We start from the raw sequence: 113344 nt of genomic DNA on the forward strand, positions 1-113344 counted from the left end.
AGCAGAATAAAAAAGCAAACTGGAGGTTTCGATGACAAGGGTTAAATCCACACTGGCCGTGCTTGGTGCCGCGACACTTTTGGGCGCCAGCGGCTTGGCTCAGGCAGGGGCGACCCTGGATGCCGTGAAAAGCAAAGGCTTCGTGCAGTGCGGTATCAGCGACGGGTTGCCGGGCTTTTCATATGCCGACGCCAAGGGCGAGTACAAGGGAATCGATGTGGATGTCTGCCGCGCGGTAGCGGCTGCGGTATTTGGCGATGCGAGCAAGGTGAAGTTCAGCCCGCTGACCGCCAAGGAGCGCTTCACCGCACTGCAATCGGGTGAGGTCGACGTGCTTTCGCGCAACACCACCTGGACCAGTTCGCGCGACTCGGCGATGGGGCTGAATTTCACGGGTGTCACCTACTACGACGGCCAGGGGTTTCTGGTGAACAAGGAGCTCGGCGTGTCCAGCGCCAAGGAACTCGATGGCGCCACTGTGTGCATCCAGGCTGGCACCACCACCGAACTGAACCTCTCCGACTATTTCCGCGCCAACAGCCTGAACTACACACCCATCACTTACGACACCTCGGATGAGAGCGCCAAGTCGCTGGAGTCCGGACGCTGCGACGTGCTCACCTCCGACCAATCCCAGCTCTATGCCCAGCGCATCAAGCTGGCCAAGCCGGACGATTACATCGTGCTGCCGGAGGTCATCTCCAAGGAGCCGCTCGGCCCTGCGGTGCGCCAAGGTGACGAGGAGTGGTTCGATATCGTGCGCTGGTCACTCTTCGCCATGATCAACGCCGAAGAGCTTGGCGTTACGGCGGCGAACGTCGAGGACACCGCGAAAAACACCAAGAACCCGGATGTCGCGCGTCTGCTCGGTGCTGAAGGCGAATATGGCAAGGATCTGCAGTTGCCGAAGGACTGGGCAGTGCAGATCGTCAAGCAAGTCGGCAACTACGGCGAAGTGTTCGAGCGCAACATCGGCTCCGGTAGTGAGCTGAAGATCGAACGCGGGCTGAATGCGCTCTGGAACAATGGGGGCCTCCAATACGCACCGCCGGTGCGTTGATCGAGCCGGGCCGGCGCATAGTCGGCCTTGTTTCAAGGATGAGCGATGCCGGTGCGCTCGCACCGGCGCCGCCGAATGAGGTTTCTTGATGCGAACCATTGCCAAATCGGGGGCGGCGCGCGGCTCGCTGCTCACGGATCCACAGGCGCGTGCCTGGCTGTTCCAGGTCATCGCCGTTATTACTGTCATCGCGATCGGCTGGTTTCTGTTTCACAACACCCAGACCAATCTTGCCCACCGGGGCATCAATTCCGGTTTCGGATTTCTCGATAACGCCGCCGGCTTCGGCATCCCTCAGCACCTGATCGACTACAGCGAAAGCGACTCATACGGCCGGGTCTTTTGGGTCGGTCTGCTCAATACGCTGCTGGTGAGCGTAGTCGGCATCATTCTGGCGACTATCATCGGCTTCATTCTCGGAATAGGCCGATTGTCGCCGAACTGGCTGATCCGCCAGATCGCCACTGTTTATATCGAGATCTTCCGCAACATTCCGCCGCTGCTGCAGATATTCTTCGTCTATTTCGCTGTGCTTGCCCCTTTGCCCGGGCCGCGCGACAGCCTGTCCCTGTGGGACATCATCTTCGTCAACAACCGGGGCATACAGATGCCTTCGCCGAGCGCGGGGGAAGGCTTCTGGCCGTTCTGGATCGCGATGTTCCTAGCATTGGCGGCCATCGTCCTGCTCAACCGCTGGGCGCGGGCCCGGCGTCATGCCACGGGGCAGTCATTTCCAGTGTTCTGGACCAGTCTCGGATTGTTCCTCGGGATTCCAGGGCTGTGTGCAGTGGTGTTTGGCGGGCCGTTCCTCTGGGAGATCCCCGAGCTGCAACGCTTCAACATTCGTGGCGGCTGGGTGGTGATTCCCGAACTTGTGTCCATCGTGCTGGCACTGTCGATCTACACGGCAGCTTTCATCGGCGAAACCGTGCGCGCCGGCATTCAATCGGTGAGCCATGGCCAGACCGAAGCGGCCGCTTCGCTGGGGCTGCGACCCAGTCGGGTGCTGCGGCTGGTCATCGTGCCGCAGGCGTTGCGGGTGATCATTCCGCCGTTGACCAGCCAGTACCTCAATCTGGCGAAGAACTCCTCGCTGGCGGCCGCCATCGGCTACCCCGACATGGTCTCGCTGTTCGCTGGCACGGTGCTCAACCAGACCGGTCAGGCGATCGAAACCATGGCAATCACCATGAGCGTCTACTTGGCTATCAGCATCAGCATTTCGCTGCTGATGAACTGGTACAACAAGCGCATCGCGCTGATCGAACGGTGAGGGCAGGCTCATGACGACTCATATGTTCAAGCCTGACCTGCCGGCACCTTCGCGCAACATCGGCGTGGTCGGTTGGCTGCGGGCCAATCTATTTTCCAGCTGGATCAATACGTTGATGACGCTGGTCGGCTTGTATCTGATCTGGGTGATCGTCCCGCCGATCATCGACTGGGCCATCATCAAGGCTGACTGGACCGGCGAGACGCGCGCCGACTGCAGCCGGGAGGGCGCGTGCTGGGTGTTCATCCAAACGCGTTTCAGTCAGTTCATGTACGGCTTCTACCCGACGGAGCTGCGCTGGCGGGTGGATGCCGCCGCCTGGCTGGCGGTCCTCGGCGCGGCGCCGCTGTTCCTCCGGCAGATGCCGCGCAAGGTGCATTACGGCATCGGCTATCTGTTGCTCTATCCGTTGCTGGCCTACTGGCTGCTGCACGGCGGCTTCTTCGGTCTGGAAATGGTTCCGACGTCGCGCTGGGGCGGGTTGATGCTGACCATCGTGATCGCCGCAGTGGGCATTGCTGGCGCTTTGCCGATGGGCATCCTGCTGGCGCTGGGGCGCCGCTCGGACATGCCGGCGATCCGTGTGCTGTGTGTCACCTTCATCGAATTCTGGCGCGGCGTGCCGCTGATCACCGTCCTGTTCATGTCATCGGTCATGCTGCCGCTGTTCCTGCCCGAGGAGATGAACCTCGACAAGCTGATGCGGGCCATGGTGATGGTGATCTTCTTCGAGGCCGCCTACATCGCAGAAGTGGTACGCGGCGGTCTGCAGGCGATACCCAAGGGCCAATACGAAGCGGCGGCGGCGATGGGTCTGGGCTACTGGCGCAGCATGGTCCTGGTGATCCTGCCGCAGGCGCTGAAGATGGTCATTCCCGGCATCGTCAACACCTTCATTGCGCTGTTCAAGGACACCAGCCTGGTGATCATCATCGGCCTGTTCGACTTCCTCAACAGCATCAAACGCGCAACTTCGGATCCTGCCTGGCTCGGCATGTCCACCGAGGGTTACGTCTTTGCCGCGCTGGTTTACTGGATTTTCTGTTTCGGCATGTCGCGCTATTCCATGCACCTGGAGCGCAAGCTCGACACCAGCCACCGGACTTAGGGGAGACACCATGAGCGATACATCACTGCAAGCCGGGCAGCCTGAGCGCTCCGGCGAACCGGTCATCCAGATGCAGGGCGTGAACAAATGGTTCGGCCAGTTCCATGTACTCAAGGACATCGACCTGAGCGTCACCCAGGGCGAGCGAATCGTGCTGTGCGGGCCCTCCGGCTCGGGCAAATCGACCACTATTCGCTGCCTCAACAGGCTCGAAGAGCATCAAAAGGGCCGCATCGTGATCAACGGCGTGGAGCTGACCAACGACCTCAAGCAGATCGAGGCGATTCGCAGCGAAGTGGGCATGGTTTTCCAGCATTTCAATCTGTTCCCGCACCTGACGGTGCTGCAGAACTGCACGCTGGCGCCCATGTGGGTGCGCAAGCTGCCGCGACGCCAGGCGGAAGAGATCGCCATGCATTACCTGGAGCGCGTGCGCATTCCGGAACAGGCTGACAAATTTCCTGGGCAGCTTTCCGGCGGCCAGCAACAACGCGTGGCCATCGCTCGTGCCCTGTGTATGAAGCCCAAGATCATGCTGTTCGACGAACCCACTTCGGCGCTGGATCCGGAAATGGTCAAGGAGGTGCTGGATACCATGGTCGGCCTCGCCGAGAGCGGCATGACCATGCTCTGCGTGACCCACGAAATGGGCTTCGCCCGCACCGTGGCCGACCGGGTGATCTTCATGGACAAAGGCGAGATCGTTGAGCAAGCCGATCCAGAGGTGTTCTTTACCAACCCAGTCAATGAGCGGACGAAACTGTTCTTAAGCCAGATACTGCATTAACAGGGTGGGCTTCAGCCCACCGATGGCTCTGGTGGGCTGAAGCGGAGCGCCACCCGGCCCACCCTACGGCGTACCCTGAGAACTGCCCCTTGCCCATCGTCATAGGCTAGAATACGCGGCCCGACTGCTCCCTCTCCGAGGCTGTTCCGACGATGTTGATCCTGCGCGGCGCTCCCGCTCTTTCCGCCTTCCGTCACGGCAAGCTCCTGGCACAACTGACCGCGAAGGTCCCCGCTGTAAGCGGGCTGTATGCCGAGTTCGCTCATTTCGCTGAAGTATCCGGCACGCTTGGTGCGGACGAGGAGCAAGTGCTCGCCCGGCTGCTCAAGTATGGCCCGAGCGTCCCTGTGCAGGAGCCGGCTGGCCGGCTGTTCCTGGTGGTGCCGCGTTTCGGCACCATTTCGCCCTGGTCGAGCAAGGCCAGCGATATCGCCCACAACTGCGGTCTCGGCAAGATCCAGCGCCTGGAACGCGGTATCGCCTTCTACGTACAAGGCGAGCTTGGCGATGCCGAGGCACAGCTGATCGCCGCTGCGCTGCATGACCGCATGACCCAGCTGGTGCTCGAGCGCTTCGAAGACGCCGCCAATTTGTTCAGCCACGCACAGCCCAAGCCGCTCACCGCAGTGGATGTGCTGGGCGGTGGCCGGGCCGCGCTGGAGCAGGCCAACGTCGAGCTGGGCCTGGCCCTGGCCGATGACGAAATCGACTATCTGGTGACCAGCTTCGAAGGGCTGGGGCGCAACCCCCACGACATCGAGCTGATGATGTTCGCCCAGGCCAACTCCGAGCATTGCCGGCACAAAATCTTCAACGCCAGCTGGGACATCGACGGCGAGAGCCAGGACAAGTCCCTGTTCGGCATGATCAAGAACACCTACCAGATGCATTCCGAGGGCGTGCTGTCGGCCTACAAGGACAATGCCTCGGTGATCGTCGGCCACGAGGCCGGGCGTTTCTACCCGGATGCCGCGACCGGCGAATATGCCGCGCACCGCCAGCCGGTGCATATCCTGATGAAGGTGGAAACCCACAACCACCCGACCGCCATCGCACCCTTCCCCGGCGCAGCCACCGGTTCGGGCGGCGAGATTCGTGACGAAGGCGCCACCGGTCGCGGCTCCAAGCCCAAGGCCGGGTTGACCGGCTTCACCGTGTCCAATCTGAACATTCCCGATTTCGAGCAGCCCTGGGAAAAGCCCTACGGCAAGCCCGAGCGCATCGTCACCCCGCTGGACATCATGATCGAAGGCCCGCTGGGCGGCGCCGCGTTCAACAACGAATTCGGCCGTCCGGCGCTGGCTGGCTATTTCCGTACCTTCGAGCAAAGCATCGAAACCCCTCGCGGCGAAGAAGTGCGCGGCTATCACAAGCCGATCATGCTCGCCGGCGGCCTGGGCAATATCCGTGAAGATCACGTGCAGAAGGGCGAGATTTCGGTCGGCGGCAAGCTGATCGTGCTCGGCGGCCCGGCGATGCTGATTGGCCTCGGCGGCGGTGCGGCCTCTTCCATGGCCACCGGCGCCAGCTCGGCGGATCTGGATTTCGCCTCGGTGCAGCGCGACAACCCGGAAATGGAGCGTCGTTGCCAGGAAGTGATCGACCGCTGCTGGCAGCAGGGCGAACAGAACCCGATCAAGTTCATCCACGACGTCGGCGCGGGCGGTCTGTCCAACGCCTTCCCCGAGCTGGTCAACGATGCCGGCCGCGGCGGCCGCTTCGATCTGCGCAACATTCCCAACGACGAACCGGGCATGGCGCCGCACGAGATCTGGTGCAACGAATCCCAGGAGCGCTACGTGCTCTCGGTGGACGCCGTTGATTTCGAGCGTTTCAAGGCCATCTGCGAGCGCGAGCGCTGCCCATTCGCGGTGGTCGGCGAGGCTACCGAAGAGCCGCACCTGACCGTGGCCGACAGCCATTTCGGCAACAAGCCGGTGGACATGCCGCTCAACGTGCTGCTCGGCAAGACGCCGCGCATGCACCGCAGCGCCAACCGCGAAGCCGAACTGGGTGATGATTTCAGCGCGGCCTCGGTCTATCTGGATGACGCCGTTGGCCGGGTGCTGCGCCATCCGGCGGTAGCCAGCAAGAGCTTCCTGATCACCATCGGCGACCGCAGCATCACCGGCATGGTGGCGCGCGATCAGATGGTCGGCCCCTGGCAGGTGCCGGTGGCTGACTGCGCCGTGACCACCACCAGCTACGACGTCAACACTGGCGAAGCCATGGCCATGGGCGAGCGCACGCCGCTGGCGCTGCTGGACGCCCCAGCATCCGGACGGATGGCCATCGGCGAGACGCTGACCAACCTTGCCGCTGCGCGCATTGAGAAGCTGTCCGACATCAAGCTGTCCGCCAACTGGATGGCCGCCGCCGGTCATCCGGGTGAAGACGCGCGGCTGTACGACACGGTCAAAGCCGTCGGCATGGAGCTCTGCCCGCAGCTGGGCCTGACCATTCCGGTGGGCAAGGACTCGATGTCGATGAAAACCCGCTGGGGTGAGGACGGCGCCGAGAAGAGCGTCACTTCGCCCATGTCGCTGGTCGTCTCCGGCTTCGCGCCGGTGGTCGATGTACGCAAGACCCTGACGCCGCAGCTGCGGCTGGACAAGGGCGCCACCGACCTGATCCTGATCGACCTAGGCCGTGGCCAGAACCGCATGGGCGCGTCGATCCTGGCCCAGGTGTACGGCAAGCTTGGCCGCCAGGCACCGGACGTCGACGATGCTGAGGATCTGCAGGCGTTCTTCGCGGTGATCCAAGGGTTGAATGCCGATGGCCTGCTGCAGGCCTATCACGACCGTTCCGACGGCGGTCTGCTGACCACTGTGCTGGAAATGGCCTTCGCCGGTCATTGCGGGCTGAACCTGAACCTGGACGGTCTGCTGGACGATGCGGACGAGATTCCGGCCGTGCTGTTCAACGAAGAGCTGGGCGCGGTGATCCAGGTGCGCCAGGACGATACCGAAATCGTCTTGGCACAGTTCAGCGCCGCCGGCCTCGGCGATTGCGTGGCGGTGATCGGCCAGCCGGCCAACAATGGCTACATCTCGATCCGGCTTGCCGGCAGCGAAGTGTTTAGTGGAGATCGCCGCCTACTGCAACAGCAGTGGAGCGAGACCAGCTATCGCATCCAGCGCCTGCGCGACAACGTCGAGTGCGCCGATCAGGAATTCGATGCGCTGCTGGAAGAGGACAACCCCGGCCTCAACGTCAAGCTCAGCTTCGACGTCAACCAGGACATCGCCGCGCCTTACATCAAGCGCGGCGTGCGACCGCAGGTGGCAATCCTGCGTGAGCAAGGCGTTAACGGCCAGACCGAGATGGCGGCCGCTTTCGACCGCGCGGGGTTCGCCGCTGTGGACGTGCACATGAGCGACGTTCTATCGGGACGCATCAGCCTGGAACGCTTCAAAGGCCTGGTTGCTTGCGGCGGTTTTTCCTATGGCGACGTGCTCGGCGCCGGTGAAGGCTGGGCCAAGTCGATCCTCTTCAACAGCCGTGCGCGCGAGGAATTCAGCGCTTTCTTCGAGCGTAGCGACAGCTTCGGTCTAGGTATCTGCAACGGTTGCCAGATGCTTTCCAATCTGCACGAGCTGGTGCCTGGTAGCGAGTCCTGGCCGCACTTCGTGCGCAACCGTTCCGAGCAGTTCGAGGCGCGCGTGGCCATGGTCCAGGTGCAGGATTCGCCGTCGATCTTCCTTCAGGGCATGGCCGGTTCGCGTCTGCCGATCGCGATTGCGCACGGGGAAGGGCATGCGGAGTTCGAAAGCGAGGAAGCACTGCTCGAGGCGGATCTATCCGGCACCGTTGCTCTGCGCTACGTGGACAACCATGGCAAGGTCACCGAGCGTTATCCGGCCAACCCTGGCGGCTCCCCGCGCGGTATCACAGGTTTGACCACGCGCGACGGTCGCGTGACCATCATGATGCCGCACCCGGAGCGTGTCTTCCGTGCCGTGACCAACTCCTGGCGCCCAGATGAGTGGCAGGAAGACGGTGGCTGGATGCGCATGTTCCGCAACGCGCGGGTCTGGGTCGACTGAAGCCATGCAGTACTGAGAGAAGCCCGGACACCTGCGCGTGCTCCGGGCTTTTTTGTGAACCAGTCACCAGCGTTTCGCTGAACCAAGCCCGCGGGGACACGTCTGATCGTTGATCGGTAGCAGTGCTTGATGTTTCGGCTTCTGGCAAATTGGTTTTGTAAGCGGGCATCTGTTCCGCCCCTGGTTCCGGAGAGGCTGATGTACAAGCTGTGTTTCTATGTTCCCGAAAGCCATCTGGGCGAAGTCAAGGAAGCGGTTTTCGCAGCGGGCGGCGGTCGCATCGGGGCTTATGACCATTGCTGCTGGCAGGTGCTCGGGCACGGCCAGTATCGACCGCTGGAAGGCAGCCAGCCGTTCCTCGGGCAGCAGGGCCAGGTGCAGCCGGTTGCCGAGTGGAAGGTGGAACTGGTAGTCGCCGACGAATTGATCCACGACAGCGTCAAGGCGCTCAAGCGTGCGCATCCTTATGAAACGCCTGCGTTCGAGGTCTGGCGGTTGTCGGATATGGTTTTCTGAGAAGACGAAGCAGCGTCGGAGTTCCGACTGGCCTACGGACGAATCTCGATCAGCGTGCCGTCTTTCACCAGATTCCATATCTCACGCATGTCGTCGTTCTTCAGCGCGATGCAGCCCTCGGTCCAGTCAAGGGTATGGAAAAACCACTCGGGGTATTCCTCATCCAGCGGCGTGCCATGAAGCATGATCATGCTGCCTGGTCGCGCGCCCTCGGCACGGGCGCGGGCCAAATCCCTGGCGTTCGGGTAGGAGATGTGCATCGCCAGGTTGTACTTGTCGGACGTTTTGCGCCAATTGATCCAGTACAACCCTTCCGGCGTTCGCTGATCGCCTTCGCGCTGCTTGGGACCGGGCTGTTTCCCCAGCGAGACGCGATAGCTTTTCATCGTCACGCCCCGGCTGATCAAGTGCAGCTGGCGTTCCGATTTGACCACCAGCACCTTGTCGATAAACGAGGCATCGAAGACTGGCGCAGCGGTGGCATGGGAAAGAGTGGCAAAGGTGAAGCAGACGATCGCTAACAGCCAGCGCATGAGGCGTTCCTGAATCCTTACGACATCAGACCTGTCTGCGCGCCATCGGTATAGGTGCGATGGCTTCGTTGCGCACCGGGAAGGTCTGCTGCACCCGGTCGGCGAAAAAGTATTCTAGGGTACGGCCCACGGTCGGGAAAGCCAGCTCTGACCAAGGGATCTCGGCCTGGCTGAAAAGCTTGACCTCGAGACTCTCGTCTCCTGCACAGAATCGATCATCGAGCAGCTCGGCGCGAAAGAACGTGTAGACCTGGTTGATGTGCGGCAGGTCGAACAGCGTATAGAGACGCAGGCCCGTAACTCTGGCGCAGGCTTCTTCCAACGTTTCTCGCTCTGCTGCCTGCTGCATGGTTTCGCCGTTTTCCATGAAGCCGGCCGGCAATGTCCAATAGCCACGCCGTGGCTCGATTGCGCGCCGACAGAGCAATATAGAGTCGCCCCAGACGGGCAGGCAACCGGCAACGATCCGTGGGTTCTGGTAGTGAATCGTGTCACAGGCTGCACAGACGAAGCGGATTCGGTTATCTCCGTCAGGTATTTGTTCTGTGATTGTGCTGCCGCATTGGCTGCAGTATTTCATCGCGCTTCCTTCGGTCTACGGATCATCGTTACAGCCTTGGTCGAACACGCACGAGCTACCGCTCAGAACTAGTTTGTCGTGAGAAGTCCATTCGTGCCACTGCCGATTGCCGTCGAGCATGGTTTTGGTTGCGCCTGTCTTGGGCGCCTCGGTGATTCATGCCATGATGCTTGCCAAAGACGGAAAGAGACGTTTCATGCTGGACAAAATACTCCAACGGGTGCGTGACTATTCCCCGCATCTTCTGGAGCCGGAAGGCCGGATGCCCGAAGCGGCGGTCTTGATGCCCATCACACGTGGCGATTCGCCGGAGCTGGTCCTGACCCTGCGCGCCAGTGGTCTATCCACTCATGGCGGCGAGGTGGCATTTCCCGGTGGCCGGCGTGATCCCGAAGATCAAGATCTAGTCCATACCGCATTGCGCGAAGCCGAGGAAGAAGTTGGCCTGGCTCCGGGGATAGTAGAAATCGTCGGACCGCTGAGCAGCCTCGTATCGCTGCATGGTATCCACGTCACGCCTTATGTCGGCATCGTGCCGGACTATGTCGAATACCGCGCCAACGATGCTGAGATTGCCTCGGTGTTTTCCGTGCCACTGGACTTTTTCTGCCAGGACGCGCGGGAGGTGACCCACCGAATCGATTACCAGGGTGTTGCCTGGTACGTCCCGTCTTACCACTATGGCGAATACAAAATCTGGGGATTGACGGCCATCATGATCGTCGAGCTGGTGAACCTGGTATACGACGCCGGGATCGAAATGCACAGCCCTCCCGCTTCTTATATCGATTTGAGCCAGAAGAGGTCATGACCGTGAAATATCGCCTGGGTGATTCCCGTGTCGAAACCCATCCCGAGAGCTGGGTCGCACCAAACGCTACTCTGGTCGGCAAGATCCGCCTTGATGCAGGGGCCAACGTCTGGTTCGGTGCGGTGCTGCGTGGCGACAACGAACTGATCCATGTCGGCGAAAACAGCAACGTGCAGGACGGCAGTGTCATGCACACCGACATGGGCTATCCGCTGACGCTGGGAACCGGCGTCACCGTTGGGCACAACGCCATGCTGCACGGCTGTACTGTCGGCGATTACAGCCTGGTCGGGATCAACGCGGTGATCCTCAACGGGGCGAAGATCGGCAAGTACTGCATCATCGGCGCCAACACACTGATTGCCGAAGGTAAGGAAATCCCCGATGGCTCGCTGGTGGTGGGGTCGCCCGGCAAAGTGGTTCGCGAGCTGACCGAACAGCAGAAGAAGATGCTCGAAGCGAGCGCTGCGCATTACGTACACAACGCCCAGCGCTACGCGCAAGATCTGGCGGAGCAAGACGATTGATTGCTGACGATAAGCCGGTTGCGTCTCCTTGCGTCAGCATCTGCGCGCTGGACGAAGACGATTTCTGCACCGGCTGCCAGCGCAGCATCGACGAAATCCGCCGCTGGAGCCAGATGGGCATTCCGGAGCGGCGGCAGGTGCTGCTGCGTTGTCACGAGCGGGCACGCGTCAGCGGCCTGCTGTTCTGACGCCGAAGCGCAACGCGTCGGCGCGACTTTATTAGTGTCTGCATAACGAGGACTTCCATGCCCCGAATAGGTACTCCGCTGTCGGCCAGCGCAACCCGTGTGCTGCTCTGTGGCTCTGGTGAGCTCGGCAAGGAGCTGGTCATCGAGCTTCAACGCCTGGGCGTGGAAGTCATTGCGGTGGACCGTTACGCCAACGCTCCGGCCATGCAGGTGGCGCATCGTCATCATGTCGTCGATATGCTCGACGGCGCTGCGCTGAGGGCGATCATCGAGCAGGAAAGGCCACATTTCATCGTGCCGGAAATCGAAGCGATCGCCACCGCGACGCTGGTGGAGCTGGAGCGCGAAGGTTATACGGTCATCCCTACCGCGCGGGCCGCGCAGCTCACCATGAACCGCGAAGGTATTCGCCGCCTGGCTGCTGAGGAGCTTGGTCTGCCGACTTCGCCGTACCGTTTCGCCGACTCGCTGGAGGAATGTCGCGCGGCGGCTTCCTTGCTCGGCTTCCCCTGCCTGATCAAGCCTGTCATGAGTTCGTCCGGCAAGGGGCAATCGGTCCTGCGAAGTGAAGCCGATATCGTCACGGCCTGGGACTATGCGCAAGCTGGCGGTCGAGCCGGGAAAGGGCGGGTGATCGTCGAAGGTTTCGTCGATTTCGACTATGAAATCACGCTGCTGACCGTTCGGCATGCAGATGGAACCACCTTCTGCCAGCCGGTTGGGCATCGTCAGGAAAAGGGTGATTATCAGGAATCCTGGCAGCCGCAGCCGATGACTGCAGGCGCACTGGCCGAGGCTGAACGCATTGCGCTGGCGGTCACCGACGCGCTGGGTGGGCGCGGTATTTTCGGTGTCGAACTTTTCATCAAGGGTGACAAGGTCTGGTTTTGCGAGGTTTCACCCAGGCCGCACGATACGGGCCTAGTGACCCTTGTCTCCCAGGATCTTTCCGAGTTTGCGCTGCATGCCCGGGCGATCCTTGGGCTACCGATTCCGGCGATCCGTCAGTTCGGACCATCGGCTTCGGCCGTAGTGCTGGTGGAGGGTGAGTCCGAGCAGGTGAGCTTCGGCAATCTGGCCGCCGCGATGGCCGAGCCAGATACCGCACTGCGTCTGTTCGGCAAACCGGGCGTCAGCGGGCAGCGGCGAATGGGAGTGGCGCTGGCTCGCGACATGTCGATCGAGGCTGCGCGTGCCAAGGCGATGCGGGTGGCCTCGGCTATCGATATCGAATTCTGAAACTCAGGCGGGACCGGGCGCCGCAACGAATTATGGCGTGTCGCTCGGTTCTTCCTGAATATCTTCGGCCACCCAGGCGCGCACGCTTTTGACGCGATTGTCTGCGGCCTGCAAGACTTCGAATCGATACTGCTTGATCTGCAGGCAGATACCGCTATTTGGAATATGCTCAAGCGCTTCGGTAATCAATCCGTTAAGCGTCTTCGGTCCGTCGCAGGGTAACTGCCAGCTCAGCGCTCGGTTTACTTCGCGTAGATAGGCGGCGCCGTCTATCACCAAGGTGCCATCGTCCTGGGGGTGTATATCCGGGCTGCGCAAGGCATCCTGGTTGCTGAACTCGCCAACGATCTCTTCGAGAATATCTTCCAGGGTAACGATCCCCAGTACATCGCCATATTCATCCACCACGATGCCGATGCGGCGCTTTTGTTTTTGAAAATTGAGCAACTGGGTAGAGAGCGGGGTATTTTCGGGGACGAAATAGGGCTCGTTGCAGGCTTCGAGCAGGTTGTCCTTGGTCAGTTGGTCGTGACTGAGCAGGCGGGCGATCTGCCGCATGTGCACGATGCCTTCGATCTGGTTGATGTCCTTGCGAAACACTGGCAGGCGGGTGTGCGGTGTGGTGCGTAACTGGCCAACGATGGTTTCCAAGTCATCCTCAAGATCAATGCCGGCGACTTCGTTGCGCGGGATCATGATGTCATCGACAGTCACCCGTTCGAGGTCGAGAATGCCGAGCAGCATGTTCTGTCGATTCAGCGGCAGATCGCTGCCGGATTCACGCACCACGCTGCGTAGCTCTTCGGTGGACAGGCTATCGGTGCCTTTCTTGGACGGGTCCACACCGAGCAGTTTGAGCAGTCCATTGCTGATCCAGCCGAGCAGTGCGACCAGCGGATACAGCACCTTCTGTAGCAGCATCAACGGCAGGCTGACTGGATAGGCGACCACCTCTGGGCGCAGGGCCGCTAGCGTCTTGGGCGTGATCTCACCAAAGATCAACAAGATGATTGTCAGGCCGATGGTGGCAATGGCAATCCCGGCCTCGCCCCATAATTGCATCGCCAGAACTGTCGCGATCGAAGAAGCGAGGATATTGACGAAATTGTTACCTACGAGAATGGTGCCCAGCAGGCGGTCGGGCCTGGACAGCAATTCGATGGCTCGTTTGGCTCCGGAGTGACCTTCTTTTGCCTGATGGCGCAAGCGATAGCGGTTGAGGCTGAGCATTCCGGTTTCGGAACTTGAAAAAAAGGCTGAGCACAAAAGCAGGAAGACCAGCAGGCCAACCAGAAAGCCGGGATGTAGATTTTCCACGTGGTGGCCCTAGATGTGCAGGATGAATTCGCGGACCAGCTTGCTGCCGAAATAGGCCAACATCAGCAGACAGAAGCCCGCCAGCGTCCAGCGAATGGCCTTATAGCCGCGCCAGCCAAGCTGATGGCGCCCCCACAGCAACAGGCCGAAGATTACCCAAGCGATGACTGATAGCAGTGTTTTATGCACCAGATGCTGGGCAAACAGATTGTCGAGGAACAGCCAGCCGGAAATCAGCGATGCCGATAGCAGCAGCCAGCCGGCGAGGAGGAAGCCGAACAGCAGGCTCTCCATGGTTTGTAGGGGCGGGAAGTTCTTGATCAGGCCGGACGGGTGTTTGTGCTTGAGGTGGTGGTCCTGCAGCAGCAGCAGCAGTGACTGAAAGACCGCAATCGTAAGCATCCCGTAAGCAAGAATGGAAAACAGGATATGCGCCAGTATCCCTGGCTCCTCGCTGATGGCCGGCGCGGTGCCGGACGGCGCGAACTGGGCGAAAAGCACTGTCAGACAACCGAGCGGAAAAAGAAGCAGCAGAAGATTCTCGACTGGCATGCGATGAAGCGCGAGCAGAATCAGGAGAATCACGGCTGCGGCAATCAGGCTCGAGGCCGTGAAGAAATCCAGGTGAAGTCCGCTCGGCGACAGCAGCTGGATGAACAGGCTCACCCCGTGCGCAACGAGCGCCAAGGCGCCCAGGACGATAAGCAGGCGCTTATTCGGCACGGTGCGTTGCGCCAGGCGTAGGCCTTGGTATCCGGTGACGCCAGCATAAAGGCAGGCGGCAGCTAGGCTCGGTAGCAGAGGGTGCATAGGTCTGTTAACAGGCTCGAAAGGCGCTGAGTGTGGCATAAACACTCAGCGCAAAAAAGCGTGCAGGCGAGCGGTATGGTGCCGCGTAGCTCGGTGTGTGGGCGCGTTATCGGATGATGCGGTGCCCAGTTGTTGGCGCTGGTTGGCCTGTGACGATGAAAAGCATGGTCGGCGGGGTACCGGCCCGAGGCTTGCAGCTTCTATAATCGCTGCCTTAACCACATCCAGCGTGGAAACGGCACATGTTTGAAAACCTAACCGACCGCCTCTCCCAGACGCTTCGCCATGTTACCGGCAAGGCCAAGCTGACCGAGGACAATATCAAGGACACCCTGCGTGAAGTGCGGATGGCGCTGCTCGAAGCTGACGTCGCACTGCCGGTGGTCAAGGATTTCGTCGCCAAGGTCAAGGATCGAGCTGTCGGAACGGAAGTATCGAAGAGCCTGACCCCGGGCCAGGCATTCGTGAAGATCGTCCGCGCCGAGCTGGAAGAGCTGATGGGGGCGGCCAACGAAGATCTGGCACTGAGCGTGGCGCCGCCCGCCGTAGTGTTGATGGCCGGGTTGCAGGGTGCGGGCAAGACCACTACGGTGGGCAAGCTTGCGCGATTCCTCAAAGAGCGTAAGAAGAAATCCGTACTGGTGGTGTCTGCCGACGTCTACCGTCCCGCGGCAATCAAGCAGCTCGAGACCCTGGCCGCTGAAGTCGGGGTGACCTTTTTCCCTTCCGACACCAGCCAGAAGCCGGTAGAGATCGCTCAGGCGGCGATCCGCGAAGCCAAGCTGAAGTTCATCGACGTGGTGCTGGTGGATACCGCCGGTCGCCTGGCCATCGATGCCGAGATGATGGCTGAGATCCAGGCCGTGCATGCCGCCATCAACCCGGCTGAGACGCTGTTCGTGGTCGACGCCATGACCGGTCAGGACGCCGCGAACACAGCCCGCGCCTTCGGTGAAGCATTGCCGCTGACCGGCGTGGTGCTGACCAAGGTCGATGGTGATGCTCGTGGTGGCGCCGCGTTGTCGGTGCGTCACATTACCGGCAAGCCGATCAAGTTCCTCGGCATGGGCGAGAAGAGCGATGCGCTCGAACCCTTCCATCCGGATCGCATCGCTTCGCGCATTCTCGGCATGGGCGACGTGCTCAGCCTGATCGAGCAGGCCGAGCAGACCCTCGACCGCGAGAAGGCCGAGAAACTCACCAAGAAGCTGAAGAAGGGCAAGGGGTTCGACCTCGAAGACTTCCGCGACCAGCTGCAGCAGATGAAGAACATGGGTGGCCTAGGCGGGCTGATGGACAAGCTGCCCTCGATCGGTGGCATGAATCTATCTCAGATGGGTAACGCCCAGGGCGCTGCGGAAAAGCAGTTCAAACAGATGGAAGCCATCATCAACTCGATGACGCCCGTCGAGCGTCGCAACCCCGACATCATCAGCGGCTCGCGCAAGCGCCGCATCGCCATGGGGTCGGGCACGCAAGTGCAGGACATCGGGCGGCTGATCAAGCAGCACAAGCAGATGCAGAAGATGATGAAGAAGGTCACCGGCAAGGGCGGCATGGCCAAGATGATGCGCGGCATGGGCGGCATGTTCCCCGGCGGCGGGATGCCGAAATTCTGAACGACAGCTGCAAGCCCCGGGCTGTCAGGCCATGAGTAAATGATCCGGCGCGTTCGGGTTTTGCATTTACTTGTAGCTTGCGGCTTGAAGCTTGCTGCTTTTACTCGTAAAATGCGCGGCCTTTCGGGCCCAGGCCCATTTTAAGTGTGTGCCTTAAGTTAGCACCGACTACAGGAACGATGTTCACATGGTAACTATTCGTCTCGCCCGTGGCGGCTCCAAGAAGCGCCCTTTCTACCACCTGACCGTGACCAACAGCCGCAATGCGCGCGACGGTCGCTTCGTTGAGCGTATCGGTTTCTTCAACCCGATCGCTTCGGGTGCGGAAGTGAAGCTGTCTGTAAACCAGGAGCGTGCCGCTTACTGGCTGAGCCAGGGCGCACAGCCGTCTGAGCGCGTTGCTCAGCTGCTGAAGGAAGCTGCCAAGGCCGCTGCCTGAATCGCATGAACGCAACGTCTGCCCCGGCCGAAGATCTGATCGTAATCGGCAAAGTCGTTTCGGTGCATGGCGTGCGTGGTGACGTAAAGGTCTATTCCTTTACCGATCCGATCGACAATCTGCTGGATTACCGTCGCTGGACGCTCAGGCGAGGTGACGAGGTCAAGCAGGTCGAGCTGGTTAGTGGGCGTCTCCAGGGCAAAATCCTGGTGGCTACGCTGAGAGGGTTGACCGATCGGGAAGTTGCGCGAACCTACGCCGACTTCGAGATCTGCATTCCTCGTAGTGAGCTTCCGCCACTGACCGGAGAGGAATACTACTGGTATCAGCTTCAGGGCCTGAAAGTCATCAACCAGCTCGGGCAAGTGCTCGGACGGGTTGACCATCTGCTCGAAACCGGTGCCAACGATGTCCTGGTGGTCAAGCCGTTTGATGGCAGCCTGGATGATCGTGAGCGGCTGCTGCCCTATACCGACCCTTGCGTGCTGAAGGTCGATCTGGACGCAGGCGAGATGCATGTCGAATGGGACGCGGATTTCTGAGCGACATGTCCAGCTTTCGTGTTGAAGTGATCAGTCTTTTTCCAGACATGTTCGCTGCCATCCGTGACTACGGTATTACCAGTCGCGCGGTGAAGCAGGGGTTGCTCCAGCTGCGATGCTGGAACCCGCGTGCCTATACCGAAGATCGCCACCAGACGGTGGATGATCGCCCTTTCGGTGGTGGCCCCGGCATGGTGATGAAGATCAAGCCGCTGGAGCTTGCCTTGGCAGATGCCAGGCAGGCCGCCGGCGAGAAGGCGAAGGTGATCTACCTTTCGCCGCAAGGACGTCAGCTGAAACAGACCGATGTCCGTGAACTGGCGAGGGAGGAGGGGCTTATCCTCATCGCCGGGCGCTACGAAGGTATCGACGAGCGTTTTATCGAAACGCATGTCGACGAAGAATGGTCGATTGGCGATTACGTGCTGTCCGGCGGCGAACTGCCGGCTATGGTGCTGATCGATGCGGTGACCCGATTGCTTCCTGGAGCGCTGGGTCATGCTGATTCTGCCGAGGAGGATTCGTTTAGCGACGGCTTGCTCGACTGCCCGCATTACACGCGACCGGAAGTGTATGCGGATAAACGTGTTCCAGAGGTGCTGCTCAGCGGCAATCACGAACACATCCGGCGCTGGCGTTTGCAGCAGTCCCTCGGAAGGACCTGGGAACGCCGTGCCGATCTTCTGGATGGCCGCTCGCTTTCTGGAGAAGAACAGAAACTGCTGAAGGAATACATCCATCAGCGGGACGATAGTTAACGTATCGATGGCAGGCTACAAGGGCTTGTCTCAGGAGCACACAGCATGACCAACAAGATTATCCAGGCGATCGAAGCCGAGCAGATGACCAAAGAACTGCCTCCGTTCGCCCCCGGCGACACCGTGATCGTTCAGGTCAAGGTAAAGGAAGGCGAGCGTGAGCGTCTGCAGGCCTTCGAAGGCGTCGTGATCGGCAAGCGTAACCGCGGTCTGAACAGTGCCTTCACCGTGCGCAAGATCTCCAACGGTGTGGGTGTGGAGCGTACCTTCCAGACCTACAGCCCGATGGTTGACAGTCTCAGCGTCAAGCGCCGCGGCGATGTTCGCAAGGCCAAGCTGTACTACCTCCGCGCGCTGTCCGGCAAGGCAGCCCGTATCAAGGAAAAGCTGTCCTGAGGACTGCGCTCCTTGTAAGAAAAAAGCAGCCTTCGGGCTGCTTTTTCGTTATTGCGATGTTTTTTGAAGTTTCGTTAAACCCTGATTCCGTTCCCTGCCGGCGTGCCTGGTAGCGTGACAACAAAGACAAGATTCGCAGCACGGTGGCCACACTACTTGCGAGAAGTGGCATGACCCCAAGAGATATTGAAGTTCAGCGTCGTACCGATCTGTCCGTCACGCATGTGACCAAGGCGGTGTTCCCACCGACCACCAATCATCACAACACTTTGTTCGGCGGCACCGCACTGGCCTGGCTGGACGAGGTTTCGTTCATTACTGCGACACGCTTCTGCCGGCTGCCACTGGTTACCGTGTCTTCCGATCGAATCGATTTCAATCACCCGATTCCCGCTGGCTCCATCGTCGAGCTGATTGGTCGCGTGGTTAAAGTGGGCAATACCAGCCTGAAAGTGGACGTCGAGGTGTTCGTCGAGAGCATGTATCACGACGGACGCGAGTTGGCCATCAAGGGCACCTTCAGCTTCGTCGCAGTGGGCGAAGACAACCGGCCGGTGCCGGTATTGCCTGATCACGTCTGACCACGCTGGCTGTTTGCTGGCGCCTTGTGAAACACTGCCGCGTCGAGTCTTTCGGATACTGCCATGCCTGCCTTGGATGCTCCTGTAATTGACCGTTTTCTGGATGCCTTGTGGCTGCAGAAGGGACTGTCGGACAACACGCGGGATGCCTATCGCAGTGACCTGGCGCTGTTCAACGGCTGGCTGGCCGAGCGTGACCTGAAGCTGGAAGATGCCGGGCGCGTGATCATTCTCGATCATCTCGCCTGGCGTCAGGCCAACGCCTACAAGGCGCGCTCCACCGCGCGCTTTCTATCTGGCCTACGTAGCTTTTATCGTTTTCTGCTGAGCGAGGGATCGATCAGTGTCGATCCGACCTTGCAGGTCGATCTGCCACAGCTGGGGCAACCCTTGCCCAAGACGCTATCCGAGGCGGATGTCGAAGCGTTGTTGGCCGCCCCGGATATTGGCGACCCGCTCGGCTTGCGTGATCGGGCGATGCTGGAAGTGCTTTATGCCTGCGGGCTGCGGGTGACCGAGCTGATTTCGCTGAGCCTCGACCAGATCAACCTGCGTCAGGGGGTGTTACGAACTCTCGGCAAGGGCAACAAGGAGCGTCTGGTGCCGCTGGGAGAAGAGGCCTTGCACTGGCTCGAGCGTTACCTTCGTCAGGCTCGCGGCCTGTTGCTGGGCGACAAGCCAAGCGATGTGGTGTTTCCAAGCCAGCGTGGCACTCAGATGACTCGTCAGACCTTTTGGCACCGGATCAAACTGCATGCCTCGGTGGCAGGTATCGGCGCGGCGATATCGCCGCATACGCTGCGCCATGCGTTCGCAACGCATTTACTCAACCATGGTGCTGACCTGCGCACCGTACAGATGCTGCTGGGTCACAGCGATCTGTCGACCACCCAGATCTATACCCATGTCGCCCGTGCACGCCTGCAGGAGCTGCACGCCCGCCATCATCCGCGAGGCTGATCGGACTCGAGTAAGGGCGCAGCAGCATGCGAACATCGGTCGAATGAATTCCCTACCTGCTGGCCGAATTGAATGTTTGAGCACAACGTGTAAGGCCGAGCTTGTTGGGTCAGCGGCCACCATCGAGGTGCGCTGTAGCCCACAAACCCATCATGCAAGGCCGTCCCAGCAGTTGCTTGGATGGTGGCTATGATAATCTTCGCGCCCACCCCCTTGATCGATGTCGCCAGGAGTTTCCATGCGCGTGATTCGTCTGTTCGCTGCCGTGGCTTTGGGCCTGGCCAGTTCCTTTTCCATGGCTGCCGATCCGGACAAGGCGATCCGTCAGTCGTTGCAGTCCATCCAGCCCGATATGCCGATCGAGGCCATCGCCGAAAGTCCCATGCCCGGTGTCTACCAAGTGCAGCTCAAGGGCGGTCGCCAACTGTATGCCAGCGCCGATGGGCAGTTCATCATTCAGGGCTATCTGTTTCAGTTCAAGGATGGTCAGGCGCGGAATCTCACCGAACAGGCTCAGAGCCAGTCGGTCGCCGCGGCCATCGATGCGATTCCGCTCAATGAGATGGTGATCTTCGCGCCGGAAAAACCCAAGACCCACATCACGGTGTTCACCGACACCGATTGCGGCTACTGCCAGAAGCTGCATAGCGAAGTGCCGGAACTGAACCGTCTGGGCGTGGAAGTTCGCTACATGGCGTTTCCACGCCAGGGAATGGGTAGCCACGGCGCCAATACGCTGACCAGCGTCTGGTGCGCCAAGGACCCGCAAGAGGCGATGAACAAGGCCAAGGCCCGTCAGGAGCTTCCCGCAGCCACCTGTGACAATCCGATCGCCGAGCAGTACGAGCTGGGCCAGCTCATAGGTGTGCAGGGCACGCCGGCCATCGTGCTCGCCGATGGGCAGATCATTCCCGGCTACCAGCCAGCGCCCCAGTTGGCTGAAATCGCTCTCAAGGCCAAGTGATCGCACGAGGCGGCGTCTTCCTGGCGACGTCCGTCGGCCCAAACTGAACTGTCTCGCTCCCAGCGCTCAAAGTCTGCAATACCGACGGAGGGCGCGATCATGAAGCTTGAAGGTTCCTGTCACTGCAAAGCCGTGCGTTTCTCGCTGGAGTCGGCTACGCCTTACCCATTCATGCGCTGCTACTGCTCCATCTGTCGCAAGACGGCAGGTGGTGGCGGCTATGCGATCAACCTGGGCGGCGATCACCGTACGCTGAACGTCGAAGGGCGCGAGCACCTGAGCGTCTATCGGGCGCGCATGGCCGATCCGCAGTCCGGTGCAGTTCGTGTCAGCGACGGTGAGCGTCATTTCTGCAAGCACTGCGGCAGCGCGCTCTGGTTGTGGGATCCCAACTGGCCGGAGCTGGTGCACCCCCATGCGTCGGCTATCGACACCGATCTTCCCACGCCGCCCGAGCATACTCACCTAATGCTTGACTCGAAGGCGAGCTGGGTCGAGCCGCAGGTGTTCGATACCGACAGGTGTTTCGCCGACTATCCAGACGAGTCGCTGGCTCAGTGGCATGAGCGCCTGGGCTTGGATGGGGCAAAGGACTAGCGCTTCGCCAACCCGCCGCTCGCGCAGCGATTTGACTAAAACCCCGCCGATTCGTAATGTGCGACTCTTTTGTTCGGCTGGTGCATCCGGCCGTTCGCTGGGAATGGGGAGTGCAGCTTGAAACCGGTGAAAGTTGGCATCTGTGGGCTGGGAACCGTCGGTGGCGGAACCTTCAATGTGCTCAAGCGCAACGCCGAGGAGATTGCCCGCCGTGCCGGGCGTGGAATCGAGGTTGCGCAGATCGCGACCCGGCAGCTCAACCCCAAGTGCGACACCGGCTCCATTTCCATTACCGACGATGTTTTCGCCGTCGCCAACAATCCTGAAATCGACATCGTCGTCGAGCTGATCGGCGGCTACACCCTGGCGCTCGAGCTGGTGCTCAAGGCCATCGAGAACGGCAAGCACGTGGTCACGGCCAACAAGGCGCTGATCGCCGTGCATGGCAACGAGATCTTCGCCCGTGCCCGCGAGCAGGGCGTCATTGTCGCCTTTGAGGCTTCAGTTGCGGGCGGCATTCCGGTAATCAAGGCGATCCGCGAAGGTCTGGCGGCCAACCGTATCAACTGGCTGGCCGGTATCATCAATGGCACCGGCAACTTCATTCTCACCGAGATGCGCGAGAAGGGCCGTGCCTTCGAGGATGTGCTCAAGGAAGCGCAGGCGCTGGGTTACGCTGAGGCCGACCCGACCTTCGACGTAGAAGGCATCGATGCCGCGCACAAGCTGACCATCCTCGCCTCCATCGCCTTCGGCATCCCACTGCAGTTCGACAAGGCTTATACCGAGGGCATTTCGCGTCTGACTACAGCCGACGTGAACTACGCTGAGGCGCTGGGCTATCGCATCAAGCACCTGGGCGTCGCGCGCCGGACCGACGCTGGTATCGAACTGCGCGTGCATCCGACGCTGATCCCCGCTGATCGCCTGATCGCCAACGTCAATGGCGTGATGAATGCGGTGATGGTCAACGGTGATGCGGTGGGCTCGACGCTTTATTACGGTGCAGGCGCCGGCATGGAGCCAACCGCCTCGGCAGTGGTGGCCGACCTGGTGGACGTGGCGCGAGCGCTGACCACCGACCCGAACAACCGCGTGCCGCACCTGGCGTTCCAGCCCGATTCCCTGTCGGCTCATCCGATCCTGCCGGTCACCGCCTGCGAGAGCGCCTACTATCTGCGCATCCAGGCCAAGGATCATCCAGGCGTGCTGGCCCAGGTCGCGACCATCCTGTCCGAGCGCGGCATCAATATCGAATCGATCATGCAGAAGGAAGCGGAAGTCCATGACGGGCTAGTGCCGGTCATTCTAGTGACCCATCGTGTGGTAGAGCAGCGCATCGATGAAGCCATATCGGCACTCGAGACGCTCGATGATGTGGTCGACAAGGTCGTGCGGATTCGTGTGGAACAGCTGAATTAACCAGAGCTGGAAGCTGGAAGCCGGAAGTCAGAGCGAATCGCCGGGCTTCAAGCTTCAGGCTTCAAACTCAAATCGAAGGTTTGACGATATGCGCTACATCAGTACCCGTGGTCAGGCTCCGGCCCTGAATTTCGAAGACGTGCTGCTGGCTGGGCTGGCCAGCGACGGCGGCCTCTATGTGCCGGAAAACCTGCCGGGCTTCACTGTCGAGGAAATCGCTTCCTGGGCCGGCCTGCCATATCACGAGCTGGCATTCAAGGTGATGCGCCCGTTCGTGGCTGACAGCATTCCTGACGCCGACTTCAAGCAAATTCTCGAAGAAACCTATGGCGTATTCGCCCATAGTGCCGTGGCACCGCTGCGCCAGCTGGATGGCAACGAATGGGTGATGGAGCTGTTCCACGGCCCGACCCTGGCCTTCAAGGATTTCGCCCTGCAACTGCTCGGTCGCCTGCTCGACTACGTCCTGGCCAAGCGCGGCGAGCGCGTGGTGATCATCGGCGCCACCTCGGGTGACACCGGCTCGGCGGCCATCGAAGGTTGCCGCCGTTGCGATAACGTCGACATCTTCATCCTGCATCCGCACAACCGCGTTTCGGAAGTGCAGCGTCGGCAGATGACCACCATCTTCGGCGACAACATCCACAACATCGCCATCGAAGGCAACTTCGACGACTGCCAGGAGATGGTCAAGGACAGCTTCGCCGACCAGGGCTTTCTCAAGGGCACCCGTCTGGTGGCGGTGAACTCGATCAACTGGGCGCGGATCATGGCCCAGATCGTCTACTACTTCCATGCAGCCTTGCAGCTGGGCGGTCCGGCGCGCTCGGTGGCGTTCTCGGTGCCGACCGGCAACTTCGGCGACATCTTCGCCGGCTACCTGGCGCGCAACATGGGCCTGCCGATCAGCCAACTGGTGGTGGCCACCAACCGCAACGACATCCTGCACCGTTTCATGAGCGGCAACCGCTACGACAAGGACACCTTGCATCCCTCGTTGTCGCCGTCCATGGACATCATGGTCTCATCCAACTTCGAGCGATTGCTGTTCGACCTGCACGGCCGCAATGGCGCTTCCGTGGCCGAGCTGATGAGCGCCTTCAAGGCCAGCGGCAAGCTGTCGGTCGAGGAAGCGCGCTGGACCGAAGCACGCAAGCTGTTCGATTCCCTGGCCGTGGACGACGAGCAGACCTGCAAGACCATTGCCGAAGTGTTTGCCAAAACGGGCGAATTGCTCGACCCCCACACTGCAATTGGCGTCTACGCCGCCCGTGAATGCCGTCGCAGCCTGTCGACGCCGATGGTGACCCTTGGCACTGCACATCCGGTGAAATTCCCCGAGGCGGTGGAGAAGGCCGGTGTCGGCAAGGCGCTGGAATTGCCGGCGCACCTGGCCGATCTGTTCGAGCGTCCTGAGCGTTGCACCGTGCTGGCGAACGATCTCAAGGCCATGCAGGCTTTCGTGAGCGAACACGGCAATCGCGGCAAGCCGCTGTAAGCGGACCCCGATGCAAAAGGCCAGTCACGTGACTGGCCTTTTCGTTTGTAAGGGTAGGGTGGGCTTTAGCCCACCAAGGCGGGATAGCAACCGTGTCGACCGCGGGGTTTGGTGGGCTGAAGCCCACCCTACGGGCTGGAGGCGGGAAAGCTGGGTGAAAGGGCCGCTCCGAGTCGCTTTTTCGTCCAGCCTCACGCCTCCAGCGCTCTTGTCGGCTTCACTCGTCGAACTCTTCCCAGCCACCCATTTCCTTCCAGCGATTGACGATGCCGCAGAACAGCTCGGCGGTCTTTTCGGTGTCGTAGCGGGCCGAGTGAGCCTCTCGACCGTCGAAGTCGATGCCCGCGGCCTGGCAGGCCTTGGCCAGGACGGTCTGGCCGTAGGCGAGGCCGGCAAGCGTCGCCGTGTCGAAGCTGGAGAAGGGGTGGAAGGGGTTGCGTTTGATGTCGCAACGGGCAATCGCTGCGTTGAGAAAGCCCAGGTCGAAGCTGCTGTTGTGGCCCACCAGGATGGCGCGTTTGCAGCCGGCCGATTTCACCGCCTTGCGCACGCTGCGCAGGATCTCGCCCATCGCGTGGGATTCAGCGACGGCCATGCGCAGGGGGTGATCCAGCTTGATTCCTGTGAACTCGAGCGCGGCGGCTTCGATATTGGCGCCGGCAAAGGGCTCGACCCGGAAGAACATGGTTTCCTGCGGATAGAGCAGGCCTTGTTCATCCATGCCGATGGTCACCGCAGCGATTTCCAGCAGGGCGTCGGTGGCGCAGTTGAAGCCGCCGCATTCGACGTCGACCACCACCGGCAGGAAACCGCGGAAACGCTGCGCCATGGGCGAGCGCGGTTTGCCCGAGAGGTTGTTCTCCAATTCGTCGTCGAACGAGTCCTCGCTCATGCGCTTGCCTCCAGACGCCATTGCAGGGTTTCGCCCGCGCGCAGGGGCACGACGTTGTGCTCCCCGAAGGGCAGGTGGCCAGGCACGTTCCAAGGTTCGCGCACCAGCGTGATCTGCTCGGTGTTGCGTGGCAGACCGTAGAAATCGGCGCCGAAATGGCTGGCGAAGGCTTCCAGGCGATCGAGTGCGCTGCGCTGCTCGAATGCCTCGGCATAGAGCTCGATCGCCGCATAGGCGGTGTAACAGCCGGCACAGCCGCAGGCGTTTTCCTTGGCATGCTGGGCGTGAGGTGCCGAGTCCGTGCCGAGGAAGAATTTCGGGCTGCCGCTGGTTGCGGCGTCGAGCAGGGCTTCCTGATGGACGTTGCGCTTGAGGATCGGCAGGCAGAAGAAGTGCGGACGAATCCCGCCCACCAGCATGTGGTTGCGGTTGTAGAGCAGGTGATGTGCGGTGATCGTGGCGCCCACGTTGCTGCCGGCGGCCTCGACGAATTGCACCGCATCGCGCGTGGTGATGTGCTCGAACACCACCTTCAGCGTCGGGAAGCGCTCGGTGATCCGACTCAGCTGCTCTTCGATGAAGTATTTCTCGCGATCGAAGATGTCGATTTCCGAGCGAGTTACCTCGCCATGGACCAGCAGCGGCAGGCCGACCTCGGCCATGGCTTCCAGCACTGGAAAGATATTGTCGATGCGGGTCACGCCGGACGCCGAGTTCGTCGTCGCGCCAGCCGGGTAGAGCTTGGCGGCATACACATAGCCGCTGGCCTTGGCTGCACGCACGTCGTTAGGCTGCGTGCCGTCGGTCAGGTAGAGCACCATCAGCGGCTCGAAGGCGCTGCCCTTCGGACGGGCGGCTATGATTCGCTGGCGATAGCTATCGGCTTCGGCGGCGTTGCGCACTGGCGGCACGAGGTTCGGCATGATGATCGCGCGAGCGAACTGGCGCGCGGCGTCCGCCACGGTGTGTGACAGCGCTGCGCCGTCGCGCAGATGGATGTGCCAGTCGTCGGGACGAAGAAGGGTGATACGGTCGGACATGCAGATTTCCAGGCGGATCGAACGTGCGCGAATGCTACCGGAAAATCCGCTGGCCCGCTTCCGACCGGAAGACTATTAGCTCGATTGGATGGAGCGGGCCTCGGGCGGTACCGGCAGCTATGGCTGCGGGCAGCCGCTGTCGGGAGTCGCTGCCCATTGGCGTGCCGTTCGGGCGATGGTAGCCGCCAGCCCGGCGATGGCACGCTGGTGGGCCAGTACCAGGCTGTCCACCTCGCTGCCGGCCTGTTCATGGATCACGCTGGCGCAGGTCAGTGCCCGGCTCTGCCGGCCGCGCTCGCTCATTTCCAGGCTCCACATTACGTCCAGGGCAGCATGCCGGCCGGGCAGCGAATCGAAGCGACGAACGTCGGTGCGCAGGCTCAACACTGGAACGTTCGTCCGGCCAGGCAGACCTGCCAGGTCACGCACGCCGAGGCGCTGTTCCAGTTCGATCGCCAGCGCATCGTGAAATTCGTCTGCTGGGGGCGAGGCCCAGAGCGCGGTTTCCAGGATCGCCAGGCGGCCATCGCTTTCGCGCACCACCAGGCTCGGCTGGTCCGTCTGTACCGGAATGCGCACCGGTAGCACCTGCAACTGGAATCCGGCCGCTTCGGCTGGCGCTTCGGTCATGTGCGGCTGGGCGGCGATGAGTGTGTGATAGCGCGTCGGGGTCGAGCTGCAGGCGCTCAGGACGAACGCGCCGGCGAGCATGAGCAGAGAGGGGCGCAGGTTCATGGCTGGTGCTCCGAATTCAGTTCTCGCGAGGTGGCTTGGCCTTTGTAGTTCGCCGGTGTTTCGTCGCCGCTGCGGCCGCGGATCAGCGATTCGGGGTGACGGCTGAGGTAGTCCGACAGTGTCCGCACGGAGCGCACGGCGCGCTGGACTTCATCGAGGGTATCGCCTAGTTGTTGGCGCTGTGGCGAGTCTTCAGCAAGCGCCTGGTTGGCGTTCTGCAGGGTCTGTTCCGATCGCTCCAGGGTGCGCTGCAGTTGCGGCAGGACATCGCCGTTGACCTGCTTCAACGTTTGGCGCAGCTCGTCGAGACTGCCATTCAGGTTGTCGGCCAGCGATTCGATGGGCAGCTTGCTGAGCTTGTCGACCATGGCCTGCAGTTGCTCCTGCAGTTTGTCGAAGCTGCCGGCGATGGTCGGGATGACCATGGGCCGGGCATGCTGATTGAAGGCTACCTTGGGCGCCCGCGGGTCGAAATCCAGTGAAATGTACAACTGGCCGGTGAGCAGATTGCCAGTGCGTGCCTGCGCCCGCAGGCCGCGGTCGACGAACATTTGCATGAGGCGGGCGGTGTGTTCTTCAGTATCGCCGCCCAGGGTCTGGGACAGTTTGTCATGCGCGGCGCCCAGCCGACTGGGGTAGATCACCGCGCCGACCACCGCAGGGAAGCTTTTGTTCTTTTCGTCATAGTCGAGTTTGACCGAGACCACGCGGCCGATGGGCACGCCGAGAAACTCCACCGGCGCATCGACGTTCAGCCCGCGCAGCGTCTGGTCGAAGCGCATCTGTACATAGCGCGGCGGGCCGTCGGCGGGCGCCATCGCCTGGCGCACGTCGGCAAACAGCGTGAACTCGCTGTCCGGCGCGGCCGGGCTGGCGTCGGGGCTGTAGTTAGGGGCGCGGAAGGCGATGCCTCCGGCGAGTATGGTAGAGAGCGATTCGGCGTTAACCCGCAGGCCATCTGCAGCGACGGAAACATCTACGCCACTAGCGTTCCAGAAGCGCGTGTCGTCGGTGACGAAGCGATCGTAAGGGGCGTTGACGAATACTTGAACCTGGACCCCCTTGCCATCGTCGGCCAGCCCGAACGAGATCACCTGGCCGACCTGAAGGCGGCGGAAGTACAGCGGCGAGCCGACACCGAGCGAACCGAGATTATCGCTGCGCAGGGTGAACTGCTTGCCTTCGGCGCCGAAGGTCACCGGTGGCGGTGCTTCCAAGCCGAGGAATTCGCGACGGGTTTCCTCTGCGCGCCCGGCATCGGCCCCAATGAAGGCGCCGGACAGCAGGGTGTCGACGCCGGATACACCACTGGCGCCGATGCGCGGCCGCACCACCCAGAATTTGGTGTCTTCACGAGTGAAGGGCTCGGCGTGCTGATCCAGTTCGACCGTGGCGATGACACGGGTGTGATCCTCGCTGAGGTTGATGGCGGTGACCTGGCCGATGACCACGTTCTTGTACTTGACCTGCGTCTTGTTGGCTTCGAGCCCTTCGGCGGTCTCGAAGCTCACGGTGATTTGCGGCCCGGCAGAAAGCCAGTTCTGCATGACCATGGAAAAGCCCACCAGCGCGGCGGCGATGGGCACTAGCCAGACCAGCGAGACGCGGACCGGCCGATGCCTGATCTCGGGCGTGCCGGCAGGTGATTCGGTGTGGTGGGGGTTATCTGACATCGTCTTTCTCTGCATCCCAGATCAATCGCGGATCGAAGCTCATCGAGGCCATCATCGTCAGCACCACGACCAGGCCGAAGAACAAAATACCCAGGCGCGGCTCGATGGTGCTCAGCGCGCGGAATTGCACCAGTGCCGCGACCAGCGCGACCACCAGCACATCGAGCATCGACCAGTAGCCGATGATTTCGATGAAACGGTACAGCCGCGCGCGTTCGCGCATGGCCCAGCGGCTGCGCCGCTGGGCGCTGATCAGCAGCATGCCGAGCACGAAGAACTTCATGCAGGGCACGCCGACGCTGGCAATGAAGATCAGCAGCGCGATGTCCCAGGACCCGTCGTTCCAGAACTCGATCACGCCGCTGAGAATGGTGTTTTCGCTGCCGTTGCCAAACATATCGGTGTACATCACTGGCAGCGTGTTGGCTGGTACATAGAGGACCAGCGCGGCGACCAGCAGCGCCCAGGTGCGCGGAATGCTGTTCGGTTTGCGTCGATGCAGTGGCGCGTCGCAGCGTGGACAGTCGCTAGCTTCCGCGCGGCATGCCAGGCCGCAGTCGTGGCACAGCTGCACGCCCAACTCCGAGGCGTAGGGAGGTTGTGTCATCGTATCGGCACCTGCAGATCGTCCCACAGGCCGCGCACGTCGCGGCCGGCTATCAGGAGGATAAGGACGGTCAGGATGGCCATGGCCCAGAGGCCGATGCCGGGATGCACGTCGAGCATGCCGCCGAGCTTGATGATGGCGACGAGAATCCCCAGCAGGCACACCTCCAGCATGCTCCAGGGACGCAGATGCTCCAGCGCCCGCATGCAGGTTCGGAAACCCGGTGCGATCCGGCCGCTACGCGCATGTACCAGCACCCAGGCCAGCAGGATGATCTGCAGGCCCGGCGCGAAGATGATGCTCAGGCCAGCGACCAGCGCGATGGGTGTGATCTGTCCTTGGGCCAGCGCTTCGACGGTCCCCCATAGAGTCGCCTCGTTGCTGAGCCCTTGCATGCCTATCTGCATGATGGGAAAGGCGTTGGCGAACAGGAACAGGATCGCGGCAGCCAGCGTGAGCGCCAGCAGTTGATCGGCGTTCAGATGTCGGGCCTTTTCCAGTAGCGCGCCGCAGCGCTGGCAATGGGCTGTCTGCCGGCGTGCCAGGGTAGGGCGCTGGTACACCGAATCGCAGTGTTCGCAAATGATCAGCGACGTCCCGACCAGCGCGCTCGGGCTTGGCGTCGAGGCGCGTTCGGCAGCCTCGGCTGTCTGGCGGGTTAATGCGCTGTTCGGCTTCAAAGCATCCACTCGATGGGAAGAATCGATAGAAACGATACGACGGCTCTTTTCCAGACGCTCGTTTCCGGCTCGCTATCATGGCGCAATTGCTGACCATCGCGTTGCTCCAGCCAATAAAGTTCGCCTGATTCGCTCAGCCTGACTTCATAAGAGCTGGCGGGAATGGTTTTGTCGAATGCCTGTTCGATGGCCAGCGCCATGCTCGGGCTTTCGATCACGAAGCCCAGCTCGGTGTTGAGGTTGGCCGAGCGTGGATCGAAATTGAACGAGCCCACGAACACTCTCGTCTGATCCACGGCAAAAGTCTTGGCATGCAAGCTGGAGGCGGAGCTGCCGAATGGGCCGCGGCCTTCGATGTGGTCGTTTTTCGGCGATGTGCGGCGCATCTCATAGAGCCGAATGCCCGCCTCAAGTAGATCCTTGCGGCGCTTGGCATAACCGGCATGCACGGCCGCAACATCCGTGGCCGCCAACGAGTTGGTGAGCACGCGAATCTGTACGCCGCGATCGGCCATCTGCAAAAAGGCCTCGGTGCCGGCGGCGGTTGGTACGAAATAGGGCGAGACCAGTTCGATGTGCCCTTGCGGTTCGCCGAGGATTTCGCCGAGCTGGTGGGTCAGCAGCCCATCGGGTTCGGCCTGGCCGAGGCCTTTGGCCGGGTCGTCGCTGACCATCCGGGTAGCGGCCCATTCGAATGCCAGATCACCGCGCAGCAGGTGCGCAATGAACGCCGAATCGCGGATCGCCCGGACATACTCGGTAGCTGCAGAGGCACTGGCCATGCTGGCGGCTGCATCGGCGAAGTGCTGTAACTGTCGCGCGCCTGCTTCGGGCAGGATCAGGTCGACCGGGTACGAGGAGTCGCTGGCCCAGTAGCGGTCGAAGTCGCTGGAGACGTCAGCGACCACCGAGCCAATGGCCAGCACATCCAGATCAGCGAATAGAACGCCATCGGTCGCCCCGAAGTACTCGTCGCCGACGTTGCGCCCGCCAATGATGGTGGCCTGGTTATCAGCGGTGAGCGACTTGTTGTGCATGCGGCGGTTGGCTCGCATGAAATCGGTCAGGTAACCGATCGCCTTGGGCGTGCGAATCACGAAGGGATTGAACAGCCGGATTTCGATGTTTGGATGACTATCGAGCGCCGCTAGCTCGGCATCGAGCCCGGCAGTGCCGTTGTCATCGAGCAGCAGGCGGACCCGCACCCCTCGCTCCGCGGCGGCACGCAGCTCATCGAACAATAGGGTTCCGGTGATGTCGCCGCGCCAGATGTAGTACTGCACGTCCAATGTCTTTTCAGCGCTTCTGGCCAGTAGCGCCCGGGCGGCGAAGGCGTCGTGCGGGTCGATCAGCGCATGAATGCCGGTCTTGCCCGGATGGGCCTGCCGGCGCGGCGATATCGCGCGGCCGAGCGCCGTATCTGCACTTTCGCTCTGGTTCAGCGCGGACGAGGCGATGCGACCGTCGAGATCAGGCAAGGTGCATCCGCCCAGGAAGCCGCTGAGCAGCACGAGCGCAAAAGCCCAGCTGATGGGGGAGCTCCTGGCGCAGATTTTCGGGCGGACGATCATCGGCTTACTCATGTTGGTTCGGAGGTGAATGCTAACGGATGCGTGTTGCGCCGTGCGATACCACGATTTGGCCCAGCCACGTCGCCGGCCCCGGCGCCTCAAGTTTCCCCGACCCGGTCCGATACCCATGAGACTGCTTTGCCCCTGGAGTCCATCGTGCGACTGCGCCTTCTTATCCTGGCTTGCCTGTTGGCCTCGCCGGCCAATGCCCTGACTTTCCAGACCCGTCTGGAAAGGGTGGAGTGGCAGGTCGAGGGCGATCAGTTCGAATGCCGGCTGGTACAGCCGATTGCCGGTTTCGGCACCGGTGAGTTCGTCCGCCGGGCAGGCGAGCAGGCTGTTTTCCGTCTACAGTCGCCGGATCGCTGGTTGGGCAACGGCTCGGCGACCTTGTTGGCGGCAGCGGCACCCTGGCATCCCGCACGCAGCGATATCAACCTGGGAATGGTGTCGGTGGGCGGCGGCGAGATTCCGTTCAACAGCTCGCACCTGCAAGCTGGGCAGCTGCTCAGTGGCCTGCTGGAAGGGCGTAGCCCGGTTGTGCGCCATCACACGCGTCATGGTGGTGAAGCGCTCGAGGTGCGTCTGTTGCCGGCGCGTTTCGGCAAGGCGTATGAAGACTACCGCGCTTGTACGGCCAAGTTGCTGCCGGTCAACTTCGATCAGATTCGTCAGTCGCAGGTCGGTTTCCCCACCAGCGATGTGGCGCTGGATGACGTGGGGCGTGCCAAGCTCGACATCATTCTGCAATTTCTCAAGGCCGACCCGAGCGTCAATCGCATCCAGCTTGATGGTCATTCGGACAACAGCGGCAATCGGCTCACCAACCGCGACCTTTCCCGTCGCCGTGCGCTGGCTGTCGAGGAGTATCTGATCGCCAATGGCGTGCCGAAAGAGCAGATCACGGTGCGTTTCCATGGCGAGCGCTACCCCCTGGTGGCCAACAACGGGCCGGCCAATCGTGCGAAGAACCGCCGGGTGGCCTTGCGCCTCGAGCGTGCGCCGGTCACCACGACCGCAGCGGCCGAACAGGCTACTCCGTCGTCCTGAGCCGCAGCGACGCTCGCGCCCCTATAAAACCCGCGTCGCGACCAGTAGAATTGCCGCTTTCCTTCAATCCCGGGAGTGGATGGCAATGGCCGACGTAAAGAAGGTAGTCCTGGCGTATTCCGGTGGCCTGGACACCTCGGTGATTCTCAAGTGGCTGCAAGATACCTATAACTGCGAAGTGGTGACCTTCACTGCCGACCTCGGCCAGGGCGAGGAGGTCGAACCGGCTCGTGCCAAGGCCAAGGCCATGGGCGTCGAGGAAATCTACATCGACGACCTGCGCGAAGAGTTCGTCCGCGATTTCGTCTTCCCGATGTTCCGTGCCAACACCGTTTACGAAGGCGAGTACCTGCTGGGTACTTCCATCGCCCGTCCGTTGATCGCCAAGCGCCTGATCGAGATCGCCAACGAGACCGGTGCCGACGCCATTTCCCACGGCGCCACCGGCAAGGGCAACGACCAGGTGCGTTTCGAGCTGGGCGCCTATGCGCTGAAGCCGGGCGTGAAGGTCATCGCGCCGTGGCGCGAGTGGGATCTGCTGTCGCGCGAGAAGCTGATGGACTACGCCGAGAAGCATGCCATCCCGATCGAGCGCCACGGCAAGAAGAAGTCGCCGTACTCCATGGATGCCAACCTGCTGCACATCTCCTATGAAGGCGGCGTGCTGGAAGACACCTGGACCGAGCACGAAGAAGACATGTGGCGCTGGACCAAGTCGCCGGAAGCCGCGCCGGATACACCGACCTACATCGAGCTGACCTACCGCAACGGTGACATCGTCGCCATCGACGGCAAGGAGCTGAGCCCGGCTACCGTACTGGCCGAGCTGAACCGTATTGGCGGCGAGAACGGCATCGGTCGCCTGGACATCGTGGAAAACCGCTACGTGGGCATGAAGTCCCGCGGCTGCTACGAAACTCCCGGCGGCACCATCATGCTCAAGGCCCACCGCGCCATCGAGTCCATCACCCTGGACCGCGAAGTCGCTCACCTGAAAGACGAGCTGATGCCCAAGTACGCCAGCCTGATCTACAACGGCTACTGGTGGAGCCCGGAGCGTCTGATGCTGCAGCAGATGATCGATGCTTCCCAGGCCACGGTGAACGGCGTGGTACGCCTGAAGTTGTACAAGGGCAACGTGATCGTCGCCGGTCGCAAGTCCGACGAGTCGCTGTTTGACGCCAATATCGCCACTTTCGAGGACGATGCTGGCGCGTACGACCAGGCCGACGCCGCGGGCTTCATCAAGCTCAACGCACTGCGTCTGCGCATCGCCGCCGGCAAGGGTCGTTCGCCGCTCTGAGACCTTGTAGGTGCGGGGCTGCTCGCGCCTACAGAAACACCGCAACCCCGGCCACGAGCCGGGGTTTGCGTTTAGATCGTGAACAAGTTGTTAGACGAGGAGAAACCTGATGAGACTACTCCACACCATGCTGCGCGTCGGCGATATGGACAGATCCATCGCCTTCTACACTGAAGTGTTGGGCATGACCCTGCTGCGCCGCAAGGATTACCCCGACGGCAAGTTCACCCTGGCGTTCGTTGGTTACGGTGATGAGGCACACAACAGCGTGCTGGAGCTGACCCACAACTGGGGCGTCGAGAGCTATGAGCTGGGCACCGGCTACGGGCACATCGCCCTGGAAGTGGAAGACGTCTACAAGGCGTGCGAAGACATTCGCAGCCGTGGCGGCAAGATCACTCGCGAACCGGGGCCGATGCTGCATGGCAGCAGTATCCTGGCATTCGTCGAGGATCCGGATGGCTACAAGGTCGAGCTGTTGTCGCCGACCCGCGGGGACTGACTCTTACGATCTGACCGAACGAAAAAAGCCCCGGAGTCGGGGCTTTTTGCTTACAGATCGAAGTCGAACTCGTTGAGCTGCTTCTGCAGGCGGCGTTCCTCGAGCAGATTGTCGATGATCCGGCGCTTGGTCAGGTTGGTCTTGGCCACTTCCACCGGGGCCTCAGCGGTATCGTCTTCGTCTTCACCGGCGAAGTCGTCTTCAATCTGGATATCTTCTTTCTCGGACACTTGTTCACTCCACGGCTAAGGCGCGTTGTTGGCGCACCTTATAGCGACAAAAAACAAGGCCGTAAAAAAGATTTTTTCAATCGCCCGATAGGTTTTGCACTTGCTCGCTCAATCGTCGGAAGTCTTGTGCTTGTATTCGCACAGGTCTTCGATTCGGCAACTGCCGCACTGCGGTTTGCGCGCCTTGCAGACGTAGCGCCCGTGTAGGATCAGCCAGTGGTGGGCGTCGAGTAGATAGTCCTTGGGCACGAACTTGATCAGCTTGCGTTCGACCTCCAGCACGTTCTTGCCAGGTGCGATGTTGGTGCGGTTGGATACGCGGAAGATATGGGTATCGACGGCCATGGTGAACTGCCTGAATGCGGTGTTGAGCACCACGTTGGCGGTCTTGCGGCCGACGCCGGGCAGGGCTTCGAGATCTTCGCGGTTGTCCGGCACCTGGCTGCCGTGCTTCTCGATGAGGATGCGGCAGGTCTCGATGACGTTCTTCGCCTTGCCCCGGTACAGGCCGATGGTCTTGATGTACTCCGACAGCCCCTCGACGCCCAGCGCGTAGATCGCCTCCGGTGTGTTGGCGACCGGGTAGAGTCTGGCCGTGGCCTTGTTGACGCCGACATCGGTGGCCTGCGCCGAGAGGATCACCGCGATCAGTAATTCGAACGGCGTGCTGTAGGCCAGCTCGGTCTTGGGCTCGGGGTTGTCCTCGTGGAAGCGACGAAAGATCTCCCGGCGTTTTTCGGCATTCATGGTTACTCGATCACTCCGGTTACCCGCACCCGGCGGCTCTGCACTTGTACTTCCGGCTGCTGCGCCTTGGCCCGTTCGGCCAATTGGAAATCGATGCGGTTCTTCAGGGCAATCAGCAGACCGAGCACGATGAACGCGCCCGGTGGCAGGATCGCCAGCAGGAAGCCCTTGTAGTCGCTGATCACGGTGATCTGCCAGTCGGCGGCGATGGGGCCGAACAGCAGGTGCATGTTGGCGAACAGCGCACCGGTGCCGAACAGTTCGCGCAGGCCGCCCAGCACCAGCAGCACCAGAGCGAACCCCAGTCCCATGACCAGGCCGTCGAAGCTAGCGATCAGCGGATTGTGCTTGGCGGCGAAGCCGTCGGCGCGACCGAGGATCACGCAGTTGGTGGTAATCAGCGGGATGAAAATGCCGAGGATCTGGTACAGCTCGTAGGTGTATGCCTGCATCAGCAGTTCGATACAGGTGGTCAGCGCCGCGATGATCATCACGAAGGCCGGCAGGCGGACCGCCGTGTTGACCACACCGCGCACCAGCGACACGCCGAGGTTGGAGCAGGCCAGCACCAGCGCTGTGGCAAGGCCAAGGCCAAGGGCGTTGACCGCTGAGTTGCTGACCCCGAGCAGCGGGCAGAGGCCCAGCAGCTGCACCAGCGCCGGGTTGTTCTTCCACAGACCGTTGATGCTCAATTCGCGATAGCTGGGCGTGCTCATGGCGTGTCACCTGTCTGCTCGGGCTGTGGATCAGTGATCTGCATGTCATCACGGGTTGCAGCGCCGCCAGCGCGGGTATGACTGGTCGTTTCGTCGGGCTCGCTCAACTCCGGCAGCGCCTGCCCGGGCTCAACCGGGTGGGTACTGGCGCCGAGCAGTTCATCCTTGTGCGCATCGAAATACTGCAGAGCGCGGTGCACGGCGCCGACCACGGCACGCGGCGTGATGGTGGCGCCGGCGAACTGGTCGAACTCGCCCCGATCCTTCTTCACGGCCCAGCCGGATGACGCGGGGTCGGTCAGTGAGCGATTCTCGAAGCTGCGTATCCACTGACTCTTGGCCAGCTCGATCTTGTCGCCCAGGCCGGGCGTTTCGCGATGCCGGACTACTCGCACACCAGCGACGCGGCCATCGGCGAGTACGCCGACCAACAGGTGGATCGCGCCGCTGTAGCCATCCGGCGCGATGGCCTGCAGGATCACTGCGGCGGGTTCACCGTTCTTGCGGGCGATATAGGCCGCAAGCGGTTGTCGGGAACCGAGCAGCGGATGCTGGATATCGACACTGCTGTCGAGCAACTGGTTGTCGTAGCTGCCACGAGGCAGAATTTCGTTCAGCGCTCGAAGTTGCGCCGCACGCTCGGAAGCCTGGATGCGTTCGGCGGTGAACTGTTGCAGCAACGTCACCGCGCCCACGGTGACGACCGCGAACAGCCCCAGCACCAGAGCGTTCTTGAACATCGAGCGGCTGAGTTCGGGAAGGATCATTGTCATTCGCCCAGCTTGAAGCCGCGCTCGGCCTTGCGGTGGCCGTAGGTGCGCGGGCGGGTGTAGTAGTCGATGGTCGGCGCCGCCAGGTTCATCAGCAGCACGGCGAAGGCGACGCCGTCCGGATAGCCGCCCCAGGCGCGAATCACATAGACGAGGATGCCGACGCCGGCGCCGAACATCAGCCTTCCCAGGTTGCTGGTAGCGCCGCTTACCGGGTCGGTAACGATGAAAAAGGCGCCGAGCATGGTGGCGCCGCTGAGCAGGTGAAACAGCGGCGAGCCGTGGCTGTCGGAGCCCGAACCGTTCCAGAACACCAGGCTCATCACCGCCAGCGCCGCGAGCATGCCCACTGGTGCGTGCCAGCTGAACAGCCGCTTGTGCAGCAGGAACAGCCCCCCAGCGAGGAACGCCAGGTTAACCACCTCCGAGCCGATGCCGCCGAAGTGCCCGAACGCCGGGTTGGCCCAGAGCTCCTCGACGGTCAGGCTTCTGTTCAGCTTCATCACGTCCAATGCTGTGGCCTGGCTCCAGCCATCGGGCAGTGCGGCGATGCCGAGGATATGCTGCAAGCCGGCGCCCAGGCCGACGCTGTGGGGTACGGGCCAGGTGGTCATTTCCACCGGGAAAGAGATCAGCACCACCACGTAGCCGATCATCGCCGGGTTGAACGGGTTCTGCCCCAGTCCGCCATAGAGTTGCTTGCCGAAGACGATGGCGCTGCCGGTGGCGATCAGCGTCAGCCACCAGGGCGAGTAGGGCGGCAGCGCCAGTGCCAGCAGCACGGCGGTAACCAGGGCGCTGCCATCGCGCAGAAAGAACTGCACAGGACGTTGCCGAACCTTGAGCAACAGCGCTTCGAAACCCAGCGCGACGGCGCTGGCCCAGCACAGGTTGATCAGCGTGCCGGCGCCATAAAGCCAGGTGAGGACGATCACGCCGGGCAGGGTGGCAGCCAGTACCAGCAGCATGACCCGCTGGGTGCGGTTGCTGCCGGTGGCGTGCGGTGAAGTGATGCGTGGCAGGGCCATTGGCTCTCCGGTCGAATAGGTGCAGGGTGCGGTTTCACGAATGGCCGCTCCCGGATAGTTGCGCCTGGAGCGCCGCTACTTATGAGTCGGTGTATTCCTGCAATTTGCGTTCGGCCTCGTTCAGACGCTGGCGCGCGGCCTCGACACGGGTGGCGTCGCTGTCGGAGTCGCGCTCCAGCTTGCGCAGGTCGGCGCGGGCGAAGGCTACTTCGGTTTTCAGCGCGCGGGCCTGCTCGTCTATCGGGCGCTTTTCGGTACGAACCAGCTCCGGTGCGGGCTTGGAGGATTTTTCTTCGGCCGCATGCAGGGCCTGTTCGGCGCTGGCCAAGCCATCGCGCAGCTTGCTGAGCTCAGCTTCGTCGGCACCGGCTTTCTCGGCCTTCTTCAGTTCGGCGCGCTTCATCGCCAGTTCGATCTTGGCTTTCTTCAATACCTCGTCGCCGGCCGGTTTGCTCGGGGCGGTGGGTGCGCCTTGCTGCGCGCCGGCCAGTGCTTGTTCGGCTTCGGTCAGTTGGGCTTGCAGGCGGGTCAGTTCGGCCTGCTGCTCGTCATCGCGGGTTTCGAGTTTTTCCAGCTTGCGTACTTGGGCCCGCAGCATGGCGGCTTCGATCTTGGCCTTCTTGGCCGCTTCGTCGTTGGCCGGGGCGGGTGTGGCTTGCGCAGGCGGAGCGGCGGCATTGGCAGCGTCCAGCGCCTGTTGAGCGCTGCTGGCGGCGATGCGCAGTTCGGCGACCTGTGCTTCCAGCTCGGGCGTGGCATGGGCGGCGAGCTGCTTTTCGGCTTTCTTCAAGGCGACCTGGGCCATGCTGGCTTCGATCTTGAGCTTCTTCTGTTCTTCGGACAGGCCAACCTTCTGCGCCTGGACTCGGGTAACCGGGTCGTCCTGGCTGGCGGTTTGCGCCTGGGCTTCCTTGGCACGCGCGGCGCGTTCGGCGCGGGCCTTGCGATCGGCTTCCTTCTGCTCTTCTGCGCGGCGCAGACGTTCCTGGCGCAGTTCGAAACGTTGTTTGGAGTGCTCGGCTTTCTGTTGTTTCTGTTCCAGCGCGCGGATCTCACCTTTGGCGGCGCGGTAGTACTGCACCAGCGGAATGCTCGAGGGGCAGACGTAGGCGCAGGCGCCGCATTCGATGCAGTCGAACAGGTTGTAGGCCTTGAGCTGCTCGTGCTCCTGGCCCAGGGCGAAGAAATGCAGTTGTTGCGGCAGCAGGCTGGCCGGGCAGACCTCAGCACATTCGCCGCAGCGGATGCAGGGCAGGGCCGGCGGCGGTGGCGGCAGCTCAACCAGGGTGCTGGCCAGCAGGCAGTTGGTGGTCTTGATCAGCGGCACGTCCATCGACGGCAGGGTAAAGCCCATCATCGGGCCGCCCATGATCAGGCGGTTGAGCTTGCCACTGTCGAGGCCTGCGAAGGTCAGCAGTTCGGCCACTGGCGTGCCGATCAGCGCCTCGACGTTCATCGGCTGGGCGAGCGCTTCACCGGTCAGGGTGGTGATGCGCGAGATCAGCGGCTTGCCCAGCAGCACGGCGTCGTGGATGGCCACGCAGGTGCCGACGTTCTGGCAGAGCATGCCGATATCGGCCGGCAGGCCGCCACTGGGCACTTCCTCGCCGGTGAGGATCTGGATCAGCTGCTTCTCGCCACCGGAGGGATACTTGGTGGGAAGGACCTTAACCACATAGGGTCGATTGGCGACGGCAGCGCGCACGGCGGCAATCGCCTCGGGTTTGTTGTCTTCTATGCCGATCAGCACTTCCTGCGGCTGGATCAGGTATTCGAGGATCTCGATGCCCGCGATCAGTTCGGCGGCCTTCTCGCGCATCAGCAGGTCATCGGCGGTGATGTAGGGCTCGCATTCGGTGCCGTTGATGATCAACGTGCGAATCGTCTGCGTAGGCGGTGCAGTCAGCTTCACCGCGGTGGGGAAGCCGGCGCCGCCAAGGCCATTGATACCGGCCTGGCGGATGATGTCCAGCAGCTCGGCAGGGAGTAACTGGCGATAATCGGTATGCGGCTGCAGCTCGATCCACTGGTCGAGGCCGTCGCTGTCGATGATGATGGCCGTCGCGGTCATGCCCGAGACGTGCGGGTAGGGCTGCGGGCCGATGAAGCTGACGGTGCCCGAAGTGGGGGCATGCACCGGCGCACTGACGAAGCCGCTGGCCTCGGCAATCTTCTGGCCTTTGAGCACCTGCTCGCCGAGCGCCACGCAGGGCTCGGCCGGGGCGCCCAGGTGCTGGGCGAGCGGTACGATCAACCGCGCAGGCAGTGGCATCCGCTGGATCGGTGCGCGGTTGGACAGATCCTTGCACTCCGGTGGATGGATGCCGCCATGAATGTCCCAGACGTTCAGCGAGGTCATGCGGCCTGCTCCCGGTCACTGGCGATCAACTGGCCTGGTGCCAGCGGCTGGTCCCACTTCCAGCTCTGCAGGTTACTGCCCAGTTCGATCATGTCGATGCAGTCCACTGGGCAGGGCTCGACGCAGAGGTCGCAGCCGGTGCATTCAGAGACGATCACGGTGTGCATCTGCTTGGCGGCGCCGACGATGGCATCCACCGGACAGGCCTGGATGCACTTGGTGCAGCCGATGCACTCGGCCTCGCGGATGTAGGCGACGCGTGGCGGTACTTCGCCTTCCATGGCATCCAGCGGCTCCGGCTCGACATCCAGCAGGTCGGCCAATGCCTGGATGGTGGACTCGCCGCCTGGCGGACACTTGTTGATTTTGTCACCGCCAGCGATGGCTTCGGCGTAGGGCTTGCAGCCCGGATAGCCGCACTGGCCGCACTGGGTCTGCGGCAGCAGGGCGTTGATCTGCTCGGCGATCGGGTCGCCTTCGACGCGGAAGCGCACCGCCGCAAACCCCAGGATCGCACCGCACACCAGGCACAGTGCCAATAACGCCAGCACGGCGATCAGGACCAGGCTCATAGCTTGATCAACCCGGTGAAGCCCATGAACGCCAGCGACATCAGGCCGGCGGTGACCATGCCGATGGCCGCGCCCTGGAACGACTTGGGAACGTCGGCGATGGCGATGCGCTCACGCATGGCGGCGAACAGCACCAGCACTAGGGAAAAGCCCAGGCCGGCGGCAAAGCCATTGGCGGTCGCGGTGATGAAGGTGAATTCGGACTTGTTGGCATTGAGCAGGGCGACGCCCAGCACGATGCAGTTGGTGGTGATCAGTGGCAGGAAGATGCCCAGCACGCGGTATAGAAGAGGACTGGTCTTGTTCACCACCATTTCGGTGAACTGCACCACCACGGCGATCACCAGGATGAAGCTGATGGTGCGCAGGAATTCCAGATCTAGCGGTTTGAGCACGTACTGCTGCACCAGATAGCTGCACATCGCGGCCAATGTCAGCACGAAGGTAGTGGCCAACGACAGGCCGATGGCGGTTTCGATCTTTTTCGAGACGCCCATGAACGGGCACAGGCCGAGAAACTGTACCAGCACGAAATTGTTGACCAGGATGGCGCTAACCATGATCAGGGCGAGTTCGGTCATGCGGGTTCCTGTGGTGCTCTGCACGAGCCCGAGCTAAAAGGCCGCTATTATCGGGAAGCGATGGCGGCCATACAAGGCCGCGACTGCCCGGACGCTGCACGATCCGGGGCCATGACATATATGGAAATGCGCCAGCTGTCAGGTCACTCGTCAGCCTTTCCTCTACTGTGGTCTGATGTGACATGGTCGCAACGTTCAAGCAGAGCGGCTGCTGGAGGTATTCGATGAAGATTCCATTGGTGATCTTGCTGCTTGGTCTGGGCTTCGGGACCCAGGCATACGCGCAATCACGAGGTGGCGTGTGGGTGTATCAGCCGGATGGCGGCAGTTATCGCGTCGAAAACCGCGCTTACCAGTACGATCCGCGCAGCCCGTACTCGCAGCACCGGCAATATCCGCAGAATTTGCCGCCGCGCTATCAGGGTCAGCTACCGCCGCAGTATTACGATCGACATCGGGGAACGGACCGGCAGCGCTGGAGCCATGAGCGCCGCGGTGAGATTCACCGGCCGCAACGTTGGAATGATGGACGCAAGTCAGGGTTCGACCGTCCTCAACGTTGGCATCGCGAACACCCCCAACGCTTTGGTCGGTCGCCAATGATTCGTGACGGGCGTGACTACCGGATGCATCAGCGTCGTGATTTCAACGGCCGGCATCATCGGCGTTGAGAGGTTGACCCGCTTTTTCGGCACGCTCGGGTGCGCCCAAGCCTGGGCGTGACCGAGCCGTTGCGGTCATAACGGGCTAACGATTTCTCCAGCGCGGTTCGCGCTTCTCAAGAAAGGCGTTGACGCCCTCCAGGGTATCTTCGGCTTCGAACAGATCGACGAAGGCTTCGCGTTCGGCAGCTGCGAGCATTACTGGTCCGCGGCTGCGCATGGAATCTATCAGTGGTTTGATCTTGCGTATGGCCACAGGGCTCTGACTTGCCACGCGGGAGGCTAGCAGCAGCGCATGCCCGCGAGCCTCGCCAGGTTCCACCACTTGTTCTACCAGACCGATACGCATCGCCGTTTCCGCTGTTATCCGTTCACCACAAAGAATCATCCGCTTGGCCCAACCTTCACCCACCAGCCAGGCAAGCGCCTGTGTGCCTCCGGCGCATGGCAACAGGCCGACCGAGGCTTCCGGTAAACCGAGTTGTACGTGCTGTTCGGCAATGCGGATATCGCAGGCCAGTGCACATTCCAGCCCACCGCCGAGAGCGAAGCCGTTGATGGCGGCTATCGATACCCCGCGAAATTCGCGTAGAGCCTCGAAAGCCTCACCGAAGCGTCTCGCCATTTCTCGAGCGCGGGTTCGATCGCCATCAGCGAAGAGTTTGAGGTCGGCGCCAGCGCTGAAGAATTTCTCACCCTGCCCGCAAATGACGAGCGCGTACACGTCGTCGTCATGATTCAGGTGTTCGACGACCTGTTTGAGGCCGATCAGTGATTCGCGGTCCCAGGTATTGGCGGGTGGGTGGTTGATGGTGATCAGTGCGGTATGCCCATGCTTTTCTACGGTCAGCTTGTGGGTCAGATCGAAGACCCCAGACTTGTAAGGTTCAACTGCGGTGCTGCTCATGATGGTCGTCCTCGTCGGAATCAACTACGTGCGACTTGTCTGCATCAGATACGCGATTGAGCCGCGCGTTGCAGAACGATGGTCATGACGGAAACCGTTAGATGAAGTCTAGGCGCGATCCGTCCAGGTATGACCAGGACGATCGGAATTGTCGCTGGGACAGATAAGACCAGTGCGCGCGCTGATGCGCAAAGAGTGAAAAACGTCGGAGCGGCACGGGCTGGACAGCGCCGCTCCGGCTGCGGGTTATTGCAGCGCCAGCGTCTGATTGCCAGAGCGGCGTTCGGCCTGCCATTCGGCAAGGGTTGGCGCAGCCTGCTCTCCGGTCAGGCGATGAACGATTTCGAAGTAGTCCTGCTTGAAGCGGTCCTTGAGCACTTCCTCGCGCGGCTTGACCTTCACCGCGTACACCGTCTGAACGTTCTGATGATCGAAGGCCCGCCATTGCTGCTCGTCCTTGAGCAGAGTGTAACGATGACCTTCGAGCGCCGCGATGATTCGCTCGCTGTCGAGGCTGCGTGCGCGATTCGCGGCGTCGGCCCACTGGTAAACGATGCTGTAGGCCGAGGCTGCGGAACTGGATGGATGGGTCTGGTAACGCTCGTCGAAACTTTTGACGAACTGCTTGCCAGCGACCGACCCTTCCAGCTCTGGTACGCGCCAGGTCCACGGCTCTGTGCCCAAAACGCCGCGCATGATGTCCGGCCCGGCCGTTTCGACCATGCTCAGCGTCAGGTTGGGCACCGCGACCTGCATTCTCTTGTTCAGGCCGAGTTCATCGGCGATCCGCATCGCGCGGACCAAGTCTTCGCCGAACAGCACCAGCACGAGTACCTCGGCCTCGCTTTTGGCTACTTCGGTCAGGGCGGCACGATAGTCGGAAAGGCGTGCGCCGGGAAAAGCCGTGCTGATGCTGGGATGTCGGCTGCTGTCCTGCGTGCCGGTTGCCTGGCGCAGAGAGCTTTCGCTGGTATGGCCCCAGGTGTAGTCGGAGGTGATGTAGAAGTAGCGCTTGTTGGGCAGGTGCTGGTTCAGATACTGGCCCAGCACCTTTGCGCTCATCCAGGCGTTGTTGCACTCGCGGAACATGTAGCGATGGGCATCCTTCCCGGTCGTGTCGTTGGAATAGGTGAGGGTGCCGAAATAGAGCAAACCGCGTTCCTTGGCACGCTTTCCGGCGGCAATGGCGACAGCACTCGAAGCGCCACCAAACAGCATGGCAGCCCCCTCGTCGGCTAGCTTGTCGACGTTGGCTACGGCTTTTTCCGGGCGCGACGCGGAGTTGCGGGTGGACAGCTTCAATGGGCGGCCCAGTACGCCGCCTTTGGCGTTGATTTCATCGATGGCCAGCAGTGCGCCGCGCATCTGCGAGAGGCCTTCCTCTTTGTAACTGCCGGTGCGGGGGTAGTTGAGGCCGAGAGTGATCGGATCGGCAGCTTCGGCAGCCAGGCAGAACCCTAGCCCCAGAGCCAGGAGCGTAATCCGTTTCATTGCAGAGTCCTTATTGTATTTGTTGTTGGTGAGAGGCTTTTTACTGTGCCCTGCGGCTTTTCGTCACGCATTCATTGGTCGTATACGGGGGAACCTTTATGTAAGTGTGCGGTAGGCAACATTCCGCGAAACGAATGTTTGGGCGGCCTCGCGCGTTGACTCCCCGCAATCCTTTGCTTAGGGTTCAGCGCCTCGCAATCAGGGCAGCGCTATGAGTCAGGTTGATCGCGTCAAACTCGAAGAAAGCTGGAAGGCCGCGTTACAGAACGAGTTCGAGCAGCCTTACATGAAGGAGCTGGGTGCGTTTCTGCGCAGCGAAAAAGCGGCTGGAAAGATCATCTATCCGCCGGGACCGTTGATCTTCAATGCATTGAATTCCACCCCTGTCGATCAGGTCCGGGCGGTCATTCTGGGGCAGGATCCCTACCACGGCGCCGGGCAGGCACACGGCTTGTGCTTTTCGGTACAGCCAGGCGTGGCGCCGCCGCCGTCGCTGCAGAACATTTTCAAAGAGCTCAAGCGCGACCTGAATCTGGACATCCCTCGCCATGGCTATCTGCAGCACTGGGCGGATCAGGGCGTTCTGATGCTCAACACCTCATTGACGGTCGAGCAGGGGATGGCAGGGTCCCACGCGAAGAAAGGTTGGCAGCGCCTGACGGACAGAATCATCGAAGTGGTAAGCGAGCGATGCTCGAATGTGGTGTTCATGCTCTGGGGCGCGCATGCTCAGAGCAAGGCAAAGCTGATCGATCCGACCAAGCATTTGCTGCTCAAATCGGTACATCCGTCGCCGCTATCGGCTCACAGAGGGTTCATCGGTAACGGACACTTCAGTCGCGCCAACCAGTTCCTCACACAACAAGGTAAGGAGCCGATCGACTGGCGACTCCCTAGCGAAGTCTGAAGCGTGGCGCCGCGTCTGCGGCGCCAATCGACAGTCTTACTGGTTACCACCGTGGGCAGCGGCCAGTTCCTGGGCGTGCTGCAGGTGCTGCTCCAGCTCCTTCAGCGTCGTTTCGGCAAACTGCTTGAGTTCGGCGTTTTCACCGTTCTTTGCATATTCGCGGTACAGCTCGATGGTTTGTTCATGGGCCATGACCTGATTGTTGGCATAGGCTTGGTCGAAATTCTCACCATCACGCAGCTTGAGGATCATGGCTTTGGCCTTATCCATGAGAGCCGCTTCGTCCGACATTTCCAGATCGTCGTGCTGGCCGGCAATCTCGGCAAGCTTCTGATTCGATTTGGTGTGGTCGTCGATCATCTTCTGCGCGAACGTCTTGACGTCTTCAGCAGTGCCTTTGTCCAGCGCCAGTTTGGCGGTTTCGATTTCCGCCATGCCTTTTGCGGACGCTTCGTCGACGAAATTTTCACCTTCCGCCGCTAATGCAAAGTTTGCCGCCACACCGAATAGCACTGCTGCAGCACCAGAAAAGAACGCTTTAGGGGTCATTGTTGTTCTCCTTCATCTACCTGACAGACAGGTGCGGCCGAGACGTGACCGGCGCACCAGCGTGATACGGCAAGTACGCCGTTAATCTTGTGACTTGGCGCGGCGGTAGCGGTTCATTGCATGCGGCCAACGGTCAGCAACCTGAGTCCAGGCGCGGCAGGCGAGAAGGATTGCGGGTGCCAGGCAGCACCCGCGAGGGGTTACTGCAACATGCTCATCGCCGCATCCATCGCGGCGGACAGATCTTCGTCCTCCTGTAGCAGCGTATTCGGGTTGAGCCCCAGCTTGCTGAATGCGGGAATCTGGTTCCAGTCGAGTTGGGTGTAAGGATGGGAGGTTCCGATGTAACTCTGCAAAGTAGCGACCTGAACGATGTCGACGTAATCCACCTTGTCCGAGATGCGAGAGAAATTCAGATGCTGGCCGGGAACCGCTGCGATTGGCTCGGGGAATTCCCAGGCGCGCAGAATCTTTTCCCCAATGACCGGATGGATTCGATCGATGACATGATTAAGGCTGATGGAGTCGCTGAGCAGGGCGCTATGTTCTTCTGCGTACGTCAGGATCGGTAGAACGCCGATCTGGTGAATCAACCCTGCCAACGTCGCCTGATCAGCCGGAAGCCGCGTGAAATTACGGCACAGAACATGGCTAATGGCGGCTATTTCGGTGCTCTTGTTCCAGACCTCGCGCATTTTGCGATCGACCACGTCCGTCGTCGCCTGGAACATCTGCTCCATGGCAAGGCCGGTCGCCAGGTTCGAGGTGTAATTGATGCCAAGACGGCTTATTGCCATCTGAAGGTCGTTGATCTCCCGGTTGGTGCGCAGCAGGGGGCTGTTCACGACCTTGATGATGCGCGCCGTGAGAGCAGTGTCGTTGCCGATCACCTTCGCTAGGGTCGGGATGCTCACGTCGGGATCTTCCGCAGCTTCACGGACTCGCAGTGCCACTTCCGGTAGCGTCGGCAGGACCAGCTCGTCACTTTCGATCGCTTGCATCAGTTCCTGCAGAACTTTATCGGCAAGAGTACTCATGTCTCTCCTTAATGGGTGATTCTGTGTTGGGCATGGCAAGTAAGGCTAACGCTGGATTTCGCGGTCCGCGTTCAGGGTGTACGGCAGGTCGCGCAGGGTCAGCGGAATACCATCGGGCGAGCCGAGGAATACTCGCCCGTCGGCTGCGGCGTCTTCCTGCAGAACTGCTAGCAGTTCCAGCCCGCCCGCAGCGCTTGCCGCCAACACCACTTCCCCAACGCTGGAACCATGGACTGGTGAATACAGTTCGACACCCGGTTCCGGCACCGTGGTATCGGTGTTTTCAGCGGCAAGCCGATGCAAACGGCGCTTCAGCTTGCCGAGATATTGCATCCGCGCAACGATTTCCTGGCCGGTATAGCAGCCCTTCTTGAAGCTGACCCCGCCCAGTGCCTGGAGGTTGATCATTTGTGGGATGAAAAGCTCCTGGGTGGCAGCTACGACCTGGCCAATACCTGCACGAATTTGCGCCAGCAACCAGGACTCGATCGATGCTTCGGAAAGCTGGGCGGCGAGCCGCAGGCGTGTGGTTTCGGCATCCTTCGCGCGCGTCCATAGTTCGGCGCGGCCATCGGCAAGGCGGACGGCGATGAATCCGTGGGTGGAGACCACTTGATCCGCGTTCGCGGAAAGATCCAGGCCGAGACTGACCAAGGCGCCGTCCCCGGCGCTGAGGCCGAAACGAACCCATTCGTCGCTTTCGTCATACAGCTTGGATTTCGAGAACGCTGCGTATTTGGTGAGCTCGGCAAGCTGCGTTTGCACCAGGGCGCGATCCATCGCCAACAGATACCCATCGCCTTCCACCAGAATGCGGAAGCTAGATTGCATACGCCCTTTAGGCGTGCAACGCGCACCGAGACTCGAATGTTGCGCGTCGAGGTAGTTCAGGTTGCAGGTCAGCTGTCCCTGCAGAAACTTGTTCGCGTCCGGGCCGCGTACGGCCAGGACACCTTCGTGCGACAGGACGCAGAAAAAAGCAGTATCGGTCATGACGGGGCGCCGTGGAGAATCAGGACCGGCATCATAGCAGGACGCCGACAAAACACAGTGTGCACCAGCTGCCACTCCGCATCGGACGTCAACAGGGCGCCGGCCGTTGCGCCAGTCGGTATAATGCTGGCCCTTCACTCAGGAGTATTTGCATGGTCGAACAATCCGAACTCAATCGTCTGTTCTGGCAGAGCCGTCGCGGCATGCTCGAACTGGACGTTCTGCTGGTGCCCTTCGTCAAGGAGGTTTATCCAGAGTTGAACGACGAGGATCAGCGTCGCTACCGTAAGCTGCTGAGTTGCGAGGATCAGGACATGTTCGGTTGGTTCATGGAACGTGCCGAGCCGGACGATGAAGATTTGCGCTACATGGTTCGCATGATCCTAGATCGTGTCCAGCCCAAGTAGCCAACTGTTCGAATGCCGCTGGCAGAGATCTGGCGTGCTGCTGGGGCTCTATATCGCAGTACTCTCGTTGGCAATCGTTACCCTGCTGGTGATGCCGGTTCCGTTCTGGCTGTGGTTGCTCGGCTTGCTGCTATGCCTATTGCATGCCGCCTGGATCGTACCGTCGCATATCCTGCTGGCTCGTGATTCATCCTGGCTCGGTCTGCGTCACGACCAGCAGGGCTGGTCGCTCTGGAGCCGCCGCGCTGGCTGGCAACCCGTCCAGTTGCGGCCCGACAGCATCGCGCTGCCCCTGGTAGTGGTGTTGCGCTTCAAGGTGCCGGGCGACTGGTTCGTTCAGAGCGTCTGCATTCCGCGAGATGCAATGTTGCAGGCGCAACATCGGCGTCTGCGGGTCAGGCTGAAGTTCAGTCGCCGTAGGTGGGCGGCGCCAGAATAGTGTCCTTCGCTTCCGGTAGTTGCTCGGGATAATCCAGCGTGAAATGCAAGCCTCTGCTTTCCTTGCGCTGTATCGCCGAACGGATCATCAGTTCCGCCACCAGCGCCAGATTTCGCAACTCGATGAGATCGCGGCTGACTTTATAGTTGCTGTAGAACTCGTCGATCTCGCCCAGCAACAAGCGCACTCGGTGCTGCGCGCGCACAAGACGCTTGCTGGTCCGCACGATGCCAACGTAGTCCCACATGAAGCGCCGCAACTCATCCCAGTTGTGCGCGATGATGACGTCCTCGTCCGAGTCGGTAACCTGGCTTGCATCCCAGGTTGGCAGGGAGTTTGGCGCTTGGACCGATGGCAGCTCGCTAAGGATGTCCTGAGCGGCGGCTTGGGCGTAGACGAAACACTCCAGAAGTGAATTGCTCGCCATGCGATTGGCGCCGTGCAGGCCGGTGAAACTGGTTTCACCAATGGCATAGAGTCCCGGAATGTCGGTTCTTCCTGCCCGGTCGACTACGACGCCACCGCAGGTGTAGTGGGCTGCCGGTACCACTGGAATTGGTTCACGGGTGATGTCGATACCGAACGTCAGGCAGCGCTCATAGACGGTAGGGAAATGTGCCTTGATGAATTCCGTGGGCTTATGACTGATATCCAGGTAGACGCAATCGATACCTAGGCGCTTCATTTCATGGTCTATCGCCCGAGCCACGATGTCGCGTGGTGCCAGTTCGGCGCGGGCGTCGAAGCGCGGCATGAAGCGCTCGCCGTTCGGCAATTTGAGAATCGCGCCCTCGCCGCGCAATGCTTCGGTGATCAGAAAACTTTTGGCTCTGGGGTGGTACAGGCAGGTGGGGTGAAACTGATTGAACTCCAGATTGCCGACTCGGCATCCGGCGCGCCAGGCCATGGCGATGCCATCGCCGCAGGCACCATCCGGGTTACTGGTATAGAGGTAGACTTTCGCGGCACCGCCTGTCGCAAGCACGACGAACCTTGCGTGGAAGGTATCCACCTCGCCGCTCGCTCGATCCAGCACATAGGCGCCGAGACAGCGCTTGCCGTTCAGGCCCAGCTTGCGCTCGGTGATCAGATCGACGGCGACGCGCTGGTGCAGCAGGTCGATGTTGTCTCTGTCTTGGGTGCGGGCAAGCAGAGTATTGAAAATGGCTGCGCCAGTCGCGTCAGCGGCATGAATGATGCGGCGGTGACTGTGTCCGCCTTCCCGCGTGAGGTGATATTCGAAGCTGCCATGCTCGCGATCGGCTTCATCCCTGGTGAAGGGAACGCCTTGCTCGATCAGCCAGTGGATGGCTTCGCGGCTGTGTTCGACCGTAAATCGTACGGCTTCCTCCTTGCACAGCCCGCCGCCGGCGATGAGAGTATCGGCAACGTGAGATTCGATCGTGTCGGTATCATCCAGCACGGCCGCAACGCCACCCTGGGCCCAGTATGTCGAGCCATTAGCCAGGTCGCCCTTGCTCAATACCGCGACACGAAGCGTGGTAGGCAAATTGAGCGCAAGCGTCAAACCGGCGGCGCCGCTACCTATGACAAGAACGTCGTACTGATGATGTTGGCTCATTTTCGAATCTCATGTCTGAGGGGCTGCGGAGCGCATGGCGTTTGTAGTGCCGGGAATTGCCAAGGCTGCGTTCCGCGCCTTGTCCGGCTTCATTTTGGGCGGCAACGCGACTCGCAGCGAAACGGAAATAGGCCCTAGTATATAGAGGTGCATCCCCGGCAAAATAGCGGCCCGTTTTTATGTGGCTGATGCTTTGGAACTTTTCTTGCAAGCCTGTCTCTATAGACAGTTGTGTAGGCGACCCGACTGGCCATCGTTCAAGGGGCGGTTGGATTTTGCTGCGAATACTAAGAGGGCGTTATCAGGGCGGTCCGTCCTGACGCGTCGCTCGCCAATGCCGTTAGGTGTGTTGCAGAAAAGCTTGCTTGAAGGGGGAGAACTTTTGTGTAAAGCCCGGGTCTATTCTGGCAGGTCAGCTCGCAGGCGGGCGCAGCACCCCTTCCAGGTCAGGGAGGAGTGTTTATGCTAACGCAGGAGCAGGACCAGCAACTGGTCGAGCGAGTGCAGCGGGGAGATAAGCGGGCTTTTGATCTGTTGGTACTGAAGTATCAGCATAAGATCCTTGGGTTGATCGTGCGCTTCGTACATGATTCCCATGAGGCGCAGGATGTTGCGCAGGAAGCCTTTATCAAAGCCTATCGCGCGCTTGCGAATTTTCGCGGGGACAGCGCCTTTTATACCTGGCTGTACCGCATTGCTATCAACACGGCAAAAAATCATCTAGTGGCGCGAGGAAGGCGGCCACCTGACAGTGATGTCAGTTCCGAAGACGCTGAATTTTATGAAGGCGACCACGCTCTCAAAGACATCGAGTCGCCGGAAAGAGCGCTTCTCAGGGATGAAATAGAGGACACAGTTCATAAAACCATACAGCAACTTCCAGAAGATTTACGCACGGCTCTAACACTGCGTGAATTTGATGGTCTTAGTTATGAAGACATTGCAAACGTGATGCAGTGTCCGGTGGGTACAGTCCGCTCGCGGATATTCCGAGCGCGGGAAGCCATCGATAAATCTTTGCAACCCCTGTTGCATGAATCCTGAGACAGCGGCGATAGCCAAGAGAGGAACCGCCATGAGTCGTGAAGCCCTGCATGAATCGCTGTCCGCGGTGATGGATAACGAAGCGGACGAGTTGGAATTACGTCGAGTGCTCGCCGCCGATGGCGACACCGAAATGCGATCGACCTGGTCGCGTTATCAGATTGCTCGTGCCGCAATGCACAAGGAGCTGATTGAGCCGCGCCTGGACATCGCTTCGGCGGTAACTGCCGCACTAGCTGACGAGCCGGCCATCACAGTGGCCAAGCCACAGCGTTTTGCCTGGCGCAACATAGGGCGTATTGCTGTTGCAGCTTCGGTAACCGTAGCAGTACTAGCCGGAGTACGCCTGTACAATCAGAGCGAAGTTGCCGGTCCACAGATTGCTCAACAGGCTGCGCAGCCGAGCATCGCCGTGCCGCAGGCCAACCAAGGGCCAGCCGTATTGGCGGGCTACAGTGAGGGCGCAGGCGCACCGGAAGCTCAAGTAGCAGCTGCTGAGGGCTCTTCGGAAGGCTGGCATGAAAAGCGGTTGCCGGCGTATGTTCGTCAGCATGCTCAGCAGGCCGCTTTCGGTAGCGGTTCTGAAGGTGCACTGCCATATGCGCGTGCCGCCAGTATGGAAGAACGTTAAGGAACAACATGCGTGTAATACCGCTATGTGTGGTGCTTGGAGGCTGGCTATCGATGCCGGCCTTCGCTGCTGATGCCAGTACGTGGATGCAGCGTCTTGCGGTGGCTGAGGAGAAGCAAAGCTATCAAGGGACTTTCGTTTACGAGCGCAACGGCAGTTTTTCCAGTCATGCCGTCTGGCAGTTGGTGGAAGGGGAAGAGCTGCACGAGCGCCTCTTGCAGCTTGACGGTCCGCCGGTCGAGGTTTCATTGGTGGACGGCCAGGTCAAGTGCGCCAGCGAAGATCTAGCGTCTCAAATACGAGATGCCAAGCCATGGCGCCAGCAGCAGTTCGACCCCAAAAAGCTTTCCGATTGGTATACCTTCCAGGTAATAGGTGAGTCCCGGGTGGCTGGGCGTCCGACGGTGGCGCTGGCAATACGACCGCAGGATCAGCACCGCTACGGTTTTGAGTTGCATCTCGATCGAGAGACAGCGCTGCCGCTCAAGTCCCTGTTGCTTGATGAAAGCGGCCAATTGCTGGAGCGCTTTCAGTTCGTCCAGTTTTCGCCCTCGTCTGTCGAGCACGCGGACATAGAAGCCGGATCGGCCTGTGAGCCAGTCTCTGTGATTGCCGCGCAGGAATCGACACCGAGCAAATGGCGATCGGACTGGCTTCCGTCCGGGTTTCAGCTTCTCGATTCGAACGTTCGCTCAAGTCCCGCGTCCGGTGAACCCGTAGCCTGGCTGTCCTATGGCGACGGGCTTGCTCGTTTCTCGGTGTTTCTCGAGCGGCTGGAGGGCGCTGTCGTCGAAGATGCGCGCAGTCAGATGGGACCGACAGTGGCGGTATCCAAGCGTATTTCAACTACCACTGGCGACGTCATGGTGACGGTTGTTGGTGAGATTCCTCTAGGCACCGCCGAACGAGTGGCACTGTCGATGCGATCCGGGTCCGATCAGGCGGCGCAATGATTGAGGAGCCCGGCCGCGTAATTGCAGTGGAGCCTGGCGCGGTCTGGGTTGAGACACGGCGTAGTAGCACCTGCTCCGGCTGTTCCGCCAAAAACGGGTGTGGCCAAGGCCTGATGGATAAACTTGGCGTTCACCAGCAGCGTGGGCTGATCCGGGCGTTGTCCGATTTCCATTTGGACGTAGGCGATTCGGTTATTGTCGGCATCCGTGAAAGCGTATTGCTGCGCGGCGCCCTTCTTGTCTATTTTTTTCCGCTGATTGTGCTGCTGGCGTCTGCCCTCATTGCTTCTGAGCTTTCGGCTGCCGAGCCATATGTAGTGCTTTCGGGAGTTGGCGGTTTCCTTTTTTCCTGGCTGATCGTACGCAAGCGCAGTCAGCAAACTGCCGATGATCCGGGGTTGCAGCCCATTGTGCTACGCGCAATGCTGGCAACCACCGAAGGGTACGGTCAGGCCGGTTTGTTTTCGTCAAGGGAGAATGATGTTGAAGGTTCTACGCAATAGCGGCTTCGCTTTTTTCGCTGTGTTGTTGTTCTTTGGGCAGGCCGCGGTGGCTAATGCCCAGCTGCCAGATTTCACGCCCTTGGTAGAAAATGCCTCGCCTGCAGTAGTCAATATCAGCACCAAGCAAAAGGTACCGGCTCGTGGCGCGAATCCGCACATGCCGGATCTGGAAGGGCTGCCGCCTATTTTTCGTGAGTTCTTCGAACACAGCATTCCGCGCATGCCGGGTGGCGGACAGCAGCGTGAGGCTCAGTCGCTTGGGTCTGGATTCATTATTTCGGTTGACGGTTATGTGTTGACCAATAATCACGTGGTTGCCGATGCGGACGAAATAATCGTTCGCTTGCCGGATCGCAGTGAGCTGGAAGCCAAGCTTGTCGGCGCCGACCCTCGTACCGACGTGGCTTTGCTCAAAGTCGAGGCGACAGGGCTGCCAACGGTCAAGCTGGGTCAATCCAGTTCGCTCAAGGTCGGCGAGTGGGTGCTGGCGATTGGTTCGCCCTTCGGCTTCGATCACACGGTTACGGCTGGCATCGTCAGTGCGACGGGCCGCAACTTGCCCAACGAAAGCTATGTACCTTTCATTCAGACGGATGTCGCAATCAATCCAGGCAATTCTGGTGGACCGTTATTCAATTTGCAGGGCGAAGTGATCGGCATCAATTCGCAAATATTCACCCGCTCCGGCGGTTTCATGGGGCTGTCGTTCGCCATTCCTATCGATGTGGCTATGGATGTTTCCGATCAGTTGCGTGCGGACGGCAAGGTCAGTCGTGGTTGGCTGGGCGTAGTGATACAGGAGGTCAACCGAGATCTGGCCGAGTCCTTTGGTCTGGAGCGTCCAGCCGGTGCGCTGGTGGCGCAGGTGATGGACGGAGGGCCGGCAGCCAAGGGTGGTCTACGGGTCGGCGATGTGATTCTCAGCGTTGACGGCAAAGACATCGATATGTCCGCCGACTTGCCACACATGATTGGTACGATCAAGCCGAACACCAGAGCGAAGCTAGGTATCGTTCGTGATGGCGAGCGCGAGACGCTTACCGTCACCATCGGAGCTTTGCCAGAAGAAGGCGAAGGAATGGCGGCAGCCGATAGTCGTACAGAAAAAAGCAGCAATCGACTTGGCGTCAAAGTGTCTGAATTGAGCGCCGAGCAGAAGCGCAGCCTTGATTTGCCTGGTGGAGTGGTCGTGAGTGAAGTGCTGAACGGTCCTGCCGCAATGATCGGTTTGCGTCCAGGTGACGTGATTACCCATCTGAACAATCAGGCCATCGACTCCGCGTCGACCTTTGGCCGCGTTGCAGAACAGCTGCCGAAGAACCGCTCGGTCTCCATGCGGGTGCTGCGCCAGGGTCGAGCAAGCTTCATCACATTCAAGCTCGCTGAGTAGATTGATAGACGAAGAAAGAAAAACGGCCTCCGGGCCGTTTTTTTTGTGCTCGGAAGGACATTTCCAAGCGTGGCACTGCATTCGCAGAGCAGGGAAGCTGCCCCAGGGTCCAGCGTGGCGCTGAATAGACCTATCAGGTACACTTTGCGGCTATTTTCGGCGGGCAATCAGCCCGCGGCATATTGGGTGTTGAGCTGTGAGCGACCTGAGTCATATCCGCAATTTTTCCATCATCGCGCACATCGACCATGGCAAGTCGACCCTGGCCGACCGTTTCATTCAGATGTGTGGCGGTCTGACCGAGCGTGAGATGAACGCTCAGGTACTTGATTCGATGGACCTCGAGCGCGAACGAGGCATCACCATCAAGGCGCACAGCGTTACGCTTTACTACAAGGCTCGGGACGGCAAGACCTACCAGCTGAATTTCATCGACACCCCCGGACACGTTGACTTCACTTATGAGGTGAGCCGTTCGCTGGCGGCCTGCGAGGGTGCGCTGCTGGTCGTCGATGCGGGCCAGGGCGTCGAAGCGCAATCGGTTGCCAATTGCTATACGGCAATCGAACAGGGCCTGGAGGTCATGCCGGTACTGAACAAGATGGACCTGCCGCAGGCGGACCCGGAAAAGGTCAAGGGTGAGATCGAGCACATTATCGGTATCGATGCGACCGACGCTGTCGCTTGCAGCGCCAAGAGCGGCATGGGTGTAGATGATGTCCTGGAGCGTCTGGTCGAGGTCATTCCGCCGCCGACAGGGGAGCTCGACGCACCGTTGCAGGCGTTGATCATCGATTCGTGGTTCGACAACTATCTGGGTGTCGTCTCGCTCGTGCGGGTGCGCCATGGTCGGATCAAGAAAGGCGACAAGGTACTGGTCAAGTCCACCGGCAAGGTGCATCAGGTCGATAGCGTCGGAGTCTTCAACCCCAAGCACACCAGCACTGCTGATCTGAAAGCGGGCGAAGTGGGCTTCATCATTGCTGGCATCAAGGACATCCACGGCGCGCCGGTCGGCGACACGCTGACGCTGTCCAATACGCCGGACGTCGAGGTGCTACCTGGCTTCAAGCGCGTCAAGCCGCAGGTCTATGCCGGCCTGTTCCCGGTCAGCTCGGATGATTTCGAGGATTTCCGCGAGGCGCTGCAGAAGCTCACCTTGAACGACGCCGCACTGCAGTACGAACCTGAAAGTTCCGATGCGCTGGGCTTCGGTTTCCGTATCGGCTTCCTCGGCATGTTGCACATGGAAATCATCCAGGAGCGACTCGAACGTGAGTACGATCTGGACCTGATCACCACCGCGCCCACGGTGGTTTACGAGTTGGCGCTCAAAAATGGTGAGACCCTCTACGTCGATAGCCCGTCCAAGCTGCCGGATCTGTCGTCGATCGAGGACATGCGCGAGCCAATCGTAAGGGCCAATATTCTTGTGCCCCAAGAGCATCTGGGAAGCGTCATTACCCTCTGTATCGAGAAGCGCGGTGTGCAGCGGGATCTGCAGTTCCTCGGATCGCAAGTGCAGGTGCGCTACGACCTGCCCATGAGTGAAGTGGTGCTGGATTTCTTCGATCGTCTGAAATCAGTCAGTCGTGGCTATGCCTCGCTGGATTACAGCTTCGAGTGTTTCCAGTCGGCGAACTTGACTCGTTTGGATATTTTGATCAACGGCGACAAGGTCGATGCGCTGGCGCTGATCGTGCACCGTGACAATGCTCATTACAAAGGGCGCATCCTCGTCGAGAAGATGAAAGAGCTTATCCCTCGGCAGATGTTCGACGTGGCGATCCAGGCGGCAATTGGCGGTCAGATCGTTGCTCGGAGCACCGTCAAGGCGTTGCGCAAGAACGTTCTGGCCAAATGCTATGGCGGTGACGTGAGTCGTAAACGCAAACTTCTGGAAAAGCAGAAGGCCGGCAAAAAGCGTATGAAACAGGTCGGCAACGTAGAAATCCCGCAAGAAGCGTTTCTCGCGGTGCTGAAGGTAGATAGCTGATATGTCGATCAATTTCCCGCTGTTGCTGGTGATTGCCGTTGCAGTATGCGGTTTTCTGTCGCTGCTCGACCTGATGTTCTTTGCGCCGCGTCGTCGTGCTGCGATAGCGAACTATGAAGGTCGCACCGGTGGCCAGCCTGATCAGTCGACACTGGACGCCCTGAGCAAGGAACCGGTGCTGATCGAGTACGGCAAATCCTTCTTTCCAGTGCTGGCGATCGTCTTGGTGCTTCGCTCGTTTCTGATCGAGCCGTTTCAGATTCCATCGGGTTCGATGATACCGACGCTCGAGGTCGGCGATTTTATTCTGGTCAACAAGTTTGCCTACGGCATTCGCCTGCCGGTGGTGGACACTAAGATCATCGACGTCAGCGATCCAAAGCGTGGCGATGTGATGGTCTTCCGCTATCCGAGTGACCCGAACATCAACTACATCAAGCGAGTCGTTGGCCTGCCGGGAGATATCGTTCAATACAGCAGCGACAAGCGGCTCACCATAAACGGCAAGCCGGTCCCCGAAGTGCTGATCGGCGAAGAGCCGGGCAGCCTGGGTAGCGCCAAGCTGTACCGGGAGCAGCTGGGCGAGGTCGAGCATCAGATCCGCAAGGAGATGGGTCGCTACCGAGTCGAGCCCAATCGCGAGTGGCGCGTCCCTGAAGGTCATTACTTCATGATGGGCGACAACCGCGACAACTCCAACGACAGCCGCTATTGGCAAGATGCAGCGATTCCCGCTGAGTTTGCCGGCATGGTTCCGGACCGCAATATCGTCGGTAAGGCGTTCGCCGTGTGGATGAGTTGGCCGGATCCGAAGTTCAGCAATCTGCCACACTTCTCCCGAGTCGGTTTGATTCACTGAGTCTGTGATTCAGGGCCGGGTTCCCCTGGCCCGGCTCGCTATATTTGAGCAGCCCCGATTGGTGGGTAACGTACGACATAGAGGTCGACATGAGTTTTGCTCGTTCGCAAAAAGGGCTGTCCATGCTGAGCTGGATCGTGATGCTTGCGCTGGTGGCGTTCGTGGCCAGCACTGCTTTCAAGATGCTGCCGCACTATTTCGACTATATGTCCATGGACAAGATCATCAGCGGAGTCGAAAGTGACAAAACGATGGAAGTCCGCACCGTTCGGGACTTTTACAGCCATGTCCGCAAGGGGATGGATGTAAATGGCATTCGCGACCTCGATCTAGAGGAAGCAATGAAAGTCGTCATCGAGAACAATGAATTCAAGGTCCATCTGGATTACGAAAAACGCGAGCCCCTGATCCATAACCTCGATCTTGTGGCGAACTTCGATAAAGTATATCGCCTAAGGATGCCGTGAGCACTTCGTTAGCCCGTCTCGAGCGCAAGCTCGGTTATCAATTCAAAGACCAGGAGCTGATGCTGCTGGCCCTGACGCATCGCAGCTATGCCGGACGCAACAATGAGCGTCTGGAGTTTCTCGGTGACGCCATTCTCAACTTCATCGCTGGCGAGGCACTGTTCAGCCACTTCCCACAGGCCAAGGAAGGGCAGCTGTCCCGCCTGCGTGCGCGGCTGGTCAAGGGCGAGACCCTCGCGGTGCTCGCACGAGGTTTCGAACTCGGTGACTATTTGCGCCTCGGTTCGGGTGAGCTCAAGAGCGGTGGATATCGCCGTGAGTCTATCCTGGCCGACACGCTCGAAGCCTTGATTGGTGCAATCTATCTGGACGCCGGCATCGAGGCCGCGCGCGACCGCGTACTCGCCTGGCTTGCCAACGAACTGCAAGGACTGACGCTGGTCGACACCAACAAGGACCCTAAAACCCGCTTGCAGGAGTTTCTGCAGTCGCGCGCCTGTGAATTACCGAAGTACGAAGTGGTGGCGATTCAGGGAGAACCGCATTGCCGCACGTTCTTCGTCGAGTGCCAGGTGTCGCTGCTCAACGAGAAGACACAAGGGCAGGGCGCCAGCCGGCGCATTGCCGAACAGGTTGCCGCCGCCTCGGCATTGATCGCCCTTGGCGTGGAGAATGGCCATGACTGATGAACATCTGCAGGACGATGCGGTAAGCCGCTGTGGTTATGTCGCAATCGTTGGTCGTCCCAATGTCGGTAAGTCGACGTTGCTCAATCATGTGCTCGGGCAGAAGCTCGCAATCACTTCACGCAAGCCGCAGACCACGCGCCACAACATGCTCGGGATCAAGACCGAAGGTGCTGTCCAGGCCGTCTACGTCGATACGCCCGGACTGCATAAGAACGGCGAGACCGCTCTTAATCGCTACATGAACCGTACGGCCTCTTCGGCATTGAAGGATGTCGATGTGGTGGTGTTCGTCGTCGACCGCACGCGCTGGACCGATGAGGATCAGCTAGTGCTGGAGCGCGTTCAATATGTCGAAGGGCCAGTGATCGTCGCGGTGAACAAGACCGATCGCGTCGAGGACAAGGGCGAGCTGCTTCCGCATTTCGAGTGGCTGGCACAGCAACTGCCGAGAGCCGAGATCGTGCCGATTTCCGCTCAGCACGGGCAGAACCTGGATGTGTTCGAGAAGCTAGTGGCGTCGCACCTGCCGGAAGGCGAGCACTTCTTTCCGGAGGATCAGATTACGGACCGCAGTAGCCGCTTCCTCGCCGCTGAGCTGGTGCGCGAGAAGATCATGCGTCAGCTGGGCGCCGAAGTGCCTTACCAAATCACCGTCGAGATCGAGGATTTCAAGCAGCAGGGGCATGTTCTCCATATCCATGCGCTGATCCTCGTCGAGCGCGACGGACAGAAGAAAATCATCATTGGTGACAAAGGCGAGCGGATCAAACGCATCGGTCAGGAAGCGCGCAAAGACATGGAAGTGCTGTTTGATTCCAAGGTCATGCTCAATCTCTGGGTGAAAGTGAAGAGCGGTTGGTCCGATGACGAGCGAGCCCTGCATTCGCTGGGCTACCAGTAAGCGATAAGACGAGAAGAGAGGCTCGGGGCGAGCGACTGAAAGCTTGAACCGATTGCAGGTATGGGCCAAGGGATTGGCCCAAGTTTTCCAGCTTCCAGGCGCTTAGCCCATGGACTCCATGCTTCCCCAGACCGCCTTCGTCCTGCATAGCCGTCCCTATCGCGAGAGCAGTGCTTTGGTGGACTTCTTCACGCCTGAAGGACGACTACGAGCCGTGCTTCGCGGGGCGCGTGGGAAAGCAGGGACGTTGGCGCGGCCGTTCGTGCCGCTCGAGGTGGAATTTCGTGGGCGTGGCGAGCTGAAGAATGTCGGGCGGCTGGAAAGCGTCAGCCAAGCCTACTGGCTCGACGGCAACGCACTGTTCAGCGGCATGTATCTCAACGAATTGCTGATTCGCCTGCTTCCCGCTGAAGATGCTCACCCGGCCATGTTCGATCACTACGCCGCGACATTGCCTGCGCTGGCGGCCAAGCGCCCGCTCGAACCCATACTTCGTGCTTTCGAATGGCGATTGCTGACCGAGCTCGGCTATGGGTTCGCCCTCGATCAAGATATCGCTGGGCAGCCGATCGTCAGCTCCGGGCTTTATCGATTGTTGCCGGATACCGGCCTCGAGCCTGTCGGTCAGTTTCAGCCCGGGTTATTCAAAGGCGCGGAACTCCTGGCCATGGCCGAGGCCGATTGGGAAGTGCCAGGCGCTCTAGCCGCAGCGAAGCGATTGATGCGCCAGGCGCTGGCGCCACATCTGGGTGGTCGACCTCTGGTCAGCCGTGAATTGTTCATGAACATAAAGGAGGTCCCGCGTGACTGAAGCCAATCGAATTCTGTTGGGCGTCAATGTCGATCATGTTGCGACGCTGCGTCAGGCGCGCGGCACGCGTTACCCAGACCCGGTCAAGGCGGCGCTGGACGCCGAAGAGGCGGGAGCCGATGGCATTACCGTGCATCTGCGCGAAGACCGTCGGCACATCCAGGAGCGCGACGTGCTGATGATGAAGGACGCGCTGCAGACCCGGATGAATTTCGAAATGGGCGTGACCGAGGCGATGCTGGCTTTCGCCGAGCAGCTGCGTCCGGAACATGTCTGCCTAGTGCCGGAAACGCGTCAGGAGCTCACCACCGAGGGTGGCCTCGACGTCGCTGGCCAGGAGTCGCGCATTCGTGATGCCATTGCTCGCCTTGCCGCCTGCGGTGCGGAGGTCTCGTTGTTCATCGACGCTGATCCGCGGCAGATCGAAGCGGCAGCACGCTTGGGCGCTCCGGCTATCGAACTGCATACTGGACGTTACGCCGATGCGCATAGCGTGGCCGAACGGGCCTGCGAGCTAGCGAGAATTCGCGAGGGTGTCGAGTTCGGTCTGAGCCACGGATTGATCGTCAATGCCGGGCACGGCCTGCACTACCACAACGCCGAGCCCATCGCGGCGATCCGCGGTGTCAACGAGCTGAACATTGGCCACGCGATCGTCGCCCATGCGTTGTTCGTCGGCTTCAAGCAGGCCGTCAAGGAAATGAAGCACCTCATCGTCACCGCCGCGGCTCGCGGCTGACAAGCGCGGCGGCCTGCTCACGGCGGGTCACCTCGACAGCCTGTTAGCGCCGGAACAGATCGGGTCTGTTGACGTTTCGTAAGCGGCCGCGCCGGAGCCTGTTTTTGCGCGAGGCAAGGCACGAGGAGTGAAGTTTGGTTGTTCCAAATGAGCCACGAGAAACGCCGCCTCGCGCAAAAACAGGCCCGGCCCGAAGGGTTGCGCGGCAAATGTCGCCAGGCGGCGTTGCGGGACTTGGCAAGAGAACAACCATTACCTGCGTCCCGCGCCTTGCGGAACGCCGCCCGGCCTGGCGACATTTGGCGCAGCAACGCGGCTCGCGACGAAACGTCAACAGACCCTAGCACCACGTTCAGAATGATCATCGACGTGATGGGAATGAAGGTACGGCTGCGCTCCGACTCAATGCGGATATCACCCGGCAGCCTGCCAACCAGCTCAGCAACCCGGGCGCGTAGTGGAGCACCACACCGAGCAGAAGCAACAACAGACCTGCGCCCATCAACCATTCGCCATACCGCCTCTCGTTCTCCTGTCGTACCCGATCAGACCGACTACTTGTGATACGCCATAAAGGCCGCAATGACATGCCGCGAGAGCACATCCACCGGCTCGCTGCAGTCTGCGGCGCGTAGCAGTTTTATCTGGTAGTCGCCGAGTTTCGGCAGGCTGCTGCTTTCTTCCAGACGTTTCAGCGGATGCCTGATCAGGCTCAACGGATAGGGCGCGACCGCCAGGTCGGCCATCATGGCTGCTTCCTGTCCGGCGCATTGCTCGCTGGAATAGGCGATGCGATAAGAACGGCCTGCACGGTCGAGCGCATCCAATGCCTGACGTCGCCATGAGCACCCGGGACTCGCCAGCGCCAGCGGCAAAGGGGTGCGCTCGACCGCGACGCCGCCCGCTCGACCAGCCCAGACCAATGGTTCGCTGTGAATGGTCTCGCCACGCGAGTCGTCCTGGCCAAGGTTGCCGACACTAATGAGTGCGACATCCAGTTCGCCGGCATCGATGCGTTGGATCATGTCCAGGCTACGACCCACAGATACATCGACCTCGATTCCCGGATGAGTGCGTGCGAACAGTGACAGCAGGCCCGGCAGGATATGCGTGCCGAGGTCGCCCGGCGTACCGAACCGAACCCGCCCGACCAGCCTCGGCGCAATGAAGGCGTTGACCGTTTCCTCGTTGAGTTTGAGCAACCGCCGGGCATAGCCCAACAAGCGCTCGCCATCGGCCGTCAGTGCGATGCGTCGGGCCTCGCGAACGAACAGCGTGCAGCCAAGCATGGTCTCCAGCCGTTTGATTTGCATGCTGACGGCCGAGGTGGTGCGAAAGATCTGTCCGGCTGCTCGTGTGAAGCTGCCGCTTTCTGCAATCGAGACGAAGGTACGCAGCACATCGATTTCAAGCAGCGGCATGGCGGATTGGGGAAGTTCTTCGGGCATACCTGGCATGGGATGGCCTTCAATTTTCTTGAACCTGAAGTTTTATTGTAGTCGTTTGTCTGAATCGTCAAGGGCGCTCAATCTGATTCTGCCGATCGCGAATGACGGTCGGTTGGTATCGGGTGCGCCCATGCGCCCTCTTAGCAGGAGGATGCAATGCGAGATTTAGAACGTCAGCCAGAACGGCAGCACAAACGTGACGTGATTGGCGATCGGGATCGGCCAGCAGTGCCGGAGTTCTATATGCCGGCCATGTGGCCAGTCGAACTTCAGCAATTATTGACCGATTGGTTCGTGGCCTGGCGGAAACGGCGCTTGTACCGGTGCCTGCTCAGGCTCAGCGACCAACAACTGGACAGGCGTGATCTGAGCCGCTCGCGGCTCGTCGAGAGGGAGCGCATGCCGTTAAGGCAAATAGTGGCGGAGCAGCGTTGCCGACGCGGGTGCCAGGAAGCGAACTCGTAAGCCTATGGCTTGCGTGCGATCAGCACGGCACGCATCGGCGCCGGTAACCCTTCGATGGTCTTGCTGTGATCCTGGGGGTTGAGAAATTCCGGCAGCGACTGATAGCGCATCCAGTCGGTGCTGCGCTGTTCCTGGACGCTGGTGATGCTGACGTCGACGCAACGCACATCCACGAAGCCTGCACGGCGCAGCCAGCATTCCAGCGCCGCCACCGAGGGCAGGAACCAGACGTTGCGCATCTGCGCATAGCGGTCTTCGGGGACCAGCGCGGTGTGTTCGTCGCCTTCGACCACCAGGGTTTCCAGCACCAGTTCGCCGCCTTTGAGCAGGCAATCTTTCAGGTCGAGGAGATGATCGACGGGTGAGCGGCGGTGGTAGAGCACGCCCATGGAGAACACGGTGTCGAAGCCTTCGAGCTTGGCCGGCAGCTCTTCCAGAGCCATCGGCAAGTGCCAGACCGGCAGTTCTTCGAGGTAGCGCTTCATCGCGTGGAACTGGCAGAAGAACAGCCAGTTCGGGTCGATACCCACCACCGAGTCGGCGCCAGCACCGAGCATGCGCCACATGTAGTAGCCGTTGCCGCAGCCGACATCGAGGATGCGCTTGCCGGCAAGATCGAGATGCGGCGACACGCGATCCCATTTCCAATCGGATCGCCACTCGGTGTCGACGTGCACGCCGAACACGTCGAACGGTCCTTTGCGCCAGGGTGACAGACCGAACAGCGCGTCATGGGTAACGGCGCGGGTAGCGTCGTCGCACTCGGCCTCCAGGCGGAAAGCATCGCGCAGTTCAACGGCGCTGGGCTGGATGTCAGGCAGCGCATCGACGGCACGACGCCAGCGCGGCAGATCGCCGTGGCCGATGGCGAGCTTGGCGTCGAGTTGCTGTTGCAGGCCATTGGCCCATGCGGCCAGCGGGGTGCCGGCCAGGCGCCAGGCGAGGGGAGTCAGATCGAGGTTCATGGCAGGGCGATCAACGAGGCGAAATTCAGACACTGGAACCAGGGCACCACCTTGGAAAAACCGGCATCCAGCAATCGCTGGCGGTGGGTTTCCAGACTGTCGGGCTTCATCACGTTTTCGATGGCGCTGCGTTTCTGGGCAATTTCCAGCTCGCTATAGCCATTGGCGCGCTTGAAGGCGATATGCAGGTCGGTTAGCAGCTCTTGTTCCTGCTCGTCTTCGAAACGCAGCTTTTCCGAGAGAATCAGCGCACCGCCGGGTACCAGCGCCTGGCGGATGGCGCCGAGCAAAGCCGGCCGCTGTTCACGTGGGATGAATTGCAGGGTGAAGTTGAGCGCCACCAGCGAGGCCGGTTGGTACTGCAGTGCCAGCACATCCGCCTCGATCACGTCGACCGGCAGCAATTCCTGAAACATCGAATCCTGAGCATGCAGATATTCGCGGCAGCGCTCGACCATCGCCGATGAGTTGTCGACGGCAATCACTTGGCAATTGTCGGTTTTCACGTGCCGGCGCAGCGCCTGGCTTACTGCGCCTAGGGAACAGCCGAGATCGTAGAGGCAGGTATTCGGCTGGGCGAATTGCGCCGCCAGCACGCCGATGTTTTCGACGATGGTCGGGTAGCCCGGCACCGAGCGCTTGATCATGTCGGGGAACACGCGCACCACGTCTTCGTTGAACGCGAAGTCCTGGGGTTGGGCGAGGGGCTTGGCGAACAGGCGGTCTGGGTCGTGGATCACGGCGGTGTCTGGGCAGGCTGAAAAACAGGGGCGGCATTGTAGCGGAAAGCCGCTCGTGTCGCCGTTGCCGACTGGACGATCGGCACGGATATGGCAGTCGCGGTTACTGCACTTCGATACGGCAGTCGAACAGGCCGGCGGGCTCGTCCTCGGTTTCCCATGGGCGCTGATAGGTCAGGTACAGCCGACCTGCGCCGGCCTGTTCGGCCTGGAAACGCCACGTGGAGATACCATCGCCGCCGATCAGATCGTTCTTCGCCGAGCTGAACACCTCGGGGCCGAGACTCTTCAACTGCTCGGACGAAACTTCACGAAGATGCCAGCGATAACCAGTGGCCGGGTTGCTGGGCAGGCTGAGGATCAGGGTCTGGCCAGATTGCAATGACAACGGGCAAGCCGCGTCGTCATTCAGCGCGACACTGCCGGAGGGCTTACTGGCGCAGCCGGCAAGCAGCAGCACGGAGGCGAATGACAGCAGGCGGGGCAGTGTAGACATGGGCGAACGGGGCTCTGTATAGGCGGGCTTGCGTCGAACCATAAGACGCCTGTGGCCAATCGTAAAGGCTGTGCTTTTACTAGAAAGCAGCTTGCTGGCGATGCCTGGCCACGGATCGCCAGCAAACTGGTTGTCACGATTGCGGCTATCGGAGCCTGAATCGGAGGGTTCCGACACCGCACTGGATCGTCAGAACAGCACCTTGACCACATCACTGAAGCGCTTGGCGAAGTGCATCGTCAGGCCTTCCTTCAGGTAGTCCGGTAGCTCCTCGAAATCACCGCGGTTCAGCTCGGGAATGATCAGTTCGTAGAGCTTCAAGCGCCGCGCGGCGATTACCTTCTCACGCAAGCCACCGATGGGCAGCACCAGGCCGGTCAGGGTCAGTTCGCCGGTCATCGCCACGCCTTTTTTCGGTGCCTGGTTGCGTGCCAGCGACAGCAGCGCGCTGGCCATGCTGATGCCGGCGCTCGGGCCGTCCTTCGGCGTCGCGCCTTCCGGCACGTGCATGTGCACGAACGCCTGATCGAAGAACTTCGGATCGCCTTTGAATTCCTTCAAGTGCGCGTTCACATAGCTGAAGGCGATTTCGGCCGACTCCTTCATCACGTCGCCGAGTTTGCCGGTGAGTTTGAAGCCTCGGTTCAGCGTATGGATGCGTGTCGCCTCGATCGGCAGGGTGGCGCCGCCCATGCTGTTCCAGGCCAGCCCCGTGACCACGCCGACACCGGTGAGCAATTGCTCGGGATGCCAGAACGGCATACCCAGATAGCTCTCGACGTTTTTCGGGCCGATCTTGATCTTGCTGTCTGGCTCGTCGAGCAGCTTGACCACCGCTTTGCGCACTATCTTGCCGAGTTGCTTGTCGAGCTGGCGCACCCCGGCTTCCCGCGCGTATCCCTCGATCAAGTAGCGCAATGCGCTGTCGCTGACGGACAAACGATTCTTCGGGACGCCAGCGCGCTCCAGCTGCCTCGGCCACAAATGGCGCTTGGCGATGGCGAGCTTTTCTTCGGTGATGTAGCCGGACAGTCGGATGATCTCCATGCGATCGAGCAGCGGACCGGGAATTGAATAGAGGCTGTTGGCGGTACAGACGAACAGCACCTTGGACAGGTCGAGGCGCAGATCCAGGTAATGGTCGAGGAAGCCAACGTTCTGCTCGGGGTCGAGGGTTTCCAGCAGTGCCGAGGCCGGATCGCCCTGATGGCTGTTGCCCAGCTTGTCTACCTCATCGAGCATGATGACCGGGTTCATCACCTCGACTTCCTTCAGCGCCTGCACCAGCTTGCCGGGCAGGGCGCCGATATAGGTCCGGCGATGACCCTTGATTTCCGCTTCGTCGCGCATGCCGCCGACGCTGAAGCGATAGAAGGGTCGCCCCAGCGATTCGGCGATGGATTTGCCGATGCTGGTCTTGCCCACGCCTGGCGGACCGACCAGCAGCACGATGGACCCGGCGATCTCGCCGCGGAACGCACCGACGGCGAGAAACTCGATGATGCGGCTCTTGATGTCGTCCAGGCCGGCGTGGTGATCGTTGAGTATTTTCCGTGCGCGTTCGAGGTCGAGCTTGTCCTCGCTGTACAGGCCCCAGGGCATCGAGGTTGCCCAGTCCAGATAATTGCGCGTCACCGCGTATTCCGGCGAGCCGGTTTCCAACACGGACAGCTTGGTCAGCTCATCGTCGATGCGCTTCTGCACGGCGGGCGGCAACACCTTACCTTCCAGCCGTGAGCGGAATTCGTCGGCGTCGGCGCTGCGATCGTCCTTGGTAATGCCCAGCTCCTGCTGGATGATCTTCAGCTGCTCTTTGAGAAAGAACTCGCGCTGGCGCTCGCCAATCTTGCGATTGACCTCGCCGGTCAGCTCCTTCTGCAACTTGGCGACCTCGACCTCCTTGCGCAGCAGTGGCAGCACTTTCTCCATGCGCTTGAGCACGGGCACGGTGTCGAGCACTCCCTGCAATTCAAGGCCGGGCGCAGTGGTCAGGGCTGCGGCAAAGTCGGTCAGGGGGGACGGCGCGTTCGGGCTGAAGCGATTGAGATAATTCTTCAACTCTTCGTTGTACAGCGGATTGAGCGGCAGCAGTTCCTTGATGGCATTGATCAGCGCCATGCCGTAGGCCTTCACCTCGTCGCGCGGGTCCTCGTCGCTCTGCGGGTAATCCACCTCGACCAGATACGGAGGTTTGCGTCGCAACCAGCCGCGAATGCGCACCCGCGCCATGCCTTGGGCGACGAATTGCAGCTTGCCGCCTTCCTTCGATGCGTGGTGCACGCGGACCATGGTGCCGTGCTCGGGCAGGCTGTCCGGGTCGAAGCTGGCGGCGTCCTGCACCGGCGTGTCCATATAGAAGAGCGCCAGACGCTGATGCGGCGTCTTGGCGACCAGCTCCAGCGTTTCGGCCCAAGGGTCTTCATTGACGATGACCGGCAAGACTTGAGCGGGGAAGAAAGGCCGGTTATGCACCGGAATGATGTACAGCTTGTCCGGCAGGTTCTGGTCCGGCAGCACCAGTCCAGTCGATGAATCGTCCTGCTCGAATTCGTGATTGATGTCGTCGTTCATGCGGCACCTGTTGCGAGTACGTGCTCTTTAGATGGGTCTGCGGCAAATGATTTCAATCCAATTTCCCACGCATCCCCGGCAACTGTAAAAAACCGCCCGGCTCCAGTAGAGTGCGACGACACGTCAGGTATCCCGCCATGCTCAACGCCCGTCTGCTTCGCCTCGATGATCAGGCCCACGAACACGCGCACGACTACCATCAATTGGTACTGTCGCTGGCCGGCAGTGCGGAGTTCGAAGTGGATGGTTCTGGTGGGGAAGTCTGCCGCATGCGCGCCTGCCTGGTGCCGGGCCACGCCGAGCATGAATTCGCCGGCAAGGGCGATAACCGCATGCTGATCATCGATCTCGACGAGCAGGACCTGAGCGCCGATGATCCTCGGCTGCTGGCCCAGCTGTTCGAGACTCCGCGTTATCCGGCGTTGGATGCCGACTTTCAGAACCTGCTCAATTACGCCGGTGCCGAACTGGCCCGCTACGGCAGCGATCCACTGCTGGCGCGTGCGCTGGGTGGCGTGCTGCTGCGGGCCTTGCACTTGCGGGTGTTCGGTGAGTCGACGCGTCGACCGACCGGTGCGATGGACATCGCCCGCCTGGATGCCCATATCGAAACCAATCTGGCGCGCCGTATCACCGTCGCCGAACTGGCCCAGGTCGCCTGCCTGAGCCCCAGCCATTTCCACGCGCAGTTCAAGGACAGCGTGGGCCTCACGCCGCATCAATACCTGCTGAAAAGCCGTCTGGACCGAGCCGCTCGGCTGCTGCGAGAAAGCCCGCTGCCGTTGGTACGAATCGCCGAGGAGTGCGGTTTTTCCAGCCAGAGTGCGCTGACCACCGCGACCCGGCGCTATCTCGGACTCACGCCAAAGCGCCTGCGCAGCAGCGAAGGCTGAAGTTTTTCTGGCGAACGCTGAGACGAGCGGTGCAGTCTGGAAATCCCGTAGTTTTCTGCAAAAGTTCAGTAGCTTCGCGCAACAACACAAAACCCTCTCGCCGTAGATTCCCCTACCGTTTGGCGTCCGCTGCCGTGTAATCACTGGCGTGCGCGTCCGCTAAGCTGATTCGAACAACACTCCACGAGAGGAGCGGCGCGATGTTCAAAGCCGGTCAAGCCTTGCAGGGCGATTTCGCCAATCTGAAAGCCGCCGAATTCTTCCCCGCCATCAGCGCCAATTACAGCGTTGACGAGGCGGCCTATCTGACTGAACTCCTGCAGCTGGCCGATCCCGGCGAAGCGGGCATCGAAGCCATCCGCCGTGAAGCGCGCAGCCTGATCGAGGCGGTGCGTGGCCGTGACAATGCGGTCGATACGCTCGACGCGCTGCTGCGTCAGTACAGCCTGGATACCCACGAAGGGCTGATGCTGATGTGCCTGGCCGAGGCGTTGCTGCGCGTGCCGGATTCGGCCACCGCCGACGCGCTGATCCGCGACAAGCTCAACGCCGCCGAGTGGGAACGCCACTTGGGCCAGAGCGACAACGTGCTGGTTAACTTCGCCGCCTGGGGCCTGGTGATGACAGGCAAAGTTGTCGACCCGGACAACACAGATGGCCGTCCTAAGAATGTCATCGGCCGGCTGATCAAGCGCTCCGGCGAGCCGGTAATTCGCGCCGCGATGAACCAGGCGATGAAGCTGATGGGCAAGCAATTCGTCCTGGGTCGCACCATCTCCGAAGCGCTGAAGAACGGCCGCCCGGAGCGTGAAAAGGGCTACACCTATTCCTTCGACATGCTCGGCGAAGCGGCACTGACCGCCGAGGATGCCGCCAAGTACATGGCCGATTACCGCCAGGCCGTCAAAACCGTCGGTGCCGAGCCTCAGGTTGGCCCCGGTCCGCGTCCGTCGGTATCGATCAAGCTGTCCGCGCTGCACCCACGCTACGAAGTTGCCCAGCGTGAACGGGTGCTGACCGAACTGTTCGAGAGCGTCCGCGAGCTGGCCGTTTTGGCGCGCTCGCTCGATGTTGGCATCACCATTGATGCCGAAGAGGCCGACCGCCTCGAACTCTCGCTGGAACTGTACGAAAAACTCATGCGCGACCCGGCCATTGCTGGCTGGGGTGAATTCGGTCTGGTCATTCAGGCCTACTCCAAGCGTTGTCTGCCGGTGCTGGTCTGGCTGACGCTGCTGGGCAAGGAGCTCGGTGCGCGTATTCCGCTGCGCCTGGTCAAGGGCGCGTATTGGGACAGCGAAATCAAGCAATGCCAGGTCCAGGGCCTGGATGGCTATCCGGTTTATACCCGCAAGGAAGGCACCGACACCTCCTATCTGGCCTGTGCGCGTTACCTCTTGTCCGAGCACACCCGCGGGGTGATCTACCCGCAGTTCGCCAGCCACAACGCGCATACCGTCAGCTGCATCCTGAACATGGTCGGCGAGCTGAAGGCGCCGCGTGAGTTCGAATTCCAACGCCTGCATGGCATGGGCGACGCGCTTTACGACACGGTGATCGAGAAGTACCGCAAGAGCGTACGCATCTACGCGCCGGTCGGTGCTCACAAGGATCTGCTGCCGTATCTGGTGCGACGTCTGCTGGAAAACGGCGCCAACTCGTCGTTCGTCCATCAACTGGTCGACCCGCGCGTGCCGGTGGAAACACTGATCGATCATCCGGTCACCCAGCTGCGTCAGTTCAAGACCCTCGGTAACCATCGCATTCCGCTGCCGCCGGCGCTGTACGGCAACCGGACCAACTCGCAAGGCATCAACATGAACATCCAGACTCAGTGGAACGAACTGTCCAGCGCCTACCAGACCTTCCTTGATCGTCAGTGGCAAGCGGCGCCGGTCATTGGAGGGCAGACGCTCTCCGGCACACCGAGCAAGGTGCACTGCCCGTATGACTTGGGCAAAGAAATCGGCACCGCGCAGTTCGCCACCGCCGAGCAGGCCAAGCAGGCCGTTGACGGTCTGGCCGCGTTCTGGCCGCGCTGGAACGCCACACCGGTCGAGCAGCGCGCGCGGATTCTCGAGCGGCTGGGTGATCTATTGGAAGCCAACCGTGCCGAGCTGATGGCCATGTGCACGCTAGAGGCCGGCAAAACCCTGCAGGACGGCATCGATGAAGTGCGTGAAGCGGTCGACTTCTGCCGTTACTACGCGCAGCAGGCGCGTCTGAAGCTGGGTCGCGAAGAACTCAAGGGCCCGACCGGCGAGCGTAACGAGCTGTTCCACGAAGGCCGCGGCGTGTTCGTCTGCATCAGCCCCTGGAACTTCCCGCTGGCGATCTACCTCGGTCAGATCGCCGCGGCCCTGGTTGCAGGCAACACCGTCCTGGCCAAGCCGGCCGAGCAGACCAGCCTGATCGCGGCCCGTGCGCTGGAGCTGATGTTCGAAGCCGGCCTGCCGAAGGACGCGATTGCCTTCCTGCCGGGCGACGGCGCCACCCTGGGCGGCGTGTTCTGCCGCGATCCGCGCGTGGTGGGCGTGTGCTTCACCGGCTCCACCGACACGGCGCGCATCATCAACCGTCAGTTGGCTGAGAAGGAGGGCGCCATCGCCACGCTGATCGCTGAAACCGGCGGCCAGAACGCGATGATCGTCGATTCCACCGCGCTGCCCGAGCAAGTGGTCAAGGATGCCGTCGGCTCGGCTTTCACCAGCGCCGGCCAGCGTTGCTCGGCCCTTCGCGTGCTCTATGTGCAGCGCGACATTGCCGACCGTGTCATCGAACTGCTCAAGGGCGCCATGGCCGAGCTGAAAGTCGGTCCGACTCATCTGCGCGAAAACGACTTGGGCCCGGTCATCGATGCCGACGCCCGTGATGGTCTGCTGGCGCATATCCAGCAGCTCAAGGCCGAAGGCAAGCTGATCGCCGAAGCCAAGCTGCCGGGCAGCCACAATGGTCATTTCGTCGCACCGGTGGCGTTCGAGATTGGCGGGATCCACGAGTTGAAGAAGGAACACTTCGGTCCGGTGTTGCACGTGGTGCGTTTCGATGCGGCGGATCTGGAAAAGGTCGTCGCCGATATTAATGCCACCGGTTACGGCCTGACCCTCGGCATACACAGCCGCAACGAGGAAACCGCAGCGCGCATCGAGGCCTTGGCGCGGATTGGCAACCTCTACGTCAACCGCAACCAGGTCGGTGCGGTGGTCGGCGTGCAGCCGTTCGGTGGCTGCGGCCTGTCCGGCACCGGCCCGAAGGCGGGCGGCCCGAGCTACCTGCTGCGCTTCGCCAACGAGCGCACCACGTCCACCAACACCACTGCCGTAGGCGGTAACGCTTCGCTGCTGTCGCTTGGCGACGACTGAGGTAGACGAGCTGTATTCGCCGCGAGGGCGCGCCTCCACACAACGGTAGCGGTGTCCACCTGCTGCTTTATGTGGGAGGCCCGCCCGGGGCGAAGCTTCTGGCTTTGCTTGCGGTACTTGATTTACCTCGGCCGCCTCGACGGTCGGAATACAACAACAGAACAGTTGGCGGATCGCTCTTCCGCCACTGATGGACCCGATTGGGTCCGTCGCCGGTGATGGCGCGAGCCGCCATCGCCCTCTGCCAGATGGGATCGGGAATACCCTCGCGCCCATCAACAATAACTAACGAGGGAACAAGATGAGCATCAGTACACCCACTCTGGTCACGTTCGTGATCTATATCGGCGCGATGCTGTTGATTGGCTTCGTCGCCTATCGCGCCACCAAGAACTTTGACGACTACATTCTCGGCGGCCGCAGCCTCGGCAGTTTCGTCACGGCCCTGTCGGCTGGCGCTTCGGACATGAGCGGTTGGCTGCTGATGGGACTCCCAGGGGCGATCTTCGTCGCGGGCCTTTCGGAAAGCTGGATCGCGATCGGCCTGATCGCCGGGGCCTGGCTGAACTGGCTGTTCGTGGCCGGACGCCTGCGCGTGCACACCGAGCGCAACAACAACGCATTGACCCTGCCGGATTACTTCTCGCACCGTTTCGAAGATGACAGCCGCATGCTGCGCATTTTTTCGGCATTGGTGGTTTTGGTGTTCTTCACCATTTACTGCGCTTCGGGTGTGGTCGCTGGCGCGCGTCTGTTCGAGAGCAGCTTCGGCATTCCCTACGACGTCGCGCTGTGGGTCGGTGCCGCTGCAACCATCCTCTACGTATTCATCGGCGGCTTCCTCGCGGTGAGCTGGACCGACACCGTGCAGGCCACGCTGATGATCTTCGCGCTGCTGATCACACCCGTGTTCGTCGTGCTGGCGCTGGGCGACATGGGCGCCGCGATGGATACCATCGCCACCCAGAACCCGGCTGCCTTCGACATGTTTAGCGGCCTGTCCTTCGTTGCGATCATTTCGCTGTTGGCCTGGGGCCTGGGCTACTTCGGCCAGCCGCATATCCTGGTGCGCTTCATGGCAGCCGACTCGGTGAAATCCATTCCCAATGCCCGTCGCATCGGCATGGCTTGGATGATCCTCACCTTGGCGGGAGCCGTGGCGGTGGGCTTCTTCGGGATCGCCTATTTCGCAGGGCATCCTGAACTGGCTGGGCCAGTCAGCGAGAACGGCGAACGCGTGTTCATGGAGCTGGTGAAGATTCTATTCAACCCTTGGGTCGCCGGTATCATCCTCTCTGGCGTACTGGCCGCGGTGATGAGTACCCTCAGCGCGCAGCTGCTGGTGAGCTCCAGCGCCCTGACGCAAGACTTCTACAAAGCCATGCTGCGCAAGAACGCGTCGCAGACTGAGCTGGTCTGGGTTGGCCGTGCAATGGTGCTGCTGATTGCGTTCATCGCGCTGGGCATCGCGTCCAATCCGGACAGCAAGGTGCTGGGGCTGGTGTCCTATGCTTGGGCCGGCTTCGGCGCTGCGTTCGGTCCGGTAGTGCTGATTTCGCTGCTGTGGAAAGACATGACTCGCAATGGTGCGCTGGCCGGCATGATCGTTGGCGCTGTCACCGTGGTGGTGTGGAAGGAATTCATCGGCCTGGGGCTGTACGAGATCATTCCGGGTTTCATCCTCGCCAGCATCGCCGTCTTCGTCTTCAGCAAGATTGGCCAGGGCGCCTCGCCCAGCATGATCAAACGGTTCGAAGAGGCAGCGAGCGAATACCACGGCCGCTGATTGAAGGTCGTTGAAAAGACAAACCCCGCTGTCGTTCACCGGCAGCGGGGTTTCTTTTTGTCGGGACGCCGCCGGGTGTGTTCAGTCGTCGGCGATCAGATTTTCGCGATCATCCTTGGCGCCTGCCGCTATCAGATGTTCGGCCTGGTCTTCGGTGAGGTGCGTGCTGGCGCCGTCGATATGTGCGACCGACATGCGGGCGGCGGGATCGGTGCTGACTCGCACATCCATTATCGCGCTGCGGTAGGTGGTGCCCTGAATGACGGCAGAGCAGGTGCCGGTCGGAATATCGAGAGTGACTGTCATGGCAAGCCTCCGAAACGCTTTCGATGGAGCCGCAGCACGAGCGCGGCTGTTGCAAGTGAGACAGTGCCGGGCGCGATCCGTTTTGCACGACGGGTCGTGTGTTGGGCTGACCGGCAGGAAATCGGCCTGTCAGGGTCGGCCTGAAGCCGACTGGTCGGTAATTGTCGATACCGCCTGGTCACAAGCGCGGACGGCGCCGAAACGCTATGCTTTCGGCCTGTCGACCATCCGTTTACCAGCACTGCGCAGCCTAGCGCTCGCGCTTCGTCAGTGGAGACGGGGGACAACCTCCGCAGCACAAGGAAATAACAATGAATGTGAGCACCCCAACACTGATCACTTTCGTGATCTATATCTTGGCGATGATCCTCATCGGCTTCATCGCCTATCGCGCGACCAAGAACTTCGACGACTACATCCTCGGTGGCCGTAGCCTCGGCAGCTTCGTCACGGCGCTGTCGGCGGGCGCTTCGGACATGAGCGGTTGGTTGTTGCTGGGCCTGCCCGGCGCGATTTTCGTTGCCGGTCTGTCCGAGAGCTGGATCGCCATCGGCCTGATCGCCGGTGCCTGGCTCAATTGGCTGTTCGTTGCCGGCCGGTTGCGCGTGCATACCGAGCACAATCACAACGCGCTGACGCTGCCGGATTACTTCTCGCACCGCTTCGAGGACACCAGTCGACTGTTGCGGATTTTCTCCGCGCTGGTGATTTTGGTGTTCTTCACCATCTATTGCGCTTCGGGTGTGGTCGCTGGCGCGCGCCTGTTCGAGTCGACGTTCGGTATGTCTTACGATACGGCGTTGTGGGTAGGCGCTGCGGCGACGATTCTCTATGTGTTCATTGGTGGTTTCCTCGCGGTGAGCTGGACCGACACCGTGCAGGCGACGCTGATGATTTTCGCGCTGCTGATCACACCGGTGTTCGTCATCCTCGCCCTCGGCGATGTAGGCGCAGCCATGGACACCATCGCCGCGCAGGATCCGTCGAACTTCGACATGTTCAAGGGCCTGTCCTTCATCGCGATCATTTCATTGCTCGGCTGGGGGCTGGGTTATTTCGGCCAGCCGCACATTCTGGTGCGCTTCATGGCCGCCGATTCGGTGAGGACCATTCCCAACGCCCGCCGCATCGGCATGACCTGGATGATTCTGACACTGGCCGGCGCGGTGGCCGTAGGCTTCCTCGGGATTGCCTATTTCGCGGACAACCCAGCGCTAGCGGGTGCGGTGACCGAGAACGGTGAGCGAGTCTTTCTGGAGCTGGTAAAGATCCTGTTCAACCCCTGGGTCGCGGGCATCATTCTTTCTGGCGTGCTGGCGGCGGTGATGAGCACGCTCAGCGCACAGCTGCTGGTCAGCTCCAGCGCCCTGACACAGGATTTCTACAAGGCATTCCTGCGCAAAGGCGCGTCGCAGACCGAGTTGGTCTGGGTCGGTCGCGCCATGGTGCTGTTGATCGCGCTTATCGCCATCGGTATTGCGTCCAACCCCGAGAGCAAAGTCCTTGGCTTGGTTTCCTACGCTTGGGCCGGCTTCGGCGCTGCCTTTGGACCGGTCGTGCTGATCTCGTTGCTGTGGAAGCGCATGACCCGTAACGGCGCGCTGGTTGGCATGCTGGTAGGGGCGATCACCGTGGTCGTCTGGAAGGAGTTCATCGGCCTGGGGCTGTACGAGATCATTCCTGGGTTCATCCTTGCGAGCATTGCCATCTATTTCGTAAGCCTGATGGGCAAGGAGCCGGCTGCTTCCATTCAGCAGCGCTTCGAAACGGCTGACGCGGAATACCGTGCGGGTTGATCGCAGTGGTGGGCGTTTAGCTCGCTACGAGCATCATCCCTTCGCCTGAAACTGACGGCGCACGCATTCAAGACCCCGGGGCTCGCTCCCGGGGTTTTTCGTTTCGGGCCGATCGCAACCGCTGGCAGCGTGACGCAAGGCCAGTGATCGACATTCGAATAAAGTCTTAATTGTTACGATATAACATGTTAGATTCTCCGCCGCTCAGGAAGCTCCGCTCCTGCATCGCCACAGTTCGGCGGCCTTGGAAGGCACCGCCACATTCTGGAGAGTCGTATGAAACCGAAACATCACCCACTGGCCTGGGCAATCAGTCTGGCCTTTGTTCCCGCGGTTTGGGCGGCCGATCCAGTCGAACTTGATCCCGTCGTGGTCAGTGCAAGCGGTCTGGGCAAGCAGAGCCATGAGATGACGACACCGGCGGCGGTCATGGAGGGTGATGAACTGGTGCTGCGCCGTGAGGCAACCCTGGGCGAAACCCTGGAAAGCCTGCCTGGCGTACGTTCCAGCAGCTTCGGTGCTGGTGCGGCACGCCCGGTTATCCGCGGCCTGGACGGCGCACGCGTCAAAGTCCTGAGCGATGGCATCGAACTGCTCGATGCCTCCACCATCAGCCCCGACCACGCCGTCACCAGCGAGCCGCTACTGGCCGAGCGCATCGAGGTGCTCAAGGGGCCGGCGACCTTGTTGTACGGAGGCGGTGCCATTGGTGGTGTGGTCAATGTGATCGACAAGAAAATACCCACTTACGTCCCGGAAAAGGGCTACGAGGGAGAGCTGGAACTACGCGCCAATAGCGTGGCGAACGAAGGCGCTGGCGTGTTCGGCATCACCGCCGGTAGCGGCAACTTCGCCGTACGAGCCGAAGGCACCAAGCGCCAGGCCGGCGAATACGAAATTCCGGGCTCGCCAGATAAGCAAGCGGGTTCCTACAACGACACCGATAGCTTCACCCTGGGCGCCAGCTTCATTGGTGAGCGCGGTTACATCGGCATGGCCTATGGCGAGCAGAACAACCGCTACGGTTTGCTGGCCCATGAACATGCCGATTGCCATACCCACGGCAGCGACTGGCATTGCGGCGGTCACGATGATCATGCTCACGACGAGCACGGCCACGATGAGCATGACCATGAGCACGGCAGCGTCCCTTACGTCGACATGCATCAGAAGCGCTGGGATCTGCGCGGCGAGCTGAGCGATCCGCTGCCAGGCTTCGAGCTGGCGCGCCTGCGAGTCGGACACAGCAACTATCAGCACGAGGAAATCGAAGGCGGGGAAGTAGGCACGCGCTTCAATAACGATGCCACTGACGCGCGCCTGGAACTGACCCATCAGCCGCTGTTCGGCTGGCGCGGCGTGGTCGGCGCACAAACGCTGCGCCGCGACTTCGAAGCCCTGGGGGAGGAGGCCTACGTGCCGCCGACGCTGACCCGCAACCACGGGCTGTTCCTGCTCGAGGAGTACACCGCCGGGGCGTGGCGCTACGAGTTGGGACTGCGGCATGAGTGGCAGGACATCGAGGCCGATGGCCAGCGGGACACCGATCACAGCGGCACCTCGATTTCAGCCGGTGCGGTCTGGACCTTCGCGCCGGAGTATTCCCTGGGCTTCTCGCTGTCGCGCTCGCAACGCCTACCCACAGCCGAAGAGCTCTACGCCAATGGCCCGCACGCGGCGACTCGCACCGTCGAGCTGGGCAATGTCGATCTCGAAGAAGAAACCTCGCACAACGCCGAACTCACGCTGCGCAAGTTCGCAGGCCGCACCACCTTCAGTTTCAGTCTGTTCCGCAACGAGGTAGACGACTTCATCTATGCCGCCGACACTGGGAATGACATCGGCGGCGGCTATCGCGAGATCGAATACCGCCAGCACGATGCCGTGCTAACCGGCGCGGAAGGCGAGGTGCGCTTCCAGGCCACCGATGCTACCGCGCTTACCTTGTTCGGCGACCACGTGCGCGGCAAGTTGCGCGACGGCGGCGGCGATCTGCCGCGCATTCCGGCTGATCGTCTCGGGGTGCGTGTAGACCAGCGCTTAACCACTACCCTGAGCGGCCAGCTGGAGTTCTATCGCGTGCAGCGTCAGGACGAGATGGCCGACTACGAGAGCGAAACCGGCGGCTACAACATGCTCGGCGCTGGTCTCAGCTACAGCGGCTCGTTGCAGCGGACCGACTATCTGCTCTACCTCAAAGCCAACAACCTGCTCGATGAAAAGGCGCGCCAGCACACCTCGTTCATCAAGGACGATGTATTGCTACCCGGTCGCAACCTGACCGTTGGCATGCGCTTGGCTTTCTAAGGCGCTCACGGCGGGCAATGTCATCATTGCTCGCCGACTCGCTCGCGCACATCGGAATCCCATCCTGATACCGGTCCCGTTGCCGTTATAAGCGCGCCGGCAGTCGAGATATTCCCAATACGACTCACCGGTCGTCTCCTCGACATTTCCTGCATTTGACAGGTCCAAGCTTTCTGCCACGTTTAGTCGAAGTGCGCGTAGTGCTTCGCTTGGCAGTTCTGGCAAAAGCTCGCATCAATAGAACAAAAACAATAATTCAGGAGACTTCCCATGCTTCCAAGCAAGTTGGCTTCAGCCTGTGCGCGCGCCATTGCCGGCGTGATGCTGGTAGGTACGATCGGGATCGCCGCTGATGTTCAGGCTCGGTCGAAACCCATCAAACCACCGGTGTCCCACAGCGAATCACGTGAGCAGGATTCGCGCATCTTTGTTCCGATCGTATCGCCGCTGGCGGCGTTTCCTGGGCTGCCCAGTGAGCGCTGGACCGGCATTTACCAAGGCTCGTCCTACCAAATCGAAGTTCCGCCGAACTGGAACGGCATGCTCGTCATGTACGCCCATGGCTATCGTGGCACCGAACCCGAACTCACCGTCGGACCACCCCCGTTCCGCCCATGGCTGCTGCAACAGGGCTACGCCTGGGCCGCATCCAGTTACAGCAAGAATTACTACGATGTGCGCGCCGGCGTCGAAGATACCAACGCCCTGGCGCTGGCCTTCAGCAGCCTGACCGGCAAGCCCCAGCCGACCAAGACCTACATCACCGGGCATTCCATGGGCGGCCACGTCGCAGCAGCGGCGGTGGAAGCGGAAACCTATGCAACGGCCAACAATCGGGTCCGCTACAGCGGCTCGGTGCCCATGTGTGGCGTGACCGGCGACGTCTATGAGTTCGAATACCTGATGCACTTCACCCTGGCTGCGCAGCACCTGGCCGGCCTGGGCCCGACCACATTCCCGGCGACGGACTTCCAGGCGAAGCTGCCGCAGATCATCGGCGCGCTATGGAATAGCTACCCGACCGATCCGTCGCCTCAGGGCGAGAAACTCGAAGGCATCGTGCGCGAACTCAGCGGCGGCGAGCGCCCCATCTTCGCCGAAGGCTTCCGCACCAGCCTACAAAGTGTCGTGCTTGGCACCGGCGGCCGGGATGGCTCGGTAGACGGAATTCTCGCCGACTCGCTAACCGGCAACCTCGCCACCCGCTATCAGTTCGACACGAACAAGGCGATGTCCCGCGAGGAGCGCGAGTTCAACGACTCGATCATCCGCGTGATCGGCCATCCCCCAGCCAACAGCATCCGCCCGGACGGTCTGCGCTGGATCCCGGTGGTTAACGGCCAGTTCAACGTCCCGGTGGTCAGCATCCACACCCTTGGCGACCTGTACGTGCCGTTCAAACACCAACAAATCTACCGCCGCAACGCCGAAGCCAACGGCAACGGCAACCTCCTGGTACAACGCGCCATCCGCGCACCCAGCCATTGTGATTTCACCTATCAGGAACAGGTCGAAGCCATGGCGGCAATGCTGCAATGGGAGCAGCAGGGCATCAAACCGGCGGGTGATGATGTGATCAATCCACGAGTTGTCGCCAATCCCGCCTATGGTTGCCAGTTCACACGTAACGATGGCACTCAGAACCGGACGTCGCTGCCGGCTTGTCCGGAGATTTGAAACATTAGCGCCTAGGCGATAAGCCCTGCACATGCAGGGCTTTTTTATTAATCCGAATACCCTGGTCAGGCTGGCTTTTCTTTGTAAGGGCCGACGCATGACCGAACGCTCAGCAGCAAGGGAATTCGTAGCGCCTGGAGTTGGCCAACGCCGACGCTGGTCCCTGCGTAACAGTTCAGCGTCGTGGTCGAGAGAACCTCCCGCGAACTGCGCGGCACGCCCTGCCTCGAACGGGAAGACGTAACCCCACTCAAGCAGGAAAAATCTGCTGCTCACGCCTGTTCGGCGACCGCCTGCTCGAGCTCGCTCCGATCCGCGAATTACGCCGCCCGCGCCTGCGAAAAGTTGCTCGCCAACAGTTCATGTGCAAACGCGTGCGTGTCAGCATCCGCACCGGCATCTTCAACCCCGACGAACCCAGGTTCGCCAAAGGCATCGTCTGCGAACTGCCATACCCCACCGACGACACCCGCTACATCACCCGCGCCGCCATCGCCGGGCTTGAGCTGATCTACCGAGAAGGCTTCGCCTTCAGCAACGCCGAAGTGCTGCTGATGGAGCTCTGCCAGCGCGGCGAATACACAGACGACCTCTTCACCGAGACCCAACCCGTCGCTGCAGAGCGCGTCATGGGCGTGCTCGATGCCGTAAACGCGAAGTGGGGGCGGAACACGCTCAGGCCGGGGCGCATCCCAACAGCGCCGGATTGGGGTATGCGGCGGGAAATGATGAGCCAGAGTTTTACGACTCGGATGGATCAGTTGTGGGAGGTGCGCTGTAGATAAAGCGGCCCGGCAAACATTGCATGCCTTTCGAGTTCTGGAGCGGGCGAAGGGAATCGAACCCTTTTGCTTAGTGTGTCGTTCCGTCTCAAAGCGTGTCGTTACGAGTTTTTCAGCTAACTTTCCTGCTCGTTTCGGCGCAGTACGTCACAGTGGTTTCGACACTTTATCGACACCACGTCTAGAGATCCAGATACTCACTGTACTAGCGACACCGAAGGAAGCGGGGTGCGAGTAAGCTGGAGAGGGAATCATGATTCGTTTTGTTGCTGCTTGTTTGCTGGCGGTATTTACAGTTTCTCTGGTTGCGTTTTCAATTGTATTGATAGACTCGGGCGAGTATGCGACTTTAAAAACGGCACTTATTATTGCTTTCATCGCGGGAGTGGTTTCTGCTGTGATCACTGCAATATGGGTGGTTCCGATGCATATGATTTTAGAAAAACATAATTTTGTGAGTTTAGGTTGGTATGTCGCTTTGTCTGTCGTTGCCAGCTTAGCCTTCTCGGTCTTCTACAGGATCTGGGCAGAGATAGAGTTTGATATTGCTTCGTACGCTAGTTGTCTCGTAGCTGGAGTGCTAAGTTCGATAGTATTCTGGTATATAGCGGTGTGTAATAAATATAAATGACAATTTTTAGGAAGGTAGACGCCGCGATATTGCTATCAATTTCCCTAATGCCAGCAGTCACTCAGCTTCTATTTGGCGATCCGCTTTATTTTGGGATTTGGTATTACTTGGTAGTGCCGACAGCAGCTATTGCCATCGGCACCATGGCACGTGCAAAACCACTGTTTATGCTGGGCACATCCTTAGCCGTTTCTATAACGCTTCTGATATATGCCGCAGTAAATCTATCGCTAGCCAGACCTGAGGGGTTGCTTGCTCTCGGTCACCTTTTCTCGTTGCCGGGTGCGGCGGCTGGTACGCTAATTGGTGCATTCTTATCACGGCGTCTGAGCAGACCGATTTCAGTCTTGGCGCTTGGTTTCGCTGGAACGCTGGTCGGCTTCTTTCTTAATCAGGTGGTTGTTTGCAATACGCTCATGTGGTGCGGACCGTTTTCGCTGCCGATTAGTTAAGGGCTGTTGGTGCGGTTATTTGCTTCGCTAACCGCCGACCGGGTTACGGCATGAAGTTGTTGGCCGCTGCGCATGCCGGTTTGTATCGGCTACACATCTGCTTGTAAGCGACCTTGGCACCTTTTCGGCAGTTACGGTAAATCAGCGAGCCGCGTTTGTAGTTTTGGCATACGGTGCTGAAGTCGATCTGGTCGTTTACGACGATCCACTGGAACTGGCCGCTGACGCGCTGCTTGTTATGGCCGTTCTCCCAGCTCCAATTGCTGATGTGGGTCTCACGGCTTATCGAGCGCTTCTGAGTGCTGCTGGACGAATTGGAAGCGTAGTAGCGGGCCGGTGGTGGCCGCATCGTGTTGGCGACCGGGCGGAGAGTGTAGTTTTCGTCGCTAAAAGAGGTTTGCTTGCGCTCTATCGCGCGCGCTGAAGCCGCTTCGAACCATTCGATCTCAGCCTGGGTCAATGGGCGTTGCCCTTTTGCGTCAGGCGCCGCTGATGGTTCCGGTGTGTCGTATTGTGCTATCGAAGGTTCGCTAGCTGGATGGGTGGGCTGTGTCTGCTCTTGGTTGAACCAGGCCTTGCCGGTGACATGGGTGCCTGATTGGATCTGGTTGATATCCTGCGCAATAGGATCTGCAAACAGAGCAGCTAATCCCAGCAAGACCACCGATCCAATACCCAAGATAGCTAGGAACCGCCATGGGATGTCTTTTTTTTTGCTGCGTAGATATTCAGGTGCATCTTCCCATTCTGATCTCATGTCGCCTCCTTGCGTTTAAATCAGGGGTACTAAATAAATATGTCCCCTTTGTTTAGGTGATTAATAGGCTGATAGTAGCTGTTTGACTGGCTCTTTAAGAAGCTCTTTAATCTCGTCGTACGGTACAGTTACGATAGGAAGCCCTGCTGCAAACGGTGCTACTTGATAGGACGAAAAATTGAATTCCAATCCTTCATCCGAAAAGCTGTAGTTTTCCAGATGGCTCCATTCCTCTGTGCCGCCTGTAACCCAATCATCAGATTCGGATTCGGTGTTTGCATATAGGAAATGCATTAGGTGAGTGCGAACCCTTTCTCTAACGATTGGTAGAGCCTTGGCTGGCTCTTGGAAAAGCCATTTTATGGTCTCTATTCGAAAAAGCGGGCTTATGCAAAAATTATAAGTAGCGATAGCGTAGCTGCCATGTGCTGCGCCGCATGGATAATAGTGATGCGTATAGCTAGCGGACATTAGCCTTCCTCTGAAAGAAAGCTTGTTTAATATTATGTCGAGAGTGTTTGTTCGTTGGAAATCCTCTTGCGCGTAGCTAAAAAAAGATGTGTCCTGCTCTAGTTTTGTCATCCTGCAGGAAAGTAGTGAGGAATATAGTTCACCATTAATTATATGGCTGGCTTGCTCTATATTTTTGTATTTATTCGACTTGAGTTCCAGTGTCTCTATGCTTGCTTCATAGCCCGGTAAGCCTTCCCAACTCTCTTTTATAGCCCTACTACCCCAAGAAACATGTTCTTCTTCTTGGAGCTTTTTGATAGCAACACCATATCGCTCCAGCTGGTATTGCACAGCATCTTCGATAGCCTTCGCACCTTCGCGATCATAGCCAGGGGTCATTTGCAGATGGGCGAGATGTTCAGGCCTTTCGATATCTTTATCTAAAAGCACAGGAATTAGGTAGATATCGTCGGGCAATTTTTCTTCTAGGTTCTTTAGAGCGAGTTTTACTTCTCGCTGGATGTAGCCTCGTTTTTGTTCAGAATTTTTTGAGATGAAAAGAATAACAATGCTTGCTCTGTTAAACGCTCGCCGTATTTCGAAGTCCCAGTTCTGGCCCGGTTTAATCTTCTTGCAGTCCATCCATACGTGAAATCCAGTCGCGGACAGCCGGTCGTAAAATGGAATTACTCTGTTTTGATCTAAGGCTGTGTAGCTTATAAATATCAAATGTTCTTTTTCTTGCATGCTAGATCCATTTGTTGGTTGTAGCTTCCACTGCCTTGCGGACTACCACGGGAATACCAGCGCCTAGCCACTTCCGTTGTGATCGCTATCCCGCGTTTTGATAAGGGAAAATGGGGACAGATTTATTTTCCGCAGAGCCAGCCAGCAGCTCTATCCCAAACAAGCCAAACCTTAAACGAAAAAGCCCTGCGATTGCAGGGCTCGTCTAATCTGGAGCGGGCGAAGGGAATCGAACCCTCGTCATGAGCTTGGGAAGCTCAGGTAATGCCATTATACGACGCCCGCGTAGGCAGCCTTTGTACCAGAAGGGTAGGGCGAGTAGAAGCGGTGCGGCGTTTGGGCTGATGAATGTTTTCAGATCTGCGCGATTTCCGCAGGGGTCAGGCTGCGGTACTGGCCTGAGGCGAGGATGGGGTCGAGCTGCAGCGGGCCCATGCGTTCTCGGTGCAGTGCGGTGACCTTGTTGTTGAAGTGGCCGAACATGCGTTTGACCTGATGGTAGCGGCCTTCATGCAGCGTCAGGCGGGCCTGGTGCGAGCCGAGCAGTTCGAGTTCGGCGAGCAGGGTGGTGAGGTTCTCGAAGCGGAAGTAGAGGCCTTGGGCAAAGCGCTCGACGCAGGCAGGGTCGATTGGGTCTTCGGTTTCGACGAGATAGGTTTTGCCCAGCAGGCTTTCCGGCTGGGTGAGGCGCCGGGACCAGAGTCCGTCGTTGGTGATGATCATCAGCCCTGTAGTGTTGAAGTCCAGCCGACCGGCGATGTGCAGTTCTTCCTTGTCCTGTTCGTTCAGCAGATCCAGCACCGTGGGGTATTGCGGATCGGCGGTGGCGCTGACGCAGCCGACCGGTTTGTTCAGCATAAAGAAGCGCGCGGGTTTGCCTGCCTGCAGCACCTCGCCGTCCAGCTCGATACGGTCGAAGATGCGAACGTCCCAGGTGCCGTCGCAGACCGTCTTGCCATTTACTAAGGCACGGCCCGAGGCCAGCAACAGGCGCGCCTGGCGATGACTGCAATGGGGTAGGTTGGCAAGGAAGCGGTCGAGGCGCATTACGGGTTTGCAGGCGACTCGCCGCGAGCGCAGCGCGGGCAGATGCAGGCTTTATTCAGCGCGTCGTCTGGAATCCGCTCACGGGCTTTGGGCGCTATCTCGGTAGTGAAACACCAGCACGGCTGAGTGGCGGTCGCTGGGTTGGATAGCGCACATGTGTTGGGTTCGCCACAGATGGGGCAGCGGCTGGTGTCAGGTGAATCAGTCATAACCGCCTCCGGGCTGTGGCAGCGCTTAATCTGTTGGATTCCAAAAAGAAGCCCGGCGTTGCGCCGGGCTCCCGTGCTATCGCGTCGTTACTTGACGCGCTGACCGGGCTTGGCGCCGCTGTCGGGGCTGAGCAGGTAGATCTCTTCGCCGCCAGGGCCGGCGGCCAACACCATGCCTTCGGAGACGCCGAACTTCATCTTGCGTGCGGCGAGGTTGGCAACGTACAGCGTTAGGCGGCCTTCCAGTTTGCTTGGGTCCGGGTAGGCGCTCTTGATGCCGGAGAAAACGTTGCGCTTGGCATCGCCAATGTCGAGAGTCAGGCGCAGCAGTTTGTCGGCGCCTTCGACGAATTCGCATTTCTCGATCAACGCGATACGCAGGTCCACTGCGGCAAAGGCGTCGAAGGCGATTTCTGCGGCGATCGGCTCCTTGGTCAGCTCGCCGTTGCCAGTCTCGGGGGTTGCGCCGGGCACGGCGGCTTCGGTGGAGGCGAGGTCTTCCTTGGATGATTCGATCATGGCTTCGATTTTCGCAGGCTCGATACGGGTCAGTAGCGGGGTGAAAGCGTTCAGCTGATGGTTGGTCAGCAGCGTTTGCAGATCCGTCCAGCGCAGTGGCTCGACGTTGAGGAAACGTTCGGCGTCGGCGGCTAGGTTCGGCAGCACCGGCTTGAGGAAAATCACCAGCTGGCGGAACAGGTTGATGCCGGTGGCGCAGATCGCCTGCACTTCATTCTGCATGCCTTCCTGTTTGTTGAGTGCCCAGGGCGCCTTGTCGGCGATCCAGGCATTGGCGCGGTCGGCCAGCGCCATGATTTCGCGCATGGCGCGGGCGAAATCGCGGTTCTCGTAAGCGTCGGCAATGGATGGTGCGGCGGTCTGGAAGGCGTCGGTCAGTTCCGGCGCGGCGTTGCGGTCGACCATCACGCCGCCGTTGCCCTTGTGGATGAACCCGGCGCAACGGCTGGCGATGTTGACGACTTTGCCGACTAGATCGGAATTGACCTTTTGCACGAAGTCTTCAAGGTTCAGGTCCAGGTCATCGACGCCACGACCGAGCTTGGCCGCATAGTAGTAGCGCAGGTACTCGGGGTTCAGGTGATCGAGGTAGGTGCGCGCCTTGATAAAGGTGCCGCGCGACTTGGACATCTTCTGCCCATTCACCGTCAGGTAGCCGTGCACCGCGACGGCAGTGGGCTTGCGGTAGCCGGCGCCTTCGAGCATGGCGGGCCAGAACAGGGTGTGGAAGTTGATGATGTCCTTGCCGATGAAGTGGTACAGCTCGGCGCTGGAGTCTTTCTTCCAGAAGGTATCGAAGTCCAGTTCAGGGCGGCGTGCGCAGAGGTTCTTGAAGCTGGCCATGTAGCCGATGGGCGCATCCAGCCAGACGTAGAAGTACTTGCCGGGCTCGTCGGGGATCTCGAAACCGAAGTAGGGTGCATCGCGGGAGATGTCCCATTCGTGCAGGCCGCCATCGAGCCATTCGGCGATCTTGTTGGCGACCGAGTCCTGCAGACTGCCGCTGCGGGTCCACTCTTTGAGCATCGCCTCGAAGTCGGGCAGCTTGAAGAAGAAGTGCTTGGAGTCGCGCAGCACTGGCGTGGCGCCAGAAATGGCCGAGCGCGGGTTTTTAAGCTCGGTGGGCTCGTAGGTGGCGCCGCATTTTTCGCAGTTGTCACCGTACTGATCTTCAGCCGCGCACTTCGGGCAGGTGCCCTTGATGAAGCGGTCGGCGAGGAACATGCCTTTCTCAGGATCGAAATACTGGGTGACCGAGCGTGTGGCGATGTGGCCGGCGTCGCGCAGCTTCGTGTAGATCAGGCTCGACAGCTCGCGGTTCTCTTCGGAGTGGGTCGAGTGAAAGTTGTCGAAGTCGACCAGGAAGTCGGCGAAGTCGGCGCTGTGTTCGGCTTGCACGTTGGCGATCAGCTGCTCTGGCGTGATGCCTTCCTTTTCAGCGCGCAGCATGATGGCCGAGCCATGGGCGTCGTCGGCGCAGACATAGATGCACTGGTTGCCACGCAGTTTCTGAAACCGCACCCACATGTCCGTCTGGATGTACTCGAGCATGTGGCCTAGGTGAATCGAACCGTTGGCGTAGGGCAGGGCACTGGTAACGAGGATCTGGCGAGCTTCGGACATGGGGGAAATCTGCAGTCGAGGTTGCGAAGTGAGTCGGCCACTATAAAGGTGCAATGGTTTTTTTTCATCCGCACTGGCGCCAGCGGGGGCGGTCGAATGGCCTGCGCCGCGCCCGATTGCCGCGCTGGATGAGCTGGGGTGGCGCCACGGGGTAAGATGCCCGTCTGTTTTACTAGGTTTCTTTGGGAGTAGTCATGACCGTTACACGCGAGGCTGTAGAAGCTGTACTGCGCCAGTACACCGACCCGAACTTGAACCAGGACCCGGTGAGCGCCGGTTGTGTACGTTCCATCGAGGTTCAGGGCGATCGCGTGGGCGTGCAGCTCGAGCTGGGTTATGCCGCCGGACTGTTTCGTAGCGGTTGGGCGCAAATGCTTGCGATGGCGATCGAGCAGCTCGAAGGCGTGACGCGTGCTGACGTCCAGGTCGACTGCGTAATCAAGCCGCACAAGGCGCAGGATCAGGTGCCGGCGCTGGCTAATGTGAAGAACATCATCGCGGTGGCCTCCGGCAAAGGCGGGGTGGGCAAGTCCACCACTGCGGCCAATTTGGCGCTGGCGCTTGCCCGCGAAGGCGCGCGCGTTGGTGTGCTGGATGCCGATATCTACGGGCCGAGCCAGGGCATCATGTTTGGCATTCCCGAGGGGACCAAGCCGCAGATTCGCGACCAGAAATGGTTCGTGCCGCTGGAGGCGCATGGCGTACAGCTGATGTCCATGGCTTTTCTGGCCGATGACAAGACGCCGATGGTCTGGCGCGGCCCGATGGTTTCCGGGGCCTTGTTGCAATTGATCACGCAGACCGCCTGGAGCGATCTCGACTATCTGGTGGTGGACATGCCGCCGGGTACCGGTGACATCCAGCTGACCTTGGCGCAGAAGGTCCCGGTGACCGGTTCGGTGATCGTGACCACGCCGCAAGATCTGGCGCTACTCGACGCCAAGAAAGGGGTCGAGATGTTCCGCAAGGTGAATATTCCGGTGCTGGGTGTGGTGGAGAACATGGCCATTCACATCTGCTCCAATTGCGGCCACGCCGAGCATTTGTTCGGTGAAGGGGGCGGCGAGAAGCTGGCGGGCGAATACAATGTCGACCTGCTGGCTTCGCTGCCGCTGTCCATGGCCATTCGCAGCCAGGCCGATGCTGGCAAGCCGACGGCAATTGCTGACCCGGAAAGCCAGATCGCCATGATCTATCAGGAAGTGGCGCGAACAGTCGGTGCGCGAATCTCGCAGAGCGGGCAGATCATTGCCCAGTCGATGCCGAACATTGTGGTGTCTGACGACTGACCAAGCGAGTAAGGCGGCGCTTGGCGTCGCCTCTGCCTAGTTGTACCGACTGGCAAATCTCAGGCACAAAAAAGCCCCGCCGAAGCGGGGCTTTTCTTAAAGAAGCTTCAGGTTAGATAACCTGAACTTCCTCAGCTTGCATGCCCTTCTGGCCGCGAGTAGCGACGAAGGAAACTTGCTGGCCTTCTTTCAGGCTCTTGAAACCGTCGCCTTGGATGGCGCGGAAGTGTACGAAGAGGTCGTCACCGGATTGCGGAGTGATGAAGCCGAAGCCTTTTTCATCGTTGAACCACTTAACGGTACCGGTTTGGCGATTGGACATTTGAATGTCTCCTTGAACAATGTAGAGATGATTTGAACGGGCAAATACCCCGAACGGTGACTGTGTGCAAGGAGTTAGGAGTCGTAGCAATGATCGGATCGAAATCTAAACATGTAGCGATTCACGGTGACACATGCAGCAGCAGCCAAGGAAAGATACTCCATTTCTGTCGCAATGCGAGCATTATTTTCAGTTTCCGGCCAAAGCGTCAGAGATGCGACGCAAGGTCCTGAGTCACGGCCTTTGAACCGGCTTCATGGCCTCGGTAAGATGCGCACCTTATCTAACGCCCACCAGCCAAATCAGGACGCCCGCCATGAGCATCAAATCGGACAAGTGGATTCGCCGGATGGCCCAGGAGCACGGCATGATCGAGCCCTACGTTGAGCGCCAGGTGCGCACCGAGGGTAACGAAAGGCTGATTTCTTACGGCGTGTCCAGTTATGGCTACGACGTGCGCTGCGCCGATGAATTCAAGGTTTTCACCAACATCAACTCGGCGACCGTCGATCCGAAGAATTTCGACGAGAAGAGCTTTGTCGATATCAAGAGCGACGTCTGCATCATTCCGCCGAATTCCTTTGCGCTGGCCCGTACCGTCGAGTACTTCCGCATTCCGCGTAACGTCCTGACTATCTGTCTGGGTAAAAGCACCTATGCCCGCTGCGGCATCATCGTCAACGTGACGCCGCTTGAGCCGGAGTGGGAAGGGCACGTGACGCTGGAATTCTCCAACACCACTACGCTGCCGGCGAAGATCTACGCCAACGAGGGCGTCGCGCAGATGCTCTTCCTCGAATCGGATGAAGAGTGCGAGACGTCTTACCGTGATCGCGGCGGTAAGTATCAGGGCCAGCGCGGAGTGACGCTGCCAAAGGCGTAAGCCTCAAGCCCCGGATCGCTGGTGGATCCCTCGATGCGAGTGATGACTAACGTTGCCACTCGCATCGTCGTTTCTGGCGTCTGAACGGCACCGGTTCATTGCTTCACCAAGGCAATGGCTCGCCCTGATAGTCAATGAAGCGGTGACCGCCCTGACCGGCAGCGCGCTTGACCTGCTCGACCATGCCGCGGCAACTGGTTTCGACGTCCAACGGTGCCTCCGCTCCGCCCATATCGGTCCTGACCCATCCCGGATGCATCGACAGCACCGTAAGGCGCGTGTCTTCGCCGAGTTCGGCTACGAAGGTTCGGGTCAAATGGTTGAGGGCCGCCTTGCTGGCGCCGTAGAGCGGCATGCCCATGCCGGGGCCGGTTTCGACGCTGCCCATGATCGAACTCATGAAGGTAATGACGCCGGTGCGCGGATTAACCAGCGGCAGCATGTGCCTGGCCAGCCGCACCGGCGCGATCGTGTTGGTCATGAACAGCTGGCTGATGTCTTCGGGTGTGGTGGTGTCGGCTGAGAGCGCGCGCGAGCCGGAAACGCCTGCATTTATGTAGAGTACGTCCAGGGTGATGCCGGACAACCGCTGGGTGAGGGCGTCAACGCCCGCGACATCGTCTATGTCCAGCGCTTCGATACGAACATTCGCGACGGTCTTCAGCGCATCCGCACGCTGTGGATCGCGGACGGTCGCGATCACTTGCCATCCTTCGTTGGCGAACTGCTTGGCCAGACCCAAGCCGAGACCGCGTGATGCGCCGATGATCAACACTGTGTTGGACATTGGGAAAGCTCCGAGAGAGACGGGCTGACAAGCATAGTCGATGCCGTCTAGGCATTCGCCGGGACCCGGCAGCTGCGCGTGTGCCTGAAACGAAAATGCCCGCATCACCGGGATGCGGGCATTTCGGTTGCGAGCGCCACGGAGCGGGGTGAGCCGTCCCGTGTTGCTAGCGTGGCGACTCAGCCAGCGAAGTTCTTCGCGACGAAGTCCCAGTTGACTACGTTCCAGAATGCTTCGACGAACTTCGGACGCGCATTGCGGTAGTCGATGTAGTAAGCGTGTTCCCAGACGTCGCAAGTCAGCAGCGGCTTGTCACCAGCGGTCATCGGATTGCCGGCACCGATGGTGCTCGCCAGGCCGACGCTGCCGTCGGATTTCTTCACCAGCCAGGCCCAGCCGGAGCCGAAAGTGCCGATGGCGGTCTTGGTGAACTCTTCCTTGAACTTGTCGAAGTCGCCGAAAGCGGCGTTGATGGCGTCAGCCAGGGCGCCGGTCGGCTGGCCACCGGCGTTCGGTGCCATGCAGTTCCAGAAGAAAGTGTGGTTCCAGACCTGAGCGGCGTTGTTGAAGATACCGCCGGACGAAGTCTTGATGATGGTTTCCAGATCCTTGCCTTCGAACTCGGTGCCCGGGATCAGGTTGTTCAGGTTGGTGACGTAAGCCTGGTGATGCTTGCCGTGGTGGTATTCGAAAGTCTCGGCGGAAATGTGCGGCTCGAGGGCATTCTTTTCAAACGGAAGCGGCGGCAATTCGAAAGCCATGGTGTATCTCCTGCTCAGGTGTCGAGAATAGATGCGGCTCGGAAGGAGGCAGTCTGCGCTGGTGATCAGCGCCTCGCGGAACGGGGAAACTACTGCACTGATGTTCGTCCGTTGACGCCTGTTGTTCCCTTCGCTCGCTACATGCGTGCGTATTCTTTCGGCCGTTCACGGGCACGACCGTAATGGCGGGCTGAAGCATTCCGCTCCATACCCGCGAACCAGGGATCATAGCACCCACCCTGTGGCAAAACCACGCGCCAACTGTGTGGAAAACCGAAGCCAGAGCGCCCCAGTGAAGGCCAGGGCAGGGTGTGGTGGTACCGTAAGCCCTCTGCGTGGACACCCGATCCGGGCGGGTGTTCCTCAGGCGTAGACAACCAGTTGTGCGGCAATGGCGAACATCATTCCCGCCACTCCCAGATCGATCAGCCGCCAGGTCATCGGTCGCGCAAGCCAGGGTGCAAGCCAGGCCCCTCCGAGCGCGAGAATCAGGAACCACAGGGTCGATGCGCTCGCAGCACCTAGAGTGTAAGCACCGGGCTCGGGCTGCTGGGCGCCGAGGGAGCCGATCAGCAGCACTGTATCGAGATAAACGTGCGGGTTGAGCAGCGTGACCGCCAACGCCGCAAGCAGCACGCTGCGCAGTGAGCGCGGAGCGCGCTGGGCATCTTCAAGCAAGGCTTGCGGTCGTGCCGCACGGCGCAGGGCGATGACGCCATAAAACAGTAGGAACGTGACGCCACCCCAGCGGGTGATTTGCAGCAGCAACGGGTTCTCTGCCAATACAGCGGCGAGACCGAAGACCCCGACGCTGACCAGCAGGATGTCGCAGAGAATGCACAGCGCGGCGACAGGCAGATAGTGTTCGCGTCGTAGGCTCTGGGCCAGGACGAAGGCGTTTTGCGCGCCGATGGCGATGATCAAGCCCGCCGTGACCAACAGCCCATTGAAATAACTCTGCCACATGGCGTGCTGCCTGTTTCCATTGAAAGACGGCTCGCAGTCTCGGCGGCTCTTACGTATAAGGAAAACGAAATATGCTGATGCCATATAAGGAAATCTGATGTTCGATTACAAACTGCTGGCGGCTCTGGCTGCGGTGGTCGAGCAGGCTGGTTTCGATCGGGCAGCGCAGGCGCTGGGACTGTCCCAATCGGCGATATCCCAGCGCATCAAATTGCTCGAGGCTCGGCTGGGCCAGCCGGTACTGCTGCGCGCCTCGCCACCGCAGCCAACCGAGGTGGGCCGACGTCTGCTCAATCATGTGCAACAGGTGCGTCTGTTGGAGCGCGATTTACAGGGTCAGGTGCCGGAGCTGGATGAAAACCGTCTGCCCGAGCGGCTGCGCATCGCCTTGAACTCCGACAGCCTCGCGACTTGGTGGGCAGAAGCGGTGGCCCCGTTTTGCACCGAGCACGGGGTTGTGCTTGATCATGTGTTGGAAGATCAGGCGGTAGGTCTCAAACGTATGCGAGCCGGGGAAGTGGCGGCCTGTGTTTGCGCTGTGGAGCGCCCCTTGGCCGGAGCTCGCAGTCAGTTTCTCGGTGCCATGCGCTATCGCGCCCTTGCCAGCCCAGCATTTATTGCGCGTCACCTCGCTAGCAACGCACCGGCGGAAGCCTTGTTGCGGGCCCCGGCCATTGTCTTCGGGCCGGATGATCAGCTGCAGCATCGCTATCTGGATTCGCTGGGTTTGAGCGGCGCCTTCAGCCATCACCTTTGCCCGTCGTCGGAGGGATTCGTTCGCTTGTTGGAGAGTGACTTGGGCTGGGGCCTGGTGCCTGAACTTCAGGTGCGCGCCGAGCTTGCCAGCGGAGCTCTGGTGGATGTGTTTCGTGGTAAGCCGATCGACGTGCCGCTCTACTGGCATCATTGGCGCAACGGTGGTGAGTTGCTCGGTGAACTTACCCGGCAGCTGACGCGCTCGGCGAGGCAATGGCTGGTGGACTGAGCGCTCAGCCGAGAACCCGTTGCCCGCGATAGATACGTACCGAAGGTTCACGCTTGCCGCCATCGCCGATTGAGGCCGGTTTAGCTGTAACTGGCGTATGTGTGTCGGTGAAGGTGGCCAATTGTCTGCCGAGTTCGCGCGTCATTTCATCTGTTGAGCGGAGGCAGGCCGTCAACATTGCCTGAATGGCATCGGGCTGGCTCAGGCGGATGTCCAGCTGCTGCTCGTCGCGCAGCCGGCGGCGCAGGTTCCGCATGCAATCCAGTAAAGCCTTATTGAACTCCATGGCGATTCGTCCTTCTGATGCTGCCGCAGAACACGAATTTCAGGGCCCGACATCCATGTCGGAAAGCGCTATCCAATGGCAAGACTGACAAAGCAATGGGCGTACCAAGTCCAGCTTTAGCAGCGCCCACATCGGTGGGATTTCCTTGTCAGTCCCGTCGCGTCTGGGTTTGACGGTTTCGCCTTGTTTCAAGAGCAACGGAGCAGTCCCGTTATCGCACCGCATTGTTGCGCCTGGACTGCACGATCTTGAGCCGCGGCCGCGCCAAACGCGTGATCGAGGTGCACTGATTGCCTCATTCACACCGCTGAAGTGGCTTCACTGAATCGTTATACTGCGCGCTGTCTCTCGCTTCGCGCTACCAAAGGTATCCCATGCGCAACGATGCTCACGACGAACTGGACCACGTACCCAGCCTCACCGCCGGCCGTGACCGCGACCCCTATCCTGCGCCTGAACTCGATCCGGTCATCCGGCCTGCCAGTGGCCGTACCGACGATGTGCGGCATAAGCGCCGTGCGGCCAGCACCGCGCCGTTGTGGATCATGATCGTGGCGCTTTTCGCCCTGTTGGCGGCGCTGGGCTGGTGGAGCATGCAGCAGATTTCCCGGCTGGAAGTGCAACTGGTTGCCACGCAGGAAAGCTTTGCGCGCATCAGCGAGGACGCCGCCGGCCGGCTGCAGGATATTTCCGGAAAGATGGTTGCCACCGAGTCCAACGTGACGACCGAAGGCGAAGCCTTGAAGTTGCGCATCAAGCAATTGGAAAAACAGGCGCTGGATCTGGCCGAGCAGCAACGTGCGATCACGACCCAACAGCAGAGCCTGACCGGCAAACAGGGCAATCAGGACCAGCGCCTGGATGAGCAGGGGATACGTATCGGTCGCGTCGCCACCGACGTGCGGGATCATCAGTCCGCTACCGCAACGCTCACCGAGACCGTCAAAGGCGTTGCCGGTGAACAGGCTGGGCTCAAGTCTTCGGTAGCGAGTCTGCAGGGCTCGGTGGCTGAGCTGAACAAACTGTCGGCGCAGATCGATGGGCTGAGTAATTTGTCTGCCCGGATCGACGGGTTGAGCAAGGACATCGCAGCGCTGAAACAGCGAGGCGACGGCAGCCAGGCGGTCAGTCGGCTGGAGCAGGACATGTTGATTCTGCGCAGTGAGCTGGACAACCGGCCCGCTGCCACGCCTGGCGTCAATACCGCCGAATTCGATGCCTTCCGGGCGCAGATGACCCGCAATATCAGCACCCTGCAATCGCAAATTGCCAATTTGCAGGGGCAGATCAGCGGTCGTTGAAGCTGGCCGAGGAGCAACGGCGGAAATTTTCTCTGAGCGGCAGTATCAAGCCGTTCATAGAAACGCTACCGGCCAAGCTGCCCCCCGGTGCAATGGTGAGATCTCCGCGCCCGGCCTTGGCCGGGCGCGCTGTACGGAATTCAACGGTCGTCGTTCACGCCGAAAACATGTTTGAGATAGGCGACGAAGGCCTCGTCACGACACATGGTTTTGCCTGGCGAATCGGAGATCTTGGCCACCGGTTGGCCGTTGCAGCTGGTCATCTTGATCACCATGTTGGTTGGCTGCACGCCTGGTATGTCACAGGTCAATTGGGTGCCGATACCGAAGCTGGTGTTGCTGCGTCCCGCCAATGCGCGGTAGATGCCAAGCGCTCTGGGGAAGTCGAGACCATCGGAGAACACCAGTTGCCGCGTCATCGGGTCGATGCCGAGACGGCGGTAGTGGGCGATGGCTTTTTCCGCCCATTCGATGGGGGCGCCCGAATCGTGGCGCAGGCCATCGAAGAGTTTCGCCAGATACAGATCGAAATCTGCGGTGAAGGCGTCCATGGTGATGCAGTCGGTAATGGCGATGCCCAGCGCGCCGCGGTATTCACGAGCCCAGCAATCCAGGGCAGCGCTCTGGCTGTCGATGAGTCTGGGCCCCAGCTGCTGGTGCGCCATGATCCATTCATGCGCCATGGTGCCCATGGGCTTTAGATCGAGCGTCCGGGCGAGATGAACATTGCTGGTGCCGACGAAATTACCGGGAAATCGGTGCTTCAAGCGTTCGACGATCAGCGCCTGCACGGCAAAGGAGAAGCGTCGGCGGGTGCCGAAGTCGGCGAGATTGAACCCCGCCAGCTCTTCATCAGTGGCTTCGTCGCGCAGCCACTGGAGTTTTTCGTCGAGCCGCGCGCTGGCCTGTTCGAGCGTTACGTTCGGGTAGCGGGCTCGATTGCGCACCTCGCTGATGATGGCCAGCAGCGGCACTTCGAACAGAATCACATGGAGCCATGGCCCGCGTAGGTAGATCACCAGTTCGCCTGCTTCGAGTTCGGCGCGCACGTAGCGCAGGTCGAAGCGGAACAAGCCGAGGAAACGGATGAAATCCGGCTGCATATAGGGGATGCGATCGAGAAAGGCGAGTTCGTCCTGGCTGATTTTGAGTTCAGCGAGCGCCTCGATCTGCTGACGAATGTCGTTCAGGTAGGGCGCCAGATCTTCCTTGGATCGGCTGCGGAAGGCCCATTCGACCTCGGCGTTGGGGTAGTGATGCAGCACCGCTTGCATCATCGTCAGTTTGTAGTAATCGGTATCCAGCAAGCTCTGAATGATTCGGTCGGAGAAAATGCTGGCGCTCATTGGCTGCTCCTGATGCTGGAAAGGCTGGTATCAGGCCCCGCCGATACCTTCGATCACCTTACCCGTGCCGCCACAGTTTTGACATTCTCCGGACTCGTTGCGTCCACTGCCGTTACATGTCGGGCAGATATTTTCACCAGTACCCGGTGTGCCCGGAACGGCTTCATCGCCCGGATTGAGCGGCGACGTTTCGTTGGTTATTTGGCTCATGTCCTGGGCCTTTTCAGTTCTTTAGTTGTTAATTAATGGTTCATGTAGGGCGTTAATTGTTGCGTCGGTTTATTGTCGTGATGCTAATAACGATTATTTAACCCGATAAACAAAAAGGGCAAAGGTTTTACCCTTTGCCCTTTTTGTAACGAGGCGCATCAGCTGTTGCTGTTGCGTCCACCGCCGTGGCTGTTCTGACCACCTTTGCGGCCTGCTTCAGAGGCCTTTTCACGGTCGTTGGCGAAGTTGCCGCCGCTGTTATGGCCGCCCTTCTTACCAGCTTCAGACGCCTTTTCGCGGTCGTTGGCAAAGTTGCCAGGATTTTTGTTTGCCATGTCTTTTTCTCCTCGATGGATAGAGACTTTCTGCGGGGCTGTACTACTTCACCAGCCTTCATGGATACAGAGCTTGGTTGCGTCTCAGGAGTTTCCAGAAAAGAACAAGCGGCAGACGAATGGTTACTAACTGCTCTTTATTAATGGCGTTATGGTTGCACAGCGAAACGGCAACATCGAAGTTTTATAAAGTTATTAAGCGGCCAGCGTTAGCTGACGCTGTGCCAGTAACCGCATCACATAGCCGATCTTGAGTGCGGTGGGGCCCAGAATCACCAGCGCATGGCAGCCGACCACCGCGCCCAGAGCCAGATGCCGATCGAAGACGTAGGCACCTGCAACGCCGAACAGAAGCAGAACCAGGCCGATCGCCATGGAGAGATTGGCGATGCTGAGCAGACGGTGCGGGTCGAGCGGTTGCAGGGTCATCGTAATTACCTCGTGACGATGGTGCGGATGACGGGCCGGTGTAGGCGGCCCGTCCGGGTTGAATCACTCCAGCGCTGACGCCGGCCCGAAAAACTCGTAGCGGGCTTGCTGTTCCGGTACGCCAAGCGCTCGCAACTGTCGACGAATCGCCGACATGAAGGGTTTAGGACCCAGGAAATAGGCGTCCAGATCGCGATCGGCAGGCAGCCAGGCGTCCAGCCGCTCCTCGGTCATCAGGCCGACGGCGTCTGGTTGGCTGTCGTCGCCCTGATGCTCGTCGTAACAATAGAAACGCTTGAGCTGGCCGTGCCGCTCGACCAGCGTGTCGATGGTCCGGCGGAACGCATGAGCGTCGGCATTGCGGGCGCAGTGAATGAAATGTATCGGTCGAGCCGTCTTGACCGCTTCCTCGAGCATCGCCAGGGTCGCCGTGATCCCGACACCGCCACTGATGAGCACCAGGGGCTTGTCGCTGTGCTGTAGGGTGAAATCGCCAGCAGGCGCGAACAAATCGAGGCTTTGGCCTTCCTCCATGCGGTGCAGCGCGTTGGAGGCGACGCCGTTAGGTTCGCGCTTGACGCTGATGCGGTAGTCACGACCGTTGCCCGCAGCGGAGAGCGAATAGTTGCGGCGTATCTCCTCGCCATCTACCAGCAGGCGCAGGCCGATGTACTGGCCAGGCTGGTGTGCAACGACCGCGCCGCCGTCTTCGGGCTCCAGATAGAACGAGGTGATCTCGCTGCTCTCGACTACCTTGCGAGCAATCCGGAACGCGCGCGCGCCACGCCAGCCGCCGGGTGCCTCGGCCGTCACGCTGTACATCTGTTCTTCAGTGTCGATGAGGATATCGGCGAGCTGTCCATAAGCGGCGGCCCAGGCATCGATGACCTCGTCGGTCGCAATTTCTTCGCCCAGCACTTCGCGAATCGCTCGTAACAGGCAGGAGCCAACGATGGGGTAGTGCTCCGGCAGTACTTGCAGGGCCACGTGCTTGTTCACCACCTGGGATACCAGCCCGCCGAGCTGATCCAACCGATCGATATGCTTGGCATACATAAGCACGCCGTTGGCCAGTGCTCGTGGCTGATCGCCGCTGGCTTGGTGCGCCTGATTGAACAGGGGACGCACTTCTGGGTGCTCGGCCAGCATCAGCTTGTAGAAGTGATTGGTCAGGGCTTCTCCACCGGTCTCCAGCAACGGGACGGTGGCTTTGATCAGGGCACGTTGTTCAGCACAAAGCATGGATAACTCCAGTAATTGGGAGGGCCCGTCTCTCTTGTGTTCGCAATCGATGCGCAGCAGCCGGACGGGTCGTAGTGACCCTTGCGATATTCGTTCCAGGCTGGAATTGACCGGAATCAAGGGCGCCGCAACGGCCCTTGGTGAATACAACCCTGATAGGTGCGGTTTTAATGACCGTCTACGGTCATGGTTACCCTGCCCATTCTCCGCAACGTATCGAACCGCTACGCGCGCCCGCGTTCCAAGCTTCGACTATTGAGAAGCTTATGGAGGCAACTATGGAGCACTACCACATCACGCACGACGGCGATCGCTGGGTGCTGCGCGAGGAAGGGGACAAGCGGGCGTTGCTGGAGGCGTCGACCAAGGAGGACATCGTCAACGAGACGCGGGACTACATGAAGCTGCGTACCGCATCGGTGAAGATTCACACCCTCGACGGGCAGATCGAAGAAGAGCGGACCTACCCGCGCGATCAGGATCCGCGTGCGACCAAGGGCTAAACGCGTTCACTTCGCCTGGATCGCCAGCGCTGTCCCAGCGCGACCAGCCAGCAAGCCATGATGAATGGCATGGTCAGTGGCGGCAGACCCAGACGGTCGAATCCGGCCCTGAGCAGCACTGCCGCGATGATCGCCAGCAAGGGCGCCACCCACGAACGATGGACCTGGCTGACCGCCAGCGCGGCGAGGGCCGGGTTGTAGCCGGCCAATCCTGCCAGGGCCTGCTGCTCCGAACCGCCTGCCATCAGCACCAGGGCAAGGCCACCGACCGAGCCGCAAAGCATCCAGGCCGCGGCTTTGCGATCGGCCAGCCATACGGCTACCAGCAACAACAACCCGGCCAGCGGTTGGCCGAGGAAGATCACCTGTCCGATACCCGAGGTGACCGCGAAGAGCAGCCCCGGGCCATCCAGTATCAGCGGCGCGTCGAGCCGCGCCTGGGTGACCAGATCGAGTGCCCCCGCCAGGCCCAGCGCAAGCCAGCCGAACAGTACGAAGGGCAGGGTGAAGCCGGGCAGCCAGTTGCGTTCGCGCATGGCAGCCATCAGGCGCACCTGCAGCAGATTGGCGATTACGGACCCGAACGCAATCAGCCCAAGCGTGAGCACCGACAGCCCCAGCAACAGCACGAACAGCAAGCCCAGCAGCGCCGCGTTGTAGCCGTAGAGTCCGATATCGATATCGGACTGGCGATAACCCAGTACGACGGCGCTGGAGGTGCCCACCAGCGCGCCGATCACTGCTCCGACCACCAACGCGGGCGCATGAAAAGCGATAGCCAGCAGGATCAGGAACCCGCAGCCGGGATGTGCCTGCAGAAATATCTGACTGAAGCCGTTCAGAACGGCAAGAGTGCAACGCGATGGGCTAAGAGTGGGCATTTGCTGTTATGGCAGGAGGTGAGTGGGCTGCGTTGCAGGAAGGAATCGCGCTGGTAAACGAAGAACGACGAGCCGAAGCTCGCCGTTCTGGATGAACACAGTCACAAGGCCCGTAGGGTGCGCTCCGCGCATCGTATAAGGGCTCAAAAGGGCCGCGTCTGCAGACACAATTCGTCGCTGGCCTCGACTCGCTTGGTGCGCGGAGCGCACCCTACATCTAACCGGCCTCAGTTGAGCGTTTCGATCCTTAGCGAGTTGGTCGTCCCCGGCTGGCCGAGCGGCACCCCGGCGGTGATCAGCACCGTATCACCGGTGCCGGCCATGCCTTGGGCGCGGGCCAGTTCGAGTGCGTTGAGGCAGACGTGCTCCATGTCCTGCATCGGCGCATCGATCACCGAGTAGACGCCCCAGGCCACTGTCAGCTTGCGCGCGGTGGTGACGTTCGGCGTCAGGCTGAGGATCGGCGTGCTGGGCCGCTCGCGTGAGGCGCGCAGGCTGGAGCGCCCGGACTCGGTGTAGTTGACCAGCACCGCGATCGGCAAGATGCCACTGATCCGGCGGATCGCACAGCTGATGGCATCGGGTAACGTCGCTTCGGCGCTCGGGCGGTTTACATCAAGCTGAGCCTGGAAGTCCGGGCCGCTTTCGACCTGGCGGATGATCTTGCTCATCATGCTCACAGCCTCCAGCGGATAGTCGCCCGACGCGGTTTCCGCCGAGAGCATCACCGCGTCGGCACCTTCTGCCACGGCGTTGGCCACGTCGGTGACTTCGGCGCGGGTCGGAGCCGGGGAGAAGCGCATGGATTCGAGCATCTGCGTCGCCACCACCACCGGCCGGCCGAGCTGGCGGCAGGTGCGGACGATGTTCTTCTGGATGCGCGGCACGCTTTCGGCCGGTACTTCCACGCCCAGATCGCCACGCGCTACCATGATCGCGTCGCATAGGCGGGCAATTTCGCGCAGGTGCTGCACTGCGGACGGTTTCTCGATCTTGGCCATCAGGAAGGCGCGGTCGCCGATCAGTTCGCGTGCTTCGTGAATGTCCTGCGGACGTTGGACGAAGGACAACGCCACCCAGTCGACGCCCAGTTCAAGACCGAAGCTCAGGTCGCGGCGGTCCTTCTCGGTCAGCGGGCTCAGTTCCAGCACCGCCTCGGGCACGTTGACGCCCTTGCGGTCGGACAGCTCGCCGCCGGCCACCACGCGCGTCTCGATGGCGTCTGCATGCTTGGCAATCACCGTCAGGCTGAGACGCCCGTCATCCACCAGCAGGCTCATGCCCGGCTGCAGGGCGTCGATAATTTCCGGGTGCGGCAGGTTGACCCGGCTGGCATCGCCAGGCGTCGGGTCGAGGTCCAGGCGCAGGGTCTGCCCGCGCACCAGTTGCACCTTGCCTTCGGCGAAACGCCCGACGCGCAGCTTCGGCCCCTGCAGATCCATGAGGATGCCGATCGGCTGGTTCAGCTGGCGCTCGACCTCGCGAATCCAGCCGAAACGCTCGGCATGGTCGGCATGCTCGCCGTGGCTGAAGTTGAGGCGGAACAGGTTGACCCCAGCTTCTACCAGCGCGCGCACATCATCGATGCTGCGTGTGGCCGGGCCGAGGGTGGCGAGAATCTTGACCTTCTTGTCGGGTGTCATGGCAGGCTCTATCGGCAGTTGTTGTTATGGGACGCGCGTAGCTGGCGCGCGCAGCAGACACGCGCTGGATCCGTTTTCAGGCGGACGGTGGCAGTACCAGAATCGCGCGGAAATCGTTGACGTTGGTGCGGGTCGGGCCGGTGATCAGCAGCGCGTCGAGCGCCTGGAAATATCCATAGCCGTTGTTGTTGGCCAGTTCGTCGGCCGCGCTGAGCCCCTGCGCCTCGGCGAGGGCGTAGGTGTCCGGGGTCATCAGCGCGCCGGCATTGTCTTCCGAGCCGTCGATGCCATCGGTATCGCCAGCCAACGCATAGACGCCGGGCAGGCCCTTGAGATTCTCGGTCAGGCTCAGCAGAAACTCGGCGTTGCGCCCGCCGCGACCTTCGCCACGGATCGTCACCGTGGTTTCGCCGCCGGAGAGAATCACGCAGGGCGCCGGGAGCGGCTGGCCGTGAAGTACTACCTGACGGGCGATGCCGGCATGGACCTTGGCCACTTCCCGCGACTCGCCCTCCAGATCACCGAGGACCAGCGGCGTGATGCCGGCGGCACGGGCTTTCACGGCGGCCGCTTCCAGCGATTGCTGCGGTCTGGCGATCAGCTGGAAATGGCTACGCGACAGGCAGGGGTCGTCTGCCTTCACCGTTTCCGAGCGTGGGTCTTCCAGCCACTGGCGCACGTTGGCCGGAATCTCGATGTTGTAGCGGGCAAGGATTTCCAGGGCTTCGGCGCTGGTGGTCGGGTCCGCTACCGTCGGGCCGGAGGCGATCACCGTGGCTTCATCGCCGGGTACGTCGGAAATCGCGTAGGTGTAGACGCTGGCCGGCCAGCAGGCCTTGGCCAGGCGCCCACCCTTGATTGCTGAAAGATGCTTGCGTACGCAGTTCATTTCGCCGATGTGAGCGCCGGAGCGCAGCAGCGCCTTGTTGATCGCCTGCTTGTCGGCGAGGCTGATGCCTTCGGCCGGCAGCGCCAGCAAGGATGAGCCACCACCAGAAAGCAGGAAAATCACCCGATCACTTTCTTGAAGATTGCTGACCATCTCCAGCACGCGGCGGGCGACGCGCTCGCCGGCATCGTCCGGCACCGGATGTGCGGCTTCCACCACTTCGATCTTGCGGCAGTCGGCGCCATGACCGTAACGGGTCACCACCAAGCCGGAAATCTCGCCTTCCCAGGCCGCTTCGATGGCTTCGGCCATGGCGGCGGCGGCCTTGCCCGCGCCGATGACGATGGCCCGTCCGCTGCGGTCGGCGGGTAGATGGTCGGCCAGCACCTGGCGTGGATGGGCGGCATCGATGGCGGCGGTGAACAGCTCGCGCAGCAGGGCTTGGGGATCGAGGGTCATGTGAAGTTCCTTGTATGAGGTCTGGGGCCGATTCCAGACCTTAGGGCTCGTCAATGCAAGCCCTAAGGTTTGGAATCGACCCACCCGGCAATCGGGCCGTGACTCCTTCTGCCGAGCGGGTCGAAAGGGGTGCCGTCCGAAAACGGCGGTGAACGCCGGCTGCGCAAGGGCCTGGTCGTGGGGGACGCTGTGATTCCGGCCTTGCACACCCGTGTTCAACTCTCGGAGCGCCGCTGGCGTCGAGTATCGCGGTAACCCACCACCTGGGTTCTGTCTGTCCTGAAGGTGGGTGCGCTAGTTCGACTCAGCGGGCTCGGAGCTGTTTCAACCCTTGCGGATCGAGAAGTTGGACATGTGCTCCAGGCCCTTGATCAGCGCCGAGTGATCCCAGCCGCTGCCACCGAGGGACGCGCAGGTGCTGAACACCTGTTGCGCATTGGCGGTGTTAGGTAGGTTAAGGCCCAGTTCGCGGGCACCGGCCAGCGCCAGGTTGAGGTCCTTCTGGTGCAGATTGATGCGGAATCCCGGATCGAAGGTGCCCTTGATCATGCGCTCGCCGTGTACTTCGAGAATCTTCGAGCCGGCGAAACCGCCCATCAGCGCTTCGCGAACCTTGGCCGGGTCGGCGCCGTTCTTGGCGGCGAACAGCAGCGCTTCGGCTACGGCCTGGATGTTCAGCGCCACGATGATCTGGTTGGCGACCTTGGCGGTCTGGCCGTCGCCGTTGCCACCGACGCGGGTGATGTTCTTACCCATGGCTTCGAACAGCGGCAGGGCGCGGGCAAAGCTTTCTTCGCTGCCGCCGACCATGATCGACAGGCTGCCGGCCTTGGCGCCGACTTCACCGCCGGAAACCGGGGCGTCGAGGTACTGCGCGCCAGTGGCGTTGATCTTCTCGGCGAACTGCTTGGTGGCGCTCGGGGAAATCGAGCTCATGTCGATCACCAGCTTGTTCGGGCCAACGCCTTCGGCGATGCCGTTTTCGCGGAACAGCACGTCTTCTACATGCGGGGTGTCCGGCACCATGACGATGATGAACTCGGCTTCCTGGGCCACTTCCTTCGGGTTGGCCAGGGCCACGGCACCGCCCTCGACCAGCGCGGCCGGAGCGGGATCGTGATGAGTGGAAACGAAGATACTGTGACCGGCTTTTTGCAGGTTCTGAGCCATGGGCAGGCCCATGATGCCGGTGCCGATAAATCCGATTTTAGCCATGAGTGTTCTCCTCTTTATTCGTCTGGGTCGCGTCAGTTCAGATCGCGTTATGCGCTTTCATCCAGCCAAGGCCGGCTTCGGTGGTGGTGGCCGGCTTGTATTCGCAGCCGATCCAGCCCTGGTAGCCGATGCGGTCCAGATGCTCGAACAGGAAGCGGTAGTTGATCTCGCCCGTGCCCGGCTCGTTGCGGCCAGGGTTGTCGGCCAGTTGCACGTGGTTGATCACCGCCAGGTTGTTTTCCATGGTGCGGGCCAGGTCGCCCTCCATGATCTGCATGTGGTAGATGTCGTACTGCAGGAACAGGTTGCTGCTGCCGACCTTGTCGCGAATCTCCAGCGCCTGAGAGGTGTTGTTCAGGAAGAAGCGCGGGATGTCGCGGGTGTTGATCATTTCCATGACCAGGCGGATGCCGGCCTCTTCGAGCTTCTTCGCCGCGTAGCGCAGGTTCTCGATAAGGGTCATTTCCAGCTTGCCGATGTCGGCGCCCTTGGGGGCGATGCCGGCCAGGCAGTTGACCTGGGTATTGCCCAGCACCTTGGCGTAGGCGATGGCCTTGTCGACGCCGGCGCGGAATTCCTCGACCCGCTCCGGATCGCAGGCGATGCCACGATCGCCGCCCGCCCAGTCACCGGCTGGCAGGTTGAACAGCACCTGGGTCAGGCCGTTGGCGTCCAGCTGAGCCTTGATTTCCTCGGCGGGGAAGTCGTAGGGGAACAGGTACTCGACACCGCTGAAGCCGGCCTTGGCGGAAGCGGCGAAACGATCCATGAAGTCCAGCTCGGTGAAGAGCATGGACAGGTTGGCGGCAAAACGTGGCATGGGTATCTCCTGTCTGTCTGTAGGGACATTTCCGGACGGGTTGGAAGCTTCCGTCCCGTCCGGCTGTGGTGGTGGATACGCTTCGCGATAGCCACCCTCGGCTTACTGCCTGTTGCGTTGCTAAATCAGTCCAGCAGTGCGACCGCGGTCGGCGCGTCCTCGCGACCGTTGGCCAGCTCTTCGAACTCGTTGATGGCGTCGATCTCGGTGCCCATGGCGATGTTGGTCACACGCTCCAGGATCACTTCGATCACCACCGGTACCTGATGCTCGGCCATCCAGGCCTGGGCCTGTTCGATGGCCGGGCGCAGGTCTTCCTGCTTGAACACGCGGATCGCCTTGCAGCCCAGGCCCTCGACCACCGCGACGTGGTCGACGCCGTAGCCTTCCATGCCGCTCTGGTCGGCATTGATGTTCTCGAAGCCCAGCTGCACGCAGTAATCCATCTCGAAGCCGCGCTGCGCCTGGCGAATCAGGCCCAGGTAGGCGTTGTTCACCAGGATGTGGATGTAGGGCAGCTTGAACTGCGCACCCACCGCCAGCTCCTCGATCATGAACTGGAAGTCATAGTCGCCCGAGAGCGCCACGACCTTGCGCGACGGGTCCGCCGCAACCACGCCCAGCGCCGCCGGAATGGTCCAGCCGAGCGGGCCGGCCTGGCCGCAGTTGATCCAGTGGCGCGGCTTGTAGACATGCAGGAACTGCGCGGCGGCGATCTGCGACAGACCGATGGTGCTGACGTAGCAGGCGTCCTTGCCGAAGGCGTTGTTCATGCACTGGTACACGCGCTGCGGCTTCATCGGCACGCTGTCGAAATGCGTCTTGCGCAGCAGGGTGCGCTTGCGCTCCTGGCAGTCGGCAGCCCATGGCGTGCGATCTGGCAGCTTGCCGGCAGCCTTGCGTTCCTTGGCCACTTCGACGAACAGCTTCAGCGCGGCGCCCGCATCGGAAGTGATGCCGAAGTCCGGCGAGAACACCCGACCGATCTGGGTTGGTTCGATATCGACGTGTACGAACTTGCGGTCCTTGGTATAGACCTCGACCGAACCAGTGTGGCGGTTGGCCCAGCGGTTGCCGATGCCGAGCACGAAGTCCGAGGCCAGCATGTTGGCGTTGCCGTAGCGATGGCTGGTCTGCAGACCGCACATGCCGGCCATCAGCGGATGGTCATCGGGAATCGAACCCCAGCCCATCAGGGTCGGGATCACCGGCACGCCAACGGTCTCGGCGAACTCCACCAGCAATTCTTCGGCACCAGCGTTGTAGATGCCGCCACCGGCAACGATCAGCGGGCGCTCGGCGGCGCAGAGCATGTCGATGGCTTTCTCTACTTGCTTGCGGGTCGCTGCCGGCTTGTAGACCGAAAGCGGTTCGTAGGTGTCGACGTCGAACTCGATCTCAGCCATCTGCACGTCGAATGGCAGGTCGATCAGCACTGGGCCGGGACGACCGGAGCGCATCACGTGGAAGGCCTGCTGGAACACGCGCGGTACCAGTGCCGGCTCGCGCACGGTGACGGCCCACTTGGTGACCGGTTTGGCGATGGATTCGATATCTACGGCCTGGAAGTCTTCTTTATACAGACGGGCACGTGGCGCCTGGCCGGTGATGCAGAGAATCGGGATGGAATCGGCCCAGGCGGAATACAGGCCGGTGATCATGTCGGTGCCGGCCGGGCCGGAGGTGCCGATGCACACGCCGATGTTGCCGGCCTTGGTGCGGGTGTAACCCTCAGCCATGTGCGAGGCACCTTCGACGTGGCGCGCCAGGATGTGGCGGATGCTGCCGTCAGCGCGCAGGGCGGAATACAGCGGGTTGATCGCGGCACCGGGGATGCCGAAGGCGGTGTCGATGCCTTCCTTGCGCAACACCGCGACGGCAGCATCAATTGCTCTCATTCGGGCCATGGGTCGTTCCTCCTGACTTTTAGAATTTTGTTCACGATCTGCTGCGCGTCGGCCCTGCTGCGTTAAAACCAGGCTCGGAATGCTCATTTGCACCAGCAAACTCCGCTTCCTCGCCTGCTTTTGCCTTGCAGGTCTCTAGCTCGCAAGATCGTGGCTGTTTTCTTGTTCGATAGTTTTTATACGTGGCCCAAGGATGCAGGGCTGGAACGAAAGGCGGAATTGGTCGAAACTTCAGTTCTGTCGATATCAGGAGTATCGAATGGATCGTTACACAGCCGTACACAGCTTCGTACTGGTCGCAGAAGCCGGTAGCTTCGCCGCCGCTGCATTGAAGGAGGGGGTGACACCTGTCGTTATGGGTCGCCGGCTCGATGCGCTGGAGCGTCACTTGGGCGTCAAGCTGATGCACCGCTCCACACGTGGGCTGGCGCTGACCGACCTGGGTGAGCAATACCTGGAACGCGCGCGCGGGTTGCTCAAGGATTTCGACGAGGCCGATGCCAGCATCGCCAAGGACCGCACTTCGGTGCGCGGCCATCTGGTGATCTCGGCGCCGGCGGCATTCGGTCGTCGGCATATCGGCCCGCATGCGCCGGCCTTCCAGGCGCGCTTCCCCGATCTGCAGCTGTCCTTCAACTTCACTGACAGCGTGGTCGACCTGGTGCGCCATGGTTACGACATGGGCATCCGCATCGGCGAGGTCACCGATCCCAACTATGTGGCGGTCAAGCTGTTTCCCAATCGCCGGGTGGTCTGCGGCGCGCCGGATTACTTCGAGCGCCAGGGCGTGCCGCGCGAGCTGGAAGACCTGGCGCGGCACAACTGCCTGGCATTCAACCTGCAGGGTGGGCAGCAGCGCGGCTGGACCTTTCTGCGCGACGGCAAGCAGGTGGCGGTGCGGGTGGACGGCAACCTCGACTGTAACGATGGCGAGCTGCTGTTCGACTGGGTCAAGCAGGGCCTGGGGATCGGCTGGCGCTCGACCTGGGAAATCCAGGCCGAACTCAAGCGCGGCGAGCTGGTGACGGTGCTCGACGAGTACGCACTGCCAGCCTACGACATCCAGGCGGTCTACCCGCAGCAGCGCTACCTGCCGGCCAAGGTGCGCTTCTTCATCGATTACCTGAAAGCGATCTACAACGCACCGGGCTATTGGGAAACTCGCTGAGCCGAACCTCGCTGTGGGGGTGGGTCGGAGTACATTCCGGCCTTCCATCCTCGTCTTCCAGGGCGCTTTTGGTGGGCTGAAGCGGAGCGCCGCCCGACCCACCCTACGTCTGAACCGAACCACTTAGTGCCGTAGGGTGGGCTTCAGCCCACCGTTATCGCCGAAAAGGCGTGTCGTCCTGCAGAGTTCCACGCAAGGCCAGCTGACGCGAACCTCGCACCGTCACCGCGAGTCACAACAAGGGTCATCTATCGGTGCGAGGCAGCCTGTGGACTCCCTGAAAATCGCCACCTTCAACATCAACGGCATCCGTGCGCGCCGCACCAACCTGCTCGAATGGTTGGAGCGCGAGCAGCCCGACGTGGCCTGCCTGCAGGAGCTGAAGGCGCAGGACGCCGACTTTCCCATCGACGATATCCGCGCCGCCGGCTACGGCGCGATCTGGTACGGGCAGAAATCCTGGAATGGCGTGGCGATCCTGTCGCGCGGCGACGACCCATTGGAGATTCGCCGCGGTCTGCCGGGCGATCCGGACGACAATCACAGCCGTTATCTGGAAGCCGCGGCCCACGGCATTATCGTCGCCTGCCTCTACCTGCCCAACGGCAACCCGCAGCCGGGGCCGAAGTTCGAGTACAAGCTGGCCTGGTTCGAGCGCCTGATTCAGCATGCCGAAGGGCTGCTGAATAGCGGACATCCGGTGGTGCTGGCCGGCGATTACAACGTGGTGCCCACCGACGAGGACATCTACAACCCGCGCTCGTGGACCAAGGATGCGTTGCTGCAGCCGGAAAGCCGCGAGTGCTATCAACGTCTTCTAAGCCAAGGCTGGGCCGACGCCCTGCGTGCCAAATATCCCAACGAGCGCATCTACACCTTCTGGGACTACTTCCGCCAGCATTGGCAAAAGAATTCCGGCCTGCGTATCGATCATCTTCTGCTCAGCAAAGACCTGGCGCCGCGCCTGAAAGACGCTGGCGTGGATCGCTGGGTTCGCGACCAGGAACACGCCAGCGATCATGCACCAACTTGGGTCGAATTAGCCTCTGACGCGCCGCCAAAAAAGCCGACCAAGCGCCGGTCGTCGACGAAAGCGGAGTAGCTCAAGAAGGGCACTAGGCTCAAAACAAGGCTCTGCTGCGTATTTCTCTGAAGCCGCCAAGGCGCCTTGATTCTTCCGATGGAAGATGGCGAGGGATGGTTATGTTGAACCGCGATTCTGATGGGGTTACCGGCAGCGATATGTCGTTGATGGTCGACGGGTTTGAGCGTGGCAGGCTATCCATTGGCGAGATGCTTACCGAGGCGCTGGAGCTGGTTCGCCAGCATCTACGAATGGAAGTGGCGTTCATTGGAGAATTTCGGGACGGAAGGCGGGTATTTCGTTATATCGAAGGGCAATACCGCTCGATGTCGCTGGCCGTCGGCGACGGCAGATTGCTAGAGGAAAGCTACTGCCAGCGCATCGTCGACGGACGTTTACCGGAACTCATCCGCAACGCTGGCGAATTACAGGAAGCGCTGGCGCTTCCAGCGACCCGGGCGTTGCCCGTCGGTGCACACATGAGCGTACCGATTCGCTTCAGTGATGGTTCGCTTTACGGGACCTTTTGCTGTTTCAGTACGCAAGCCGACGAAACCCTGAACGAGGCCGACCTGGAAACCTTGCGCCTGTTCGCCCGTTTTGCCGGAAGAGTACTCGAGCGGCACGCGCTCAGCGAACAGCAGCGCAATGAAAAACTCGAGCGCATCAAGGCGGTGATCGCCCAGCGTGATTGCTGGATGGTCTACCAGCCGATCTTCCATCTGGTGCACAACACCATCATCGGCTACGAAGCGCTGGCGCGCTTTCGTCCCGAGCCATACCGCTCACCGGACCTCTGGATGGGCGAGGCAGGCGAGGTCGGGCTTCGCACGAAACTTGAAGTCATGCTGCTCGAAACGGCGCTCGAGGCGCTGCCGTTGATTCCCGAAGATGTGTACCTGTCCCTGAATGTCTGCCCCGATGCACTGTTGGATGGCTCGGTAGTGGCACTGCTCGCCAAGCAGCCGCTGCATCGCCTGATGCTGGAGGTAACGGAGCACAGATCCATCGTCAACTACGCGCTGCTCGCCGCGATTCTCGAACCGCTACGCCAAGGTGGGCTGCGGCTGGCAGTCGACGATGCGGGCGCCGGCTATGCCAGCTTTCGCCACATCCTCAAGCTCAAGCCTGATGTCATCAAGCTCGACCGCAGCCTGATCAGCAACGTCGATAGCGACAACGATACCTGCGCGCTGGCTGCTGCGCTGATCCGCTTCGCCGAACAGACCGGCAGTAACATCATTGCCGAGGGCGTCGAGACGGATGCAGAGCTGACGACCCTGCGCGGCCTGCAGGTGACCAAGGCGCAGGGCTTTCTGCTTGGAATGCCGAAGCTTTTGGACGAAGCGGCAGGCTGAGCGTCCAAACCGCTGAATGTCTGGTTACCTTGCTGAAGAAGTGCGCGCGTTCAGGATACGGGCGGGTCAGTTCTATCGTCGTGGCGTGGTGCGCACCAACCGGGAAATCTACAATCCAATTCGCCACGCACCGCCTCCAGAGCCGTTATTCAGTCATTGCTCTGTGAGATTGCCGTGTTTTCATCCTGCCGGAGCTATCAGTTTCCCCATGCACCGTCCCCGTCGCGCCCCGATCTGGATAGCCGCTCTGGCCCTGCTGCTGCATCTGTTTGCGATGCCGTTAATGGGGAGCGGTGCTCTGGGCATGCCCGGGCACTGTCCGATGGCCGAGGCCAGCCGGCACGTTTCTTCCCATTTCACCGCGCATAACGGCCACGCGACGGCTATTGACCACGCGGCGCAGGGCAGCGAGTCCGCACCGAAGCCACTGCATCACCTCGGCATGCCTTGCTGTTGCGCCGGCTCGGCATCGATGGCTGCAATCCCCGCCACCGCGACGGAGCTGCACGAGCGGCGACTGATGCAGCGCAATGCCTTGCCGTTCGACCTGGCACCGCCGTTGTCGCTGCGTTATCGCTGGCCCAGCCTCAACCCTCGCGCTTCTCCGCTCACCTGATCGTATCTGCTGAATCTGACCACCGCGGGTAGCGGTCGTCCGCTTCGCCAATCCTGCAGCGCTGGGTTGGTTGTATTTCTCGATTCGAGTGAGCTTTCATGCCGTCTTCCCATGCCCAGCCGGAGGCACCGCCTCTTGCATCCCGGGCGCAGCGACCCTTGCTGGTGCTGCTGATCCGCCTGCATCTGTACGTTGGCCTATTCGTCGGGCCTTTCATCCTCATCGCGGCCTTGAGCGGCTTGATCTACGCGCTGACGCCGCAGCTGGAGAGTCGGCTCTATGCCGAACAACTGTTCGTCGACAGCGACGGACCTTTGCTGCCCCTGGCGCGGCAGATCGAAGTCGCGCAAGCGCACATCGGCGAGGCGGCGACGCTGTCGGCGGTGCGTCCGGCACCGCAGCCCGGCACCACGACACGGGTGATGTTCAGCGCGCCGGAGCTGGGTCCGTCGGAGAGCCGCGCCGTGTTCATCGACCCGGTAACGGCTGAGATACGCGGCGATCTTCTGGTTTACGGCACCACTGGGGTATTGCCGCTGCGCACATGGCTCGATCAGTTTCACCGCAGCCTGCTACTGGGCGAGCCGGGCCGGATCTATAGCGAGCTGGCTGCCTCTTGGTTATGGGTCGCGGCGCTGGGTGGGCTGGCGCTCTGGGTTATCCGGCGCCAGGGTAATCGCAAGGCGAGCGTGGCCAGGACGCAACGGTTGCGGCGCTGGCATGTCACGCTGGGGCTGTGGCTGGTGGTGGGCTTGTTGTTCTTTTCTGCCACCGGTCTGACGTGGTCGCGCTGGGCGGGGGACAACATCGGCGTCGCGCGGGCGGCGCTGGGGATGTCCACGCCGAGCGTGTCCACTGCACTGACCGGCGAGCCGGTGGCACCAGCGGGTGAACATGCCCATCACGTTGGAATGCAGATCGCTGCGGCTGAGCCGGGCGATCCTGCCTTATTCGATGCCGTGCTGGCCGCTGCGCGACGCGCCGGGATTGATGCCGGCAAGCTAGAAATCGTCCCGGCGTCGGGCCCGGATCGCGCCTGGACGGTGACCGAAATTGATCGCAGCTGGCCGACTCAGGTCGACGCGGTAGCCATCAATCCGCGCTCGCTGACGATCGCTGACCGCATCGATTTCGCCAGCGTCCCGCTGGCGGCCAAGCTGACGCGCTGGGGTATCGATGCGCACATGGGTTCGCTGTTCGGCCTGGCCAATCAACTGTTGCTTGCCGTCACCGCGCTCGGTCTGGCGACGCTGGTGATCTGGGGCTACCTGATGTGGTGGCGCCGCCGCTCGCCGGTGCGCAGCGCGGGTATGCTCACGGCGCTGCGCGATCTGTCGCCGGCAGCTCGGGCGCTGACGGTGGCACTCGCGGCGCTGTTCGGTTACTGCCTGCCGGTGCTCGGCGGCAGTCTGCTGGTATTCCTCGTCGTCGAATTGGCACTCGGCGGAGCCCAGCACACGGATCGCAAGGCCCTGCGTCAGCCGGGCTGAGCCCTCAGCGACTGGGCTAAGCCTTCAACGCTCGGTGGTGGCCTGCCAACCACCGCCGAGTACCTGATAAAGGCTGATCAGCGCATTGAGCTGGCTTTCGCGCAGTTGCACGGCGGTCAGCTCGGTATTGAACAGATTGCGCTGGGCATCGAGGGTTTCCAGATACGACGAGTAGCCTGCGCGGTACCGATCCTCAGCGAAGGTCAGCGAGCGCTCAAGAACTGCGCGGCGAGCCTCGACGCGCTCGATCTGTTGCCGCAGATTGCCCACCGCCGAAAGGCTGTTTTCGACCTCCGCGAATGCTTGCAGCGCAGTCGCGCGATAGGCGAAGGCCGCTTCATTGCGTTGCGCGACCGCGATGTTCACGCCCGCTTCGAGGCGCCCGGCGTCGAAGATCGGAGCCAGCACGCTGGCACCGATATCCCAGACGCGGACCGGGTCGTAATCGAGTGAATTGACGAACAGCTGGCCGAGGCTGGCTGACACCTGCACCTGTGGCAGAAAGCGGTCGCGCTGGGCTTGCAGGTTGAGGTCGCTGGCCGCCAGCAGC

The 113344-nt window shown here is 60.8% G+C and carries 111 protein-coding genes, 1 tRNA gene and 2 pseudogenes (1 of these 114 only partly in view); 59 read left to right on the forward strand and 55 right to left on the reverse strand.

Going from position 1 to position 113344, the window contains the following annotated elements; all coding sequences use genetic code 11:
* Positions 1–31 precede the first annotated feature (31 nt).
* The 6 genes from V6943_RS13815 to V6943_RS13840 all read left to right on the forward strand — a co-directional run bounded on the left by V6943_RS13815 (position 32) and on the right by V6943_RS13840 (position 8793).
* Positions 32–1060 (forward strand): amino acid ABC transporter substrate-binding protein, encoded by a 1029-nt coding sequence (locus V6943_RS13815; protein WP_340553995.1) that lies wholly within the window; start codon positions 32–34, stop codon positions 1058–1060.
* Positions 1061–1148: 88 nt separating this feature from the next.
* Positions 1149–2333 (forward strand): amino acid ABC transporter permease, encoded by a 1185-nt coding sequence (locus tag V6943_RS13820; protein WP_340553996.1) that lies wholly within the window; start codon positions 1149–1151, stop codon positions 2331–2333.
* Between the two features lie 10 nt (positions 2334–2343).
* A complete protein-coding gene (locus V6943_RS13825; RefSeq protein WP_340553998.1) occupies positions 2344–3441 on the forward strand; it encodes an amino acid ABC transporter permease in 1098 nt (365 codons plus the stop codon).
* Positions 3442–3451: 10 nt separating this feature from the next.
* Complete coding sequence (locus V6943_RS13830) at positions 3452–4228, forward strand: amino acid ABC transporter ATP-binding protein (RefSeq protein WP_131650685.1); 777 nt, start codon at positions 3452–3454, stop codon at positions 4226–4228.
* A gap of 152 nt (positions 4229–4380) precedes the next feature.
* A complete protein-coding gene (purL, locus tag V6943_RS13835) occupies positions 4381–8277 on the forward strand; it encodes a phosphoribosylformylglycinamidine synthase (RefSeq protein WP_340553999.1) in 3897 nt (1298 codons plus the stop codon).
* A 198-nt stretch (positions 8278–8475) separates the two neighbouring features.
* Positions 8476–8793 carry a Nif3-like dinuclear metal center hexameric protein gene (locus tag V6943_RS13840; protein WP_131650682.1) on the forward strand — a complete coding sequence of 106 codons (318 nt, stop codon included), beginning with the start codon at positions 8476–8478 and terminating at the stop codon, positions 8791–8793.
* Positions 8794–8825: 32 nt separating this feature from the next.
* Here V6943_RS13840 and V6943_RS13845 read toward each other — a convergent pair whose 3' ends face one another.
* Together V6943_RS13845 and V6943_RS13850 are read right to left on the reverse strand one after the other, a co-directional pair.
* Positions 8826–9326 carry a L,D-transpeptidase family protein gene (locus V6943_RS13845; protein WP_181100490.1) on the reverse strand — a complete coding sequence of 167 codons (501 nt, stop codon included), beginning with the start codon at positions 9324–9326 and terminating at the stop codon, positions 8826–8828.
* A gap of 25 nt (positions 9327–9351) precedes the next feature.
* Positions 9352–9906 (reverse strand): NUDIX hydrolase, encoded by a 555-nt coding sequence (locus V6943_RS13850; RefSeq protein ID WP_181100491.1) that lies wholly within the window; start codon positions 9904–9906, stop codon positions 9352–9354.
* Between the two features lie 196 nt (positions 9907–10102).
* On the opposite strand from V6943_RS13850, the gene V6943_RS13855 reads away from it, so the two are divergent.
* The 4 genes from V6943_RS13855 to purT are packed head-to-tail and all read left to right on the forward strand — an operon-like array spanning position 10103 to position 12671.
* Positions 10103–10717, forward strand: coding sequence for a CoA pyrophosphatase (locus V6943_RS13855; protein ID WP_181100492.1), 615 nt, complete (start codon positions 10103–10105; stop codon positions 10715–10717).
* Between the two features lie 2 nt (positions 10718–10719).
* The gene (locus V6943_RS13860; protein WP_181101459.1) at positions 10720–11244 is read left to right on the forward strand and encodes a gamma carbonic anhydrase family protein; all 525 of its coding nucleotides are present in this window, start codon (positions 10720–10722) and stop codon (positions 11242–11244) included.
* Positions 11241–11432: a DUF1289 domain-containing protein gene (locus V6943_RS13865; protein ID WP_340554001.1), complete on the forward strand. Its 192-nt coding sequence runs from the start codon at positions 11241–11243 to the stop codon at positions 11430–11432. Before V6943_RS13860 ends, V6943_RS13865 begins: the two co-directional genes overlap by 4 nt.
* A gap of 57 nt (positions 11433–11489) precedes the next feature.
* Entirely contained in the window at positions 11490–12671 is a 1182-nt protein-coding gene (gene purT, locus V6943_RS13870) for a formate-dependent phosphoribosylglycinamide formyltransferase (RefSeq protein ID WP_181100493.1), read from the forward strand.
* Positions 12672–12701: 30 nt separating this feature from the next.
* Here the strand turns inward: purT and V6943_RS13875 are convergent, their stop codons facing one another.
* Positions 12702–13988 (reverse strand): HlyC/CorC family transporter, encoded by a 1287-nt coding sequence (locus V6943_RS13875; RefSeq protein ID WP_340554003.1) that lies wholly within the window; start codon positions 13986–13988, stop codon positions 12702–12704.
* Between the two features lie 9 nt (positions 13989–13997).
* Entirely contained in the window at positions 13998–14798 is an 801-nt protein-coding gene (locus V6943_RS13880; RefSeq protein ID WP_131650672.1) for a cytochrome C assembly family protein, read from the reverse strand.
* A 242-nt stretch (positions 14799–15040) separates the two neighbouring features.
* On the opposite strand from V6943_RS13880, the gene ffh reads away from it, so the two are divergent.
* The 11 genes from ffh to thrC all read left to right on the forward strand — a co-directional run bounded on the left by ffh (position 15041) and on the right by thrC (position 24574).
* On the forward strand, positions 15041–16417 hold the full coding sequence (gene ffh / locus V6943_RS13885; RefSeq protein ID WP_131650671.1) for a signal recognition particle protein: 1377 nt from the start codon (positions 15041–15043) through the stop codon (positions 16415–16417).
* Positions 16418–16604: 187 nt separating this feature from the next.
* Complete coding sequence (gene rpsP / locus V6943_RS13890) at positions 16605–16856, forward strand: 30S ribosomal protein S16 (protein WP_009867795.1); 252 nt, start codon at positions 16605–16607, stop codon at positions 16854–16856.
* 5 nt (positions 16857–16861) lie between these two features.
* A complete protein-coding gene (gene rimM, locus V6943_RS13895) occupies positions 16862–17398 on the forward strand; it encodes a ribosome maturation factor RimM (RefSeq protein ID WP_181100502.1) in 537 nt (178 codons plus the stop codon).
* Between the two features lie 5 nt (positions 17399–17403).
* The gene (trmD, locus tag V6943_RS13900; protein ID WP_181100503.1) at positions 17404–18156 is read left to right on the forward strand and encodes a tRNA (guanosine(37)-N1)-methyltransferase TrmD; all 753 of its coding nucleotides are present in this window, start codon (positions 17404–17406) and stop codon (positions 18154–18156) included.
* A gap of 45 nt (positions 18157–18201) precedes the next feature.
* Positions 18202–18552 (forward strand): 50S ribosomal protein L19, encoded by a 351-nt coding sequence (rplS, locus tag V6943_RS13905; RefSeq protein WP_131650668.1) that lies wholly within the window; start codon positions 18202–18204, stop codon positions 18550–18552.
* Between the two features lie 170 nt (positions 18553–18722).
* Positions 18723–19133 carry an acyl-CoA thioesterase gene (locus tag V6943_RS13910; RefSeq protein ID WP_131650667.1) on the forward strand — a complete coding sequence of 137 codons (411 nt, stop codon included), beginning with the start codon at positions 18723–18725 and terminating at the stop codon, positions 19131–19133.
* Between the two features lie 63 nt (positions 19134–19196).
* Entirely contained in the window at positions 19197–20093 is an 897-nt protein-coding gene (gene xerD, locus V6943_RS13915; protein WP_340554006.1) for a site-specific tyrosine recombinase XerD, read from the forward strand.
* A gap of 238 nt (positions 20094–20331) precedes the next feature.
* Positions 20332–21057 carry a thioredoxin fold domain-containing protein gene (locus V6943_RS13920; protein WP_181100505.1) on the forward strand — a complete coding sequence of 242 codons (726 nt, stop codon included), beginning with the start codon at positions 20332–20334 and terminating at the stop codon, positions 21055–21057.
* 99 nt (positions 21058–21156) lie between these two features.
* Positions 21157–21654 (forward strand): GFA family protein, encoded by a 498-nt coding sequence (locus V6943_RS13925; RefSeq protein ID WP_131650664.1) that lies wholly within the window; start codon positions 21157–21159, stop codon positions 21652–21654.
* A gap of 117 nt (positions 21655–21771) precedes the next feature.
* Complete coding sequence (locus V6943_RS13930) at positions 21772–23076, forward strand: homoserine dehydrogenase (protein ID WP_131650663.1); 1305 nt, start codon at positions 21772–21774, stop codon at positions 23074–23076.
* Positions 23077–23164: 88 nt separating this feature from the next.
* Entirely contained in the window at positions 23165–24574 is a 1410-nt protein-coding gene (gene thrC, locus V6943_RS13935; protein ID WP_340554008.1) for a threonine synthase, read from the forward strand.
* 217 nt (positions 24575–24791) lie between these two features.
* On the opposite strand, the gene rnt is transcribed toward thrC, so the two are convergent.
* The 7 genes from rnt to V6943_RS13970 all read right to left on the reverse strand — a co-directional run bounded on the left by rnt (position 24792) and on the right by V6943_RS13970 (position 31784).
* Positions 24792–25466 (reverse strand): ribonuclease T, encoded by a 675-nt coding sequence (gene rnt / locus V6943_RS13940; protein ID WP_131650661.1) that lies wholly within the window; start codon positions 25464–25466, stop codon positions 24792–24794.
* A complete protein-coding gene (pyrC, locus tag V6943_RS13945; protein WP_181100514.1) occupies positions 25463–26506 on the reverse strand; it encodes a dihydroorotase in 1044 nt (347 codons plus the stop codon). Before pyrC ends, rnt begins: the two co-directional genes overlap by 4 nt.
* 117 nt (positions 26507–26623) lie before the next feature.
* Positions 26624–27241, reverse strand: coding sequence for a PqiC family protein (locus V6943_RS13950; RefSeq protein WP_181100516.1), 618 nt, complete (start codon positions 27239–27241; stop codon positions 26624–26626).
* Positions 27238–28914 carry a PqiB family protein gene (locus tag V6943_RS13955; protein ID WP_340554010.1) on the reverse strand — a complete coding sequence of 559 codons (1677 nt, stop codon included), beginning with the start codon at positions 28912–28914 and terminating at the stop codon, positions 27238–27240. Before V6943_RS13955 ends, V6943_RS13950 begins: the two co-directional genes overlap by 4 nt.
* Complete coding sequence (locus V6943_RS13960) at positions 28904–29521, reverse strand: paraquat-inducible protein A (protein ID WP_340554011.1); 618 nt, start codon at positions 29519–29521, stop codon at positions 28904–28906. The genes V6943_RS13955 and V6943_RS13960 overlap by 11 nt, the downstream gene beginning before the upstream one ends.
* Complete coding sequence (locus V6943_RS13965) at positions 29518–30126, reverse strand: paraquat-inducible protein A (protein WP_340554703.1); 609 nt, start codon at positions 30124–30126, stop codon at positions 29518–29520. The genes V6943_RS13960 and V6943_RS13965 overlap by 4 nt, the downstream gene beginning before the upstream one ends.
* A gap of 71 nt (positions 30127–30197) precedes the next feature.
* A complete protein-coding gene (locus V6943_RS13970) occupies positions 30198–31784 on the reverse strand; it encodes a phospholipase D family protein (protein ID WP_340554012.1) in 1587 nt (528 codons plus the stop codon).
* A 144-nt stretch (positions 31785–31928) separates the two neighbouring features.
* On the opposite strand from V6943_RS13970, the gene V6943_RS13975 reads away from it, so the two are divergent.
* The 3 genes from V6943_RS13975 to gloA all read left to right on the forward strand — a co-directional run bounded on the left by V6943_RS13975 (position 31929) and on the right by gloA (position 34627).
* Positions 31929–32822 (forward strand): flagellar protein MotY, encoded by an 894-nt coding sequence (locus V6943_RS13975; RefSeq protein WP_131650655.1) that lies wholly within the window; start codon positions 31929–31931, stop codon positions 32820–32822.
* Positions 32823–32907: 85 nt separating this feature from the next.
* Positions 32908–34125: an argininosuccinate synthase gene (locus V6943_RS13980; protein WP_181100523.1), complete on the forward strand. Its 1218-nt coding sequence runs from the start codon at positions 32908–32910 to the stop codon at positions 34123–34125.
* Between the two features lie 109 nt (positions 34126–34234).
* Positions 34235–34627 carry a lactoylglutathione lyase gene (gene gloA / locus V6943_RS13985; protein ID WP_131650653.1) on the forward strand — a complete coding sequence of 131 codons (393 nt, stop codon included), beginning with the start codon at positions 34235–34237 and terminating at the stop codon, positions 34625–34627.
* Positions 34628–34677: 50 nt separating this feature from the next.
* On the opposite strand, the gene V6943_RS13990 is transcribed toward gloA, so the two are convergent.
* The 8 genes from V6943_RS13990 to rsxA all read right to left on the reverse strand — a co-directional run bounded on the left by V6943_RS13990 (position 34678) and on the right by rsxA (position 41630).
* Entirely contained in the window at positions 34678–34857 is a 180-nt protein-coding gene (locus V6943_RS13990) for a PA3496 family putative envelope integrity protein (RefSeq protein WP_131650652.1), read from the reverse strand.
* Positions 34858–34965: 108 nt separating this feature from the next.
* Entirely contained in the window at positions 34966–35604 is a 639-nt protein-coding gene (nth, locus tag V6943_RS13995) for an endonuclease III (protein ID WP_197445575.1), read from the reverse strand.
* A 2-nt stretch (positions 35605–35606) separates the two neighbouring features.
* Positions 35607–36320 carry an electron transport complex subunit E gene (locus tag V6943_RS14000; RefSeq protein ID WP_131650650.1) on the reverse strand — a complete coding sequence of 238 codons (714 nt, stop codon included), beginning with the start codon at positions 36318–36320 and terminating at the stop codon, positions 35607–35609.
* Positions 36317–37087, reverse strand: a complete 771-nt coding sequence (gene rsxG / locus V6943_RS14005; RefSeq protein WP_131650947.1) for an electron transport complex subunit RsxG — start codon at positions 37085–37087, stop codon at positions 36317–36319. The genes V6943_RS14000 and rsxG overlap by 4 nt, the downstream gene beginning before the upstream one ends.
* Before the next feature lie 2 nt (positions 37088–37089).
* Positions 37090–38118 carry an RnfABCDGE type electron transport complex subunit D gene (locus tag V6943_RS14010; protein ID WP_131650649.1) on the reverse strand — a complete coding sequence of 343 codons (1029 nt, stop codon included), beginning with the start codon at positions 38116–38118 and terminating at the stop codon, positions 37090–37092.
* Positions 38119–38197: 79 nt separating this feature from the next.
* On the reverse strand, positions 38198–40477 hold the full coding sequence (gene rsxC, locus V6943_RS14015) for an electron transport complex subunit RsxC (protein ID WP_340554015.1): 2280 nt from the start codon (positions 40475–40477) through the stop codon (positions 38198–38200).
* Positions 40474–41049 carry an electron transport complex subunit RsxB gene (rsxB, locus tag V6943_RS14020; RefSeq protein ID WP_131650647.1) on the reverse strand — a complete coding sequence of 192 codons (576 nt, stop codon included), beginning with the start codon at positions 41047–41049 and terminating at the stop codon, positions 40474–40476. The genes rsxC and rsxB overlap by 4 nt, the downstream gene beginning before the upstream one ends.
* Positions 41046–41630, reverse strand: coding sequence for an electron transport complex subunit RsxA (gene rsxA / locus V6943_RS14025; protein ID WP_131650646.1), 585 nt, complete (start codon positions 41628–41630; stop codon positions 41046–41048). Before rsxA ends, rsxB begins: the two co-directional genes overlap by 4 nt.
* Before the next feature lie 224 nt (positions 41631–41854).
* Between rsxA and V6943_RS14030 the strand changes: the two genes are divergently transcribed.
* Positions 41855–42301: a hypothetical protein gene (locus V6943_RS14030; RefSeq protein WP_340554017.1), complete on the forward strand. Its 447-nt coding sequence runs from the start codon at positions 41855–41857 to the stop codon at positions 42299–42301.
* 76 nt (positions 42302–42377) lie between these two features.
* On the opposite strand, the gene V6943_RS14035 is transcribed toward V6943_RS14030, so the two are convergent.
* Entirely contained in the window at positions 42378–43199 is an 822-nt protein-coding gene (locus V6943_RS14035) for an enoyl-CoA hydratase (protein WP_131650644.1), read from the reverse strand.
* Positions 43200–43445: 246 nt separating this feature from the next.
* Complete coding sequence (locus tag V6943_RS14040; RefSeq protein ID WP_197445581.1) at positions 43446–44690, reverse strand: ABC transporter substrate-binding protein; 1245 nt, start codon at positions 44688–44690, stop codon at positions 43446–43448.
* Positions 44691–44901: 211 nt separating this feature from the next.
* Between V6943_RS14040 and ung the strand changes: the two genes are divergently transcribed.
* Positions 44902–45597 (forward strand): uracil-DNA glycosylase, encoded by a 696-nt coding sequence (gene ung / locus V6943_RS14045; protein WP_340554019.1) that lies wholly within the window; start codon positions 44902–44904, stop codon positions 45595–45597.
* A gap of 36 nt (positions 45598–45633) precedes the next feature.
* On the opposite strand, the gene V6943_RS14050 is transcribed toward ung, so the two are convergent.
* From V6943_RS14050 to ygfZ, 3 genes are all read right to left on the reverse strand, one after another.
* A complete protein-coding gene (locus tag V6943_RS14050; RefSeq protein ID WP_340554020.1) occupies positions 45634–46146 on the reverse strand; it encodes a DUF4142 domain-containing protein in 513 nt (170 codons plus the stop codon).
* A gap of 200 nt (positions 46147–46346) precedes the next feature.
* Positions 46347–47183, reverse strand: coding sequence for an HDOD domain-containing protein (locus V6943_RS14055; protein ID WP_131650640.1), 837 nt, complete (start codon positions 47181–47183; stop codon positions 46347–46349).
* A 45-nt stretch (positions 47184–47228) separates the two neighbouring features.
* Complete coding sequence (gene ygfZ / locus V6943_RS14060; protein WP_340554705.1) at positions 47229–48176, reverse strand: CAF17-like 4Fe-4S cluster assembly/insertion protein YgfZ; 948 nt, start codon at positions 48174–48176, stop codon at positions 47229–47231.
* A 152-nt stretch (positions 48177–48328) separates the two neighbouring features.
* Between ygfZ and V6943_RS14065 the strand changes: the two genes are divergently transcribed.
* A complete protein-coding gene (locus V6943_RS14065) occupies positions 48329–48583 on the forward strand; it encodes an FAD assembly factor SdhE (protein WP_340554022.1) in 255 nt (84 codons plus the stop codon).
* Positions 48567–49022 carry a protein YgfX gene (locus tag V6943_RS14070; protein ID WP_340554023.1) on the forward strand — a complete coding sequence of 152 codons (456 nt, stop codon included), beginning with the start codon at positions 48567–48569 and terminating at the stop codon, positions 49020–49022. The genes V6943_RS14065 and V6943_RS14070 overlap by 17 nt, the downstream gene beginning before the upstream one ends.
* Here V6943_RS14070 and nadB read toward each other — a convergent pair.
* Positions 48991–50604 (reverse strand): L-aspartate oxidase, encoded by a 1614-nt coding sequence (gene nadB, locus V6943_RS14075; protein WP_181100550.1) that lies wholly within the window; start codon positions 50602–50604, stop codon positions 48991–48993. The two genes, V6943_RS14070 and nadB, sit on opposite strands and share 32 nt — an antisense overlap.
* 462 nt (positions 50605–51066) lie before the next feature.
* On the opposite strand from nadB, the gene rpoE reads away from it, so the two are divergent.
* From rpoE to pdxJ, 12 genes are all read left to right on the forward strand, one after another.
* Positions 51067–51648, forward strand: a complete 582-nt coding sequence (gene rpoE / locus V6943_RS14080) for an RNA polymerase sigma factor RpoE (RefSeq protein ID WP_131650636.1) — start codon at positions 51067–51069, stop codon at positions 51646–51648.
* Positions 51649–51679: 31 nt separating this feature from the next.
* Positions 51680–52279 carry a sigma-E factor negative regulatory protein gene (locus V6943_RS14085; protein ID WP_340554025.1) on the forward strand — a complete coding sequence of 200 codons (600 nt, stop codon included), beginning with the start codon at positions 51680–51682 and terminating at the stop codon, positions 52277–52279.
* A gap of 8 nt (positions 52280–52287) precedes the next feature.
* Positions 52288–53232, forward strand: a complete 945-nt coding sequence (locus V6943_RS14090; protein WP_340554026.1) for a MucB/RseB C-terminal domain-containing protein — start codon at positions 52288–52290, stop codon at positions 53230–53232.
* Complete coding sequence (locus tag V6943_RS14095; protein WP_340554027.1) at positions 53229–53735, forward strand: SoxR reducing system RseC family protein; 507 nt, start codon at positions 53229–53231, stop codon at positions 53733–53735. The genes V6943_RS14090 and V6943_RS14095 overlap by 4 nt, the downstream gene beginning before the upstream one ends.
* Positions 53713–55125, forward strand: coding sequence for a DegQ family serine endoprotease (locus V6943_RS14100; RefSeq protein WP_340554029.1), 1413 nt, complete (start codon positions 53713–53715; stop codon positions 55123–55125). The genes V6943_RS14095 and V6943_RS14100 overlap by 23 nt, the downstream gene beginning before the upstream one ends.
* Before the next feature lie 196 nt (positions 55126–55321).
* On the forward strand, positions 55322–57121 hold the full coding sequence (lepA, locus tag V6943_RS14105; protein WP_131650631.1) for a translation elongation factor 4: 1800 nt from the start codon (positions 55322–55324) through the stop codon (positions 57119–57121).
* 1 nt (position 57122) lies between these two features.
* On the forward strand, positions 57123–57980 hold the full coding sequence (gene lepB / locus V6943_RS14110) for a signal peptidase I (protein WP_197445582.1): 858 nt from the start codon (positions 57123–57125) through the stop codon (positions 57978–57980).
* Between the two features lie 89 nt (positions 57981–58069).
* Positions 58070–58447, forward strand: coding sequence for a DUF4845 domain-containing protein (locus V6943_RS14115; RefSeq protein WP_340554031.1), 378 nt, complete (start codon positions 58070–58072; stop codon positions 58445–58447).
* Positions 58444–59133 carry a ribonuclease III gene (gene rnc, locus V6943_RS14120; protein WP_131650628.1) on the forward strand — a complete coding sequence of 230 codons (690 nt, stop codon included), beginning with the start codon at positions 58444–58446 and terminating at the stop codon, positions 59131–59133. Before V6943_RS14115 ends, rnc begins: the two co-directional genes overlap by 4 nt.
* On the forward strand, positions 59126–60037 hold the full coding sequence (gene era, locus V6943_RS14125; protein WP_131650627.1) for a GTPase Era: 912 nt from the start codon (positions 59126–59128) through the stop codon (positions 60035–60037). The genes rnc and era overlap by 8 nt, the downstream gene beginning before the upstream one ends.
* Positions 60038–60146: 109 nt before the next feature.
* Complete coding sequence (gene recO, locus V6943_RS14130; protein WP_131650626.1) at positions 60147–60848, forward strand: DNA repair protein RecO; 702 nt, start codon at positions 60147–60149, stop codon at positions 60846–60848.
* The gene (pdxJ, locus tag V6943_RS14135) at positions 60841–61587 is read left to right on the forward strand and encodes a pyridoxine 5'-phosphate synthase (protein ID WP_340554033.1); all 747 of its coding nucleotides are present in this window, start codon (positions 60841–60843) and stop codon (positions 61585–61587) included. Before recO ends, pdxJ begins: the two co-directional genes overlap by 8 nt.
* Positions 61588–61928: 341 nt before the next feature.
* Here the strand turns inward: pdxJ and V6943_RS14140 are convergent.
* The 6 genes and pseudogenes from V6943_RS14140 to lon all read right to left on the reverse strand — a co-directional run.
* A pseudogene (locus V6943_RS14140) lies at positions 61929–62089 on the reverse strand (DUF2905 domain-containing protein); the annotation flags it as partial.
* Between the two features lie 52 nt (positions 62090–62141).
* On the reverse strand, positions 62142–63035 hold the full coding sequence (locus V6943_RS14145) for a LysR family transcriptional regulator (protein ID WP_131650945.1): 894 nt from the start codon (positions 63033–63035) through the stop codon (positions 62142–62144).
* A gap of 467 nt (positions 63036–63502) precedes the next feature.
* Entirely contained in the window at positions 63503–64465 is a 963-nt protein-coding gene (gene cmoB / locus V6943_RS14150) for a tRNA 5-methoxyuridine(34)/uridine 5-oxyacetic acid(34) synthase CmoB (protein ID WP_340554035.1), read from the reverse strand.
* Positions 64462–65202, reverse strand: coding sequence for a carboxy-S-adenosyl-L-methionine synthase CmoA (gene cmoA, locus V6943_RS14155; protein WP_256056305.1), 741 nt, complete (start codon positions 65200–65202; stop codon positions 64462–64464). Before cmoA ends, cmoB begins: the two co-directional genes overlap by 4 nt.
* A gap of 106 nt (positions 65203–65308) precedes the next feature.
* Complete coding sequence (locus V6943_RS14160; RefSeq protein ID WP_256056111.1) at positions 65309–65701, reverse strand: protease inhibitor I42 family protein; 393 nt, start codon at positions 65699–65701, stop codon at positions 65309–65311.
* Between the two features lie 189 nt (positions 65702–65890).
* Positions 65891–68272, reverse strand: coding sequence for an endopeptidase La (gene lon, locus V6943_RS14165; RefSeq protein WP_340554036.1), 2382 nt, complete (start codon positions 68270–68272; stop codon positions 65891–65893).
* 137 nt (positions 68273–68409) lie between these two features.
* On the opposite strand from lon, the gene V6943_RS14170 reads away from it, so the two are divergent.
* The 3 genes from V6943_RS14170 to putP (V6943_RS14180) all read left to right on the forward strand — a co-directional run bounded on the left by V6943_RS14170 (position 68410) and on the right by putP (V6943_RS14180) (position 74313).
* Positions 68410–69165, forward strand: a complete 756-nt coding sequence (locus tag V6943_RS14170) for a helix-turn-helix domain-containing protein (protein WP_256047260.1) — start codon at positions 68410–68412, stop codon at positions 69163–69165.
* 200 nt (positions 69166–69365) lie between these two features.
* Positions 69366–72527, forward strand: a complete 3162-nt coding sequence (putA, locus tag V6943_RS14175; RefSeq protein WP_340554038.1) for a bifunctional proline dehydrogenase/L-glutamate gamma-semialdehyde dehydrogenase PutA — start codon at positions 69366–69368, stop codon at positions 72525–72527.
* A gap of 301 nt (positions 72528–72828) precedes the next feature.
* Positions 72829–74313, forward strand: a complete 1485-nt coding sequence (gene putP, locus V6943_RS14180) for a sodium/proline symporter PutP (protein WP_340554039.1) — start codon at positions 72829–72831, stop codon at positions 74311–74313.
* Between the two features lie 81 nt (positions 74314–74394).
* Here putP (V6943_RS14180) and V6943_RS14185 read toward each other — a convergent pair whose 3' ends face one another.
* Positions 74395–74619, reverse strand: a complete 225-nt coding sequence (locus V6943_RS14185; protein ID WP_181100590.1) for a DUF3203 family protein — start codon at positions 74617–74619, stop codon at positions 74395–74397.
* A 311-nt stretch (positions 74620–74930) separates the two neighbouring features.
* Between V6943_RS14185 and putP (V6943_RS14190) the strand changes: the two genes are divergently transcribed.
* From putP (V6943_RS14190) to V6943_RS14215, 6 genes are all read left to right on the forward strand, one after another.
* Entirely contained in the window at positions 74931–76415 is a 1485-nt protein-coding gene (putP, locus tag V6943_RS14190) for a sodium/proline symporter PutP (protein ID WP_340554041.1), read from the forward strand.
* A gap of 276 nt (positions 76416–76691) precedes the next feature.
* Positions 76692–78722 (forward strand): TonB-dependent receptor, encoded by a 2031-nt coding sequence (locus V6943_RS14195; protein ID WP_340554043.1) that lies wholly within the window; start codon positions 76692–76694, stop codon positions 78720–78722.
* Positions 78723–78992: 270 nt separating this feature from the next.
* Positions 78993–80399, forward strand: a complete 1407-nt coding sequence (locus tag V6943_RS14200; RefSeq protein ID WP_340554044.1) for an alpha/beta hydrolase — start codon at positions 78993–78995, stop codon at positions 80397–80399.
* A gap of 374 nt (positions 80400–80773) precedes the next feature.
* Positions 80774–81184: a DUF4113 domain-containing protein gene (locus tag V6943_RS14205; RefSeq protein WP_340554046.1), complete on the forward strand. Its 411-nt coding sequence runs from the start codon at positions 80774–80776 to the stop codon at positions 81182–81184.
* A 250-nt stretch (positions 81185–81434) separates the two neighbouring features.
* Positions 81435–81812: a hypothetical protein gene (locus tag V6943_RS14210; protein WP_340554047.1), complete on the forward strand. Its 378-nt coding sequence runs from the start codon at positions 81435–81437 to the stop codon at positions 81810–81812.
* Between the two features lie 47 nt (positions 81813–81859).
* Complete coding sequence (locus tag V6943_RS14215; protein WP_340554049.1) at positions 81860–82264, forward strand: hypothetical protein; 405 nt, start codon at positions 81860–81862, stop codon at positions 82262–82264.
* Between the two features lie 43 nt (positions 82265–82307).
* On the opposite strand, the gene V6943_RS14220 is transcribed toward V6943_RS14215, so the two are convergent.
* From V6943_RS14220 to metG, 6 genes are all read right to left on the reverse strand, one after another.
* Entirely contained in the window at positions 82308–83021 is a 714-nt protein-coding gene (locus V6943_RS14220) for a hypothetical protein (protein WP_340554050.1), read from the reverse strand.
* A gap of 60 nt (positions 83022–83081) precedes the next feature.
* Positions 83082–84221, reverse strand: a complete 1140-nt coding sequence (locus V6943_RS14225; protein WP_340554051.1) for a TIR domain-containing protein — start codon at positions 84219–84221, stop codon at positions 83082–83084.
* Between the two features lie 211 nt (positions 84222–84432).
* Positions 84433–84506: transfer RNA gene (locus tag V6943_RS14230), tRNA-Gly, on the reverse strand.
* A gap of 69 nt (positions 84507–84575) precedes the next feature.
* Positions 84576–85268 carry a pseudouridine synthase gene (locus tag V6943_RS14235; RefSeq protein ID WP_340554053.1) on the reverse strand — a complete coding sequence of 231 codons (693 nt, stop codon included), beginning with the start codon at positions 85266–85268 and terminating at the stop codon, positions 84576–84578.
* Positions 85268–85477, reverse strand: a complete 210-nt coding sequence (locus V6943_RS14240; RefSeq protein WP_181100611.1) for a cysteine-rich CWC family protein — start codon at positions 85475–85477, stop codon at positions 85268–85270. Before V6943_RS14240 ends, V6943_RS14235 begins: the two co-directional genes overlap by 1 nt.
* Before the next feature lie 87 nt (positions 85478–85564).
* A complete protein-coding gene (gene metG, locus V6943_RS14245; RefSeq protein ID WP_340554055.1) occupies positions 85565–87619 on the reverse strand; it encodes a methionine--tRNA ligase in 2055 nt (684 codons plus the stop codon).
* Positions 87620–87813: 194 nt separating this feature from the next.
* Between metG and apbC the strand changes: the two genes are divergently transcribed.
* A complete protein-coding gene (gene apbC, locus V6943_RS14250; RefSeq protein WP_131650609.1) occupies positions 87814–88908 on the forward strand; it encodes an iron-sulfur cluster carrier protein ApbC in 1095 nt (364 codons plus the stop codon).
* Positions 88909–89020: 112 nt separating this feature from the next.
* On the opposite strand, the gene V6943_RS14255 is transcribed toward apbC, so the two are convergent.
* Positions 89021–89230 carry a cold-shock protein gene (locus V6943_RS14255; RefSeq protein WP_003282211.1) on the reverse strand — a complete coding sequence of 70 codons (210 nt, stop codon included), beginning with the start codon at positions 89228–89230 and terminating at the stop codon, positions 89021–89023.
* 316 nt (positions 89231–89546) lie between these two features.
* Here V6943_RS14255 and dcd point away from each other — a divergent pair, with 316 nt between their 5' ends.
* Complete coding sequence (gene dcd / locus V6943_RS14260) at positions 89547–90113, forward strand: dCTP deaminase (RefSeq protein WP_021207353.1); 567 nt, start codon at positions 89547–89549, stop codon at positions 90111–90113.
* A 103-nt stretch (positions 90114–90216) separates the two neighbouring features.
* Here dcd and V6943_RS14265 read toward each other — a convergent pair whose 3' ends face one another.
* The 3 genes from V6943_RS14265 to V6943_RS14275 form a co-directional block, all read right to left on the reverse strand.
* Positions 90217–90900, reverse strand: a complete 684-nt coding sequence (locus V6943_RS14265; RefSeq protein ID WP_340554064.1) for an SDR family oxidoreductase — start codon at positions 90898–90900, stop codon at positions 90217–90219.
* A gap of 179 nt (positions 90901–91079) precedes the next feature.
* Positions 91080–91661 carry a superoxide dismutase gene (locus tag V6943_RS14270; protein WP_037023489.1) on the reverse strand — a complete coding sequence of 194 codons (582 nt, stop codon included), beginning with the start codon at positions 91659–91661 and terminating at the stop codon, positions 91080–91082.
* A gap of 363 nt (positions 91662–92024) precedes the next feature.
* Complete coding sequence (locus tag V6943_RS14275) at positions 92025–92627, reverse strand: LysE/ArgO family amino acid transporter (RefSeq protein ID WP_340554067.1); 603 nt, start codon at positions 92625–92627, stop codon at positions 92025–92027.
* Positions 92628–92724: 97 nt separating this feature from the next.
* Between V6943_RS14275 and V6943_RS14280 the strand changes: the two genes are divergently transcribed.
* Positions 92725–93612, forward strand: a complete 888-nt coding sequence (locus V6943_RS14280) for a LysR family transcriptional regulator ArgP (RefSeq protein WP_340554068.1) — start codon at positions 92725–92727, stop codon at positions 93610–93612.
* 4 nt (positions 93613–93616) lie between these two features.
* Here the strand turns inward: V6943_RS14280 and V6943_RS14285 are convergent, their stop codons facing one another.
* On the reverse strand, positions 93617–93898 hold the full coding sequence (locus V6943_RS14285; protein WP_131650605.1) for a hypothetical protein: 282 nt from the start codon (positions 93896–93898) through the stop codon (positions 93617–93619).
* Between the two features lie 374 nt (positions 93899–94272).
* Here V6943_RS14285 and V6943_RS14290 point away from each other — a divergent pair, with 374 nt between their 5' ends.
* On the forward strand, positions 94273–95199 hold the full coding sequence (locus V6943_RS14290; RefSeq protein ID WP_181100625.1) for an ATPase: 927 nt from the start codon (positions 94273–94275) through the stop codon (positions 95197–95199).
* A gap of 140 nt (positions 95200–95339) precedes the next feature.
* Here the strand turns inward: V6943_RS14290 and pncB are convergent, their stop codons facing one another.
* The 5 genes and pseudogenes from pncB to hmpA all read right to left on the reverse strand — a co-directional run bounded on the left by pncB (position 95340) and on the right by hmpA (position 98761).
* The gene (gene pncB, locus V6943_RS14295) at positions 95340–96545 is read right to left on the reverse strand and encodes a nicotinate phosphoribosyltransferase (protein WP_340554070.1); all 1206 of its coding nucleotides are present in this window, start codon (positions 96543–96545) and stop codon (positions 95340–95342) included.
* Between the two features lie 30 nt (positions 96546–96575).
* Complete coding sequence (locus V6943_RS14300; protein WP_181100630.1) at positions 96576–96755, reverse strand: hypothetical protein; 180 nt, start codon at positions 96753–96755, stop codon at positions 96576–96578.
* Between the two features lie 158 nt (positions 96756–96913).
* Positions 96914–97072: pseudogene (locus tag V6943_RS14305) on the reverse strand (general stress protein); the annotation flags it as partial.
* A gap of 213 nt (positions 97073–97285) precedes the next feature.
* Entirely contained in the window at positions 97286–97519 is a 234-nt protein-coding gene (locus V6943_RS14310) for a hypothetical protein (protein ID WP_131650601.1), read from the reverse strand.
* Positions 97520–97582: 63 nt separating this feature from the next.
* Entirely contained in the window at positions 97583–98761 is a 1179-nt protein-coding gene (gene hmpA, locus V6943_RS14315) for an NO-inducible flavohemoprotein (protein WP_340554074.1), read from the reverse strand.
* Between the two features lie 278 nt (positions 98762–99039).
* Here hmpA and V6943_RS14320 point away from each other — a divergent pair, with 278 nt between their 5' ends.
* The gene (locus V6943_RS14320; RefSeq protein ID WP_340554075.1) at positions 99040–99264 is read left to right on the forward strand and encodes a DUF2188 domain-containing protein; all 225 of its coding nucleotides are present in this window, start codon (positions 99040–99042) and stop codon (positions 99262–99264) included.
* Here V6943_RS14320 and V6943_RS14325 read toward each other — a convergent pair.
* The 6 genes from V6943_RS14325 to gcl form a co-directional block, all read right to left on the reverse strand.
* Positions 99261–100145 (reverse strand): urea transporter, encoded by an 885-nt coding sequence (locus V6943_RS14325; protein WP_340554076.1) that lies wholly within the window; start codon positions 100143–100145, stop codon positions 99261–99263. The two genes, V6943_RS14320 and V6943_RS14325, sit on opposite strands and share 4 nt — an antisense overlap.
* 227 nt (positions 100146–100372) lie before the next feature.
* Positions 100373–101788 (reverse strand): pyruvate kinase, encoded by a 1416-nt coding sequence (gene pyk, locus V6943_RS14330; protein WP_340554078.1) that lies wholly within the window; start codon positions 101786–101788, stop codon positions 100373–100375.
* Between the two features lie 76 nt (positions 101789–101864).
* On the reverse strand, positions 101865–103136 hold the full coding sequence (locus V6943_RS14335; protein ID WP_340554079.1) for a glycerate kinase type-2 family protein: 1272 nt from the start codon (positions 103134–103136) through the stop codon (positions 101865–101867).
* Positions 103137–103460: 324 nt separating this feature from the next.
* Complete coding sequence (locus V6943_RS14340) at positions 103461–104351, reverse strand: 2-hydroxy-3-oxopropionate reductase (RefSeq protein ID WP_131650595.1); 891 nt, start codon at positions 104349–104351, stop codon at positions 103461–103463.
* Positions 104352–104388: 37 nt separating this feature from the next.
* Complete coding sequence (gene hyi / locus V6943_RS14345; protein WP_340554081.1) at positions 104389–105171, reverse strand: hydroxypyruvate isomerase; 783 nt, start codon at positions 105169–105171, stop codon at positions 104389–104391.
* Positions 105172–105296: 125 nt separating this feature from the next.
* Complete coding sequence (gcl, locus tag V6943_RS14350) at positions 105297–107078, reverse strand: glyoxylate carboligase (protein ID WP_340554082.1); 1782 nt, start codon at positions 107076–107078, stop codon at positions 105297–105299.
* Positions 107079–107337: 259 nt separating this feature from the next.
* On the opposite strand from gcl, the gene V6943_RS14355 reads away from it, so the two are divergent.
* From V6943_RS14355 to V6943_RS14375, 5 genes are all read left to right on the forward strand, one after another.
* On the forward strand, positions 107338–108246 hold the full coding sequence (locus V6943_RS14355; protein ID WP_058074176.1) for a LysR family transcriptional regulator: 909 nt from the start codon (positions 107338–107340) through the stop codon (positions 108244–108246).
* 268 nt (positions 108247–108514) lie between these two features.
* On the forward strand, positions 108515–109348 hold the full coding sequence (gene xth, locus V6943_RS14360; protein WP_340554085.1) for an exodeoxyribonuclease III: 834 nt from the start codon (positions 108515–108517) through the stop codon (positions 109346–109348).
* A gap of 140 nt (positions 109349–109488) precedes the next feature.
* The gene (locus V6943_RS14365; protein ID WP_181101473.1) at positions 109489–110688 is read left to right on the forward strand and encodes a sensor domain-containing phosphodiesterase; all 1200 of its coding nucleotides are present in this window, start codon (positions 109489–109491) and stop codon (positions 110686–110688) included.
* A gap of 208 nt (positions 110689–110896) precedes the next feature.
* The gene (locus V6943_RS14370; protein ID WP_181100647.1) at positions 110897–111304 is read left to right on the forward strand and encodes a DUF2946 domain-containing protein; all 408 of its coding nucleotides are present in this window, start codon (positions 110897–110899) and stop codon (positions 111302–111304) included.
* A gap of 98 nt (positions 111305–111402) precedes the next feature.
* A complete protein-coding gene (locus V6943_RS14375) occupies positions 111403–112794 on the forward strand; it encodes a PepSY-associated TM helix domain-containing protein (protein ID WP_340554086.1) in 1392 nt (463 codons plus the stop codon).
* A 24-nt stretch (positions 112795–112818) separates the two neighbouring features.
* Here the strand turns inward: V6943_RS14375 and V6943_RS14380 are convergent, their stop codons facing one another.
* A protein-coding gene (locus V6943_RS14380; protein ID WP_340554087.1) for an efflux transporter outer membrane subunit crosses the window boundary here: on the reverse strand, positions 112819–113344 show its final stretch. The gene runs 869 nt beyond the window's last position; only the last 526 of its 1395 coding nucleotides appear in the window; the start codon falls outside the window, past its right edge; it ends in the stop codon at positions 112819–112821.

Source organism: Pseudomonas sp. CBC3 (genome assembly GCF_037967085.1).
In the GTDB taxonomy this organism is placed as follows: Bacteria; Pseudomonadota; Gammaproteobacteria; order Pseudomonadales; family Pseudomonadaceae; genus Stutzerimonas.

Bases quoted from the DNA above. Each gene is read 5' to 3' on its own strand.
- thrC (WP_340554008.1), top strand. From the start codon at position 23,165: ATGCGCTACATCAGTACCCGTGGTCAGGCTCCGGCCCTGAATTTCGAA.
- putP (WP_340554039.1), top strand. From the start codon at position 72,829: ATGAGCATCAGTACACCCACTCTGGTCACGTTCGTGATCTATATCGGC.
- V6943_RS14210 (WP_340554047.1), top strand. From the start codon at position 81,435: ATGATTCGTTTTGTTGCTGCTTGTTTGCTGGCGGTATTTACAGTTTCT.
- V6943_RS13845 (WP_181100490.1), bottom strand. From the start codon at position 9,326: ATGCGCTGGCTGTTAGCGATCGTCTGCTTCACCTTTGCCACTCTTTCC.
- V6943_RS14095 (WP_340554027.1), top strand. From the start codon at position 53,229: ATGATTGAGGAGCCCGGCCGCGTAATTGCAGTGGAGCCTGGCGCGGTC.
- V6943_RS13980 (WP_181100523.1), top strand. From the start codon at position 32,908: ATGGCCGACGTAAAGAAGGTAGTCCTGGCGTATTCCGGTGGCCTGGAC.
- V6943_RS14100 (WP_340554029.1), top strand. From the start codon at position 53,713: ATGTTGAAGGTTCTACGCAATAGCGGCTTCGCTTTTTTCGCTGTGTTG.
- cmoB (WP_340554035.1), bottom strand. From the start codon at position 64,465: ATGAACCTCGATCTGACTCCCCTCGCCTGGCGCCTGGCCGGCACCCCG.
- V6943_RS14300 (WP_181100630.1), bottom strand. From the start codon at position 96,755: ATGAGCCAAATAACCAACGAAACGTCGCCGCTCAATCCGGGCGATGAA.
- V6943_RS14215 (WP_340554049.1), top strand. From the start codon at position 81,860: ATGCCAGCAGTCACTCAGCTTCTATTTGGCGATCCGCTTTATTTTGGG.
- rplS (WP_131650668.1), top strand. From the start codon at position 18,202: ATGACCAACAAGATTATCCAGGCGATCGAAGCCGAGCAGATGACCAAA.
- V6943_RS14340 (WP_131650595.1), bottom strand. From the start codon at position 104,351: ATGGCTAAAATCGGATTTATCGGCACCGGCATCATGGGCCTGCCCATG.
- V6943_RS13910 (WP_131650667.1), top strand. From the start codon at position 18,723: ATGACCCCAAGAGATATTGAAGTTCAGCGTCGTACCGATCTGTCCGTC.
- gcl (WP_340554082.1), bottom strand. From the start codon at position 107,078: ATGGCCCGAATGAGAGCAATTGATGCTGCCGTCGCGGTGTTGCGCAAG.
- gloA (WP_131650653.1), top strand. From the start codon at position 34,235: ATGAGACTACTCCACACCATGCTGCGCGTCGGCGATATGGACAGATCC.
- rsxG (WP_131650947.1), bottom strand. From the start codon at position 37,087: ATGATCCTTCCCGAACTCAGCCGCTCGATGTTCAAGAACGCTCTGGTG.
- V6943_RS14195 (WP_340554043.1), top strand. From the start codon at position 76,692: ATGAAACCGAAACATCACCCACTGGCCTGGGCAATCAGTCTGGCCTTT.
- V6943_RS14030 (WP_340554017.1), top strand. From the start codon at position 41,855: ATGAAGATTCCATTGGTGATCTTGCTGCTTGGTCTGGGCTTCGGGACC.
- V6943_RS14185 (WP_181100590.1), bottom strand. From the start codon at position 74,619: ATGACAGTCACTCTCGATATTCCGACCGGCACCTGCTCTGCCGTCATT.
- nth (WP_197445575.1), bottom strand. From the start codon at position 35,604: ATGAATGCCGAAAAACGCCGGGAGATCTTTCGTCGCTTCCACGAGGAC.
- V6943_RS14335 (WP_340554079.1), bottom strand. From the start codon at position 103,136: ATGACCCTCGATCCCCAAGCCCTGCTGCGCGAGCTGTTCACCGCCGCC.
- rsxA (WP_131650646.1), bottom strand. From the start codon at position 41,630: ATGACCGAACTCGCCCTGATCATGGTTAGCGCCATCCTGGTCAACAAT.
- putP (WP_340554041.1), top strand. From the start codon at position 74,931: ATGAATGTGAGCACCCCAACACTGATCACTTTCGTGATCTATATCTTG.
- lon (WP_340554036.1), bottom strand. From the start codon at position 68,272: ATGAACGACGACATCAATCACGAATTCGAGCAGGACGATTCATCGACT.
- V6943_RS14010 (WP_131650649.1), bottom strand. From the start codon at position 38,118: ATGGCCCTGCCACGCATCACTTCACCGCACGCCACCGGCAGCAACCGC.
- V6943_RS14290 (WP_181100625.1), top strand. From the start codon at position 94,273: ATGCGCAACGATGCTCACGACGAACTGGACCACGTACCCAGCCTCACC.
- V6943_RS14170 (WP_256047260.1), top strand. From the start codon at position 68,410: ATGCTCAACGCCCGTCTGCTTCGCCTCGATGATCAGGCCCACGAACAC.
- V6943_RS13825 (WP_340553998.1), top strand. From the start codon at position 2,344: ATGACGACTCATATGTTCAAGCCTGACCTGCCGGCACCTTCGCGCAAC.
- V6943_RS13820 (WP_340553996.1), top strand. From the start codon at position 1,149: ATGCGAACCATTGCCAAATCGGGGGCGGCGCGCGGCTCGCTGCTCACG.
- V6943_RS13955 (WP_340554010.1), bottom strand. From the start codon at position 28,914: ATGTCAGATAACCCCCACCACACCGAATCACCTGCCGGCACGCCCGAG.
- V6943_RS14365 (WP_181101473.1), top strand. From the start codon at position 109,489: ATGTCGTTGATGGTCGACGGGTTTGAGCGTGGCAGGCTATCCATTGGC.
- xerD (WP_340554006.1), top strand. From the start codon at position 19,197: ATGCCTGCCTTGGATGCTCCTGTAATTGACCGTTTTCTGGATGCCTTG.
- V6943_RS14085 (WP_340554025.1), top strand. From the start codon at position 51,680: ATGAGTCGTGAAGCCCTGCATGAATCGCTGTCCGCGGTGATGGATAAC.
- rsxB (WP_131650647.1), bottom strand. From the start codon at position 41,049: ATGAGCCTGGTCCTGATCGCCGTGCTGGCGTTATTGGCACTGTGCCTG.
- metG (WP_340554055.1), bottom strand. From the start codon at position 87,619: ATGTCCGAAGCTCGCCAGATCCTCGTTACCAGTGCCCTGCCCTACGCC.
- V6943_RS14240 (WP_181100611.1), bottom strand. From the start codon at position 85,477: ATGACTGATTCACCTGACACCAGCCGCTGCCCCATCTGTGGCGAACCC.
- ygfZ (WP_340554705.1), bottom strand. From the start codon at position 48,176: ATGACCGATACTGCTTTTTTCTGCGTCCTGTCGCACGAAGGTGTCCTG.
- purT (WP_181100493.1), top strand. From the start codon at position 11,490: ATGCCCCGAATAGGTACTCCGCTGTCGGCCAGCGCAACCCGTGTGCTG.
- V6943_RS13970 (WP_340554012.1), bottom strand. From the start codon at position 31,784: ATGAGTAAGCCGATGATCGTCCGCCCGAAAATCTGCGCCAGGAGCTCC.
- rpsP (WP_009867795.1), top strand. From the start codon at position 16,605: ATGGTAACTATTCGTCTCGCCCGTGGCGGCTCCAAGAAGCGCCCTTTC.
- V6943_RS14285 (WP_131650605.1), bottom strand. From the start codon at position 93,898: ATGGAGTTCAATAAGGCTTTACTGGATTGCATGCGGAACCTGCGCCGC.
- ffh (WP_131650671.1), top strand. From the start codon at position 15,041: ATGTTTGAAAACCTAACCGACCGCCTCTCCCAGACGCTTCGCCATGTT.
- V6943_RS14145 (WP_131650945.1), bottom strand. From the start codon at position 63,035: ATGCCCGAAGAACTTCCCCAATCCGCCATGCCGCTGCTTGAAATCGAT.
- V6943_RS13840 (WP_131650682.1), top strand. From the start codon at position 8,476: ATGTACAAGCTGTGTTTCTATGTTCCCGAAAGCCATCTGGGCGAAGTC.
- putA (WP_340554038.1), top strand. From the start codon at position 69,366: ATGTTCAAAGCCGGTCAAGCCTTGCAGGGCGATTTCGCCAATCTGAAA.
- V6943_RS14280 (WP_340554068.1), top strand. From the start codon at position 92,725: ATGTTCGATTACAAACTGCTGGCGGCTCTGGCTGCGGTGGTCGAGCAG.
- V6943_RS14235 (WP_340554053.1), bottom strand. From the start codon at position 85,268: ATGCGCCTCGACCGCTTCCTTGCCAACCTACCCCATTGCAGTCATCGC.
- V6943_RS14320 (WP_340554075.1), top strand. From the start codon at position 99,040: ATGGAGCACTACCACATCACGCACGACGGCGATCGCTGGGTGCTGCGC.
- V6943_RS14225 (WP_340554051.1), bottom strand. From the start codon at position 84,221: ATGCAAGAAAAAGAACATTTGATATTTATAAGCTACACAGCCTTAGAT.
- V6943_RS13815 (WP_340553995.1), top strand. From the start codon at position 32: ATGACAAGGGTTAAATCCACACTGGCCGTGCTTGGTGCCGCGACACTT.
- pyk (WP_340554078.1), bottom strand. From the start codon at position 101,788: ATGACACCCGACAAGAAGGTCAAGATTCTCGCCACCCTCGGCCCGGCC.
- V6943_RS13950 (WP_181100516.1), bottom strand. From the start codon at position 27,241: ATGAACCTGCGCCCCTCTCTGCTCATGCTCGCCGGCGCGTTCGTCCTG.
- V6943_RS14370 (WP_181100647.1), top strand. From the start codon at position 110,897: ATGCACCGTCCCCGTCGCGCCCCGATCTGGATAGCCGCTCTGGCCCTG.
- V6943_RS13855 (WP_181100492.1), top strand. From the start codon at position 10,103: ATGCTGGACAAAATACTCCAACGGGTGCGTGACTATTCCCCGCATCTT.
- rnt (WP_131650661.1), bottom strand. From the start codon at position 25,466: ATGAGCGAGGACTCGTTCGACGACGAATTGGAGAACAACCTCTCGGGC.
- hyi (WP_340554081.1), bottom strand. From the start codon at position 105,171: ATGCCACGTTTTGCCGCCAACCTGTCCATGCTCTTCACCGAGCTGGAC.
- recO (WP_131650626.1), top strand. From the start codon at position 60,147: ATGGACTCCATGCTTCCCCAGACCGCCTTCGTCCTGCATAGCCGTCCC.
- V6943_RS13960 (WP_340554011.1), bottom strand. From the start codon at position 29,521: ATGACACAACCTCCCTACGCCTCGGAGTTGGGCGTGCAGCTGTGCCAC.
- V6943_RS13920 (WP_181100505.1), top strand. From the start codon at position 20,332: ATGCGCGTGATTCGTCTGTTCGCTGCCGTGGCTTTGGGCCTGGCCAGT.
- V6943_RS14090 (WP_340554026.1), top strand. From the start codon at position 52,288: ATGCGTGTAATACCGCTATGTGTGGTGCTTGGAGGCTGGCTATCGATG.
- rimM (WP_181100502.1), top strand. From the start codon at position 16,862: ATGAACGCAACGTCTGCCCCGGCCGAAGATCTGATCGTAATCGGCAAA.
- apbC (WP_131650609.1), top strand. From the start codon at position 87,814: ATGACCGTTACACGCGAGGCTGTAGAAGCTGTACTGCGCCAGTACACC.
- V6943_RS14270 (WP_037023489.1), bottom strand. From the start codon at position 91,661: ATGGCTTTCGAATTGCCGCCGCTTCCGTTTGAAAAGAATGCCCTCGAG.
- V6943_RS14000 (WP_131650650.1), bottom strand. From the start codon at position 36,320: ATGAGCACGCCCAGCTATCGCGAATTGAGCATCAACGGTCTGTGGAAG.
- era (WP_131650627.1), top strand. From the start codon at position 59,126: ATGACTGATGAACATCTGCAGGACGATGCGGTAAGCCGCTGTGGTTAT.
- V6943_RS14310 (WP_131650601.1), bottom strand. From the start codon at position 97,519: ATGACCCTGCAACCGCTCGACCCGCACCGTCTGCTCAGCATCGCCAAT.
- V6943_RS13850 (WP_181100491.1), bottom strand. From the start codon at position 9,906: ATGAAATACTGCAGCCAATGCGGCAGCACAATCACAGAACAAATACCT.
- V6943_RS14220 (WP_340554050.1), bottom strand. From the start codon at position 83,021: ATGAGATCAGAATGGGAAGATGCACCTGAATATCTACGCAGCAAAAAA.
- V6943_RS13880 (WP_131650672.1), bottom strand. From the start codon at position 14,798: ATGCACCCTCTGCTACCGAGCCTAGCTGCCGCCTGCCTTTATGCTGGC.
- V6943_RS14355 (WP_058074176.1), top strand. From the start codon at position 107,338: ATGGATCGTTACACAGCCGTACACAGCTTCGTACTGGTCGCAGAAGCC.
- V6943_RS14255 (WP_003282211.1), bottom strand. From the start codon at position 89,230: ATGTCCAATCGCCAAACCGGTACCGTTAAGTGGTTCAACGATGAAAAA.
- rsxC (WP_340554015.1), bottom strand. From the start codon at position 40,477: ATGACCTCGCTGAACGTCTGGGACATTCATGGCGGCATCCATCCACCG.
- dcd (WP_021207353.1), top strand. From the start codon at position 89,547: ATGAGCATCAAATCGGACAAGTGGATTCGCCGGATGGCCCAGGAGCAC.
- V6943_RS13925 (WP_131650664.1), top strand. From the start codon at position 21,157: ATGAAGCTTGAAGGTTCCTGTCACTGCAAAGCCGTGCGTTTCTCGCTG.
- trmD (WP_181100503.1), top strand. From the start codon at position 17,404: ATGTCCAGCTTTCGTGTTGAAGTGATCAGTCTTTTTCCAGACATGTTC.
- V6943_RS14035 (WP_131650644.1), bottom strand. From the start codon at position 43,199: ATGAGCAGCACCGCAGTTGAACCTTACAAGTCTGGGGTCTTCGATCTG.
- V6943_RS14115 (WP_340554031.1), top strand. From the start codon at position 58,070: ATGAGTTTTGCTCGTTCGCAAAAAGGGCTGTCCATGCTGAGCTGGATC.
- pncB (WP_340554070.1), bottom strand. From the start codon at position 96,545: ATGAGCGCCAGCATTTTCTCCGACCGAATCATTCAGAGCTTGCTGGAT.
- V6943_RS14050 (WP_340554020.1), bottom strand. From the start codon at position 46,146: ATGACCCCTAAAGCGTTCTTTTCTGGTGCTGCAGCAGTGCTATTCGGT.
- ung (WP_340554019.1), top strand. From the start codon at position 44,902: ATGAGTCAGGTTGATCGCGTCAAACTCGAAGAAAGCTGGAAGGCCGCG.
- V6943_RS14065 (WP_340554022.1), top strand. From the start codon at position 48,329: ATGGTCGAACAATCCGAACTCAATCGTCTGTTCTGGCAGAGCCGTCGC.
- pyrC (WP_181100514.1), bottom strand. From the start codon at position 26,506: ATGTCCGACCGTATCACCCTTCTTCGTCCCGACGACTGGCACATCCAT.
- V6943_RS14160 (WP_256056111.1), bottom strand. From the start codon at position 65,701: ATGTCTACACTGCCCCGCCTGCTGTCATTCGCCTCCGTGCTGCTGCTT.
- V6943_RS14375 (WP_340554086.1), top strand. From the start codon at position 111,403: ATGCCGTCTTCCCATGCCCAGCCGGAGGCACCGCCTCTTGCATCCCGG.
- V6943_RS14275 (WP_340554067.1), bottom strand. From the start codon at position 92,627: ATGTGGCAGAGTTATTTCAATGGGCTGTTGGTCACGGCGGGCTTGATC.
- purL (WP_340553999.1), top strand. From the start codon at position 4,381: ATGTTGATCCTGCGCGGCGCTCCCGCTCTTTCCGCCTTCCGTCACGGC.
- V6943_RS14325 (WP_340554076.1), bottom strand. From the start codon at position 100,145: ATGCCCACTCTTAGCCCATCGCGTTGCACTCTTGCCGTTCTGAACGGC.
- V6943_RS14265 (WP_340554064.1), bottom strand. From the start codon at position 90,900: ATGTCCAACACAGTGTTGATCATCGGCGCATCACGCGGTCTCGGCTTG.
- V6943_RS13830 (WP_131650685.1), top strand. From the start codon at position 3,452: ATGAGCGATACATCACTGCAAGCCGGGCAGCCTGAGCGCTCCGGCGAA.
- nadB (WP_181100550.1), bottom strand. From the start codon at position 50,604: ATGAGCCAACATCATCAGTACGACGTTCTTGTCATAGGTAGCGGCGCC.
- V6943_RS14040 (WP_197445581.1), bottom strand. From the start codon at position 44,690: ATGAAACGGATTACGCTCCTGGCTCTGGGGCTAGGGTTCTGCCTGGCT.
- hmpA (WP_340554074.1), bottom strand. From the start codon at position 98,761: ATGCTTTGTGCTGAACAACGTGCCCTGATCAAAGCCACCGTCCCGTTG.
- rpoE (WP_131650636.1), top strand. From the start codon at position 51,067: ATGCTAACGCAGGAGCAGGACCAGCAACTGGTCGAGCGAGTGCAGCGG.
- lepB (WP_197445582.1), top strand. From the start codon at position 57,123: ATGTCGATCAATTTCCCGCTGTTGCTGGTGATTGCCGTTGCAGTATGC.
- V6943_RS14055 (WP_131650640.1), bottom strand. From the start codon at position 47,183: ATGAGTACTCTTGCCGATAAAGTTCTGCAGGAACTGATGCAAGCGATC.
- V6943_RS14200 (WP_340554044.1), top strand. From the start codon at position 78,993: ATGCTTCCAAGCAAGTTGGCTTCAGCCTGTGCGCGCGCCATTGCCGGC.